This is a genomic window from Bradyrhizobium sp. WYCCWR15520 (assembly GCF_056174665.1).
Window position 1 is genome coordinate 1 of record NZ_JBWBWM010000018.1, and the last position, 114,206, is coordinate 114,206.

Annotated in this window: 103 protein-coding genes and 3 riboswitches (1 of these 106 running past the window's edge); of the genes, 60 read left to right on the plus strand and 43 right to left on the minus strand. The window is 62.2% G+C overall.

Annotated features, from left to right (window positions below):
* Nucleotides 1–135 precede the first annotated feature (135 nt).
* Nucleotides 136–864: a phosphonate metabolism transcriptional regulator PhnF gene (gene phnF / locus AC0QUY_RS21025; protein WP_475388209.1), complete on the minus strand. Its 729-nt coding sequence runs from the start codon at nt 862–864 to the stop codon at nt 136–138.
* 114 nt (nt 865–978) lie between these two features.
* Here phnF and phnG point away from each other — a divergent pair, with 114 nt between their 5' ends.
* From phnG to AC0QUY_RS21070, 9 genes are read left to right on the plus strand one after another with little or no spacing between them, the layout of a single operon-like run.
* A complete protein-coding gene (gene phnG / locus AC0QUY_RS21030) occupies nt 979–1,452 on the plus strand; it encodes a phosphonate C-P lyase system protein PhnG (RefSeq protein ID WP_475388210.1) in 474 nt (157 codons plus the stop codon).
* A gap of 1 nt (nt 1,453) precedes the next feature.
* On the plus strand, nt 1,454–2,059 hold the full coding sequence (gene phnH, locus AC0QUY_RS21035; RefSeq protein WP_161853227.1) for a phosphonate C-P lyase system protein PhnH: 606 nt from the start codon (nt 1,454–1,456) through the stop codon (nt 2,057–2,059).
* Nucleotides 2,060–2,061: 2 nt separating this feature from the next.
* Complete coding sequence (locus AC0QUY_RS21040; RefSeq protein ID WP_475388211.1) at nt 2,062–3,165, plus strand: carbon-phosphorus lyase complex subunit; 1,104 nt, start codon at nt 2,062–2,064, stop codon at nt 3,163–3,165.
* Complete coding sequence (locus tag AC0QUY_RS21045) at nt 3,162–4,046, plus strand: alpha-D-ribose 1-methylphosphonate 5-phosphate C-P-lyase PhnJ (RefSeq protein WP_161853229.1); 885 nt, start codon at nt 3,162–3,164, stop codon at nt 4,044–4,046. Before AC0QUY_RS21040 ends, AC0QUY_RS21045 begins: the two co-directional genes overlap by 4 nt.
* Nucleotides 4,039–4,839 carry a phosphonate C-P lyase system protein PhnK gene (gene phnK / locus AC0QUY_RS21050; protein ID WP_161853230.1) on the plus strand — a complete coding sequence of 267 codons (801 nt, stop codon included), beginning with the start codon at nt 4,039–4,041 and terminating at the stop codon, nt 4,837–4,839. The genes AC0QUY_RS21045 and phnK overlap by 8 nt, the downstream gene beginning before the upstream one ends.
* Nucleotides 4,840–4,847: 8 nt before the next feature.
* Complete coding sequence (phnL, locus tag AC0QUY_RS21055; RefSeq protein ID WP_161853231.1) at nt 4,848–5,546, plus strand: phosphonate C-P lyase system protein PhnL; 699 nt, start codon at nt 4,848–4,850, stop codon at nt 5,544–5,546.
* 15 nt (nt 5,547–5,561) lie between these two features.
* Entirely contained in the window at nt 5,562–6,716 is a 1,155-nt protein-coding gene (locus AC0QUY_RS21060; RefSeq protein ID WP_161853232.1) for an alpha-D-ribose 1-methylphosphonate 5-triphosphate diphosphatase, read from the plus strand.
* Nucleotides 6,713–7,312, plus strand: coding sequence for a phosphonate metabolism protein/1,5-bisphosphokinase (PRPP-forming) PhnN (gene phnN, locus AC0QUY_RS21065; RefSeq protein WP_475388212.1), 600 nt, complete (start codon nt 6,713–6,715; stop codon nt 7,310–7,312). Before AC0QUY_RS21060 ends, phnN begins: the two co-directional genes overlap by 4 nt.
* 13 nt (nt 7,313–7,325) lie before the next feature.
* Complete coding sequence (locus AC0QUY_RS21070; RefSeq protein WP_161853234.1) at nt 7,326–7,937, plus strand: pyridoxamine 5'-phosphate oxidase family protein; 612 nt, start codon at nt 7,326–7,328, stop codon at nt 7,935–7,937.
* A 40-nt stretch (nt 7,938–7,977) separates the two neighbouring features.
* On the opposite strand, the gene AC0QUY_RS21075 is transcribed toward AC0QUY_RS21070, so the two are convergent.
* Entirely contained in the window at nt 7,978–8,865 is an 888-nt protein-coding gene (locus tag AC0QUY_RS21075) for a LysR family transcriptional regulator (protein WP_161853235.1), read from the minus strand.
* Between the two features lie 105 nt (nt 8,866–8,970).
* On the opposite strand from AC0QUY_RS21075, the gene AC0QUY_RS21080 reads away from it, so the two are divergent.
* The 10 genes from AC0QUY_RS21080 (at nt 8,971) to AC0QUY_RS21125 (ending at nt 18,614) form a co-directional block, all read left to right on the plus strand.
* Complete coding sequence (locus AC0QUY_RS21080; RefSeq protein ID WP_475388213.1) at nt 8,971–10,401, plus strand: amidase; 1,431 nt, start codon at nt 8,971–8,973, stop codon at nt 10,399–10,401.
* Between the two features lie 50 nt (nt 10,402–10,451).
* A complete protein-coding gene (locus AC0QUY_RS21085) occupies nt 10,452–11,402 on the plus strand; it encodes an ABC transporter permease (protein ID WP_475388214.1) in 951 nt (316 codons plus the stop codon).
* Nucleotides 11,403–11,410: 8 nt separating this feature from the next.
* Entirely contained in the window at nt 11,411–12,289 is an 879-nt protein-coding gene (locus tag AC0QUY_RS21090) for an ABC transporter permease (protein WP_371419264.1), read from the plus strand.
* 2 nt (nt 12,290–12,291) lie between these two features.
* Nucleotides 12,292–13,305 carry an ABC transporter ATP-binding protein gene (locus tag AC0QUY_RS21095; RefSeq protein ID WP_475388215.1) on the plus strand — a complete coding sequence of 338 codons (1,014 nt, stop codon included), beginning with the start codon at nt 12,292–12,294 and terminating at the stop codon, nt 13,303–13,305.
* A gap of 2 nt (nt 13,306–13,307) precedes the next feature.
* Nucleotides 13,308–14,330 (plus strand): ABC transporter ATP-binding protein, encoded by a 1,023-nt coding sequence (locus AC0QUY_RS21100; RefSeq protein WP_371419471.1) that lies wholly within the window; start codon nt 13,308–13,310, stop codon nt 14,328–14,330.
* A 52-nt stretch (nt 14,331–14,382) separates the two neighbouring features.
* Nucleotides 14,383–15,879 (plus strand): ABC transporter substrate-binding protein, encoded by a 1,497-nt coding sequence (locus tag AC0QUY_RS21105; RefSeq protein ID WP_161853241.1) that lies wholly within the window; start codon nt 14,383–14,385, stop codon nt 15,877–15,879.
* Nucleotides 15,880–16,443: 564 nt separating this feature from the next.
* Nucleotides 16,444–16,770 (plus strand): hypothetical protein, encoded by a 327-nt coding sequence (locus AC0QUY_RS21110; protein WP_161853242.1) that lies wholly within the window; start codon nt 16,444–16,446, stop codon nt 16,768–16,770.
* A 274-nt stretch (nt 16,771–17,044) separates the two neighbouring features.
* Nucleotides 17,045–17,125 carry a pyrroloquinoline quinone precursor peptide PqqA gene (gene pqqA, locus AC0QUY_RS21115; protein ID WP_072824652.1) on the plus strand — a complete coding sequence of 27 codons (81 nt, stop codon included), beginning with the start codon at nt 17,045–17,047 and terminating at the stop codon, nt 17,123–17,125.
* A 285-nt stretch (nt 17,126–17,410) separates the two neighbouring features.
* Nucleotides 17,411–18,271: a hypothetical protein gene (locus tag AC0QUY_RS21120; protein WP_475388216.1), complete on the plus strand. Its 861-nt coding sequence runs from the start codon at nt 17,411–17,413 to the stop codon at nt 18,269–18,271.
* A 106-nt stretch (nt 18,272–18,377) separates the two neighbouring features.
* Nucleotides 18,378–18,614: a hypothetical protein gene (locus AC0QUY_RS21125; RefSeq protein WP_475388217.1), complete on the plus strand. Its 237-nt coding sequence runs from the start codon at nt 18,378–18,380 to the stop codon at nt 18,612–18,614.
* Between the two features lie 18 nt (nt 18,615–18,632).
* On the opposite strand, the gene AC0QUY_RS21130 is transcribed toward AC0QUY_RS21125, so the two are convergent.
* The 5 genes from AC0QUY_RS21130 to AC0QUY_RS21150 are packed head-to-tail and all read right to left on the minus strand — an operon-like array spanning nt 18,633 to nt 22,292.
* A complete protein-coding gene (locus AC0QUY_RS21130) occupies nt 18,633–18,983 on the minus strand; it encodes a hypothetical protein (protein WP_475388218.1) in 351 nt (116 codons plus the stop codon).
* 35 nt (nt 18,984–19,018) lie between these two features.
* The gene (locus tag AC0QUY_RS21135) at nt 19,019–19,813 is read right to left on the minus strand and encodes a pentapeptide repeat-containing protein (RefSeq protein ID WP_475388219.1); all 795 of its coding nucleotides are present in this window, start codon (nt 19,811–19,813) and stop codon (nt 19,019–19,021) included.
* Between the two features lie 47 nt (nt 19,814–19,860).
* Nucleotides 19,861–20,589, minus strand: a complete 729-nt coding sequence (locus AC0QUY_RS21140; protein ID WP_475388220.1) for an ABC transporter ATP-binding protein — start codon at nt 20,587–20,589, stop codon at nt 19,861–19,863.
* Nucleotides 20,579–21,316: an ABC transporter permease gene (locus tag AC0QUY_RS21145; RefSeq protein ID WP_475388221.1), complete on the minus strand. Its 738-nt coding sequence runs from the start codon at nt 21,314–21,316 to the stop codon at nt 20,579–20,581. Before AC0QUY_RS21145 ends, AC0QUY_RS21140 begins: the two co-directional genes overlap by 11 nt.
* Before the next feature lies 1 nt (nt 21,317).
* Nucleotides 21,318–22,292 (minus strand): ABC transporter substrate-binding protein, encoded by a 975-nt coding sequence (locus AC0QUY_RS21150; protein WP_475388222.1) that lies wholly within the window; start codon nt 22,290–22,292, stop codon nt 21,318–21,320.
* Nucleotides 22,293–22,378: 86 nt separating this feature from the next.
* Between AC0QUY_RS21150 and AC0QUY_RS21155 the strand changes: the two genes are divergently transcribed.
* The gene (locus tag AC0QUY_RS21155; protein WP_161853249.1) at nt 22,379–22,738 is read left to right on the plus strand and encodes a hypothetical protein; all 360 of its coding nucleotides are present in this window, start codon (nt 22,379–22,381) and stop codon (nt 22,736–22,738) included.
* A 20-nt stretch (nt 22,739–22,758) separates the two neighbouring features.
* Here the strand turns inward: AC0QUY_RS21155 and AC0QUY_RS21160 are convergent, their stop codons facing one another.
* Nucleotides 22,759–23,577 (minus strand): quinoprotein dehydrogenase-associated SoxYZ-like carrier, encoded by an 819-nt coding sequence (locus AC0QUY_RS21160; RefSeq protein ID WP_475388223.1) that lies wholly within the window; start codon nt 23,575–23,577, stop codon nt 22,759–22,761.
* Nucleotides 23,578–23,632: 55 nt separating this feature from the next.
* Nucleotides 23,633–24,556: a quinoprotein relay system zinc metallohydrolase 2 gene (locus tag AC0QUY_RS21165; protein WP_475388224.1), complete on the minus strand. Its 924-nt coding sequence runs from the start codon at nt 24,554–24,556 to the stop codon at nt 23,633–23,635.
* A gap of 236 nt (nt 24,557–24,792) precedes the next feature.
* Between AC0QUY_RS21165 and AC0QUY_RS21170 the strand changes: the two genes are divergently transcribed.
* On the plus strand, nt 24,793–25,677 hold the full coding sequence (locus tag AC0QUY_RS21170; protein ID WP_475388225.1) for a substrate-binding domain-containing protein: 885 nt from the start codon (nt 24,793–24,795) through the stop codon (nt 25,675–25,677).
* Nucleotides 25,674–26,249 carry a PQQ-dependent catabolism-associated CXXCW motif protein gene (locus tag AC0QUY_RS21175; RefSeq protein WP_475388226.1) on the plus strand — a complete coding sequence of 192 codons (576 nt, stop codon included), beginning with the start codon at nt 25,674–25,676 and terminating at the stop codon, nt 26,247–26,249. The genes AC0QUY_RS21170 and AC0QUY_RS21175 overlap by 4 nt, the downstream gene beginning before the upstream one ends.
* Before the next feature lie 3 nt (nt 26,250–26,252).
* Here the strand turns inward: AC0QUY_RS21175 and AC0QUY_RS21180 are convergent, their stop codons facing one another.
* The 7 genes from AC0QUY_RS21180 to AC0QUY_RS21210 form a co-directional block, all read right to left on the minus strand.
* On the minus strand, nt 26,253–26,864 hold the full coding sequence (locus AC0QUY_RS21180) for a hypothetical protein (RefSeq protein WP_475388227.1): 612 nt from the start codon (nt 26,862–26,864) through the stop codon (nt 26,253–26,255).
* The gene (locus tag AC0QUY_RS21185; RefSeq protein ID WP_475388228.1) at nt 26,861–27,709 is read right to left on the minus strand and encodes an ABC transporter permease; all 849 of its coding nucleotides are present in this window, start codon (nt 27,707–27,709) and stop codon (nt 26,861–26,863) included. Before AC0QUY_RS21185 ends, AC0QUY_RS21180 begins: the two co-directional genes overlap by 4 nt.
* Nucleotides 27,706–28,461 carry an ABC transporter ATP-binding protein gene (locus AC0QUY_RS21190; protein WP_475388303.1) on the minus strand — a complete coding sequence of 252 codons (756 nt, stop codon included), beginning with the start codon at nt 28,459–28,461 and terminating at the stop codon, nt 27,706–27,708. The genes AC0QUY_RS21185 and AC0QUY_RS21190 overlap by 4 nt, the downstream gene beginning before the upstream one ends.
* Nucleotides 28,462–28,523: 62 nt before the next feature.
* A complete protein-coding gene (locus AC0QUY_RS21195) occupies nt 28,524–29,495 on the minus strand; it encodes a YVTN family beta-propeller repeat protein (protein WP_475388229.1) in 972 nt (323 codons plus the stop codon).
* Nucleotides 29,496–29,512: 17 nt separating this feature from the next.
* Nucleotides 29,513–30,694: an ABC transporter substrate-binding protein gene (locus AC0QUY_RS21200; protein WP_475388230.1), complete on the minus strand. Its 1,182-nt coding sequence runs from the start codon at nt 30,692–30,694 to the stop codon at nt 29,513–29,515.
* Between the two features lie 104 nt (nt 30,695–30,798).
* The gene (gene fghA, locus AC0QUY_RS21205) at nt 30,799–31,644 is read right to left on the minus strand and encodes an S-formylglutathione hydrolase (RefSeq protein WP_475388231.1); all 846 of its coding nucleotides are present in this window, start codon (nt 31,642–31,644) and stop codon (nt 30,799–30,801) included.
* The gene (locus AC0QUY_RS21210) at nt 31,641–32,297 is read right to left on the minus strand and encodes a response regulator transcription factor (RefSeq protein ID WP_057857651.1); all 657 of its coding nucleotides are present in this window, start codon (nt 32,295–32,297) and stop codon (nt 31,641–31,643) included. Before AC0QUY_RS21210 ends, fghA begins: the two co-directional genes overlap by 4 nt.
* Before the next feature lie 184 nt (nt 32,298–32,481).
* On the opposite strand from AC0QUY_RS21210, the gene AC0QUY_RS21215 reads away from it, so the two are divergent.
* A complete protein-coding gene (locus AC0QUY_RS21215) occupies nt 32,482–33,834 on the plus strand; it encodes a histidine kinase (RefSeq protein WP_475388304.1) in 1,353 nt (450 codons plus the stop codon).
* A 144-nt stretch (nt 33,835–33,978) separates the two neighbouring features.
* Entirely contained in the window at nt 33,979–36,432 is a 2,454-nt protein-coding gene (locus AC0QUY_RS21220) for a TonB-dependent receptor (protein WP_475388232.1), read from the plus strand.
* Between the two features lie 114 nt (nt 36,433–36,546).
* Here the strand turns inward: AC0QUY_RS21220 and AC0QUY_RS21225 are convergent, their stop codons facing one another.
* On the minus strand, nt 36,547–37,515 hold the full coding sequence (locus AC0QUY_RS21225) for a helix-turn-helix domain-containing protein (protein WP_475388233.1): 969 nt from the start codon (nt 37,513–37,515) through the stop codon (nt 36,547–36,549).
* 404 nt (nt 37,516–37,919) lie between these two features.
* On the opposite strand from AC0QUY_RS21225, the gene xoxF5 reads away from it, so the two are divergent.
* The 6 genes from xoxF5 (at nt 37,920) to AC0QUY_RS21255 (ending at nt 45,019) form a co-directional block, all read left to right on the plus strand.
* Complete coding sequence (gene xoxF5 / locus AC0QUY_RS21230) at nt 37,920–39,806, plus strand: lanthanide-dependent methanol dehydrogenase XoxF5 (RefSeq protein ID WP_161853261.1); 1,887 nt, start codon at nt 37,920–37,922, stop codon at nt 39,804–39,806.
* Between the two features lie 112 nt (nt 39,807–39,918).
* Nucleotides 39,919–40,395 carry a c-type cytochrome, methanol metabolism-related gene (locus tag AC0QUY_RS21235; RefSeq protein ID WP_475388305.1) on the plus strand — a complete coding sequence of 159 codons (477 nt, stop codon included), beginning with the start codon at nt 39,919–39,921 and terminating at the stop codon, nt 40,393–40,395.
* Nucleotides 40,396–40,467: 72 nt separating this feature from the next.
* Nucleotides 40,468–41,574: an S-(hydroxymethyl)glutathione dehydrogenase/class III alcohol dehydrogenase gene (locus AC0QUY_RS21240; protein WP_475388234.1), complete on the plus strand. Its 1,107-nt coding sequence runs from the start codon at nt 40,468–40,470 to the stop codon at nt 41,572–41,574.
* 34 nt (nt 41,575–41,608) lie between these two features.
* Nucleotides 41,609–42,178 carry an S-(hydroxymethyl)glutathione synthase gene (gene gfa, locus AC0QUY_RS21245; RefSeq protein WP_161853263.1) on the plus strand — a complete coding sequence of 190 codons (570 nt, stop codon included), beginning with the start codon at nt 41,609–41,611 and terminating at the stop codon, nt 42,176–42,178.
* 428 nt (nt 42,179–42,606) lie between these two features.
* Nucleotides 42,607–43,794, plus strand: a complete 1,188-nt coding sequence (locus tag AC0QUY_RS21250) for a fumarylacetoacetate hydrolase family protein (RefSeq protein WP_475388235.1) — start codon at nt 42,607–42,609, stop codon at nt 43,792–43,794.
* Between the two features lie 55 nt (nt 43,795–43,849).
* Nucleotides 43,850–45,019 carry a Gfo/Idh/MocA family protein gene (locus AC0QUY_RS21255; protein ID WP_475388236.1) on the plus strand — a complete coding sequence of 390 codons (1,170 nt, stop codon included), beginning with the start codon at nt 43,850–43,852 and terminating at the stop codon, nt 45,017–45,019.
* A 187-nt stretch (nt 45,020–45,206) separates the two neighbouring features.
* Here AC0QUY_RS21255 and AC0QUY_RS21260 read toward each other — a convergent pair whose 3' ends face one another.
* On the minus strand, nt 45,207–46,517 hold the full coding sequence (locus AC0QUY_RS21260) for an ABC transporter substrate-binding protein (protein WP_161853266.1): 1,311 nt from the start codon (nt 46,515–46,517) through the stop codon (nt 45,207–45,209).
* A 236-nt stretch (nt 46,518–46,753) separates the two neighbouring features.
* Nucleotides 46,754–47,725, minus strand: coding sequence for a LysR family transcriptional regulator (locus AC0QUY_RS21265; RefSeq protein WP_475388237.1), 972 nt, complete (start codon nt 47,723–47,725; stop codon nt 46,754–46,756).
* Nucleotides 47,726–47,875: 150 nt separating this feature from the next.
* On the opposite strand from AC0QUY_RS21265, the gene AC0QUY_RS21270 reads away from it, so the two are divergent.
* From AC0QUY_RS21270 to cbbX, 7 genes are all read left to right on the plus strand, one after another.
* Entirely contained in the window at nt 47,876–48,913 is a 1,038-nt protein-coding gene (locus tag AC0QUY_RS21270; RefSeq protein ID WP_475388238.1) for a class 1 fructose-bisphosphatase, read from the plus strand.
* Nucleotides 48,914–48,928: 15 nt separating this feature from the next.
* Nucleotides 48,929–49,804: a phosphoribulokinase gene (locus AC0QUY_RS21275; protein WP_475388239.1), complete on the plus strand. Its 876-nt coding sequence runs from the start codon at nt 48,929–48,931 to the stop codon at nt 49,802–49,804.
* Nucleotides 49,801–51,840, plus strand: a complete 2,040-nt coding sequence (gene tkt, locus AC0QUY_RS21280) for a transketolase (RefSeq protein ID WP_475388240.1) — start codon at nt 49,801–49,803, stop codon at nt 51,838–51,840. Before AC0QUY_RS21275 ends, tkt begins: the two co-directional genes overlap by 4 nt.
* 35 nt (nt 51,841–51,875) lie before the next feature.
* A complete protein-coding gene (gene fba / locus AC0QUY_RS21285; protein WP_475388306.1) occupies nt 51,876–52,961 on the plus strand; it encodes a class II fructose-bisphosphate aldolase in 1,086 nt (361 codons plus the stop codon).
* A gap of 55 nt (nt 52,962–53,016) precedes the next feature.
* Nucleotides 53,017–54,477, plus strand: a complete 1,461-nt coding sequence (locus tag AC0QUY_RS21290; protein ID WP_161856528.1) for a form I ribulose bisphosphate carboxylase large subunit — start codon at nt 53,017–53,019, stop codon at nt 54,475–54,477.
* Nucleotides 54,478–54,489: 12 nt separating this feature from the next.
* Entirely contained in the window at nt 54,490–54,909 is a 420-nt protein-coding gene (locus AC0QUY_RS21295; protein WP_161853271.1) for a ribulose bisphosphate carboxylase small subunit, read from the plus strand.
* 131 nt (nt 54,910–55,040) lie between these two features.
* Nucleotides 55,041–55,949 carry a CbbX protein gene (gene cbbX / locus AC0QUY_RS21300; protein WP_246738089.1) on the plus strand — a complete coding sequence of 303 codons (909 nt, stop codon included), beginning with the start codon at nt 55,041–55,043 and terminating at the stop codon, nt 55,947–55,949.
* Between the two features lie 40 nt (nt 55,950–55,989).
* Here cbbX and AC0QUY_RS21305 read toward each other — a convergent pair whose 3' ends face one another.
* Nucleotides 55,990–56,463, minus strand: coding sequence for an Lrp/AsnC family transcriptional regulator (locus AC0QUY_RS21305; protein WP_161853273.1), 474 nt, complete (start codon nt 56,461–56,463; stop codon nt 55,990–55,992).
* 144 nt (nt 56,464–56,607) lie between these two features.
* Between AC0QUY_RS21305 and ald the strand changes: the two genes are divergently transcribed.
* Nucleotides 56,608–57,723: an alanine dehydrogenase gene (ald, locus tag AC0QUY_RS21310; RefSeq protein ID WP_475388241.1), complete on the plus strand. Its 1,116-nt coding sequence runs from the start codon at nt 56,608–56,610 to the stop codon at nt 57,721–57,723.
* A 149-nt stretch (nt 57,724–57,872) separates the two neighbouring features.
* On the opposite strand, the gene AC0QUY_RS21315 is transcribed toward ald, so the two are convergent.
* Genes AC0QUY_RS21315 through AC0QUY_RS21325 form a run of 3 tightly spaced genes read right to left on the minus strand, consistent with a single transcriptional unit; the run spans nt 57,873 to nt 60,965 of the window.
* Complete coding sequence (locus AC0QUY_RS21315; protein ID WP_161853275.1) at nt 57,873–58,136, minus strand: hypothetical protein; 264 nt, start codon at nt 58,134–58,136, stop codon at nt 57,873–57,875.
* Nucleotides 58,137–58,191: 55 nt separating this feature from the next.
* Nucleotides 58,192–60,510 (minus strand): xanthine dehydrogenase family protein molybdopterin-binding subunit, encoded by a 2,319-nt coding sequence (locus AC0QUY_RS21320; RefSeq protein ID WP_161853276.1) that lies wholly within the window; start codon nt 60,508–60,510, stop codon nt 58,192–58,194.
* Between the two features lie 2 nt (nt 60,511–60,512).
* Entirely contained in the window at nt 60,513–60,965 is a 453-nt protein-coding gene (locus tag AC0QUY_RS21325) for a (2Fe-2S)-binding protein (protein WP_161853277.1), read from the minus strand.
* 671 nt (nt 60,966–61,636) lie between these two features.
* On the opposite strand from AC0QUY_RS21325, the gene AC0QUY_RS21330 reads away from it, so the two are divergent.
* Nucleotides 61,637–62,224, plus strand: coding sequence for a QcrA and Rieske domain-containing protein (locus tag AC0QUY_RS21330; protein ID WP_475388242.1), 588 nt, complete (start codon nt 61,637–61,639; stop codon nt 62,222–62,224).
* Between the two features lie 71 nt (nt 62,225–62,295).
* Nucleotides 62,296–64,017, plus strand: coding sequence for a methanol/ethanol family PQQ-dependent dehydrogenase (locus tag AC0QUY_RS21335; protein WP_161853279.1), 1,722 nt, complete (start codon nt 62,296–62,298; stop codon nt 64,015–64,017).
* 88 nt (nt 64,018–64,105) lie between these two features.
* On the opposite strand, the gene AC0QUY_RS21340 is transcribed toward AC0QUY_RS21335, so the two are convergent.
* The 6 genes from AC0QUY_RS21340 to AC0QUY_RS21365 all read right to left on the minus strand — a co-directional run bounded on the left by AC0QUY_RS21340 (nt 64,106) and on the right by AC0QUY_RS21365 (nt 70,389).
* Complete coding sequence (locus AC0QUY_RS21340; RefSeq protein ID WP_161853280.1) at nt 64,106–65,389, minus strand: cystathionine gamma-synthase family protein; 1,284 nt, start codon at nt 65,387–65,389, stop codon at nt 64,106–64,108.
* A gap of 187 nt (nt 65,390–65,576) precedes the next feature.
* Nucleotides 65,577–66,362 carry an ABC transporter ATP-binding protein gene (locus AC0QUY_RS21345; RefSeq protein ID WP_475388243.1) on the minus strand — a complete coding sequence of 262 codons (786 nt, stop codon included), beginning with the start codon at nt 66,360–66,362 and terminating at the stop codon, nt 65,577–65,579.
* Nucleotides 66,359–67,132, minus strand: coding sequence for an ABC transporter permease (locus AC0QUY_RS21350; RefSeq protein WP_202639328.1), 774 nt, complete (start codon nt 67,130–67,132; stop codon nt 66,359–66,361). The genes AC0QUY_RS21345 and AC0QUY_RS21350 overlap by 4 nt, the downstream gene beginning before the upstream one ends.
* 91 nt (nt 67,133–67,223) lie before the next feature.
* Complete coding sequence (locus AC0QUY_RS21355) at nt 67,224–68,168, minus strand: ABC transporter substrate-binding protein (protein ID WP_475388244.1); 945 nt, start codon at nt 68,166–68,168, stop codon at nt 67,224–67,226.
* Nucleotides 68,169–68,290: 122 nt separating this feature from the next.
* Nucleotides 68,291–69,034 carry a histidine utilization repressor gene (hutC, locus tag AC0QUY_RS21360; RefSeq protein WP_475388245.1) on the minus strand — a complete coding sequence of 248 codons (744 nt, stop codon included), beginning with the start codon at nt 69,032–69,034 and terminating at the stop codon, nt 68,291–68,293.
* Nucleotides 69,031–70,389 (minus strand): formimidoylglutamate deiminase, encoded by a 1,359-nt coding sequence (locus tag AC0QUY_RS21365; protein ID WP_475388246.1) that lies wholly within the window; start codon nt 70,387–70,389, stop codon nt 69,031–69,033. The genes hutC and AC0QUY_RS21365 overlap by 4 nt, the downstream gene beginning before the upstream one ends.
* 87 nt (nt 70,390–70,476) lie before the next feature.
* On the opposite strand from AC0QUY_RS21365, the gene hutI reads away from it, so the two are divergent.
* The 6 genes from hutI to upp all read left to right on the plus strand — a co-directional run bounded on the left by hutI (nt 70,477) and on the right by upp (nt 78,378).
* Nucleotides 70,477–71,691, plus strand: a complete 1,215-nt coding sequence (gene hutI / locus AC0QUY_RS21370) for an imidazolonepropionase (RefSeq protein WP_475388247.1) — start codon at nt 70,477–70,479, stop codon at nt 71,689–71,691.
* Nucleotides 71,688–73,265 carry a histidine ammonia-lyase gene (gene hutH / locus AC0QUY_RS21375; protein ID WP_475388248.1) on the plus strand — a complete coding sequence of 526 codons (1,578 nt, stop codon included), beginning with the start codon at nt 71,688–71,690 and terminating at the stop codon, nt 73,263–73,265. The genes hutI and hutH overlap by 4 nt, the downstream gene beginning before the upstream one ends.
* Nucleotides 73,262–74,932, plus strand: coding sequence for a urocanate hydratase (gene hutU, locus AC0QUY_RS21380; RefSeq protein ID WP_475388249.1), 1,671 nt, complete (start codon nt 73,262–73,264; stop codon nt 74,930–74,932). Before hutH ends, hutU begins: the two co-directional genes overlap by 4 nt.
* A 278-nt stretch (nt 74,933–75,210) precedes the next feature.
* Nucleotides 75,211–76,461 (plus strand): GTP cyclohydrolase II, encoded by a 1,251-nt coding sequence (locus tag AC0QUY_RS21385; RefSeq protein WP_161853289.1) that lies wholly within the window; start codon nt 75,211–75,213, stop codon nt 76,459–76,461.
* 20 nt (nt 76,462–76,481) lie between these two features.
* On the plus strand, nt 76,482–77,720 hold the full coding sequence (locus tag AC0QUY_RS21390) for a URC4/urg3 family protein (RefSeq protein WP_475388250.1): 1,239 nt from the start codon (nt 76,482–76,484) through the stop codon (nt 77,718–77,720).
* A 28-nt stretch (nt 77,721–77,748) separates the two neighbouring features.
* A complete protein-coding gene (upp, locus tag AC0QUY_RS21395; RefSeq protein ID WP_057857674.1) occupies nt 77,749–78,378 on the plus strand; it encodes a uracil phosphoribosyltransferase in 630 nt (209 codons plus the stop codon).
* 15 nt (nt 78,379–78,393) lie between these two features.
* On the opposite strand, the gene AC0QUY_RS21400 is transcribed toward upp, so the two are convergent.
* Nucleotides 78,394–79,896, minus strand: a complete 1,503-nt coding sequence (locus tag AC0QUY_RS21400; RefSeq protein ID WP_475388251.1) for an AMP nucleosidase — start codon at nt 79,894–79,896, stop codon at nt 78,394–78,396.
* Between the two features lie 614 nt (nt 79,897–80,510).
* Here AC0QUY_RS21400 and AC0QUY_RS21405 point away from each other — a divergent pair.
* Nucleotides 80,511–83,615, plus strand: coding sequence for a DEAD/DEAH box helicase (locus tag AC0QUY_RS21405; RefSeq protein ID WP_475388307.1), 3,105 nt, complete (start codon nt 80,511–80,513; stop codon nt 83,613–83,615).
* Between the two features lie 81 nt (nt 83,616–83,696).
* Here AC0QUY_RS21405 and bluB read toward each other — a convergent pair whose 3' ends face one another.
* Both bluB and AC0QUY_RS21415 read right to left on the minus strand, forming a co-directional pair.
* Nucleotides 83,697–84,401: a 5,6-dimethylbenzimidazole synthase gene (bluB, locus tag AC0QUY_RS21410; protein ID WP_475388252.1), complete on the minus strand. Its 705-nt coding sequence runs from the start codon at nt 84,399–84,401 to the stop codon at nt 83,697–83,699.
* Complete coding sequence (locus AC0QUY_RS21415; RefSeq protein WP_475388253.1) at nt 84,401–85,729, minus strand: cobyrinate a,c-diamide synthase; 1,329 nt, start codon at nt 85,727–85,729, stop codon at nt 84,401–84,403. The genes bluB and AC0QUY_RS21415 overlap by 1 nt, the downstream gene beginning before the upstream one ends.
* Before the next feature lie 318 nt (nt 85,730–86,047).
* Nucleotides 86,048–86,237, plus strand: a riboswitch (cobalamin riboswitch).
* Nucleotides 86,238–86,347: 110 nt separating this feature from the next.
* Here AC0QUY_RS21415 and AC0QUY_RS21420 point away from each other — a divergent pair.
* From AC0QUY_RS21420 to AC0QUY_RS21445, 6 genes are read left to right on the plus strand one after another with little or no spacing between them, the layout of a single operon-like run.
* Nucleotides 86,348–86,797, plus strand: a complete 450-nt coding sequence (locus tag AC0QUY_RS21420; protein WP_475388254.1) for a DUF1636 domain-containing protein — start codon at nt 86,348–86,350, stop codon at nt 86,795–86,797.
* Nucleotides 86,794–87,312 (plus strand): bifunctional adenosylcobinamide kinase/adenosylcobinamide-phosphate guanylyltransferase, encoded by a 519-nt coding sequence (gene cobU, locus AC0QUY_RS21425; protein WP_475388255.1) that lies wholly within the window; start codon nt 86,794–86,796, stop codon nt 87,310–87,312. Before AC0QUY_RS21420 ends, cobU begins: the two co-directional genes overlap by 4 nt.
* A gap of 20 nt (nt 87,313–87,332) precedes the next feature.
* On the plus strand, nt 87,333–88,346 hold the full coding sequence (gene cobW, locus AC0QUY_RS21430) for a cobalamin biosynthesis protein CobW (RefSeq protein WP_475388256.1): 1,014 nt from the start codon (nt 87,333–87,335) through the stop codon (nt 88,344–88,346).
* Between the two features lie 14 nt (nt 88,347–88,360).
* The gene (cobN, locus tag AC0QUY_RS21435; RefSeq protein WP_475388257.1) at nt 88,361–92,071 is read left to right on the plus strand and encodes a cobaltochelatase subunit CobN; all 3,711 of its coding nucleotides are present in this window, start codon (nt 88,361–88,363) and stop codon (nt 92,069–92,071) included.
* On the plus strand, nt 92,068–92,706 hold the full coding sequence (cobO, locus tag AC0QUY_RS21440) for a cob(I)yrinic acid a,c-diamide adenosyltransferase (protein ID WP_475388258.1): 639 nt from the start codon (nt 92,068–92,070) through the stop codon (nt 92,704–92,706). The genes cobN and cobO overlap by 4 nt, the downstream gene beginning before the upstream one ends.
* Nucleotides 92,706–94,193: a cobyric acid synthase gene (locus AC0QUY_RS21445; protein WP_475388259.1), complete on the plus strand. Its 1,488-nt coding sequence runs from the start codon at nt 92,706–92,708 to the stop codon at nt 94,191–94,193. Before cobO ends, AC0QUY_RS21445 begins: the two co-directional genes overlap by 1 nt.
* On the opposite strand, the gene cbiB is transcribed toward AC0QUY_RS21445, so the two are convergent.
* Nucleotides 94,166–95,137: an adenosylcobinamide-phosphate synthase CbiB gene (gene cbiB / locus AC0QUY_RS21450; RefSeq protein ID WP_475388260.1), complete on the minus strand. Its 972-nt coding sequence runs from the start codon at nt 95,135–95,137 to the stop codon at nt 94,166–94,168. The genes AC0QUY_RS21445 and cbiB overlap by 28 nt on opposite strands.
* Entirely contained in the window at nt 95,137–96,054 is a 918-nt protein-coding gene (locus AC0QUY_RS21455) for an ABC transporter substrate-binding protein (RefSeq protein ID WP_475388261.1), read from the minus strand. The genes cbiB and AC0QUY_RS21455 overlap by 1 nt, the downstream gene beginning before the upstream one ends.
* Between AC0QUY_RS21455 and cobD the strand changes: the two genes are divergently transcribed.
* Nucleotides 96,007–97,005, plus strand: coding sequence for a threonine-phosphate decarboxylase CobD (gene cobD / locus AC0QUY_RS21460; protein ID WP_475388262.1), 999 nt, complete (start codon nt 96,007–96,009; stop codon nt 97,003–97,005). The genes AC0QUY_RS21455 and cobD overlap by 48 nt on opposite strands.
* 5 nt (nt 97,006–97,010) lie before the next feature.
* On the opposite strand, the gene AC0QUY_RS21465 is transcribed toward cobD, so the two are convergent.
* The 9 genes from AC0QUY_RS21465 to AC0QUY_RS21505 all read right to left on the minus strand — a co-directional run bounded on the left by AC0QUY_RS21465 (nt 97,011) and on the right by AC0QUY_RS21505 (nt 107,223).
* A complete protein-coding gene (locus tag AC0QUY_RS21465) occupies nt 97,011–97,796 on the minus strand; it encodes an ABC transporter ATP-binding protein (RefSeq protein WP_475388263.1) in 786 nt (261 codons plus the stop codon).
* Nucleotides 97,793–98,815: a FecCD family ABC transporter permease gene (locus tag AC0QUY_RS21470; protein WP_475388264.1), complete on the minus strand. Its 1,023-nt coding sequence runs from the start codon at nt 98,813–98,815 to the stop codon at nt 97,793–97,795. Before AC0QUY_RS21470 ends, AC0QUY_RS21465 begins: the two co-directional genes overlap by 4 nt.
* Nucleotides 98,809–100,887 carry a TonB-dependent receptor plug domain-containing protein gene (locus tag AC0QUY_RS21475; protein ID WP_475388265.1) on the minus strand — a complete coding sequence of 693 codons (2,079 nt, stop codon included), beginning with the start codon at nt 100,885–100,887 and terminating at the stop codon, nt 98,809–98,811. The genes AC0QUY_RS21470 and AC0QUY_RS21475 overlap by 7 nt, the downstream gene beginning before the upstream one ends.
* 31 nt (nt 100,888–100,918) lie before the next feature.
* Nucleotides 100,919–101,119: riboswitch (cobalamin riboswitch) on the minus strand.
* A 41-nt stretch (nt 101,120–101,160) separates the two neighbouring features.
* Entirely contained in the window at nt 101,161–101,898 is a 738-nt protein-coding gene (locus tag AC0QUY_RS21480) for a CbtA family protein (RefSeq protein WP_161853315.1), read from the minus strand.
* A 6-nt stretch (nt 101,899–101,904) separates the two neighbouring features.
* The gene (locus AC0QUY_RS21485; RefSeq protein WP_161853316.1) at nt 101,905–102,090 is read right to left on the minus strand and encodes a CbtB domain-containing protein; all 186 of its coding nucleotides are present in this window, start codon (nt 102,088–102,090) and stop codon (nt 101,905–101,907) included.
* Nucleotides 102,091–102,146: 56 nt separating this feature from the next.
* Complete coding sequence (locus AC0QUY_RS21490) at nt 102,147–102,422, minus strand: hypothetical protein (RefSeq protein ID WP_161853317.1); 276 nt, start codon at nt 102,420–102,422, stop codon at nt 102,147–102,149.
* A gap of 39 nt (nt 102,423–102,461) precedes the next feature.
* The gene (locus tag AC0QUY_RS21495; RefSeq protein WP_475388266.1) at nt 102,462–103,541 is read right to left on the minus strand and encodes a PepSY domain-containing protein; all 1,080 of its coding nucleotides are present in this window, start codon (nt 103,539–103,541) and stop codon (nt 102,462–102,464) included.
* A gap of 2 nt (nt 103,542–103,543) precedes the next feature.
* Entirely contained in the window at nt 103,544–105,817 is a 2,274-nt protein-coding gene (locus AC0QUY_RS21500) for a TonB-dependent receptor (RefSeq protein ID WP_475388267.1), read from the minus strand.
* A gap of 108 nt (nt 105,818–105,925) precedes the next feature.
* Nucleotides 105,926–106,121, minus strand: a riboswitch (cobalamin riboswitch).
* 79 nt (nt 106,122–106,200) lie between these two features.
* Nucleotides 106,201–107,223: an LLM class flavin-dependent oxidoreductase gene (locus AC0QUY_RS21505; protein WP_475388268.1), complete on the minus strand. Its 1,023-nt coding sequence runs from the start codon at nt 107,221–107,223 to the stop codon at nt 106,201–106,203.
* Nucleotides 107,224–107,437: 214 nt separating this feature from the next.
* On the opposite strand from AC0QUY_RS21505, the gene AC0QUY_RS21510 reads away from it, so the two are divergent.
* The 6 genes from AC0QUY_RS21510 to AC0QUY_RS21535 all read left to right on the plus strand — a co-directional run.
* Nucleotides 107,438–108,586: an amidohydrolase gene (locus AC0QUY_RS21510; RefSeq protein WP_475388269.1), complete on the plus strand. Its 1,149-nt coding sequence runs from the start codon at nt 107,438–107,440 to the stop codon at nt 108,584–108,586.
* A gap of 327 nt (nt 108,587–108,913) precedes the next feature.
* Entirely contained in the window at nt 108,914–111,295 is a 2,382-nt protein-coding gene (locus AC0QUY_RS21515; RefSeq protein WP_475388270.1) for a TonB-dependent receptor, read from the plus strand.
* 386 nt (nt 111,296–111,681) lie between these two features.
* Nucleotides 111,682–111,909 carry an MbtH family protein gene (locus AC0QUY_RS21520; RefSeq protein WP_475388271.1) on the plus strand — a complete coding sequence of 76 codons (228 nt, stop codon included), beginning with the start codon at nt 111,682–111,684 and terminating at the stop codon, nt 111,907–111,909.
* Between the two features lie 21 nt (nt 111,910–111,930).
* Complete coding sequence (locus AC0QUY_RS21525; RefSeq protein WP_475388272.1) at nt 111,931–112,686, plus strand: thioesterase II family protein; 756 nt, start codon at nt 111,931–111,933, stop codon at nt 112,684–112,686.
* Entirely contained in the window at nt 112,655–113,623 is a 969-nt protein-coding gene (locus AC0QUY_RS21530) for a TauD/TfdA family dioxygenase (protein WP_475388273.1), read from the plus strand. Before AC0QUY_RS21525 ends, AC0QUY_RS21530 begins: the two co-directional genes overlap by 32 nt.
* A 66-nt stretch (nt 113,624–113,689) precedes the next feature.
* Nucleotides 113,690–114,206, plus strand: partial view of an amino acid adenylation domain-containing protein gene (locus AC0QUY_RS21535; protein WP_475388274.1) — the 5' portion only. The gene runs 9,251 nt beyond the window's last position; only the first 517 of its 9,768 coding nucleotides appear in the window; it begins with the start codon at nt 113,690–113,692; its stop codon lies off the right edge, out of view.

Sequence of the window (114,206 nt, forward strand, 5' to 3'; positions counted from 1 at the left end):
ATCGTGCCAAACTGTGCGGCGGTGGGCGTGTCTACGGTCGATGCTTGCATCTGACTCTCCGATGGTTCGAGTGTGGAAACCCAAACCTACCGGAGAGGGCACGCTCACCGCCCCATGGAATCTACGAGCTACAAACTAACCATTCTCCACCAGGAACTCGACGCGCTCGGCCGCAAAGCGCGAGCGCTTGGTCGTCAGCGGCTGGCCCGCGGCATCGACGTCGGTGCTGTCAACCATGAGCACGGGACGGCCGAGCGCGAGGTCCAGCCGCGCGGCGTCGGTTGCGTCGACGATGCCCGCAGTGATCCGGGTGGACGTGCGACGAAAATCCCGGATCCCGTAATGCGCAACCAGCTTGGTCATCGAGCGGACATTGGCGAACACCTTCCCGGCATCAGGGAAGCGCTCGGCCGAAAGCCAGGTGGTGCTGACGCAGATCGGTACGCGGTCGGCGAGCCGCACCGATTCGATCCGGACCAGGGGCGCACCGGTCTTTAGTCCTAGTTCTCGCGCGAGTTCACGCGTGGCTGCTTCCTCCGCCGCATCGATGAACTGCCCGCGCGGCTCCCGACCCCCGGCCCCGACGATTTCGGAAAACCGCGTCCGGGAGCGCAGGGGATAGGCGATGCGTCCCGTCTCGACATAGGTACCGCTGCCGCGCTCGGCGCGCACCAGGCCGCGTTCAGCAAGCGTGGCGAGCGCCCGGCGCACGGTGTGGCGGTTGACGCGATAGGTTTCGGCGATCTCGATCTCGCCCGGCAGCTTTTCGCCGGCAGCAAAGCGGCCGTCGGCAATGCCGCGCTCGATGCCGTCGGCGACCTGCCGCCACAACGCAACGCCGGAGGGCGTATCCTGGATGCTCATGGAACGAAACCGGGCATCGGAGAAAAATCACCTCATAGTCACGAAACTGTCATGGCGCTTCGTTATCAAGTTGTCTAGTATCATAGACAACTTGATTCAGGCAAGGTCGATATGATGGCGGGTGACGAAAGTCTGGCAGACGAAGACGGTGGGCAGGCGCGACGCAAGGCCGCGATGGCGGTGCTGGCCCACTCCGAGGTCGTCGACATTGCCGGTCATCTCGAGGCGATTGCGTTGCCCGCGCATGAGGACCTGCGCGTATCAGAGAACGGCCTGGTCATGGTACGCGGCCGGATCGGCGGCGATGGCGCCCCCTTTAATCTCGGAGAGGCCACGGTTTCGCGCGCGGCGGTGCGGCTTTCGACCGGAGAAATCGGCTTCGGCTACACGCTCGGCCGCGACCATCGCAAGGCGAAGCTGATCGCGCTGTGCGACGCCATGGTGCAGTCGGATGAGTTCGCGGCCGCGGTTGAAGCCGAGGTGATTGCGCCGCTGCGTACGGTGATGATGGAGCAGCGTAACCGCAAGGCTGCGGAGACGGCGGCAACACGGGTCGATTTCTACACTCTGGTGCGGGGTGAGGGCTGATATGACGACCGTTGCCGAATTGCCCGCAGGATTTGCCGACAAGGTGTTGTCGGCGCAATCGACCTTCCGGTCCGTGATGGATGCCATGGCGCGCCCCGGCAGCATTCAGCGCATCGCGTCACTGGCCGGTGCACCTGACGCGATGATGTGCGGCACGGCCGCCATCGCGCTGACGCTGTTCGATCACGATACGCCGGTGTGGCTCGACGGGCGGATGTCGGCGACGGCTGATGTCGCCAAATGGCTCAAGTTTCACACCAGCGCACCGATCGTTTCGGATTCGTCGACTGCCGGTTTCGCGCTGGTAGGCGATCCGCACGGCCTGCCGTCGCTCGATCGCTTCGCGTTCGGCAGCAACGAATATCCGGATCGTTCAACGACGCTGATCCTGCAGGTCGAAAGCCTGTCGGATGGTCCCGCGATCGAGTTGCGGGGGCCCGGAATCGACGGAACCGTGACGCTGCGCGCTTCAATCCAGCCGCAGGATCTGTTCGAGCGGCTAGCCGTGAACGCCGCGCTGTTTCCGCGCGGCATCGATGTCGTGCTGGTTCATGACGATGCCATTGTTGCGATACCGCGCACGACGCGGCTGGTGAGGGGAGGCTGACGATGTATGTTGCCGTCAAGGGAGGCGAGCGCGCCATCGAGAACGCCCACCGCCTGCTGGCGCATGAGCGGCGCGGCGACCGCGAGGTTCCCGAACTGTCGTTGGCCCAGATCTCCGAGCAGCTGTCGCTCGGTGTCGACCGCGTCATGACCGAAGGCTCGCTGTACGACCGCGAACTGGCGGCACTGGCCATCAAGCAGGCGCGGGGCGACCTGATCGAAGCGATCTTCCTGGTGCGTGCCTTCCGCGCCACGCTGCCGCGCTTTGGTGCGACGGAGCCGGTCGACACCGGCGCGATGCAGGTGCGACGGCGAATTTCCTCGACGTTCAAGGATATTCCGGGCGGGCAGATTCTGGGGCCCACTTTCGACTATACCCATCGTCTGCTGGACCCGCAGCTTGCGGACGGATGTTCGCCGGATGCGCCCGCGACTGGCGAAGCATCCGCCGCGGCGACGCCGCGTGTGACCGATATTCTCGGCCGCGACGGGCTGATTGAGCCTTCGCCGGCTGCCGACGCTGATGCTCCGGTCGGAGACCTGACGCGCGAGCCGCTGAATTTCCCGGCTGATCGTGACTTGCGCCTGCAAAATCTGGCGCGCGCCGACGAGGGATTTCTGCTGGCGCTCGGCTACTCCTCGCAGCGCGGCTATGGGCGGAACCATCCGTTTGCGGGTGAGATTCGCTTCGGCGAAGTGGAGGTCGAGTTCATGGCCGAGGATGCCGGCTTTGCCGTTCCGCTCGGCTCGATCGCGCTAACCGAGTGCCAGATGGTCAACCAGTTCAAGGGCTCGGCTACGGAAGCGCCGTGTTTTACGCGCGGCTATGGGCTGGCCTTCGGACAGAGCGAGCGCAAGACCATGTCGATGGCGCTGGTCGATCGCAGCCTGCGCGCCCGCGAGCTCGGCGAAGAAGTAATCGCGCCCGGTCAGGACGAGGAATTCGTGATGTCGCACTCGGACAATGTGCAGGCGACCGGCTTCGTCGAGCATCTCAAGCTGCCGCACTATGTCGACTTCCAGTCCGAGCTCGGCCTGTTACGCAAATTGCGCCAGGAGTTTGCCGAGGCGAACGAGGCCCCGCAAATGCAGGAGGCCGCGGAATGAACGCGCCGGCTTACAATTTCGCCTATCTCGACGAACAGACCAAGCGGATGATCCGCCGTGCGATCCTGAAGGCGATTGCGATCCCCGGCTATCAGGTGCCGTTCGCCAGCCGCGAGATGCCGATGCCCTATGGCTGGGGCACCGGCGGCGTGCAGGTCACTGCGGCGATCCTCGGGCCCGATGACGTGCTGAAGGTGATCGACCAGGGTTCCGACGACACCACCAACGCGATTTCGATCCGGAAATTCTTCGGCAAGACGGCGGGCGTTGCAACGACCACCGCCACGGCGGATGCTACCGTGATCCAGACCCGGCACCGGATTCCCGAGGCGCCGCTGCATGCCGGGCAGGTGCTGGTCTATCAGGTGCCGATCCCCGAGCCGCTGCGCTTCCTGGAGCCGCGTGAGACCGAGACGCGGCGCATGCATGCGCTCGGCGAATACGGCCTGATGCACGTCAAGCTTTACGAGGATATCGCGCGCTTCGGCCATATCGCGACCTCCTATGCGTATCCGGTGAAGGTGAACGCGCGTTATGTGATGGACCCGTCGCCGACGCCGAAGTTCGACAATCCGAAGATGGACAATTGCCCGGCGTTGCAATTGTTCGGCGCCGGGCGCGAGAAGCGCATCTATGCGATCCCGCCGCATACCACTGTGGTATCGCTCGACTTCGAGGATCATCCGTTTACGCGCTACCGGTTCGACGCGCCCTGTGCGCTGTGCGGCGCCGGCGATTCCTATCTCGACGAAATCGTCACCGACGACAAGGGCGGGCGGATGTTTGTCTGCTCCGACACCGATTATTGCGAGTCTCGCCAGTCGGCCGGCCATCGCGGCAGCGAGAGCGCCGCGCCGCACAAGGAGAGGGCGCATGTCTGAGCCGCAAGACGTCACGCCGGACGACCAGCCGTTGCTGGTCGCCGAACATCTCGGCAAGAATTACGGCCGGCTCACCGCCTGCTGCGACGTATCGTTTGCGCTCTATGCCGGCGAGGTGCTGGCCATCGTCGGCGAGTCCGGGTCGGGTAAGTCGACGCTGCTGCAACTGCTCTCAGCGCAGCTCGCGCCGAGCGCCGGTCGGGTATCATATCGGATGCGGGACGGTGTGCTGCGCGATCTGGCCGCGTTAGGTGAGGCCGAGCGCCGCTTTCTGTTCCGGACCGACTGGGGCTACGTGCACCAGGACCCCGCGCAGGGCCTGCGGATGGCGGTCTCGGCCGGCGCCAATGTCGGCGAGCGGCTGATGGCGGTGGGCTGGAATCATTACGGCCGCATCCGCGATACCGCCTCGTCCTGGCTGGAGCGGGTCGAGATCGATACCGCGCGCATCGACGACGCGCCGCGGACTTATTCCGGTGGCATGCGGCAGCGGTTGCAGATCGCGCGCAACCTCGTCACCGAGCCGCGACTGGTGTTCATGGACGAGCCGACCGGCGGGCTCGACGTATCGGTGCAGGCGCGGCTGCTGGATCTGATGCGCAATCTCGTCAGCGAGCTCGGCCTGGCCGCGATCGTCGTCACCCATGATCTCGCAGTAGCGCGGCTGTTGTCGCACCGCGTGATGGTGATGAAGGGTGGGCGCGTCATCGAAACCGGCCTGACCGACCAGGTGCTCGACGATCCCCGCGAGCCCTACACCCAACTGCTTGTTTCCTCGATCCTGCCGGCATGAGCGCACCAATGACAGCGATGATCGACATTTCGAACGCCGAAAAGACCTTCACCATGCACCTGCAGGGTGGCGTCGAGCTGCCCGTGGTGCGCGGCGTCACGTTCCATGTCGAGCCGGGTGAATGCGTGGTGCTGTCGGGCCCTTCAGGCGCCGGCAAATCCTCGATCCTGAAAATGATCTTTGGCAATTACCGCTGCGACGGCGGCCGGATCGGCATCCGGCATCAGGGCAGGGTGATTGATCTCGCCACGGCGGAACCGCGGCAGGTGCTCAGCGTGCGCCGCTCGACCATCGGATATGTCAGCCAGTTCTTGCGGGCAGTGCCGCGGGTGGCCACGATTGATGTCGTCGCCGAGCCCTTGATCGCGAACGGGACAGCCCGTGCGGAAGCACGCGATAAAGCCGGTGCGCTGCTGCGCCGCCTCAACATTCCTGAGCGGCTGTGGGCGCTGCCGCCATCGACGTTCTCCGGCGGCGAACAGCAGCGGGTCAATATCGCGCGCGGATTCATTTCCGACCTGCCGGTCTTGCTGCTGGACGAACCCACCGCATCGCTCGACGCGGCCAATCGCGCCGTCGTCGTCGAATTGATTGAAGAGAAGAAACGACGGGGTGTCGCGATGGTGGCGATCGTCCATGATGACGAAATTCGTCATCTGATCGCTGACCGGATCGTTGATGTGACGTCATTTGCCGCCGCGGCTTGAAGGAAGAGATGTGAGATGACCTCGAAGCACGAAACCATTCTTGGCAACGCCCGCATCGTGCTGGCCGACCGCGTGATCGAGCACGGCTGGGTCGCCTTTGTCGACGGCCGTATCGCCGAGTACGGCGAGGGCAGCGCTCCGGCCGGCAGCGAGGACGCCGGCGGCGACCTGATCATGCCCGGCCTGATCGAGTTGCACACCGACCACCTCGAAATGCACTATGTGCCCCGGCCGAAAGTATTCTGGGATCCGATCGCGGCGGTGGTCTCCTACGACGGCCAGTTGGCCACCTCGGGCATCACCACCGTGCTGGATTCGCTGCGGGTCTGGCGCGAGGATGGCGCCGAGGAGGTTGACGGCAGGGCAGGCGTCCTGGCGGAAGCGATCACATCCGCGCGCGATGCGAACCTGCTGCGTGCCGATCACTTCCTGCACTTGCGCTGCGAAATCCCGATGCCGAGCGTGGTCGAGGAAGCCAAGGAGCTGGTCGACCGGCCGGACGTGCGGCTGATGTCGCTGATGGACCACACGCCGGGGCAGCGCCAGTTCCGCGACGAGGTCAAGCTGCGCGACTATTATCGCGGCAAGGGTGGCGGGAAGACCGACGCCGAGCTCGATGCGCTGTTCGAGAAGCGCTTCGCCTACCAGAAGGCCTATGCCGCGACCAACATGCGCCAGATTGTGGCCCTTGCGCATCAACATGAAATTCCGCTCGCCAGCCATGACGACACGACCGAGGAGAACGTCGCCGATGCGATCAAGGATCGGGTTTCAGTGGCCGAGTTTCCGACCACGATGGAAGCGGCGCGCGGGCTGCATCGGGCGGGCATCGGCATCCTGATGGGGGCGCCGAACGTGGTGCGCGGCGGTTCGCATTCCGGCAACATCGCCGCCGTCGATCTCGCCCGCGAAGGGCTGCTGGATATCCTGTCGTCCGACTACATCCCATCGAGCCTGTTGATGGCCGCACTGCAATTGCCGAAGCACGTTCCCGCGATCGATTTGGCATCCGCTATTCGTACGGTGACAAAAACGCCGGCCGAAGCCGTTGGCCTTGCTGATCGCGGCGAGATCGCGCCCGGCAAGCGCGCCGATCTGATCCGGGTACATGTCGCCCGCGACATTCCGGTGGTGCGCAGCGTCTGGCGGGAAGGGCGGCGGGTCGCATGACGGAGACGCTGACAACCACACCGACAGATCAGGCAGTTGCAATCGGGCCGGGCCGGCTGGTGCTCGTGGTCGGCCCAAGCGGCGCGGGCAAGGATACGCTGCTGGGCCTCGCCAGGGCAGCCTGTGCCGACGATGGCGATATCGTATTTCCCCGCCGCGTGATTACGCGCGAAGCCTCGGCATCGGAGGAAAACGAAGAGGTCAGCCTCGGCACGTTTCAGGAGGCGCTGGCGCGCCGCGAATACGCCATGCATTGGGAGGCCCACGGCCACTGCTACGCCCTGTCGCGCGCGATCGACGACGAAATCCGTGCCGGACGAACCATCGTTGCCAACGTATCGCGCACCGTGATCGGCGCCATGCGCCGCGCCTATGCCGACGTGGTGGTGGTTTCGATCACGGCCCCGCCGGACGTTCTGGCCGAACGGATTGCGATGCGCCGGCGAAGCAGCGACGGCAAGCTCGACGCTCGCCTCGGTCGCACGGTGGAGGATGGAGCCGCCGCGCCTGATGTCACCATCGTCAACACCGGCAGCGCCGAATACCATGCCCGCCAGCTCGTTCGCGTTATCAGGAACGAGAAATGGCACGAGTGAGAGGAAACAGGAAATGACGGTTGTCGCGACCATCGAGCAACTCGAGGCCATCTACGGCTTTCCCAACGATGCCTCGACGGTAAAGGTCGCTGACCGCGTCACGCCAGCCTATCGCGCCTTGATGGACAAATCGCCGTTCGCGGCGCTGGCGACCTGTGGGCCGGAGGGGCTGGACTGCTCGCCCCGCGGCGACCTGCCGGGCTTTGTTCGCATCCACGACGAGAAGACGCTGATGATGCCGGATCGTCGCGGCAACAACCGCTGTGATTCCTTGCGCAACATTGTGCGCGATCCCCGGGTGGCGCTTCTGTTTCTAATCCCTGGCTCCGGCAGCACGCTGCGCATCAACGGTCATGCGCATGTCTCGGCGGATCCGGACCTGCTTGCCTCATTCAAGATGGAAGGCAAGGCGCCGCGCACCGTCATCGTTATGACGGTCGAAGAAGTTTACTTCCAGTGCGCGCGCGCCATCGTGCGTTCCGATCTCTGGAATCCCGACAAGCGAGTCGATCCCAAAAGCTTGCCGTCGCCCGGCCAGATCCTCGCCGAGATGAGCGACAACACCGTCGGCGGCGAGAAATACGACCGCGAATGGCCGGAGCGCGCGCGGCAGACCATGTGGTGATGGGCGCTGATATCGCATCGCGATCTGGCAACCGATGATGTCAGGCGGAGCGGATCACCTTTTCCGCGCATTTGAGAAAATTCCGGACCAGCGGATTGAGAGAATCCCTGCGCCAGCAAACCGCGACGTCGATGGCGTCGTCGGCGTCGAGGAAGGGCCTGAACACGACGCCGGTCGGGCATCCGAGCTGGGCGCAGGCGGGGAGGATCGCCATGCCTTCGCCGGCAAGCACCAGGCTGAGCGCGGAGTGCACCGTCTCGACCCGGTTCGCGATGGGCATGCTGACCTGATGCCGCCGCAGGAGTGACGTCACGACTGACGTCGCCGGATCCTCGGCGGGCACGGGCAGGCTTATCAGCGGGCGGCCCTGCAGCTTTTTCACCGGCACCGCCGCCGAGCGTGCGAGCTGCGAACCGGCCGGCATGGCCAGCATCAACCGCTGCTTTCCGATCGTGGAGGCTTCAATCTCGCTGTGGCGAATGGCGGGCATGCACAGCGCGACGGTGACGGTGTGATCCAGCAGCCGCGCCTCGCGCGTCGATGCGCTCAGCTCAATGAACTCCAGATCGACCTTGGGGAGCGATCTTCGCAGTTCAGGCACGAGCCTCGGCAACACGGCGTGGGTCAACGCGAACATGTAGCCGACCGACAGTCTCCCCCGGCGCCCCGCTGCCACCGCGCGGGCCGCCTCAAAACCTTCAGCCGTCAGGGCCAGCGCTTCCCGCGCGCGAGAAAGCAAGGCGCGGCCAGCCGCGGTCAGCTCCATTCCCCGCGTGCCTCGGCGAAACAGCGGCGTTCCCACTTCCGATTCCAGTTTGCGGATTTGCACCGATAGCGGCGGCTGCGCCATGCGCAGGCGGACGGCCGCCCGGCCGACGCTGCGTTCTTCGGCTACGGCAACGAAATAGCGGAGACGCCGGAGGTCCATTTTTGCTATACCGAAATCGTATGGGTCAGTTGTGCGATGGTATTGGACGGAATGTCAATCTGAATGTCATCTTTGCGTCATTCGACCCTTAAGGACTTTGGCGCGATGAGTGACGAACTGTGCTTCCTGTCTGCGACCGACCTGCGCGCGCGGATCGTCCGTAAGGATGTCTCACCGGTCGAACTTACGCGTGCCGTGCTGGCGCGCGCCGAGCGGCTGCAGCCCGAATTGAACTGCTTCATCACGCTGTGCGGCGATGAGGCCATGGCCGAGGCGCGGAAGGCGGAGCGTGCAGTCATCGCCGGAGAGCCGCTCGGCCTTCTTCACGGCATTCCCTACACCGCGAAAGATCTCGTCAACACCAAGGGAGTGCGCACGACCTTCGGCGCGGTGCCTTTCAAGGACAACGTTCCTGACCATGATGCGGTCGCTGTGGCGCGAATGCGGGCAGAGGGTGCCATCCTCGTGGGCAAAACCACGACGCCGGAGTTCGGCACCAAGTGCCTGACGGACTCGCCGTTGTTCGGCCGCACGCGCAATGCCTGGAGCGCCGCGCGCTCGAGCGGCGGCTCAAGCGGGGGTGCAGCGGTTGCGGTTGCCAGCGGCATCGCGCCTCTTGCGATTGCGACGGACGGCGGCGGTTCGACGCGGATTCCGGCAGCCTGCAACGGCGTCGTCGGGCTGAAGCAAAGCAACGGCGTCATCCCCCACAGCCAGGTACAGGATGCGTTCGGCAACCAGACCTATGTGACCCCGATGACGCGCACCGTCGCGGACACCGCCTTGATGATGCAGGCGATGTCGGGCGAAGACGCGTCCGATCCGTGGTCGATCGGATTTCCGCAGTGGAATTTTGTCGACGATGCGGCGCCGAACGGCGATCTGCGCGGACGCAAGATTGCATTCTGCCTCGCGCCGCTCGGCCGGCCGGTTGCAGCCGCTGTCGCCGCCGCATTCAAGGTCGCGTTGGCGAGGCTGGAGGCCCTCGGGGCCGAGGTCGAGGAAATGCCCGGTGAGGGGTTTGAGGTGGAGCCGATCTGGCGCGCCATCAATCACACCGCCTGGCGCGCGCGGTTCGAAAAGCTCGCGGCCGATCATGGCGAGGTGCTGAGCGAGACCTTCATGAAGCAACTGGCGCTGGCCACGAAGGTCAGCGGTGTTGACTATCAGCGGGCGATGTTTGACCGTACGGCGCTGTTCCGGCGGATCCAGACCTTGATGCAACGGGCCGATATTCTCGCGATGCCGACCATCACCCGAACCGCGCTTCCGATCGACCAGGACCTGTTCGGCACGATCGAAATCGACAGGCGGGTATTCAGCGACGTGCGGCCGAGCTGGTTTCCCTGGACTATGCCGTTCAACATGACCGGGCACCCCGCCGTCAGTCTGCCCTGCGGCTTCGATGCGGACGGCCTGCCGATCGGCATCCAGTTGGTCGGGCAATTCCGTGGAGACATCGAATTGCTGCGCGTCAGCGCGTTGTTTGAGGCTTCGCAAGATCTGCTCGGCCGGTGGCCGAGCCTGGCAGGATAAGTGACAAATGCGGCTGCCGTGATACTGGCCGCTAACAGGGGAATAGGGACTTGAGCGTCTTCATTTTCCGCCGCTTTCTGACGCTGATCGTGACGCTGCTAGGCGCATCGCTGATCATCTTCCTTGTTCTGGATGCCTTGCCCGGCAATGCCGCGCAGATGCTGATGGGCGCGGATGCCTCGCCCGATGCGGTGCGGGCGCTGACGATCAAGCTCGGGCTGGATCAGCCGCTGCACTATCGCTACGTCCGTTGGATCATGGGGCTGCTGACGGGCGATCTCGGCAATAGCTATGTCTATGGCACGCCTGTTGCAGGATTGATCGCGGAGCGTCTCACGCTCACCATTCCATTGGCGATCATGTCCATGTCCATGACGGTGGTGCTGGCGCTCTCTGCCGGCATCTATACGGCGGCGAATCACAACAAGCTCGGCGATGTCGGCGTGATGTCGATGACGCAGTTCGGCATAGCGCTGCCCAATTTCTGGTTCGCCATCCTGCTCATTCTGTTGTTCTCGGTGAAACTGCAATGGCTCTCAGCCGGCGGATTTGCAGGCTGGGACGAAAGCATATTGGCCGGCATCAAGTCGCTGCTGCTGCCTGCGATCTCGCTCTCGGTGGTGCAGGCGGCGATCCTGGCGCGGGTCACGCGCTCGGCCGTGCTTGAGGTGCTGCGCGAGGATTTCGTGCGCACCGCGCGCGCCAAGGGCCTGAGCAAGCGCGACGTCTTGTGGCGGCATGTGCTGCGCAACGCGATGATCCCGGTGATGACGATAATGGGGCTTCAGTTCGCCAATCTAATGGCGGGCACGATCGTGATCGAGAACGTGTTCTATCTGCCGGGTCTCGGCCGGCTGATCTTCCAGTCGATTGCCAATCGCGACCTGATCGTCGTGCGCAACTGTGTGATGCTGCTGGCGGGAGTGGTCGTCATCGTCAACTTCGTGGTCGATGTGCTCTATGCCTTCATCGATCCGCGCATCAAGGTGCATAACCTATGAGCACGCCGATGAGCGCTTCGGTTGAAGTTGGGGCCGCCACCGCGCGACCCGCGACCGGCTTCTGGCGCCGCGCGCTGCGCCATCGCAGCTTTGTCACCGGCGGCACGCTCAGCCTGATCGTGCTCTGTGCTGCCGTGCTGTCGCTGGTGTGGACGCCGTATTCAGCCTATGAAATCGACGTGGCATCCAAGCTGCGGCCGCCATCCGCCGCGCATTGGCTCGGCACCGATGTGCTCGGCCGCGACATCGTCTCCCTGCTGCTGGTTGGCGCCCGCTCCACCATTATGGTCGGCATCATCGCCGTCGGGATCGGCCTCACCTTCGGAGTGTGCCTTGGGCTGCTCGCCGCGGCGCGCAAGGGCTGGACCGAGGAGCTCATCATGCGGCTGAGCGACTTCACCTTCGCCTTTCCCGCCGTGCTCTCGGCGATCATGCTGGCTGCCGTCGCCGGTCCGGGCATGGTGACCTCGATCACCGCGATCGGTATCTTTCAGATTCCAACGCTGGTGCGGGTGACCCGTGGATCGGCCAATGCGATCTGGGCGCGGGAGTTCGTGCTGGCCGCGCGCGCCTCGGGCAAGGGCGGTTTCCGCATCACCATCGAGCACGTGCTGCCGAACGTCCTGCCGATCCTGATCGTGCAGGCGACGATCCAGTTCGCACTGGCGATCCTGGCCGAAGCGGCGCTGTCCTATCTCGGGCTCGGCACGCAGCCGCCGCAACCGTCCTGGGGCCGCATGCTGAACGACGCGCAGACGCTGCTGTTCCAGTCGCCGATGCTCGCGGTCTATCCGGGCGCTGCGATCGCGGTCGCCGTGCTTGGTCTCAATCTGCTCGGCGACGGGTTGCGCGATCTGCTCGATCCCCGGCTGGCACGGGAGCGTTGATCATGTACGGTTCCGCCAACACGCCTCTGATCGAAGTCAAGGATCTCGGTATCAGGCTCAACACCAGCCGCGGTTCCGCACAGGCTGTTCGCGGCGTCAGTTTCTCGCTGAAGCGAGGCGAGACGTTGGGCCTCGTCGGCGAATCCGGATGCGGCAAATCCGTCACCGCGCTGGCGCTGATGGGCCTCTTGCCCGACAGCGCCGTCATCAGCGGCAGCATCCGCCTCGACGGCACCGAGTTGGTGGGCCTGTCGGATGCGAATTACTGCAAGCTGCGCGGCAATCGGATCAGCATGATCTTCCAGGAGCCGATGACCGCGCTCAATCCGATGCATACGATCGGGCGCCAGGTGGCCGAGCCGCTGCGCCGCCATACCAATTGCTCGGCGGCAGAGGCACGCAAGGAGGCTATCGCCTTGCTCGATCGCGTCGGGCTCCCCGATGCGGCGAAACGCGTCGATGCCTATCCGCACCAGTTTTCCGGCGGCCAGCGGCAGCGCGTCACCATTGCCATGGCGCTGGCCTGCCAGCCCGACGTGCTGATCGCCGATGAGCCGACCACGGCGCTCGACGTCACCATCCAGGGGCAGATCCTCGATCTGATCGCGGACCTCGTAGCCGAGCGGGGCATGTCGATGATCCTGATCTCGCACGATCTTGGCGTCATCGCCGAGAATGTCCAGCGCATGATGGTGATGTATGGCGGCACCGTGGTCGAAAGCGGCGCAACGAATGCCGTGTTCACGCGCATGGGGCACCCGTATACGCAGGGCCTGTTCCGCGCGCGTCCGCGCCTTGGCGCGCGCAAGGGCACTCGGCTGAAGACCATCGCCGGCACCGTGCCAGAACTTGCCGATCTGCCCGCGGGCTGCACCTTTGCCGATCGTTGTATGATCGTCGAGGATCGCTGTCGCGTGGCGCTGCCGGCTGTGGTGGACGTCAGCGCCGGCCATGGCGTGCGCTGCATCAGGACGGATGTTTCAATGGCCGAGGCGGTCGGAGCAGTGGGCGCATGACCATGCTGGAGCAGACGCTGCGCCTCGCCGAGCCACCGCTGCTCGATGTCAGGGATCTGGTGCAGCGTTACGCGCTGCCGCGTGAAAGCATGTTCAAGCCAGCAGGGCAGGTGCATGCGCTCAACGGCGTTACTGCGCAGGTGATGGCCGGCCGGAGCCTCGGCGTGGTCGGCGAATCCGGATCAGGCAAGTCGACCTTCGCGCGGCTGGTGATGGCGCTGGAGCAGCCGTCATCGGGGGCGGTGTCGCTGATGGGCCGCGACCTCAACCGGATGCCGGCCGACGAATTGCGCCGCGCCCGCCGCGATTTCCAGATGGTGTTTCAGGATCCCTATGGCTCGCTGGATCCGCGACAGACCATCGCGCGCATCGTCGCCGAGCCTTTGACCGCGCTCGGACGGATGGATCGCGGTACGCTACGTGAGCGTGTTGCCGGCGTGCTGCGGCAAGTCGGGCTGCGCGACGCCGACATGGACAAGTTCCCGCATGAATTCTCCGGCGGCCAGCGGCAACGCATCGCGATTGCGCGCGCGCTGATCACCCAGCCGAAACTGATCGTCGCTGATGAACCCGTCAGCGCGCTCGACGTCTCCGTGCAGGCGCAGGTGCTCAATCTGCTGCAAGACCTGCAGGATCAGTTTGGCTTGAGTTACATCCTGATCAGCCACGATCTCGCAGTCGTCGATTATCTCTGCGACGAGATTGCGGTGATGTATCTCGGCCGGATCGTCGAGCAGGGCAGCCCCGAGGATCTGTTCGCGCATTGCGCGCACCCATATACGCGGGCGTTGCTCGAGGCCGTGCCGCGCGCAAGTGGCGGCGGGGTACGCCGCCGTCGCGGCGCCCAGGTGATCGCGTCCCAGTCGACCGGCGCGACCGGATGCGCTTACGCGTCGCGCTGTCCGCTGGCCGACCAGCATTGCCGCGACACCGCGCCGGCGCTACGCAACGTCAGCACGGCGCACCTTGCCGCCTGTCACCACGCCGAGGCCGTGATGGCGTTGCCGCCAGCAGCCGGGGGTTAGCCTTTTGAGCGAGAGTGCACTAGGTTGTCTGAATAGGTCCGGGGGAGAAGATATGCTGAAAAAACTGACCATTTTCGCGGTGGCCGCAGCGTTCGCCGCAACGCCGCTGCCGAGTCTGGCGCAGAGCAAGAAGGACAGCGTCGTCATGGCGATGACGCTGGAGCCGCCGGGGCTCGATCCCACCAACGCCGCGGCTGCGGCGATCGCCGAGGTCACGCTCTATAACCTCTATGAGACGCTGACCAAGATCAATGAAGATGGTTCGGTATCTCCGCTCCTCGCCGAGAGCTGGCAGGCGTCGGCCGACCTGAAGACCTATACGTTCAAGCTCCGCAAGGGCGTCAAATTCCACAATGGCGAGCCGTTCGATTCCGCGGCGGTGAAGTTCTCCTACGACCGCAACGCGGCGCCGACCTCTACCAACAAGGACAAGAGCCTGTACCAGGCTTTTGAATCGGTCACCGCGCCCGATGCGGAAACCATCGTCGTCGTCGTGAAATATTCCGAACCGAACCTGCCGTTCCTGCTCGGTCAGGCAGGTGGCTCGATCGTCGAGCCGAAGAGCGCGCCGACCAATGCGACGCAGCCGGTCGGCACCGGACCCTACACGCTCGGCGCTTGGGCCAAGGGGTCGTCGATCACGCTGAACAAATGGCCGGATTATCGCAACGCCGCCGCGATCAAGCTTTCCAAGGTCACCATCCGCTTCGTCCCCGATCCCGCCGCGCAGGTCGCCGCGCTGCTTTCCGGGGATGTCGACGCGATTCCACGCGCCCCAGTGCAGCGCAGCGTGGCGCAGTTCAAGGCCGATCCGCGCTTCAATGTGTTGATCGGTGGCTCCAGGGCCAAGACGATAGTCGGCATCAACGCACGAAGAAAACCGCTCGACGATGTGCGCGTTCGCCGCGCCATCCTTGCCGCCATCGATCGCAAGGCGATGATCGACGGCGCAGTCGACGGCTTCGGTACGCCGATCGGCAGCTTCTATACGCCGGCATCGCTGGGCTATATCGATACCACCGGCATCAATCCCTATGACCCTGAAAAAGCCAAGAAGCTGCTCGCGGAGGCCGGCGTGAAGACGCCGCTTGAGCTCAGCCTCAAGCTGCCGCCGCCGCCTTACGCGCGGCAGGGCGGCGAAGTCCTCGCGGCCCAGCTCGCCAAGGTCGGCATCATCGCCAAGATCGAGAACGTCGAATGGGCGCAGTGGCTGTCGCAGGTGTTTGCCGGTAACGGTCCGCACAATTTCGATCTCACCATCGTCTCGCATGTCGAGCCGTTCGACCTCGTGAAGATTACTGAGCCCGACTACTATCTCGGCTACAACAACGAAGCCTTCAACGCGCTCTACAAGCAGATCACAGCGACGCCGGCCGAGGCCGAACGCGCCAAGCTGCTCGGCGATGCACAGCGCATGCTGGCAACCGACGCGGTCGCCGGCTTCCTGTTCCAGCCGCAATGGATCACCATTGCGAACAAGAAGCTGAAGGGCGTGTGGAAGGAAGTCCCGCAATTCGAGAACGACTTCTCCGCCTGGTCCTGGGAATAGCCGCGGCGGGCCCGACAAGGCGGTCCGGATTCGCTGCGTTGGACACGATCGCACGGCTGTGCCGTGCGCTGAGCCGGCGCTGCATTTGGTCGGTGTCGTCGTGCCGTGCACATGGGCGATGGTACTGGACCAAATTGGCGCGGCCACGACGTTGCACCTCGTCGCCGATCATCGCGACGGAGACTGCGGGCAATTGCTCGGCCGCGGCTTGCTGCCGCGCTTGTCGGCCGGCACGTTGCAATTGTCGATCCGCTGCTCGTCCATCCACTTTTTTCCCATGCGCTCTTTTCCGGTCAGCGATGGCCCGTCAGCGGGCAGGGTGGCCGCTGCATTCGGAGCGGTTTGGTCAGGTTGCCTGTCCTGCGCGAGGGCGCCCGATGCAAGGCAGAGTACGAGAAGAAAACTGATCAACGCTGGGTGATTCGGTTCCATCGGATGCCCTCACCGAGCTCGGAAACCTCAGATTAAACCTGCCGATATTCACGTCGCCACCCGGAACCTGCAGACAATGGGTCGGTTGCCTCTCATCACGTCGTGCACGCTTCACGTGAAGAGGAGAGACAGATGAAAATGAAGCATCTTATTCTTGCCGGTTGCTCCGCCCTGGTCTTGAGCACCGGCGCAGCGCTGGCAGGCCCTTGTGATACGGGCCGCGCCGCTAACCTGAAGGACGCGGGCTCCGGACCTGCCCAGACGGGCGACAGCCAGACGACAGGCATGGCCGCCAACACCAGTCAACATCCGCCGACCGGTACGATGAATCGATCGGCCGGAGACGTTGCTGCATCGTCGCAGGATACGCAGCGCCAGATGCAGGGCGAACCGACGGCTGCACAGCAGGCCGAAGGCGCCAAGGCTGACAAGCAAACCGCCGCAGACAAGGATTGCTAGGGTGCGGAGCTGACGCGGTGACAGACGTCGCCGCCTCAGTGGGTTCTCAGCGGCAGATAAGCGAACGAGCACGGGGATCGATGCGACGCTGCGTCGATCCGCCGCTTTACCTGCCTTGTCCAAGAGCGAAATAGCCTTGTCCAAGAGTGAAGTGTCCGGCGCCTCAAGTGTGCGGATTCATCGACGCTCGATGTTCCGAGCTTGCGCTACGTTCGAGGGCAACCTAGTTTCGATGACGGCACGAGGTCGTGCCAACCTGCTTGGGAGGACCCTGATGAGTTGGAAGACTCCGAAGATCGTGGAAGTGCCGGTGGGCATGGAAATCAACATGTACGCCTGCGCGGCGCGTAAATAAAAACGCGTCGAAACGGTCTGCCCGGCTCCGGCAACACCTGTTGCTGCGGGCCGGGCAAGCTGTACGGAAAATTTTCCGCTGCCTGCAGAAGGCGCAAATCCCGCCAAACTGGACAGGAATTCCTCAGGTGGCCGCCGATATTGAAGGCGCCCGTCGGATTGTACGTTTTTTCGCCCACATTCCAGATGTTCCGATGGCTCGCCGATGATCACTGCATCATGCTAGGGTCGGCCAACGACGGATTCTGGCCACTTAAACCCGATGACCCGCTGAATGCGACTGTCTATGCGCGCAAAGACCTTCCAGGCGGCGGTCGTGTCTCTTGCTGCGCTGCTGCCGGCTTACACGCACGCCGAAGGCATCGATACCGAGCACATATTCGGCTTCATGATCGGAACTGATGTCGGCAGTGTCGGCGAACGGGAATTTCAAACCGAGACGACCGGCCGCTTTGGCAGGAGCGGCGGCACCTACCGGGCTCTCGGCCAGGAATTTGAGCTGGAGTTCGTTCCGGTCAGGAATTTTCGAGTCGAGGTCGGTAGTACGTTTGCATCGCATCTGATCAGCGGCGCGCCGGGGCTTGACGATCAGCGCCGGCTATCGTGGCAGGGCGCGTCGGTCGATTTTCGCTACCGTTTTCTCGATCGGGAGACGGCGCCGTTCGGGCTCACCTTCGCGACAGAAATGCACGCGCATCGTGTCGATGAAACGACGGCTGAATCGATCAGGAGTTTCGGGACGGAATTCAGGCTGGCATTCGATCGGGAGCTCGTGCCGGATCGTGTCATTGCGGCGTTCAATCTGATCTACGAACCGGAGTGGACGCGCGTTGTCGCCGGTCGCACCATGGAGCACGATTCCACTGCAGGTGCAGCGCTTGGGGTGTTGGCGCAAGTGCGGCCGGGTTTTCTGCTGGGCGGCGAGGCGCGGTACTTGCGCAAGTATGAGGGGATCGGCCTGGAGGAGCTAGCGGGGCAGGCGTTGTTCATTGGTCCGACAGCGTATTTCCAATTGTCGAAGCGCTCGCGGCTAACCGCGAGCTGGAGCGTTCAGGCGTGGGGACGCCCGGCGGGGTCAGCCGCCAGCCTTGATCTCGTCAATTTCGACCGCCACGAGGCACGGCTGGTATTCGGCGTTAACTTCTAGCGGGAGGCGCTGGGTTCCGGCTTTCACGGTGGTGTGAAACCTTGCTTCGCCCATTGCCGTATCTCTTTGCGTTATCATCCGGGAACAACCCAAGGGATCTCCAGGCATGACTCCGATAGATTTGATCGTGACCGTTTGTGCGGTGCTCTCGCCGGCCACCTGCGAGGAAACCCATCTCGTCTTTTCCTCGAATGTTTCGTTGCGGCAATGCGCTATGGCAGCGCCTCCCTACATCGCGAAATGGGTGGGCGAGCATCCAAAATGGACGGCGGTCAAATGGCGCTGCGAATATCCCGGCAGCAACCGGAAGGCTTCGGGAGAAGTCGTGTGGTCTGCAGGCTGATATCGCCGGAAGTGGCTGCTACTTGTTGCAATCCTTGAGATCCTTGTCCTCGACTGAAAACACGGCGTCAGCCTTGATTTCGATGTCTCGGACGAAGCAGTGCTTCGCGCCGCGATAGCCGACCTTGGCGTCATAGCGCCCCGGCTCCACGCCCGTGATGCGAAGGCGCTCGTCGTGATCGACTTCCTTGTCCTTGTCGTTCAGGGTCTGGTTGGCCCCCCAGTCGTTCTTGCCGACCGGTGAAAGCTGAAACTCGGAAATGGTCGCGGTCGTCAGATTCCACAATCGGACGCCTTTTCCCTTTCCCTGCGCGGCCACTTCATTGGCGCTCGCTGACAACAGTGCCGCCAAAGCCAGTATCCATCGCATCGGGCAGTCCTTTCATCGTGGAACGGGTGGAGCTGTCATTGGCTGGTCAGACGATCGCGATTCTTGGCCTTGTCGAAATTTTTTGCCCGGTCGAGGCCAATGGGAGCGATCAACCGGACCGAAGCGAGATCGGCACCATCGAAATCGGTATCGATGACGGTGACACCGGTCAAGTCGGCGCCTCCAAGCTGAGCTCCCGTGAGAGAAGCGCCCGTGAGATCGCCGCCCTTCAGCACGGCAAATTCGAGATCGACCCGCGACAGGTCGGCACCGCGCGCGTTCAGTCGTTCCAGATTGGCGGATTTCAACACCGCGCGCATCAGGCCCATGGACTGGTTGCGCATGTCGGCGCCCAGATTTGCGTCCGCGATCGAGGCGCCGACGAGGCTTGCGCCGGTGAGGTCGGCAGCGACGCGTGCGCCCGAGAGATCGGCGCCGTCGAGGCGGGCGCGCGCCATCTGCGAAGCGAACAGATTTGCGCCCCTCAGGCTTGCGCCGGTCAGGTCGGCCTCGAGCAGCCACGCCTGGTCGAGGATGGCACGGTCTAATTTGGCGCCGGCGAGCTTTGTCTTGTTGAGCTTGGCTGCGCGGAAAATGGCGCCGGACAGGTTGAGTCCCGACAGATCGAGGCCTGATAGTCGCTTTCCCGTGAAATCGGCGGGCGCTGTGGTGGTCGCCGCCGTGAGCGCGGCCTCCACCTCGGCGCGGGTCAATTCGGCCGTGACCATATCGGGCGAGGACAGGTCGACATGACGCATCATGTCCTGCGCCGTTGCCGTCATAGCCACAAGAGCAAGGCCGAGCGCGGCAATTCCAATCGAGCGCTTCATCGTCAACTCCGCCTGTGGCGCATCTTAGCACCGGCCTCAAGCACTGCCTATGAGGCATCGCGCTCGGCGGAATGGCCATTGATGCGCCGCATGATGTCCAACTTGATGGCGGCGATCTCGGCGTCTCCTCGCGCGCCTCGCGGTGTGCGGATGGGCAGGTCGGCGAGGATCCGGGCGGGGCGCGGGGACAGCAGGATCACGCGATCGCCGAGGCGAACCGCGTCGTCGACGTCATGGGTGACCAACAGCGCTATCATGGATCGGCCGTCCATCAACATGGCAATCTCATCGCGCAGACGGGCGGCGAGGGCGACATCGAGCGAGGCTAGCGGTTCGTCGAGAATGAGCAACTCCGGCTCGACGGCGAAGGCACGGGCGAGCGCAACGCGTCGGGCGAGGCCGAGCGACAATTCGCCGGGATAATGGTTGCGATGCGCTTTCAGCTCCAGAATTTCGAAGAGTGCTGAAAGCTTCGCTTCATCAGCCAGAGGCGCAACAAGTCGCACATTTTCTTCGACCGACCGCCAGGGCAACAGCCGCGGTTCCTGAAACACGAAGCCGATCCGCGCGCCGGCGGGACGCGAGACGCGCCCTTGAAAGTCGGGGTCGAGGCCGGTGAGAATCCTGAGCATCGTGCTCTTGCCGCAGCCGGATGGACCGACCAATACACCGACCTCTCCGGCATCAAGCGCAAAGGAGACGCCAGCGATCACGTCGTGCTGTTCACCCGCCGCGCTCTTGAACGTCTTGCTGGCGATATCGACCTCAAGCCGCACGGGGACGCCACCGGGTTAACCGGGCCTCAAACGGCTGCACCAACAAGGTTTCAATGAGAAGCACGATCGCCGCGAAGCTCAGCGAGTAGGCAAGCAATAGCGGAATGTCGAATAGCTGGAATGCCACGCCGATTTCGAAACCAACGCCGTTCGGGCGGCCAAGCAATTCCGCAACCAGAACGATCTTCCAGACCAGGGACAGTCCTGATCGAGCTGCCGCTGCGATATAAGGCGACAGCTGCGGCAGAACGACATGCCGGAACTTGCTCCAGCGCGACAACGCAAACACCGTCGCCATTTCGTCAAGCGCAGCGTCCAGGGCACGCGCTCCCTCGCGTAGCGTAACGACAGCGGTCGGGAGCTTGTTGATGGCGATTGCCGCGATGGCGGCGACTTCAGTCAATCCAGCCCAGATGTAGGCGAGCACAATGACCACGAGCGCCGGCAGATTGAGCAGCAGGATCAGCCAGGGGTCGCCGAGCCGATCGGCAAGCCGTACCCGGCCCATCAGGTAGCCGATGGCCGCACCCAGCGCCATCGCCAGCGTGAAGGCGAGCGTCACGCGCGCCAATGTCGCGCCGAGGTGGAAGAACAAGTCACCTGACCGTGCTTCCGCAATCATGACCGCGAGCACGGCGGGAGGAGGCGGCAGCTTCGCATCACCGGCAAACAGCGCGGCAATCCACCAGATCGCGAAGAACATGGCGAATGACAGCAGGCGCGGCACCTCAATCTCCCGGGATCGCGTGATAGAATGTTCCGGAAGCAAGTTCAGGCGCCGGCCCGACAAGTTCGTGACCGCCGATTCCGGCCAGCACGCGATAGAGAATGCGCGCGTCGGCTTCTTCATCGGCGATCGGGCGACGCGGAATTCCCTCCCGATAGCGATCGCGATAGGCGCGCAAGGTTGCAGCGTCCGGAGCGCCGGTCAGCGGCGCAATTTTTTCCCACTCCGCATCCGAGGTCGACAGGATCTCTTTCGCCGCGCGGGTCATGGCGATGAAGCGGGCAATCTTGTCATGGTTTGCGTTCGCCCATTTTTCGTCGAAGACATAGCCGATCATCGCGGTGCGGCCTTTGGCGCCCAGTTTCGGCAGCAGATCCTCGATGCCGGCGACGCGGCGGAAGCCCTTCGCTTCCAGCACCGCGCAGAAATTCCAGTAATTCAAGGTCGCATCCATTTCGCCGCTCAGCGTCTTCGCAGCCAGCAGCGGTGGCGCGCCGTAGGCGATTGTCGCATCCGATTTCAGGTCGATGCCGCTCTGCTTCAACCATGCCAGCAACAGCAGCCAGTTCTTGTCGATCGGCCCGCCCGCGATGGCGAGCTTGCGGCCCCTGAGATCGGCCAGGGTCTGGATCGGCGATGAAGCAGGGACCATCACGGCGCCGAGCGCGCTCGAATAGGGATAGAATGTCAGTTTGGCGCCAAGGGTGCGCTCGCGCGACACCCAAAGCCAGTCGGTGACCACGATGTCGGCATTCCCGGCGCGAAGCGCAATCTTGCCTGCCTCGGGGCTCGCCAATTCGAGAACCTTGACCGAAAGGTTGGCCTGCTTGTCGAGGCCGTGCTCCCGGATCACCGCAAGTTCCCAGGCGAGTGTGCCGGTCTTCTGCACCGCAACGCGCAAAGCCTCGGCGCTGCAGCAGGTGCCGAGGGAAACCAAAACGATCGTAGCAAACAGCAGGCGAACAAAATGTGTCATGGTGCTTTGCGTGATTTCCTCGAACGTCGGCTTTTCAGCGAACCAGTCATAGCATAGCTTGCACCGTTAGCAGCGGGAGGAAGACGATGACGCCTATCGGATCGCTACGACGTATTGTCGCCGCGTTGATGGCGCTGATGACGATGGTCGTGATTGCGCGCGCCCAGGATTTCAACGATTACCCGACGTCAGCGCGCGTCGAGTACGTTTTCGGTTGCCTGAAGGCGAATGGCGAGACGCGGCAGGCAATCGAGCAATGCTCCTGTTCGATCGATGTCGTGGCTTCGCTCCTGCCTTATGATCGCTATATCACCGCCGAAACCGTGCTCAGCATGTCGCAGGTCCGCGGCGATATGGGGAGCCCGTTCCGCACCTCCGAGCAGGCGGCGGGTGCGCTCAACGAGCTGAGGCGCGCCCAGGCCGAAGCGGAAGTGCGCTGCTTCTGAGCGTCATACGTGCTCCAGCGTCAAATCCCGGAATCGTCGGCCTTCCATTCTCGTTGGAAGACGTGTCCATTGGTATCCTTTGCCTCGGCGCGGAAGCGTTTGGCGCCATTCGACACGTAGGTGAACCTGATATTGGGATCTTCCGAAATTGAAATGCCGCCTTCCATCGTCAAAACCAGGCCGTCGTCCTGCCAAAGCCGCAGTTCATTGATGAAGAAAGCCGGGACGTAGAGGTGCGTGACCTGGTCCATCTGCAGACCGGAATGGTTGGGATGCCCAATCATGATCTGGGCCTCGCGGACGCCGCTGGCCGGGCCTTCGCCGGCCTTTGCGAATTGTCGGTAGCGCATCTGGCCGAGCCGGCTCTTGGCCTCGTCGGCGTTCTTGGCGGCCGGCGCTGAACAGCCGCCGGACGCCTTCACATAGGTTTTGGCCATGTAGAGCTTGCCGTCGCTGAGTTCGGCCACGGCATGAACGTCGGTGTAATCGTTGACGCGGACACGGGTGGAGATTTCCGACACCCTGGCGTCGGGTCCGAGCTGGAATTTTGCCGCCATCGGCGCAGGGTTCTGGTCGATGACCAGCGTAATACTTAGCACCTGACGGCTGTCATCAGGCGAAAGCTTGGTTCGCAAGGTCACCGGAACGATTGCCGCATCCTCAGCCCGGGCCGGCATCTCGATGCCGATCACGTCGCTGCCATCGTTCATCGGACGATTGTTGAAGATATCCTGGACCAGGCCGGGCCAGGAGTCATTTGTCTCGGCCGCGAGCGCCAGCGGCGCGCCAAACAGTAGCAAGGCAGCAACACCGAGCAGGCGGACGAGATATCCAAACATGGTCACCACCTTCACGCGATGGAAGCAACGGACGCAATATAGGGCAATGCGAATCCTATTCCCATTCAATTTCCGAGAATGCTGCGGTTGCGTTGCGGGCGTTGAAGTCGTCGAACAATTGCCATCGGGATCTCTCAGTCCCCGCTGCCGTGCCCGCTGCCGCGATCGGCTCGCCGCGGGCGACCAGCCCGCGTACATCTGAGGCCAACGTCTCGAGATAACGGCGTTCGTCGGCGAGGGCGGCAGGCCATTCGCTCACGGGGCCGTGACCGGGAACCACCCGCTGCGCGGGCAGGGCGCCAAGTTCGCCGATCGTGCGCAGCCAGCCGCGGAGGCTGCCATCCAGCACGGGCGTGTGAGCAAGAAACACGAGGTCGCCCGCGAACAGGGTTGCGGTCTTTTCATCAAGCACCGTGAGGTCGCAATCGCTGTGCGCGGCGGGCCACGCCCGCAAGACGAGCGTCCGTCCGCCGAGATCGAGATTGAGGGTGCCGTCGACGAGCAGCGTCGGCGGTACGATGCGGACCTCGCCGATCAGTTGATCGCCCATCGTGCGGCGAAAGGCGTCGAGATAGAATTGTCCGCGCGCGGCCAGCGCTCGCGGCAGGTTAGCATGGCCGACAAAGCTCGTTCCGTCCTGCACGAGGGCGCCGTTACCGAAAACGTGATCGGGGTGGCCGTGGGTATTGATGACGTAGCGGATCGGCTTGTTGGTCCGGGCACGAATGGCCGCCAGCAATTGCCGTCCCTCGTGGAGGCTGCCGCCCGCATCGATCACTGCAACCGCATCGTCGCCAACGACGAATCCGACATTGGCGATCGCGCCGTGATTCTCGCGCGTCATCTGCGCAGTCTGGCCGGTGTGCACGAATACGCCATCCGCAATGGAGTCGACGGGCAACTCCGGTTGCTGCGCGAACGAGGATGACGCCGTAGCGAACATCGCGAGCGCGGCAAGGATCAATGCGGGGTGAGCCATATTTCGGCCTCCGTCTCACCACGAAGCGCTGCGGCATTTCCATGCGTCATCGCGGCGATAGTTTGCGTCGCAGCACAGGCAGCGAGTCCGCCACGAAGATTATTCCTGTTGCAGGCCCCAATTGACAAGCATAGCATTTTGCTTGTCTGCGGCTTCAACGGAACTTTGTTCGTCGAGGTCGCTGATGTTATTCCGAAGTTGGCAACCATGGCGGGCCGGAAGTGCAGCAGCTTTCGATGACATATGCCGGACAAAAGCGCTGGCTGGTGATTTCCATAGCGGCGATCTTCGCCGTGCTGTTCGGGCGCGATGTCGCGTACGCGCAGATCAAGGAAGGCGGCGATCTGTCGATTGAACTCGTCGATCCCAAGGTGCTGCGCGTTTGCGCCGACCCGCACAATTTGCCATTTTCCAACGACAAGGGCGAGGGGTTCGAGAACAAGCTCGCTGAGCTGTTCGCCGAGAAGCTGAACAAGAAACTGGACTACATGTACTTCCCGCAGGCGACGGGCTTCGTCCGGATGACGCTCGGCGCCCATCGTTGCGACGTCATCATGGGCTTCCCGCAGGGAGACGACCTGGTTCAGGGCAGCAATCCCTATTACCGCACCGCCTATGCGCTGGTCGTCAAGAAGGGCAGCGGCCTCGAGGAAGTGACGACGCTGGAAGACGAGCGTCTCAAAGCCAAGCATATCGGCATCGTGGCCGGAACACCGCCTGCCACGAATATGGCGGTCAACGGCCTGATGGCGAATGCCAAGCCATATCACTTGATGGTCGATACCCGTTTGGAGTCGTCAGCGGAGGTGATGATAGCCGACCTGACGTCCGGCAAGATCGACGCCGGCATTCTCTGGGGACCGATGGCGGGCTTCTATGCGAAGAAGGCGAACCCGCCGCTCCAGGTCACGCCGCTCGTGAAAGAAAAGGCCGGCCCGCGATTGGCGTTTCGTATCGGCATGGGGGTGCGGGCGGCCGACCAGAACTGGAAGCGGCAGCTTAATCGCCTGATCCAGGAAAACCAGTCCGCCATCAACAAGATACTGCTCGACTTCGGCGTTCCCCTGCTCGACGAGAATGACCGACCAATCGGCGCGGAGACGGCAACGAAAGCGCCATGAGAGCTACGCTCGCAGGCCTGATCCTTGCGGCATTCCCATTCATCGTCTCACCCCTCGCGCAGGAAAGACCTCCCGAACCCGACGATTACCGCATGGAGGATTACCGCGCGCCGGTTCCTGCAACGCTTGCCGGCGCACGCGTTCTTGTTACCGCGGAGGCGGAATCGATCTGGCAAACGAAGACGGGCGTGTTCATCGACGTCATGCCCCGCGCGCCGAAACCGCCAAATCTTCCCGAAGGCACGATCTGGCGTGACAAGCCACGACTCAATATTCCCGGCAGCATATGGCTGCCGGACACCGGCTACGGGAAGCTTGCGGCTGTGACGGAAGACTATCTGCGGCGCGGCTTGGTTCGCGCGACGGCCGGCAACATGGCCGCGCTGATCGTGGTTTACTGCCAGGCCGATTGCTGGATGTCCTGGAACGCGGCGAAGCGAATTCTGTCGTATGGCTATACCAACGTGGCCTGGTATCCGGAAGGAACTGACAGTTGGGAGCAGGCCGGCTTGCCGCTGACTGAATCGCGGCCGGAGCCGCGGGCAGATGAGGGGATCGCATCGCCGCGTTAGCGGCTATTCGATCTCCTGCTGAATCGTTCGTCCGAGCGCGAACAGCCGTTGGTCGATTGCCGTCGGAACCTCGCAGACGAACTTGATGACATTCCGTCGGTCCTCGAAGATGCGCGTCTGCCAGACGAGCTGATTGCCGAGCTCGTCGACCTTGGTCTGGTCGCGCGGCGTTTCACCCTGCAGCGCCTGCAAGGCCAGCGTGTCGGCGCGGATCTTGTCCGCCGCCTCGCGTTGCTTGCGGGTGACGCGCTCCAGCCCGTTCATCACCTGGGAGCGTTGGGCATTAAGCGATTCGAACAGGCCGGAAAACAGCAGTTTTCCGCTGGCAGTCTTGTCGGCTGCACCGTTCAGATATTCCGTGATCGCCTTTTGCGCTTCCTCGAGCGGGATCCGCCTTGCCGCGAGCCGCGCGACCAGTGTGCTGACGTTGGGATTGTCCTTCCATTTGCCGGCGACGTCGTCGAGCGGCGGGCCTGCCCACACCGCGGCCAGCGAAATCTCGGGCACCTTGGCCTGGGTGCACGGCCAGTCCGGGTAACGGGGATCGGCGGCATGGCAGAAGCCGGTCGTCACCGTAACGGCGAGCAATGCCGCGATCGCGATTCGATGTTTCATGTCTCGCCTCCGGCCGGCCCACGGCGGATCAGGCCGCGCGAGGGATCGTAGGCCAGGATCGCACCGACCATGAAGACGATCGTGCAGCCTCCGACGACCGCGAGCGCGATCCAGTTGATCTGTCCGTATAGCGCAAAACGTATCAGCTCCACGGCATGCGTGAACGGATTGAACAGGCAGACATAGTAGAGCATCGGGCTGCTTTCGAGGATGCGCCACAGCGGATAGAGCGCTGACGAAGCGAAGAACATCGGAAAGATCACAAAGTTCATCACGCCTGCAAAGTTCTCGAGCTGCTTGATGCCGGAAGAGATCAGCATCCCCAGCGCGCCGAGCATCAGGCCGGACAGGACCAGCGCCGGCAGCACCGTGAGATAGCCGGCCGGCGGCGGCGCAATGTCCCAGAACCAGGCAATCAGCAGGAAGGCATAGACCTGAAGCAGCGAGACCGCGGTTCCCGCCAGAAGCTTGCAGGACAAGAGAAACCAGCGCGGCAGCGGGCTCACCAGCAAGGTCCGCATATTGCCCATCTCGCGGTCGTAGACCATCGAGAGCGAGGACTGCATGCCGTTGAAGAGCTGGATCATCGCCATCAGGCCGGGCGCGATGTAGACCTCATACAGGATGTAGGTTTCGTAGGGCGGGATGATGGAGAGGCCGAGCACCTGGCGGAAGCCGGCGGCGAAGATGAACAGCCACACCAGCGGCCGCACCAGAGCCGAGATGAAGCGTTCGCGCTGATGCAGGAAGCGAAGCGCCTCGCGCCACACAATGCCGTTCAGGCAGGTGAGATATTCGGCGAGCGAGAAGCCGCTCCGGCTTGGCGTGATGGTTGTCGCGGTCATGACGGAGCGTCTCCGCTCGGTCCGGCGGAGCCGGTCAATCGCATGAACGCCGTGTTGATGTCGCTGCCGCCGGCCTCGGCGATCACGCGCGGTGCCTTGCCTTTGGCCAATACCCGGCCCTGATGCACGACGACGAGATCATCGTTTGCACCGATCTCGTCGAACAGATGCGTCGCCCACAGCACGCTTATTCCCTGTTCGGCAACGAGCTGGCGGACGTGGTTGAGAATGTCGGCGCGCGCCTTGACGTCGAGGCCGACGGTTGCCTCGTCGAGCAGGAGCAGGCGCGGCCGGTGCAATAGCGCCCGCGCGATTTCCAATCGCCGCATCTGGCCGCCGGAGAGATCGCGCACCTTGCTACCGGCGCGGTCAGCAAGGCCGATGCGCGTCAGCACCTCGTGGCTGCGCGCACGGGCGTCGCGCCTGCCGATGCCGTGCAGGGCGGCGTGATAGAGCAGGTTCTGCGTCACCGAGAGGTCGAGATCGAGGGTGCGGGGCTGAAACACCACACCGAGCAGCCGCAATGCTTCGCCGGGGGTGCGTGCGATGTCATGGCCGAAAATTCCGATTCGTCCGTGCTGGATTCCGAACAGGCGCGTGATCAGTGAGAACAGCGTGCTCTTGCCGGCGCCGTTCAGGCCGAGCAACGCCGTGAAACTTGCCGGTGCGACAGAAAAGCCGATGTCGATCAGCGCGCGCCGAGCGCCATAGGAATGGCTGACGCCGTCGATCGACAATGCCGGCGTCTCCATGGCGTCGGGCCGGGAAGGGATGTCCCGCGTACCCTGACCGGACGAATATGCGTCAGTGGCCGTCATGGTTGTGCAATCGTGATACCCCAGGGTAATTCGCCGACCTGGATCGTCTTGATGACCTTTTGCGCGGCGACATCGATCACAGAGACGTCGTTCGATACGCCATTGGTGGTCAGCAGATATTTCTCATCGGGTGTGAACGCCATGTGCCAGACACGCTGTCCCACCAGCAGATATTTCGTGACCTTGTGGCTGGCGACATCGACCACCGCGACGCGGTTGGCGGGGCCGAGCGCGACGAAGGCGGTCTTGCCGTCCTTGGTCATGCCGATGCCGACCGGCTGGATGGCTTCGCTCCGAAGCCCGGGAATCTCGAATGTGATCTTCTTGGTCACCTCCCGCTTGACCGGATCGATCACCGAAACGGTGCCGCCGATCTCCGACGATACCCATACTTCGGAGTTGTCACGCTTGAACTCGGCGTAGCGTGGGCGCGCATCGACCAGCACATTGGCGACGATCTGGCGCGTCGCGGTGTCGATGAAATGCGCCATGTTGGTGGTCTCGGACGTATTGATCAGGATCTTGCCGTCCGGGCTGATGGCCATGCCTTCCGGCTCGACGCCGACCTGGATGTCGCCGAGACGGGAGCGCTTCTCGACGTCGATGATGGTCACCGTATTGTCGTTCTCGTTGGCGACGTAAAGGATCTTGCCGTCCGCATCGAGAGCGAACAGTTCGGGATCTGGTCCAGAGGGCAGGGTATCGACGACCTCCTGCTTCGCCACGTCGATGACCTGAATGCTGTCGTCGTCGCCGACGGCGACGAACACGAACTTGCCGTCCCTGGTGAACTCGATGCCGCGCGGCCGCTGGCCGACCTTGATGGTCTTGATGACGGACCAGTTGTTCGTATCGATCACCGATACGGTGTTGCTCTTCTCGTTGGAGACATAGGCGATGAAGGCCGATGCGGGGCTCGCCGCCGCGAGCCAGAGGGCCATTCCGGAAATCAGGCAGTGACGCCACATGCGCAATCTCTTTCTCCTCAACGCAATTTGCATTTCGTTTCCGGCCGATCGGCGCCAAGCGTGTCGAGCTCCGACACCTGATGCAGGAATCCCTCTTGCGGCGAAACCGAGACCACCATGCGTCCATCGACCAGCAGGATCGGCTGGCGAAGCTGCAGGTTCCAGTCCCGCAATGTCAACCGACGGCCCTTGAACGCCGCAATGGAAAAATCGGGCCCCTTGTGGAAATTCGATATCGCCTTGGGATCGCCGGACTTCGTGCGCGACGTCGCTTCACCGATCATGCGCGCTGCCGTCCACGCTTGCATGTCCAATGCGGTCATGTGTCGCGAGTTCAACTTTACAAACCGATTTTGAATCTGGATCGCGCCCCATTGATCCTGCGCGGCATGCCAGCTGGTCGGAACCAGGCCTGCGGAGCCTGCGACCGGCCGCGGGTCCCAGGTGCGGTAGGGCAGGTAGGACGCGAACACCTCGCTCTCGTCAGCGGCAACGAGGACGTCATAGGCCGGCGCCTGCTGGGTGAAGGTCGGCATTTGCCGCTGGATCAGGGTGACGCCGCTGTCGGTGCGGCGGGCGCCGCCGGTGTCCTCAAAAGTTCGTTCCTGAACGATCTTGGCGCCGAAGCGCGTGGCGGCGCGGCGCAAGGCGTCGGCAAAGAGCTTGTCCTGATCATGCGAGCCGACGACGAACAGCCAGCGCTTCCACTGCTTCCACACCAGATACTGGGCGAGCGCATCCGCTAGCATCGAGCGTGTCGGCGCGACATGGATGACGTTGGCGCGGCAATCCTGCTCGCGCAACCGATCGTCGATGGCGCCGGCGTTCAACAGCAGCGTTCCGCGATCGCGAAGCGCGTCAGCGGCCTTCAGCAGATCGTCCGCCGGGAGGTCGGCAATGATGAAGCCGGTGCGCTCGGCAAGCGTCGCCGCGGCTTTCGCGACGTCTTCGTTGTCCTTGAGCCGGACCTCTTCGAGCGTGAAGCGCTGGTTGAGGAATTTGCCCGTGGTGTTGTTGTCCTCGACGGCAAGACGGGCGCCGGCCACGCCATCGTTTTCGGCCGGCAGCTCGACGAGCGACAATTTCGCTTTCACGCCGGCGCGGCCGAGATAGCCGATGCCGATCTCGATGGGGTCGGCCGCGAGCACGGGGGCAGCCGCGACGCTCAAGCCGATCGCAGCGACCAACCATCGGATCATGGCTTCTCCCTAAAAGGTCTTCTCGACTTCGCGCTATGGAAGACCGTTAGCTTGAACCATGACCGAATTGTTTCGGCTTGCAACTCAATTCTGTTGCGCGGGCATCAGCCTTTCAGGCGTGCGGCATGCCAACGCAGATGATCGCCCATGAACGTGGAGATGAAGTAGTAGCTGTGGTCGTAGCCGGGCTGCCGGCGCAAGGTAAGGGGTATCTTGGCCTTCTCGCATGCGCTTTGCAGCAGCTCGGGACGGAGCTGTTCCGTCAAAAACTGATCGGCATCGCCGTAGTCGACCAGTAGATCCGGCAGCCTGGCACCGTCCTCGATCAAGGCTACCGCATCGTGCTTGCGCCATGCTTGCCGGTCGGTGCCAAGATAACCGCCGAGCGCCTTGATGCCCCATGGCACCTGCGAGGGAGCGACGATCGGCGCAAATGCGCTGGCCGCGCGATAGCGGCCCGGATGGCGCAACGCGACTGTCAGTGCACCGTGGCCGCCCATGGAATGACCGAAAATGGATTGCCGGTCAGGATCGACGGGAAACTTGTCAGCGACCAGCTTCGGCAGTTCTTCCGTCACGTAGCTCCACATGCGGTAATTGCGGGCGAACGGCTCTTGTGTCGCATCGACATAGAAGCCGGCGCCAAGCCCGAAGTCATAGGCATTGGCGGGATCGCCGGGCACGCCTTCGCCGCGCGGGCTGGTATCGGGCGCAACGAAGATCAATCCAAGTTCGGCGCAGGCGCTGCGGAATTCGCCTTTCTCCGTCACGTTGGCATGGGTGCAGGTCAGGCCGGAAAGATACCAGACCACCGGCAGCCTGGCGCCGGCGGCGTGCGGAGGGATATAGACCGAGAAGGTCATGTCGGTGCATGTTTCGCCGCTGGCATGTCGATAGACACCCTGCGTTCCGCCATATGAGGTGTTGAGCGAAACGGTCTGCATGCTCATGATCTTGCTACTCCGGCGCCGTGCGGCACGGTTACGCCGATGCCGCTTTCGATCGCCAGCCGCACCAATTCGGCGGAAGTTCGCACGCCAAGTTTCTGGCGCATGATCGACGATGTGTTGGCAACGGTCTTGTACGAGGAATGAACCAGCCACGCGATCTCGGAAAGGCTCTTGCCCGCGCTGAGCAGGCGGAGGATTTCCATCTCTCGCGACGTGAGTTTGGAAAGCGGGCTGCGGGCGAATGCAGGTCCGGCGAAGGCGATGCTTCGCGCGATCGCAGACGGCAGATAGACGCCGCCCTTGCCGACTTCACGAATCGCCTCGACCAGATCCTGCGGATCGCCCGTTTTCGCGACATAGCCCTTGGCGCCGATGTCGATGGCGCGCGCGGCGAAGACCGGATCGTCGTTCATGCTGAACATGATGATTCGTGCGGAAGCGGCGCGTGCAAGAATGCGCCGCGCCAGCTCGAATCCGGACACGGTCGGCAGGTTGATGTCGATCACGCAGATGTCGGGTCGTTCAGCGATGAACACCCGTTCACCGCTCTCCGCGTCGGCAGCCTCCAGCAGCACGACCTCCGGATCGTCGGCAAATACCGTGCGGCAGCCCGAAGCGACAATGGGATGGTCATCGACGATCAGTACACGCATTACATCGATCCCCGAGCTGCTTCGGCCGCGTTGTTGCATCGCATCACGTTACGCAGACGTCGGCGCGAGGCCGATCATGCAACGCCGACGCGATTGCTGTACGCTTCAATCTGATCGTCGGTTTTTCGACTGTCAACGGTCCTCTCGTCGGGGAACTGATTGCGACGCGATTGGGGCAAACGTCATGTGGCAGAAATTATCGTTGCGTTCCCGGATCAATTTGCTGCTGGCGGTAGGGCTCACGCTAGGTTTAGCGATCAACATCGCGCGGCTGGTGGTAGAGGCGGCGCCCCGTGTTCGCGCCGAAGATCAGAGCGTCATCCGGCTGGCGCGCGAGTTCGTCGAGACGATCGTGCCAAGCCTGAACGAGGCGCCGGACCCGGATGCGCGGCTGAACCAGATCGCGTCTGACCTCAGCCGGCTCCGTCATGTCAGCATCACACGGCAGGGCGACGCCGCCACGGGTGCACACCCCGGCAACAGCGACGGGGAGCGGTCGCCGCCGGCGTGGTTCATCGCGCTCGTGCATCCGGAAACCACAACCGTGAGCGTACCGATCACGATCCACGGCAAGCCGCAATCGCTGCTGATCACCTCGCATCCGAACGACGAGGTGGCCGAGATCTGGGACGGAATCGTGACCCAGCTCGCGGTCGGCTCCGCGCTCGCCATCGCGCTCTTTCTGGTTACGATGGTAGTGATTGGCCGCGCGCTGGCGCCGCTGCAGGCGCTTTCGCAGACCATGGCGAACATTGAGGCTGGACAGTACGCATCGCGCGTCGAGCCCGGCGGCGCGCCCGAGCTGGCGGTAATCTGTGCCAAGCTGAACCACCTTGCAGGCGCCCTCGGCGAGGCCGTCGAGGACAAGCGCCGGCTCGCCGAACGCACGGTCTCGCTGCAGGATATGGAGCGCAAGGAGATTGCGCGCGAACTTCATGACGAGTTCGGGCCGTATCTCTTTACGCTGCGCGCCCACGCCGGCGCGCTGACGCGGCTTTCCGAGGATGGGCGTGCGCCGAGCGCCGATGCGTTGCGCAAGCATGCCACCGCCATCATGGAGCAGACCAATGCGCTTCAGCAATTCAACCGCAGGATATTGGAAAAGCTGCGGCCTGTCGGGCTGGCGGAGCTTGGACTAGCCGAGGCGCTCGGCGTGCTGCTGCGCTTGTGGCGTGAGTCTCGACCCGATGTTGCCATTGAGGCGAACATTGCATGCGCGCCAGGCGAGGGCGGAGAAGTCGCTGATCTGACGATCTACCGCACCGTCCAGGAAGCCTTGACGAACGCTTTCCGCCACGCCGACGCGACGTCCGTCAGCGTCACGGTCGAACAGGCCGAAGGCATCCATGGAAGTCGCGGCTGCGCCCTGGTGCGCGTGAGCGACAACGGCCGCGGCTTGGCGCCGGATCACAAGTCCGGCTTCGGCCTGGTCGGGATGCGCGAGAGAATACTGGCGCTGGGCGGGACGCTGAATGTCATCTCCGACAATGGGGGCGTAACGGTCGAGGCGGTCGTCCCCCACGGGTCGCATCCTTGATCGATTGCGAGTTGCTGTCCGGGAATTTGTCCCGGTCCTCGTCGGGAGGAATGCAAGGTGAGGAACCAGACCTTTTGCGGCTAGCGCGTGTCGTTGTCTTCTCACTAGTATCGTCGACATCGAACCGGCAGGGGACAAGCCGGTATGTGTTGGGGTGGGAATATGGGTGCACGCGTACGGGTGGTCGGGACGATCTCGATCTGTCTGGTTCCCGGGCTGGACTGTGCTCAGGCCCAAACCGCACCCGCAGCTAGCGACGTTTTGCCGGCCATCGAGGTCGTCGCGCCGGCGACGAGCGCCAAACCAGCGCGCGCCCGAGGGGCAACTCGGGCGCCCGCAAGGAATGTTCGCAGGGTCTTTGTTTACCCGACCGCGCCTACGCCGACGGTCGGCTCGGGAATGGATGTCGATAAGGTGGCCGCAGCGGTCAATGCCGTCGGTGCCGGGCAGATTGCGCGCACCGGCTCGCTGAACATCGCGGATGCGCTGCAGCAACAGGTGCCGGGTATTGTCATCAGCGATACGACCGGCAACCCGTTCATGCCGGACATACAATTTCGAGGTTTCGTTGCATCTCCCGTCTCGGGCACACCCCAGGGACTGGCGGTTTACCAGAACGGGGTGCGCGTCAACGAAGCGTTCGGCGACACTGTCAATTGGGATTTGATCCCGACCGCCGCAATCAGGTCGGTTACCGTCGTAACCAACAATCCCGCGTTTGGTCTCAATGCCTTGGGCGGTGCCGTCAACGTGCAGATGAAGGACGGCTTCAACTATCAGGGCGGCGAAATCAACACGATGGGCGGCTCGTTCGGCCGCATCCAGAGTTCGGCGCAGTATGGCAAGCAGATCGGCAATTTCTCGGTCTATGGCGCGCTCGAAGGCGTGCGTGACAACGGCTATCGCAATTTTTCGGAATCGGCGATCCGGCGCTTCTATGGTGATGTCGGCTACCGGACCGATAGCAGCGAATTTCACCTCAATGTGGGCGTCGCCAAGAACAATTTCGGCGCAGCGGCGACGGTGCCGGTCGAACTGCTGCAGAAGTATTGGGGCGCAACCTATACGACGCCGCAGACCACCGACAACCGCGTTGCCTACGCCAATCTGACTGGAAAGGTCGAGATCACGCCGACCTGGACGATCGAAGGCTCGGCGCGAGTCCGCGCGTTCCGGCAGAAGACAGTCGATGGTAACCCGACCGAGACGGAGCCGTGTGGCGCCGATCCGACACGGCTTTGTTTCAACGAAGATACCACGCCGGGAGCGCCGGCGAACGGGCTCAACGGAGTCCAGCTCGCAAATCCGTTCCCCACCGACGCGGTGCTGGGCCAGATCGATCGGACAACCACCCGTTCGACCACGACGGGGGCGACGCTGCAGGCAACCAACACCGACCAGTTGTTCGGGCACAACAACCAGTTCATGGTCGGTACCAGCTTCGATTCCGGCGTCACCCGGTTCGGGGCGAGCGCGGAACTGGGCACGATCGGTTCAAATTACGTTGTCAGCGGCAGCGGCATCTTCCTCGGACCATCAGGCATCCCGATTTCAATCGGCCCGGTCTCGCTTCGCGCCACCAACCGCTACACCGGCCTCTATGCACTCGACACGTTCGACGTGACGGACCGGTTCTCAATCTCGGGCGGCGGCCGGTTCAACTATGCAAACATCGTCCTGCAGGATCTGATCGGTACCGATCTCAACGGCAATCATACGTTCAGCCGCTTCAATCCGATGATTGGCGGCACCTACAAGATTACGCCTGAAGTGACGGCCTATGCCGGGTATTCCGAAGCCAATCGCGCGCCAACCCCGCTGGAACTCGCATGCGCCGATCCTGCGCGCCCCTGCATCGTCGCGGCAATCCTGATCGCGGATCCGCCACTGAAACAGGTCGTATCCCGTACCATTGAGGCCGGTTTCCGCGGCACCAAGGAGCTGAATATCGGGACGCTCGGGTGGAAGGTCGGCGCGTTCCGCGCGACCAATGCCGATGACATCCTGGCGATTCCCAGTCAGTTGCAGGGCTTTGGCTACTTCCAGAACGTGGGCAGGACGCGGCGCCAGGGCATCGAGGCCCAGGTCAATCTCACGTCGAAGACGCTGCAACTCTATGCCAGCTATGCCCTCGTGGATGCACGCTTCCTCGACGCCTTGGAGCTCAACTCTCACAGCCCGTTCGCCGATCCCGCCACTGGCCTTATCCAGGTCCTGCCGGGCAACCGAATCCCCGCGATCCCGCGCAACCGGGTCAAGCTAGGCATCGACTATTCGGTCACCGATGCTTTCAAGGTCGGCGGCGATGCATTGTTCGTCGGCAGCCAGTATTTTGTTGGCGATGAATCCAATCAGGCGGCGAGGCTGCCTGGGTACTCGGTTTTCAACCTGCACGCCTCGTATCAGATCGACAAGACGTTCCAGATCTACGGCCGCGTCGACAATATCTTCGACAACCGCTATGCGACCTACGGGACGTTCTTCGATAAAGGAGATCTTCCCAATTTCGCCAATGGCGGGGCGGATTTTACCGACCCTCGCTCTGTCAGCCCGGCGCGGCCGCGTGCCTTCTATGCAGGGCTGAGGGCGACCTTCTAGGCCGGCGAAGCGGCGCAGCCATCATGGCCGGCAGTGCGGGAGAGCGCAAAACGATTTCAAGCTATCGACGACGGTACGGCAACAGGTGGTCGCCGCACAACGGGGACGTTCGCCTCAGGAAGCATCCAGCGCCGGATCGACGCAATGCGCCTTGTGAATGGTAGAGGGCGCGAAGCCAAAATGCTTCCGGAACACGCGGCTGAAGTGCGACGAGCTGGAAAAGCCCCAGGAAAACGCGACGTCCGTGATCGTCTTTCCATGCTGGGTCTCCAGCTCCTGCCGGCAGTGCAGCAGCCGCGCCCGCCAGATGTAATCGCTGACGGTCATGCCCTTGTCGCTGAACAGCATGTGCAGATAGCGCTTGGTGCAGCCCAGCGCCGCCGAGATCTGGTCGATGCAAAGCTCCGGGTCGCGCAAATGTTCCCGGATGAAAGCCTGGGCGCGGATGTACATTGCTTCGGGACCGACGCGATCGAACATCGTGTCGGCCTCGCGCAACGGCAACAGCAGCAAATCGATCAGCGAATCGGCGACGCCGATGGCGTTGTAGGGCGATAGCCGGTTCGCTTCATCAAACGCGGTGTGCACGAAGTCGTAGGCAATACGGCCGGTGCCGTTACGTGCGGAAAGCTTGCACGGCAACATCTTCGACGTGCGGAAGCCGCGTTCGTGAAGCAGTTCCTTCGGCACGATCACGACCTCGTGCCGGGTCAGCGAGGGGCTGACGATCGTGTGCGGGCAGGAGACGTCATAGGCGAGACAATCGCCGGGCATGATGTCCATGCGCCGGCCGGCCTGTTCGAAATGCGAGATGCCGTAGGTCTGGAACAGTATCTTGACGTAGGGGTGTTCGCTCAGCTTGGTGCCCGAGACCGTGTGCGCGATACGATGCTGGCTTGCCTCGATCTGGCACAGCTTCAACTGCGAGACGGTCGTGTAGTTTATCCGCCCCTCCAGCGAGGAACCTTCCAGCGGATCGACGTCGAACTGACCGCACAGATCCGTCAGCGCATCTGACCAAGTTTGCAGCTGCTTCTTCGGCGCCAACCCGGAAGTGCTGAGTGAGCGGACTGTATCGGACATGGTCGAAGCACCGATTCGAGAACAGGCCACGACCTCGGCAAAAGCTTCGGTCACAGGACGCTACATTTGCCTCGACTTAAGGCGGTCGTGGGGAAGTCGCGCAGATTCTTCCCAATATCCCTTTGACAATCCTCCAACTTAGTTTCGGCTGCGTCAAGGGGAACCTCAGCCTCGGGACGCGCGGGTGCTTGTGGGAACGAGCCCACGATTGATGCTTCGCAGCATGAGAGGGACGGCTCTCGACGTTCCCAAAATTAAAAAGTTTATTGTGTTTCGCTTCTGAGCAAACGCGCTTCGCTCTTGGGCAAGTTTCCCATTTCCGAACGGGATAGGAATAGGGACCAAGAATGGAAAATGGGCCGTCTCGACGGAAACCCTAAACCCTCAATCTGGGAGGAACCACTATGCGCAAAGTGCTATCCGCTGCCTGTCTCGGCGCCGTGGCGGCATTCGCTGCCGGCGTTGCGTATGCCAATGACGAACTGATCAAGATGTCGCAGAACCCAAAGGATTGGGTGATGCCGACGGGCGACTACGCCAATACGCGCTACTCGAAGCTCAACCAGATTACTGCAGCCAACGCCGGCAAGTTGCAGGTCGCATGGTCGTTCTCGACCGGCGTGCTGCGCGGCCACGAGGGCGGACCGCTCATTATCGGCAACATGATGTACGTCCACACACCGTTCCCGAACAAAGTCTATGCTCTTGACCTATCCCAGGAGCAGAAGATCGTTTGGGTATATGAACCCAAACAGGATCCGAACGTCATCCCGGTGATGTGCTGCGACACGGTGAATCGTGGCGTGGCCTACGGCGATGGAAAAATCTTTTTGCACCAGGCCGACACGACCCTTGTCGCCCTCGATGCCAAGACCGGGAAGCTGGTCTGGTCGGTGAAGAACGGAGATCCCAGCAAAGGTGAGACCGGGACGTCGGCACCGATGGTTTTTAAAGACAAGGTCCTCACCGGCATCTCGGGCGGCGAATTCGGCGTTCGTGGTTCGGTGACTGCCTACAGCATCAAGGACGGCAAGCGGGTCTGGCGCGGCTATTCGATGGGACCCGACAGCGACACGCTGATGGATCCGGTGAAGACCACGCATCTAGGTAAGCCGGTCGGTAAGGACTCCGGCATCGATACTTGGCAGGGCGACCAGTGGAAGATCGGCGGCGGACCGACGTGGGGCTGGTATTCTTATGATCCCGAGCTGAACCTGATATATTACGGAACCGGCAACCCCTCGACCTGGAATCCAAAGCAGCGGCCGGGAGACAATCGCTGGTCGATGACCATCTTTGCGCGGGACGCCGACACCGGCATGGCCCGCTGGGTCTATCAGATGACCCCGCACGACGAGTGGGACTACGACGGCGTCAACGAAGTGATCCTCAGCGATCAACAGATCGGCGGTCAAGCGCGTAAGCTACTGACCCATTTCGACCGCAACGGGCTCGCCTATACGATGGACCGCACCAACGGCGAATTGCTGGTGGCGGAGAAGTACGATCCGAAGGTCAACTGGACCAGCGGCGTCGACATGAACAAGAGCTCGCCCACCTATGGTCGACCGAAGGTCGTCGACCAATATTCGACCGACAAGCAGGGCGAGGACGTCAACGTCAAGGGTATCTGCCCGGCCGCGCTCGGTACCAAGGACCAGCAGCCGGCGGCGTATTCGCCGGACACGCAACTGTTCTACGTGCCGACCAACCACGTTTGCATGGACTACGAGCCGTTCAAGGTGAACTACACTGCGGGCCAACCCTATGTCGGGGCGACGCTCTCGATGTATCCGCCTCCTGGCGAAACCCACATGGGCAACTTCATCGCGTGGGACAACAAGACCGGCAAGATCGTGTGGTCGAACAAGGAAATGTTCTCGGTGTGGTCCGGTGCGCTCGCTACCGCCGGCGGCGTGGTGTTCTACGGAACGCTCGAAGGCTACCTGAAGGCGGTCGATGCCAAGACTGGCAAGGAGCTCTACAAGTTCAAGACCCCGTCCGGCATTATCGGGAACGTCACGACCTACGAACAGGGCGGCCGGCAATACGTGGCCGTGCTTTCCGGCGTGGGCGGCTGGGCCGGCATCGGCTTGGCGGCCGGGCTGATGAGCCCGGAGGGTGCCGCTGAATGGCAGGGCGCTGCGGGCCGTGCAGCGGCGGGCCGGGCATTGGAATCGGCCGCGAGGAACGTGGACACCGCCGGCCTCGGCGCCGTCGGCGGTTACGCTGCCCTTAGCAACTACACCGCGCTCGGCGGAACTCTGACCGTATTCGCTCTGCCGCAGTAAGCTGAGCCAACCAACTTCGTTCCGGCGCATGGAGTTGCTCCATGCGCCGGTTCGCCTACCACCGAATCTCGAGGACAAGCTCTTGCGTAAAATCTGGTTTGTGGGTGCTGCGATGATCTTCGTGGTATCAGGAGGAATTTCCTTCGCCGAAAACGCGGTCGACCCGGCTGCCGTCAAATCCGAGGACGGAAAGTACCTCGACAAGGAAGGCAATCCGACTTTCAAGGTTGGGGCCGACGGAACGGTGGATTGGTACACCTACTCCGGTTACCGGCGCTATCACTCGGAATGCCACGTCTGCCATGGCCCCGACGGGATGGGATCGACCTACGCCCCTGGCCTCACGAATTCACTCAAGACCATGAACTACGGCGACTTCGTCGGAGTTGTCGCGAGTGGCCGCAAGAACGGCAACTCCGTCATGCCGGCGCTCGGCGATAATCCGAATGTCGCCTGCTACATGGACGACCTTTATGTGTATCTGCGTGCCCGTGCCCATGACGCCGTCGGGCGCGTCCGGCCCGCCAAGAAGGAAGACAAGCCCGACGCGTACACCGATACAGAAAAGTCCTGCATGGGAGGCAAGTGATCATGCCAAACATGCGAGGCATATGTCCCGATACTCCGTGCAGCGACCTGAAGAACAAATGTGGAGTTTAGAATGAAGACCCGCGCTGCTGTCGCATTCGAAGCCAAGAAGCCGCTTGAAATCGTCGAGGTCGACCTGGAAGGCCCGAAGGCCGGTGAGGTTCTCGTCGAGATCAAGGCGACCGGAATCTGCCACACCGATGCCTATACGCTCGACGGATTCGACAGCGAAGGAATCTTTCCTTCGATCCTCGGTCATGAGGGCGCGGGCATCGTCCGCGAAGTCGGCCCGGGCGTGACGTCGGTCAAGGCCGGCGATCACGTGATTCCGCTGTACACGCCGGAATGTCGCCAGTGCAAAAGCTGCCTGAGCGGCAAGACCAATCTATGCACCGCCATCCGCGCCACCCAGGGCAAGGGGCTGATGCCGGACGGCACCTCGCGCTTCAGCCATAAGGGCAAGCCGATCTTCCATTACATGGGCTGCTCGACGTTCTCGAACTTTATCGTGCTGCCGGAAATCGCGGTGGCGAAGATTCGCGAGGACGCGCCCTTCGACAAGAGCTGCTACATCGGTTGCGGGGTGACGACGGGCGTTGGCGCCGTGGTGAATACCGCCAAGGTGACACCTGGCGCCAACGTCGTCGTTTTCGGTCTCGGCGGCATCGGGCTCAACGTCATCCAGGGCGCGAAGATGGTGGGCGCCGACAAGATCGTCGGCGTCGACATCAACGATGCCAAGGAGGATTGGGGCCGCCGCTTCGGCATGACGCATTTCGTCAATCCGACCAAGGTCAGTGACATCATCCAGCATCTGGTCGGGCTCACCGACGGCGGCGCCGACTACACCTTCGACTGCACCGGCAATACCACCGTGATGCGGCAGGCACTCGAAGCGTGCCATCGCGGCTGGGGCGTCTCCGTCGTGATCGGGGTTGCTGAGTCGGGCAAGGAAATCGCTACCCGGCCGTTCCAGCTCGTGACCGGCCGCGTCTGGAAGGGAACGGCTTTTGGCGGCGCGCGTGGCCGTACGGACGTGCCGAAGATTGTCGACTGGTACATGAACGGAAAGATCGAGATCGATCCGATGATCACGCATGTGCTCAAGCTGGAGGAGATCAATCAGGGATTCGATCTCATGCACCAGGGCAAGTCGATCCGTTCGGTTGTCGTGTTCTGAATAGGGGAACTTCAAACACAAGGAGGAGAGGCCCATGACTGTTCACATCCACCCATCGGTTGACAGCGGCGTAAAACAGGGGACCGGCAGCTTCGCCGGCGGCACCTTGGTCTGCAAGTGCTCGGACAGGCCGGTCAAGGTCGCCATCAAGGGCGACGTTGCCCACAATCACGCTTGCGGCTGCACCAAATGCTGGAAGCCCGAAGGCGCGATCTTCTCCGTTGTCGCCGTCGTTCCGCGCGACAATGTGAAAGTGATCGAGAACGGCGACAAGCTGCAGATCGTCGACCAGGCGGCCACGATCCAGCGCTATGCCTGCAAGGCCTGCGGCACGCATATGTACGGCCGGATCGAGAACACGGGACATCCGTTCTATGGCCTCGATTTCATCCATCCCGAGCTGTTCCAGGAAGGCGGCTCGGCGGCTCCGGGGTTTGCGGCGTTTGTGTCGTCCGTTTTGGAGTCCGGCGTCCAACCAGGGGAGATGGCTGGAATCAGGGCTCGGCTGAAGGAGCTCGGACTGGAGCCCTATGACTGCCTGTCGCCGCCATTGATGGATGCGATCTCGAGCCACGTCGCCAAGTCCAAGGCCAAGGCGGCCTAGACAAGGCGAAGCGGGCACTGGCCCGATCTAGCGAGATACCGAACTTGCGCTGATGGGGATCGCCGTCAGCGCAGAAGCAGCGCCACCATGTGGTGCCCCTTCTTGGTTGAGCGCCGGCCGGAGAGGTCGCGCAGCCATCACAGGCCCCGCGGCATTCCGGCGGGATTGTGCCGCATGTAGTTCCCGGACATCGAATCTCATGGCGGTCTTTGTTCGACCGCCATGCGCCAGACCAGATTGCCTGCGCGTGTAATCGGTCGCATTTGACCAATCGTCTGATTTTGCATGCTGCGGCGCGATGAACCTGTACCGGCGGCCGCGGTGCCGACGTGGGCCCCTCCCTGAAGGTGTTGACCCGTCCATCGGTTTCCCTTCTATGGACGGTGCTGCCCTGACCGCACAGACGCCCCCTCGCGAGGACTCCCACGATGCCGATCGTCACCGACGCTGCTTTCATCCTGCCCGACGATTTCGCCGGCGCCGCGCTGATGGGGCGGATCTGGCGTCCCGACCTTGCCGGGCCGTCGGTGGTCGCGATTCGTCAGGATGGCGTGTTCGACGTCACCAACGAATTTCCCACCGCCAGCCAGCTTGCCGCCGTTGCCGATCCGGCCGCGGCGCTGCGCGCTGCGCGTGGCGAGCGGGTCGGCGCGCTGCAGGATCTCCTGAACAATACGCCGCCCGACACCCGCAACCCGGCCAGGCCATGGTTGCTGGCCCCGATCGACCTGCAGGTGATCAAGGCCGCCGGCGTCACCTTCGCCGTCTCGATGCTTGAGCGGGTGATCGAGGAGCGAGCGCGCGGCAATCCGGATTCGGCTGAGGCGATCCGGGCCGAGGTGACGCGGATCGTCGGCACCGACCTGTCGCAATTGAAGCCGGGCTCGGCCGAAGCGCAGCATGTCAAGGACGTGCTGGTTTCGCAGAACGCCTGGAGCCAGTATCTCGAAGTCGGCATCGGGCCGGATGCCGAGGTGTTCACCAAGGCTCCCGTGCTGTCGGCGGTCGGCACCTGCGTGGATGCGGGCCTGCATCCGAAATCGACCTGGAATAATCCAGAGCCCGAGGTGGTGCTGGTGGTAGCCAGCGATGGCCGCACCGTCGGCGCCACGCTCGGCAACGATGTCAATCTCCGCGACTTCGAGGGGCGCTCGGCGCTGTTGTTATCCAAGGCGAAGGACAACAACGCGTCCTGCGCTATCGGCCCGTTCGTGCGATTCTTCGACGCGAGCTTCACGCTCGACGACGTCAGGAAGATGGATATCTCGCTGGAAGTGAAGGGACCGGAGGGTTTCGTCCTGCACGGCGCATCCTCGTTGACAAAGATCAGCCGCGATCCGGCCGACATCGTCGGGCAGACGATCAACGAGAACCATCAGTATCCCGACGGCTTCGTGTTGTTCCTCGGCACGATGTTCGCGCCGATCCAGGACCGTTTCGCGAAGGGGCAGGGGTTCACTCACGTGGAAGGCGATCTGGTGACGGTCGCCACGCCGAAACTCGGCCGGCTGACCAACCGCATGCGTCACAGCGGCGATTGCGAACCCTGGCGGTTCGGCCTGACCGAGCTCTTCGCCGCGTTGATGCGCCGTAAGGCCGGCCGAAGCAGCAATTAGCGCCCCGAACCACGCCAGCAATTCGGTCTTGGTCGACGAGGGAGGCATTCCGCAGATGGCGAAAATCAGGATCGGGCTGGCCGGGTGCGGCTTCGTGTCCGAACTGCACATGCATGCCTACCGCCGCGTCTACGGCGTAAATGTCGAAGTCCGCGCTGTTGCGGCGAGAGGCGATCATGTCGTCGAGTTTGCCGGCCGCCACCGGATTCCGACGGTCTATCGCAGCTTTCGCGACCTCATCGCCGATGCTGATCTCGACGTCATCGATATCTGCACGCCGCCCAATCTGCACACCTCGATGATCGTCGAGGCGATGCAGGCCGGCAAACACGTCATCTGCGAAAAGCCGTTCGCCGGCTATTTCGGCCGGGATGGCGACACGGCGCCGATCGGCAAGCATGTGCCGAAGGCATTGATGTATGAGCGCGTGCTGGAGGAAATGGAGAAGACCTGCGCGGCAATCGGCAACACCGGCAAGCTCTTCATGTATGCCGAGGACTGGATCTACGCGCCGGCGGTGACCAAGACCGTGGAGATCCTCAAGGCCACCAGGGACAAGATCCTGTTCATGAAGGGGGAGGAGAGCCACTCCGGCTCGCATGCCGCGCACGCCGCGCAGTGGGCGATGACCGGCGGCGGCTCGTTGATCCGGATGGGATGCCATCCATTGTCGGCGGTGCTCTATCTCAAGCAGGTCGAGGCGAAGGCGCGCGGCGAGACGATCGGTGTTGCCAGCGTGACGTGTGACGTCGGCAATGTGACCGCGTGCCTGCGCCCTGACGAACGGGCCGTGCTCAAGGCCAATCCCGTGGATGTCGAGGATTGGGGCGTGCTCACGGCCACCTTCTCGGACGGCACCAAGGCCACGGTGTTTTCCGGCGACATGATCCTTGGTGGCGTCCGCAACCTGATCGAAACCTATACCAGCAGCGGCTCGCTGTTCGCCAATATCACGCCGAACACGCACATGATGAGCTATCAGACCAGCGAGGAGAAGCTGACCAACGTCTACATTACTGAAAAAGTCGACCGGAAGACCGGCTGGCAATACATCTGCCTCGAAGAGGAATGGACGCGCGGCTACACGCAGGAAATCCAGGATTTCATGGAATGCGTGGCCACCGGCCGCCAGCCGCTCTCGGATCTGGCGCTGGCCTTTGAGACGATCAAGGTCAACTACGCCGGCTATTGGGCGGCGGAGGAGGGGCGGCGAGTCACGCTTTAACGGCAATCTCCCTTCTCCCCTTGTGGGAGAAGGTGGCACGCGCAGCGTGCCGGATGAGGGGTTCTGTCCGCGGACTCAATTGCGAGAGGTTCATTCGCGGAGAGAGATCCGTCGCTCTTCGATGCGAAGCATCGAAGCCACCCTCTCCCACAGCAAGCACAGCAAGGGGAGAGGGTGAAAGATCGACCTACGCCGCATACACCGACGATTTCGGCAGCGGGAATACCGGGTCCTGCGTCCTGATATTGGTCGGCCAGACCACCGAGATATGCTCGCCGGCATTCTGCATCACGACAGGGGTCGAGCGCTCGTTCTGGCCGGAGAGCGGCGTGCCGGGCCGATAGAATTTCACGCCATAGCCCTGGATGGTGCCGCCCGGCGGGATATCGACGTCGAGCGCCGCCTTGCGAATGGCTTCGGGATCGAAGCCGCCATATTTCTCCTTGGCCACCGGCAGCACGCTGTTGAGCAGGATCCAGGTCTGATTGAAGCCCATCGAGCAGTGCGGCGGAATATCGGTCGCGTTGGTCTTCTCCTTGTAGCGCGCGATCATCACCTTGGTGAGATCGCCGATCCCTGGCGCGAGCTTCGAGGCATCGAGTAATTGCGCCGGCACCGGATCGATATTGCAGAAATTGTCGATGTCCGCGCCGAAGGTCGCACGCAATTTGTCGAGCTGGCTGTAGCCCGCGCCGGCGCCGAACAGCATCTTGAACTTGAGGCCGTTCTCGCGCGCCTGGCGCAGGAACAAGGTGATATCAGGGTTGTATCCCGCGTGCGAGATGACGTCGGCCCTGGCGCGCTTGATCTTGGTTACCAGCACTGAGAGGTCGGGGGCGGATGCAGAATAGCCTTCCTTGAGCACGACCTGCAGGCCGGCCTCCTTCGCATAGGCCTCATCGGCGGCGGCGACACCGACCCCATAAGGACCGTCCTCGTGAATCAGCGCGACCTTGACGTCCTTGGGCTCCATGCCGAGCTTCGCCTTGGCGTGCTCAGTGATGAAGCTCGCAAAGGCCTGGCCATATTGGTCGGAATGAATCTGCGCGCGGAAGACGTATTGCAGGTTCTTGTCCTTGAACACGGCGGTCGAAACCGCGGTCGTGATCCAGAGGATCTTCTTCTGCTGCTCGACCTTGGCCGCGAGCGGGACCGCATGCGAACTCGCGTAGACGCCGTTGATGATGTCGATCTTCTCCTGGTCGATCAGGCGATTGGCCTCGTTGATCGCGACATCGGGCTTGCTCTGGGAATCCGCGGCGATGGCGGCAACCTTGTACTTGCCGCCGACGCCACCCTTTTCGTTGACGAGGTCGATGGCGATCTGCGCGCCGATCGAGGAGGCGACCGAGCCACCCGCGGCAAAGGGACCGGTCAGATCGTAAATCAGACCGATGCGTACTGTTTCGGCTTGCGCCTGCGCGCGGGTCCAATCGAAGGTGAATGCAGCGGCGGCAGCCGCAGAAGTCTTCAGCAGTGTTCTGCGTGAAGTCGGCATCGTGTCCTCCCTTTTTTATCTGTTTTATCTGTCGCCGGGACAGCTTGTTCGCGCTTTTTGCCAAGTATTTGGAGAAGAGGGCAGGATGTCAACCTGTCGGCGACTGCTGCTTGATTTGGTCCGGTGGCGTGCCGGGAGGGAGGTACTCAGACTTTCGTCTCATCACTCGGAATGCGTCGCACCATCCATGGCCGATGATCGGCATTCCGCAGTCTTTATTGGCTGCTCGGGCAACGTCACCGCCGCTTGCCGCGCGCCGACGTCCGGGTGAGCCTGATCCTGCCCTGGGTTCTCGGCAGGAATTGCGCGCCGCGGGCGCTGAGGAATTCAAGCATGGCGCGCGCCGGGGGCAGAAGGATCTTGTCCTTTCGGGAGAGCGCGAACCATTGCCTGACAATGGGAAGGCCGACCACATCCAGCGTGGCCAGCCGTCGCTCGTCGAGTTCGGTGGCGACCGTATGCGCGGAAATAAACGCAATGCCGAGTCCGGCGATCACGGCCTGCTTGATCGTCTCATTGCTGCTCATCGCCATGCCGATGTTCGGGCGAATCCCTGCCGTCTCGAACAGTTGCTCCATCAGGCCGCGCGTCCCCGAGCCAGGCTCGCGCATCAGGAACGTCTCGTTGGCGAGGTCGCTCAGCGCAATGCGCGACTTTCGCGCCAGGCGATGGCTGGTCGGCGCGATAATGACATGCGGATGATCGCCGATCGGATGGACGTCCATCTCGATGTCGGCCGGGGGGCGGCCCATGATCGCGAAGTCGAGATCGTAGCCGCGTAGTGCGGTGCCGATCTCCTGGCGGTTTCCGATCGAGAGGGTAACATCGATATTCGGATGCCGTTTCGAGAATCCCGAGATCATGAACGGCACGAAATATTTCGCGGTGCTGACCGCGCCGATCGAGATGCGCCCTGCCGTTTTGCCTGCGATCATCTCCAGCGAGGTTTCGCAGTCTGCAATCGCCGCTTCGATGCGCTCCGAAAGCGTCAGCACCTCGCGCCCGGCGTCGGTCAGCAGCATGCCGTCATTGGTGCGCTGGATCAGCGGCACACCCGCAATCTCCTGCAGATTGCGGATCTGCAACGTGACCGCCGGCTGCGTCAGATGCAGTCGCTTCGCGGCCGCGGTAACCGACCGATCGCTGTGAACGGCTGCCAGCGCGCGCAACTGGCGAATGGTCAATTCTCGCCGAAACCTGTTTGCCATGGGCCTGTCCAATATAAGAAAAACTTTGGCAAAGCCAAAGATAAGAAAATTTCACTAATTTTGCAAACTGGGTTGTTGTTAGGCGCGGAGTGCGGATGGGCACGACGCTTTGCAATCGCCCCGAAAGCGGGCGCCAAACGGGGAACGGCCATGGGCGCACGCGTGACCTTGTGCTCGCATCTTGATCAAACGGGGTCGGAGACACCGGTCGGGCCGGCCGTGTCCACCGTGATTGAGGCGATCGCTGCTGCGGCGATCGGCCTTGCCGATCTCATTGCCGACGGACCGTTGGCGGGCATTACCGGGAAAACCGATAGCGTCAATTCCGACGGCGATTTTCAGAGAGACATCGATCTCGCCGCCGACGGAATGATGCGCGCAGCGTTGCGCAAGTCGCCGGTCGCCGCCGTTCTATCAGAGGAATCGGAACTGCCGGAAGTGTTCGATGCCGGGGCATCGCTCTGCGTCGCGATCGATCCGCTCGACGGGTCCGCCAACCTCGAAAACAACATTTCCGTCGGAACCATCTTTTCGATCCGCTCGCGCGGCAACGACATCGTCTCCACTTTCTTCGAGCCCGGCACGGCGCAGTGCGCGGCAGGCTTCGTGGTCTATGGCCCGCAAACCACGCTGGTGCTGGCGTTCGACGAGCGCGTCGACATCTTCATTCTGGACCGGCGCGCGAGGGAATTCCTGCTGATCGCGCGCCGCGTCAGGATCGCGCCCGACACGCCCGAATTCGCCATCAATGCCTCGAACCGCCGGCACTGGCACGGACCGGTGCGGACCTATATCGACGAGTGCCTGGCCGGCACCAACGGCGGCAGCGCGGCCGATTTCAACATGCGCTGGATCGGCTCGCTGGTTGCGGAGTCGCTTCGCATTCTCGTTCGCGGCGGGGTGTTCCTGTATCCGGCGGATGCGCGACCGGCCTACCGCGAGGGACGTCTTCGCCTGCTTTACGAGGCGCATCCGATGGCACTGGTGATGGAGTGGGCGGGCGGTGCCGCGACCACCGGCCGCCGCCGCATCCTCGAATTGTCGGCGAAAACGCCGCACCAGCGGGTGCCGCTGATCATGGGGTCGATGCGCGGCGTTCGCGACGTCACCGCCATTCATGAAGGCACCCAGCCGATGTTCGACAACAGCGACGCGCCGCTATTCGCGCGGCGTGGCCTGTTTCGCTGACAGGGAAGAGCGCAGATGTCACGCAGCTACCCCATCATATCGATTACGGGCTCATCGGGCGCTGGCACGACGTCGGTGAAGAAGACGTTCGAAAACATCTTCCGCCGCGAGAACGTCGCCGCTGCCTATGTCGAGGGCGACGCCTTCCATCGCTACAACCGCTTTGAGATGCGCACGAAAATGGCCGAGGAAGCCGAGCGTGGCAACAAGCATTTCAGCCATTTCAGCCCGGAAACCAACCTGTTCGAAGAACTGGAGAAGCTGTTCCGCGACTACGGCGAGTCCGGGACCGGCACGACCAGGCACTATGTGCACGATGAGGAGGAAGCAAGACTGTACGGCGCAAAGCCGGGCACATTCACCGAATGGGCGCCGCTGCCGGAAAATTCCGATCTGTTGTTCTATGAGGGACTGCATGGCGCTGTCGTGACCGACAAGGTCAACATCGCGCAACATGCCGACCTCAAGATCGGCGTCGTTCCCGTCATCAATCTGGAATGGATCCAAAAGCTGCATCGCGATCGCCGCGACCGCGGCTACACCGCAGAAGCGGTGACCGACACCATCCTGCGGCGGATGCCTGACTACGTGAACTACATCTGTCCGCAGTTCACCGAGACTGACATCAATTTCCAGCGGGTGCCGACTGTCGACACGTCGAACCCCTTCATCGCGCGCTGGATACCGACGCCGGACGAATCGATGGTGGTGATCCGCCTGAAGAATCCGCGCGGCATCGACTTTCCCTATCTGCTGTCGATGATCCCGAACAGCTTCATGTCGCGCGCCAACTCGATCGTGATCCATGGCTCGAAGCTCGACCTCGCCATGCAGCTCATCCTCACCCCGCTGATCCTGCAACTGATGGAACGTAAGAGGCGCATGATATGACCGATCTAGCTCTATCCCGCGTTGCCAATGATTCGACCGTTTCGCATGCGGAAATGGCAAACGCGATCCGCTTCCTGGCCATCGACGCCGTCGAGAAGGCGAAGTCCGGTCATCCCGGCATGCCGATGGGCATGGCCGACGTCGCCACCGTGCTGTTCTCGCGTTTCCTCAAATTCGATGCCGCCGATCCGGCGTGGCCGGATCGCGACCGGTTCGTACTCTCGGCCGGTCACGGCTCGATGCTGCTGTATGCGCTGCTGTATCTGACCGGCTACGAGGGCATGACGGCCAATGAACTGAGGGCATTCCGGCAGTGGGGATCGAAGACCCCGGGCCATCCGGAGTATGGACATACGCCCGGCGTCGAAACCACCACGGGCCCGCTGGGCCAGGGCATTGCCACGGCGGTCGGCATGGCGCTGGCGGAGCGCCTGATGAACGCACGCTTCGGCGACGACCTCGTCGATCACTATACTTATGTGATCGCCGGCGACGGCTGTCTGATGGAGGGTCTCAGCCACGAAGCGATTTCGCTGGCGGGACATCTCAGGCTCAGCCGGTTGATCGTGCTCTATGATGACAACGAGATTTCGATCGACGGTTCCACGTCGTTGTCATGCTCGGATGACCAGCTTGCGCGCTTCAAGGCGTCCGGCTGGTCAGCGGTCCGGATCGATGGCCATGACCCCGAAGCGATTGCGGCAGCGATCCGTCGCGCCCGGCAGAGCGACCGGCCATCGCTGATTGCTTGCCGTACGGTGATCGGTTTCGGTGCGCCGAATCGGCAGGGCACCGAAAAAGCGCATGGCGCGCCGCTCGGAGCCGATGAAGTCGGGAAAACGCGCGGCGCGTTGAACTGGCCGCATGCGCCATTTGAGATTCCGGAAGCCGTCATGGATGCCTGGCGCGAAATCGGTGCGCAGGGACATACCTCCCGGCGCGCCTGGGTCGAGCGGAGCAGGCGGGTCAATTCGGCGGGACGTTCGCCGTTTCACGATGCGCTGAACCGGAATTTGCCCTGCGGATATGCTGACGTCATGGCGCAACTGCGGGTCCGGTTCGGCAGCGAGCGGCCGCAGGTCGCCACCCGGCAGGCGTCGCAAATGGTGATCGACGTGATCGCCGAAGCGCTGCCGAATCTCCTCGGTGGTTCGGCTGATCTCACCCATTCGAATCTGACGCGCGCCAAGACGCAGCAACCGGTGCGGGCCGATAGGCTCGAAGGCAGCTATATTCATTACGGTGTCCGCGAGCATGCGATGGCCGCCGCGATGAACGGCATCGCACTGCATGGCGGCTTCATTCCCTATGGCGGCACGTTTCTCAGCTTCGCTGATTACAGCCGCCCGGCGATCAGGCTGGCGGCGCTGATGGGCATCCGCGTCATCCACGTCATGACGCATGACTCGATCGGCCTGGGCGAGGACGGTCCGACGCATCAGCCCGTCGAGCATCTGGCATCGCTGCGGGCCATCCCGAACTTGCTGGTATTTCGTCCTGGCGACGCTGTCGAGACCGCGGAGGCGTGGGATTGCGCGCTGCGGCAGATGAGCGCTCCGTCCGTGCTGTGCCTGTCGCGGCAGGCGGTCCCGACGTTCCGTGACGTCACTGACCAAACCAATCTGGTCGCGTTCGGCGCTTACGTCGTCGTTGAACCGGAGGCCGGCCGCGACGTCACTCTGATCGCAACGGGCTCCGAAGTATCGATCGCGCTCGAGGCGGCAAGATTGCTCGAGAAGGACAACGTCCGCGCCGCGGTGGTCTCGGCGCCGTGCTTCGATCTGTTTCGCCAGCAATCCCGCGAATATCGGACCGCCGTTCTTGGTCGCGTTCCAAGGGTAGGCGTTGAGGCCGCGGTCGAAGGCGACTGGGCCCACTGGCTTGGCGATCGCGGCGAATTCGTCGGCATGACCGGCTTTGGGGCATCCGCGCCGGCCGAGACGCTCTACCGCGAGTTCGGCATTACGCCGCAGGCGGTTGCGACCGCCGCCATGCGTTGCCTGGCCCGAACCAGAATGACGACGACCTACGCATGACGCTGAACGTAACGCCGAACCAGAAGAAGGCGCCGATGGCCAGAATCACATTGAGGCAATTGCTGGATCATGCCGCCGAGCACGGCTACGGCGTGCCGGCATTCAACATCAATAATATGGAGCAGGGGCTCGCGATCATGGAAGCGGCGGCGGCTGCGGATGCGCCCGTGATCATCCAGGCCTCGCGGGGAGCGCGCTCTTACGCCAATGACATCATGCTGTCGAAGATGATCGACGCGCTGGAGGAGATGTATCCGCAGATTCCGATCTGCCTGCATCAGGACCATGGCAACGAAGAGTCGACCTGCGCCACCGCGCTTCAGCATGGGTTCACCTCCGTGATGATGGACGGCTCGCTGAAGGCGGACGCCAAGACCGCGGCGGATTACGACTACAACGTCGACATTACCCGCCGCGTCGTCGAGCTGGCGCATTGGATCGGCGCGTCGGTGGAGGGTGAACTCGGCGTGCTCGGCTCGCTCGAACATGGCGGCGGCGAACAGGAGGACGGTCACGGTGTCGAAGGCGAGGTCAGCCACGATCAATTGCTGACCGATCCCAACCAGGCCGTCGACTTCGTTCGCGCCACCAAGGTCGATGCGCTGGCGATCGCGATGGGAACCTCGCACGGCGCCTATAAATTCTCGCGCAAGCCGGACGGCGACATCCTTGCCATGAGGGTGGTGGAGGAAATCCATCGCCGGCTGCCCAATACGCATCTGGTGATGCACGGTTCGTCCTCGGTGCCGCAGCCATTGCAGGACGCCTTCAATGCATTCGGCGGCGAGATGCCGCAGACCTGGGGCGTGCCGGTCGAGGAGATCGTCCGCGGCATCAGGCATGGCGTGCGCAAGGTCAATATCGATACCGACTGCCGGCTGGCGATGACGGCGGCGTTCCGCAAGGTCGCAACGCAAAGCAAAAGCGAATTCGATCCGCGAAAATTCCTCAAGCCGGCGATGGATGCGCTGCGCGACCTTTGCCGTGAACGGTTCGAGCAATTCGGCACGGCGGGCCATGCCTCGCAAATCAAGGTCATTCCATTGGCCGAGATGGCCCGGCGCTATCGCTCCGGCGCGCTCGATCCAAGGATGGGAGGGATGGCCGATGCCGCAGAATGACCTGACGACGCGTTCGATCCCGACCAGTCGCCGCACACCAGCCAAGGAGGCCGATATGAACATGCACTCGATGACTATCCGCGGCAAGGATCGCTACAAATCCGGCGTCCTCGAATACAAGAAGATGGGATATTGGGAGCCTGACTACCAGCCCAAGGACACCGATATCATCGCGCTGTTCCGCGTCACGCCGCAGGACGGGGTCGATCCGATCGAGGCGTCGGCGGCGGTCGCCGGCGAATCCTCGACCGCGACCTGGACCGTGGTGTGGACCGACCGGCTGACGGCAGCGGAGAAATATCGCGCAAAATGCTACCGCGTTGACCCCGTGCCGAATGCGCCGGGGCAGTATTTTGCCTACATCGCCTACGATCTCGACCTGTTCGAGCCCGGATCGATCGCCAATTTGTCGGCCTCGATCATCGGCAACGTGTTCGGCTTCAAGCCGCTAAAGGCGCTGCGGCTGGAGGACATGCGGCTACCGGTGGCCTACGTCAAGACATTCCAGGGGCCGGCGACCGGCATCGTCGTGGAGCGCGAGCGCATGGATAAGTTCGGCCGTCCGCTGCTGGGCGCCACCGTGAAGCCGAAACTTGGCCTCTCGGGGCGCAACTATGGACGCGTGGTCTACGAGGCGCTGAAAGGCGGTCTCGACTTCACCAAGGACGACGAGAACATCAACTCACAGCCATTCATGCACTGGCGCGAGCGGTTTCTGTACTGCATGGAGGCCGTCAACAAGGCGCAGGCAGCATCCGGCGAGATCAAGGGCACCTATCTCAACGTCACCGCCGGCACCATGGAGGACATGTACGAGCGCGCCGAGTTCGCCAAGGAGCTCGGATCGGTCATTATCATGATCGACCTGGTGATCGGCTACACCGCGATCCAGTCGATGGCCAAGTGGGCGCGGCGCAACGATATGATCCTGCATCTGCACCGGGCAGGGCATTCCACCTATACGAGGCAGCGCAGCCACGGTGTCTCGTTCCGTGTTATCGCGAAATGGATGCGGCTCGCGGGTGTCGATCACATTCATGCCGGCACGGTGGTCGGCAAGCTGGAAGGAGATCCCGCGACCACCCGCGGCTATTACGACATCTGCCGCGAGGACTATAACCCAGCGCGGCTCGAACATGGCGTGTTCTTCGACCAGCATTGGGCGAGCCTCAACAAGATGATGCCGGTGGCGTCGGGGGGCATTCATGCTGGCCAGATGCACCAGTTGCTGGACCATCTCGGCGAGGACGTGGTGCTGCAGTTCGGCGGCGGCACCATCGGTCATCCGATGGGCATCCAGGCCGGCGCCACCGCCAACCGGGTGGCGCTGGAAGCGATGATCCTCGCGCGCAACGAGGGCCGCGACTACCTGCACGAGGGACCCGAGATTCTCGCCAAGGCAGCGGCGACCTGTACGCCGCTAAAGGCCGCGCTCGAAGTCTGGAAGGACGTCACTTTCAACTACGAATCAACAGACATGCCGGACTATGTGCCGACCGCCAGCGTCGCGATGTAAGGAGAGAAGATCATGCGTATCACTCAGGGATGTTTTTCGTTTCTGCCTGATCTTACCGATGAGCAGATCACCCGGCAGGTGCAGTATTGCCTTGGCAAGGGATGGGCGGTGAACATCGAATTCACCGACGACCCGCACCCGCGCAATAATTTTTGGGAGATGTGGGGCCTGCCGATGTTCGACCTGCCGGATGCCGCGGGCGTGCTGATGGAACTCAACGAGTGCCGCAAGGTCTATGGCGATCGCTACATCAGGATGTCGGCCTACGATTCCAGCCATGGCTGGGAGTCGCTGCGGCTGTCGTTCATCGTCAACCGGCCGAAGGATGAGCCCGGCTTCCGCCTCGAACGCCACGAGATGGCCGGCCGCAACATCCGGTACACGACGACATCCTATGCCGCCGACCGCCCGGAGGGCCGGCGCTACGGGTAAACAACTCCTCGGGCCGGCGGACGAGTTCTCCCTGATCGTTGCTGCGTTCGCCGGAACTGCTCCGTCGCTGTGCAAGCGGCGACGGAGGTTTTTGTTTCTCAGGAATGCGAGCTGAGGTTCGGCAGATGGATATGGATGTGCCAACAACCACGGACAGGGTAAGCCTTCGGGAGGAGCTCGAGGCCGTCGGCATCGAGGAAATCCTGACCCAGCTCGATCGCGAGCTGATCGGCTTGAAGCCGGTCAAGACGCGAATCCGCGAGATCGCGTCGCTGCTGCTGATCGAGCGCATCCGCAAGCGCATGGGACTGACGTCGGAAGCACCGACGCTGCACATGTCGTTTACGGGGAATCCCGGCACCGGAAAGACCACGGTGGCGCTACGGATCGCCGATATCCTGCACAGGCTCGGCTATATCCGTCGCGGCCAGGTGGTGTCGGTGACGCGTGACGAGCTGGTCGGACAATATATCGGTCACACCGCGCCGAAGACCAAGGAGATACTGAAGAAGGCAATGGGCGGCGTGCTGTTCATCGACGAAGCTTATTACCTGTACCGGCCGGACAACGAGCGCGACTACGGCCAGGAGGCGATCGAGATCCTGCTGCAGGTGATGGAATCGCAACGTGACGATCTGGTGGTGATCCTCGCCGGCTACGGCGACCGCATGGACAAGTTCTTCGCCAGCAATCCCGGCTTCCGTTCACGCATCGCGCACCACATCGACTTTCCCGATTATTTCGACGATGAGCTGATCGACATCGCGGAACTGATGCTGCGAGAGATGAATTACAAGTTCACGCCGGAGGCGCGGGCGGAGTTCGTTCGCTACATCGCATTGCGCAAGAACCAGCCGCTGTTCTCCAACGCGCGCTCGATCCGAAATGCCTTGGATCGTCTGCGGCTGCGCCAGGCCAATCGTCTGATCGCCGATCTCGATCATGTCCTGACGGTGGACGACATCAGGTCGATTGAAGCCTCCGACGTGCTGGCGAGCCGCGTGTTCAGGAAGGGAGAAAAATCCGCCGAAGCGAATTAGCGTTCTCTGGGCGCCGGGTAGACGACTGCGATCAACGAAGCTAACGCTGTAATGCCGTTTCAGGGATCGCCCTGCGAACCACTTCGCGCATCGCAAAGCTCGAATGGATGCGCGCGACGCCGGGCATCCGCGAAAGGTGCTGTTTGTGGATGCGCTCGAAGTCGGCAATGTCGCGCGCGATCACCTGCAGATGGTAGTCATCGCTGCCCGACATCAGGTGGCAGGACACCACGTCGGGACAGCGGGCAATCGCCGCTTCGAACGCGGCGAGATAATCCTCACTCTGTTTTTCCAGCGTAATGGTGACGACAACCGTCGTGACGAGTCCGAGCGCAGTCGGTTCGAGATCGGCCCGATAGCCGCGAATGATGCCGGCTTCCTCGAGCTGACGAATGCGACGCGCGCAAGCGGTCGGCGACAGCCCGACCTTTTCGGCCAGTTCGATCTGGCTTGCCCTCGCATCGGAGAGCAGCTCAGCCAGAATCCGAAGATCAATACGATCTAGCCCTGTCACGCCGTTATTCTCTAATTTTTATCAGCAAAGAGAAGAATATCTGCACAATGGATGCCGGCAAGCCGTAATTCGCAGAGAAGCGTTGCCCGTTCAGAGGTAGTTTTTCTGGCACAGGAAAGCAGCCTCCAATGCAGGAGCAGCGCCATGCGAATCGGTGTGCCCAGGGAAATCAAGGTCGAGGAATATCGCGTTGGGCTCACGCCGGCGTCGGTGCGGGAATATGTGGCGCATGGACACCACGTGATCGTCGAGCAGGGTGCCGGGCTCGGCATTGGCGCCAGCGACGATGTCTATCGTTCGGCCGGCGCCGCGATCGTAGACACGGCAGCCGAGATCTTCGCGACCGCCGACATGGTGGTCAAGGTCAAGGAACCGCAGCCGACGGAATGGCGCCAGCTTCGCGAGAACCAGATCCTCTTCACCTATCTGCACCTTGCGCCGGATACCGCGCAGACGAAGGGGCTTCTCGCGTCCGGCTGCACGGCGATCGCCTACGAGACGGTGACGGATGCCCATGGCGGGCTCCCGCTGCTGGCGCCGATGAGCGAGGTGGCGGGACGGCTGGCGATCGAGGCGGCAGGCGCCGCCTTGCGAAAATCGGCTGATGGCATGGGCAAGCTGATCGGCGGCGTGCCCGGCGTCGCGCCGAGCCGGATCGCCGTGATCGGCGGTGGCGTGGTTGGTACGCATGCCGCCAGGATGGCGGCAGGCCTGGGCGCCGATGTCGTCATCCTTGACCGCTCTCTGCCGCGGCTTCGCGTCCTTGACGAGATGTTCCTCGGTCGCGTTCGCACGCGCTATGCGACGCAGGAAGCGATCGAGGAGGAGAGCATCGGCGCCGACGTCGTCATTGGCGCGGTGCTGGTGCCGGGCGCCAGCGCGCCGAAACTCGTCTCTCGCGCGCATCTCGCCCGCATGAAGCGCCGCGCCGTGCTGGTCGATGTCGCGATCGACCAAGGGGGTTGCTTCGAGACGTCGCGGCCGACGACCCATCAGGCGCCGACCTATCTGGTCGACGAGATCGTGCATTATTGCGTCGCCAACATGCCCGGTGCCGTGCCGGTGACGTCGAGCCACGCGCTCAACAATGCCACGCTGCCGTTCGGCCTTGCGCTGGCCGGGAAGGGTATCCGCGCGCTGATCGAGGATCCGCATCTGCGGGCCGGGCTCAACGTGCATCGCGGGCAGATCACCAACCGTGCGGTCGCCGACAGCCAGAATTTGCCCGCGGAGACGCCCGAGAAAATTCTGGCGGCGTGAAGTCCGGCGGTCGAGCCTTGAGCACCCCGCGCGATTGTCTTTGATGAACAATCGTTTTGCGCCGACCCGGTATTGACCAGAGATGAGAAAAAAGGCGGCCAACGAATGCATGGCCGCCTCCTTATTGCTCTTCGCTACAAGTGCCGCGGCTACTTGCCTTTGGTATCGACCTTCTGCTTTTCGTCTTCGTTCATTTTCTTCACCACTGGATCGCGACTGGCTTCGCCGGTGGTCTGGGTTGTCGTGGCAGGCGGGGCTTCGTTTGGCATGGAGGTTTGCCCCGGCGGTGTCGTTGCCGGCCGCGTTGCGGTTGCGCTCGGCGGCGACGTGGTTTGAGCGGTCGCCGCCTGAGCATTCAATAGAAGCACGCCCGACAGTAGCGATACCGTGAGCGCCGTTGAGCTGGGTTTCATCGGCCTGAACTCCTCTCAGACCAAGGAAAACGGCCCGTCCGGTCTAACGTTCCCCCTACACCTCCAATTGCTTGCCGATCGGCAGCGCGCGAATGCGCTTGCCGGTCGCGGCGAAGATCGCGTTGATCAACGCAGGCGCAACGGGCGGCAGTCCTGGCTCGCCAACGCCGCTGGGCGGCGTGTCGGGGCCCGCAGGCGCGATATAGACGTTGGTCACAGCGGGGGCTTCGTCGATCCGAATTACCGGGAAATCGTCGAAATTGCCCTGTTGCACCTTGCCGTCCTTGAAAGTGATCTCGCCATATTTGGCGAAGCTCATGCCCATGATTACAGCGCCTTCCATCTGCGCCTGGATTCGCTCCGGATTGACGTGAGTTCCGCAATCGATCGCGGTATCCACCCGGGGCACGGTGAGCTTGCCCTTGTCGTCGAAAGCTACCTCGACAATGGTCGCGATGTAGCTGACGAAGCTGCGGTGCGCGGCAATGCCGAGCCCGTGGCCCTTTGGCACGGACCGTCCCCAACCGCCCTTGTCCGCGACCAGCTCGACGACCTTGCGAAGGCGCGCGGTATCGATTGGATAGCTGTCATAAGGCTCACCATAGTTCCAGAGGTCCTTCACGGAATCTAGCTTGAGGATCCGGGGAGAGCCGATCAGCTCCAGCAGCATGGCCTTTTGATCGCGGTTGGTGGCATGGGCGAGTTCGCCCACCATCGATTGCACCGCAAAGGCGCGCGGGATATTCGACACCGAGCGGAACCAGCCGATGCGGGTCCGCGCGGCCGCTTCCGGATTCTCGCATTGCACATTAGCGATCTCGAAGGGCATGTCGACAAGCCCCATGCCAAGCTCAAACGGCGCCTGATGCACCGCGCCAGCCTCAAAGGTCGAGGCGATGGTCGGCGCGACGCTGCGATGCCGCCAGGCCGTCACCTTGCCGCTCTTGTCGAGGCCGGCCTCGATGCGTTCCACCGAGACGGTGTGCAGGAAGCAGTTGCGAATGTCGTCTTCCCGCGTCCATTGCACCTTGACGGGAGCGCCGAGCTCCTTTGAAAGCAGTGCCGCCTCGAGGGCGAAATCGCACTTCGACTTGCGCCCGAACCCGCCGCCGAGCAGCGTGACGTTGACGGTGACATTCTCCTGGGGAATGCCAAGCGTCTTGGCGACGTCCTCGCGCGTTCCGCCCGCGCTTTGCACCGGTGCCCAGATCTCCGCCTTGTCGCCCTTGACGTCCGCGACCGCGACCGGCGGTTCCATGCTGGCATGGGCATGATGCGGCACGTAGTACTCTCCGACGATCACCTTGTCGGCGCCCTTCAAGGCGGCCTCCACGTCGCCCTCCTTGCGTACCACCAGGCCGGGTTTCCGTGCGGCTTGCTCCAGCTCGGCGCGGTAGGCGACCGACTCGTATTTGCCGTTGGCGCCATCGTCCCAGACGACCTTCAACGCGTTGCGGCCCTTGATTGCCGCGCCGGTGTTCCGCGCGATCACGGCAACGCCGCCGAGTGGCTGGAATTTGGATGGCCACGGCCAGCCCTTGACTTCCATGACTTTCTCGACGCCGGAAACCTTCATCGCTTCCGCCCCGTCGAACGACGCGACCTTGCCGCCGGTCACCGGCGGCCGGGCAATGACGGCGTATTTCATGCCGGGCAAACGGACGTCGGCGCCGTAACGAGCGGCGCCCACCGTGATGTCGCGACCGTCGACGATGCCGATCGCGCCCTTGCCGAGATAACGGAAGTCCTTCGGGTCCTTGAGCCTCAAGCCTTCGACACTCGGCACCGACTCCCTGGCGGCATCGGCTGCTAGCTCGCCGAAGCCAATGCGGCGTCCGCTCGCATTGTGAACGACCTCGTGATTGATCGCCTTCACTTCGGTCGCCGGCACGCCCCAACGCTTCGCCGCGGCGGCTTCCAGCATCGTGCGGGCGGAAGCGCCGATCTGGCGCATTGGCATCAGATAGTGCCGCGTGCTGCGCGATCCGTCGGTATCCTGGTTGCCAAACTTGACCTCGTCGCCAGGCGCCTGCTGGACGCGAACGCGCGACCAGTCGGCTTCCATTTCTTCGGCGACGATCATCGGCAGGCTGGTGCGGACACCCGTTCCCATCTCGGCGCGGTGCGCGACGATCGTCACTGTTCCGTCGGATGCGATAGAAACGAAAACGCGCGGGTTCACCACGGTACCGTGCGGCATCTGGTCCGCACCGGTCTGGTACGCAGCAAAGCCGGGGCGCGACATCACGGGAGCGGCGAGCACAAAACCGCCGGCCAGCCCGAGGCCCTTCAAGATACTGCGGCGTGAAACGTTGTCGACCTTGATGTGCCGTTCGAAGCCACGGAGCTTGTTGGGATTGGTTGACATATTCATGGTCACACCCCCGTCGATGCGAGATGCACAGCCTTCTCGATGCGTTGATAAGTGCCGCAACGGCAGATGTTGCCCGACATCGCTTCGCGTATCTGGTCGTGATTGGGCTTTGGATTTTCCATCAACAGGGCCGCCGCCTGCATGATCTGGCCGACCTGGCAGAAGCCGCATTGCGGAACATTGAGCTGGCGCCAGGCCTTCTGAACTGCATGATCGCCTGTGGGGTGAAGACCTTCGATCGTTGTGACCTCCCGGTCGACCACGTCGGAGACCGACGTGATGCAGGAGCGTACCGCCTGCTTGTCGACGATGACGGTACAGGCGCCGCAAAGCGCCTGGCCGCAGCCGAATTTCGTACCCGTCAGCCCGACTTCGTCGCGGAGGAACCAGAGTAGCGGAAGATCGGGATCGCCATCCCAGTTCTTTTGCTGGCCGTTAATCTTCAAAGTAATCATGATCGATCCTCGCTCTTCATAAGCTGCTGATGGTTGCTCCGACGTGCGCGATAACAGTCCTGCTGACCGCTCGACGCCGTCGCTTCGAAATTCCTTGCTGTCCGGCTGGGATTTCTGTGAGCCATCCTCCTGATCGTTATTATTGGCTGTTGTTCAGTAGGCCGCGCTTCTCGATCACTACCACAAGGCGTTCTACATTTTGCTTCCGCATGTTTGGCGAAAGCGGGGCATCGCCAAAGAATTGAATTTGGTAAGTGACGCTGACGCAGTGAGAGAACAATTGCGTCAAACTTGAACGATCCGTCAGGACAAAGTGGAAGCCGTCTCTTCAACGTCGTCCGGCCGGCAGGGACTTGCACCGTAGCGCAATGAACACGGCGTGGCGCCGCTTGCGGGCCTGTAACGAACTGCACATCGCCAAAGGCTGAGCTGTTCTGCGAAATACGCATGAGGCGTCGAGCTGCAATGGCGATCTCAGGAAATGCGAAGGGGGCTTACTGTTACGGGCGTTTGTTGCAATCGCTGACACCAGGCGGAAGAAAAGGTTGCTTAAGGCGCAATCTGTCTGTCGCCATTTTTTTGACCGACTCTCTCCTTCAGGTTGAGTGATGTGCAAATCAGATCAGGCAACAACGTCGATCACACGCACAGACACGGAGCTTGCGACAGCGATGTGTCAGGATCCAACGCGGCGCGCACTCATCCTGACGGCTCTTGCGACCGGGGCCTGCTTGGCGTCATCCAGCCCCTCCATTGCCGAGGAAGATTTGCCTGGAAGCAACGAGCGGCCCCAGAAGGGCGACGTTCTGGTTTTCGCCGAAGGGGATCGTGCGGGCGAGGTGATCAAGCCGCAGGATTTGCAGGCTGGTGGACCGCCGGTTCGGGCCTGGCCAAAGGATCCCAAGACATCGGTCGTGCGTAAGGGCTCGCGCCTGAACGAGGTGCTCGTCGTCAAACTGGAACCGGCTGAGCTGGATGAAGAAACGCGCTCACGCGCCGCCGGCGGCGTGGTGGCCTATTCGGCAATCTGCGTCCACACCGGTTGTCCGATCACTGCATGGGTAAAGGCGGCAGGCGGCGACAAGGACGTGTTCAAATGCGTTTGCCATAATTCGGAATATGACCCCCGGCAAAGCGCGCAAGTCATCTTTGGACCGGCGCCCCGGCGTCTGCCGGCGCTTCCGTTGGCGCCAGATGACGGTCCGCTGACGGTGGCCGCAACATTCATTGGAAAGGTAGGTGCGCAGCAAGCCAGATGACGGCGGGAAGCCGTCGATCCACGACAAAAACAGAATTCGTGAGAGGAAAACAAAAAGGGGAGTGCTGCGCTATGGCCTTGAAGCAATGGATCTTGTCGGGTTTGCTTGCGTCCACATGCCTCGTTTCGATCGCTGCCGCCGGCCCGATCGAGAATTACAGCCCGGTAACCACCGAACGGCTCAAGAATCCCGAACCCGGCAACTGGATGCATTATCGCCGGACTTATGACGGCCAAGGATACAGCCCGCTCGACCAGATCAACACCTCGAACGTGAAAAACCTGACGCCAGCGTGGACATTCTCGACCGGTGTGGTCGAGGGACACCAGGCGCCGCCGATCATCAACAATGGCGTGATGTTCGTCTCAACGCCGGAGGGACAGGTGATCGCGCTCAACGCCAAGACCGGCGATGAGTACTGGCGATACAAACGCCAGCTTCCCGAAGATCTCTTTCAACTGCACCCGACCAACCGCGGCGTAGGACTGTGGGAGGACAAGCTGTACCTCGCCACGACGGACGACCATCTGGTCGCGCTCGATGCCAAGACCGGCAAAGTAGTCTGGGACACCAAGGTTCAGGACTACAAGAAGGGACAGTATTTGACGCTGATGCCGCTGGTCGTCGACGGCAAGGTGATCGTCGGCGGTTCCGGCGGCGAATTCGGCATCCGCGGTTATATCGTTGCCTACGATGCCAACACAGGCAAGGAGCTTTGGCGAACCTTCACCATTCCCGGCCCGGGCGAGCCCGGCCATGACACGTGGAGCGGAGACGACTGGAAAACCGGGGGTGCACCTGCCTGGATGACAGGCACCTACGATGTGGACACCAGAACGGTCTACTGGGGCACCGGCAACGCCGCGCCCTGGCCAGGCGAAACCCACCCCGGCGACAATCTCTACTCGACATCGGTGCTCGCGCTCGATCCCGACAGCGGCAAGATGAAATCATATTTCCAGTACCATCAAAACGATTCCTGGGACTGGGACGAGGTGGACGCCCCCATGCTGATCGACCTGCAAAGGGACGGCCGCACCATCAAGAGCTTGGTTCATCCCGGACGCAACGCGATCTTCTGGGTGCTCGAGCGCAAGCCGGAGGGCATCAAATACGTCGCCGGCTGGCCTTTCGTTTATACCAACGTCTGGAAGAGTATCGATCCCAACGGCAAGCCGATTGCGGATCCCGCCCACAAGCCGGGAATTGGCAAGCGGGTTGAATTCTGCCCGTCCCTGTGGGGCGGCAAGGATTGGCCGTCGGCGGCATATAGTCAGAAGACCGGATTGGTCTACGTTCCCGCCAACGAGAATTTCTGCGGCGGCTTTACCGGCGAGAAAGTGCCGCTCGTTGCCGGCAAGCTTTGGCTCGGGACCAAGCCCGAGGATATCGGCTTGACGCCCCGTCCCGGCGCTACCCACTTTGGCGAACTGCAGGCGTGGGATCCGGCCACGGGCAAGAAGGCCTGGTCGCATAATTTCCCAAAGTCACAACTGTTCGGTTCGGTGACCGCTACCGCCGGCGACCTCGTCTTTGTCGGCGGCACCAATGACCGGATGTTCCGCGCCTTCCATGCCAAGACCGGTGAACTGCTTTGGGAGCAAAAGACCAACTCCGGGATCGTGGGCATGCCGATCGCCTATGAGGTGGACGGCACGCAATATATCGCCGTCCAGTCGGGTTGGGGTGTCGACGCGCAGCGCATTCAGGACGCATTGGTGGGCAAGGTCCCTGGCTTGGAGAATAACGTGCCGCAAGGCGGCGTCGTCTGGGTGTTCGCCGTTAAGAAGTGACGGCGAGCGGTCGCGTCGGACGTCTGGCTGCTGCGGCGGCAGTGGCGAGGCGCTGGCGCGATCCAGTCCTCTCACGCGTGCCGGACGGCTATGCCTCGTTCAAAGCCTGTGCGAGGTCTGCGATCAGGTCGGACGGGTGCTCGATGCCGATCGACAGCCGGATCGTGCAGTCGAGAACACCGATTTTCTGTCGGATGTCGGCCGGAACGCCGGAGTGGGTCATGCTTGCGGGCAGGCTGGCAAGCGATTCAGTGCCGCCCAGGCTCACCGCCAGCTTGAAGATCTGCAGCGCGTTGAGGAATTTCGAAGCGGCGGCTTGGCCGCCGACGATGTCGAACGAGAATGTGGAACCTGCGCCGCTGCATTGGCGCGCGAACAGACGGCCGGCGACGGAGTCCGGTTCGTGGTGAGCAAGGTAATGGACCTTCGCCACCTTGTTGTGTTCGCGCAGGTAATCCGCCACGAGCCGCGCGTTTCGGTCTGCTTTTTCCATTCGCAGGCTCAGCGTCTCGAGCGATCGGCCGATCATCCAGCAGGAGTGCGGATCGAGTTGGGTGCCGATGGCGCTTCGCAGTGCCTTGATATCCTTCAAGATGGCTTTTGAGCCGATCGCCGCGCCCGCGATCAGGTCGGAATGACCGCCGACATATTTGGTCAGCGAGTACACCGAAAGATCAGCGCCGTGTTCGATCGGCCGCTGAAACACCGGCCCGAGCAAGGTATTGTCGCACGCAACGATCGGCGTGTGCCGCTGGGTCTGCCCGATCATATCGGCGACGCGGCGGATCATCGCGATATCGACCAGTCCATTGGTGGGGTTTGCCGGAGTTTCGATGAAAATCATCGCAACCCGGCCTTTCTGCATGGCATCCTCCGCCGCCAGCCTGACCGCAGTTTCGTCGAGGCCGTCGGCAAAGCCCACGGCGCCGATCGAGAGACCGGCAAGCGTCTTCGCAAGCAGCGTCTCCGTTCCGCCATAGAGCGGCTGAGAGTGCAGAATGACGTCACCGGGGCGGACGAACGCAAGAATCGTGGTCGCGATCGCCGCCATGCCCGAAGAGAACAGCGCGCAATTCTCGGCGCGTTCGTAGACGGAGAGCCTGTCCTCGACAATCTCGCTGTTGGGGTGATTGAAACGCGAGTAAACCAGACCCGCGCCCATCCCCTCCGGAGGCTCGCGCCGGCCTGAGACGAAATCGAAAAAATCCTGTCCGTCTTCGGCGGTCCTGAAGACGAAGGTCGAGGTCAGGAAGACCGGTGGCTTGACGGCTCCTTCCGACAGTTGCGGATCGTAGCCGTAGTTCAGCATCAGCGTTTCCGGATGCAGCATGTGGTTGCCGATGTGGGTCTTCGACGGAAACGGTTTCACCATGGCTGTCTCCCTGTCGGGGATGCGGAGCGTCGCACTGCGTTGGAGGTTCGCAATGGCGAGGCGGTCAGGAGCGATCGATGCGGCGGCATCCAACGGCCCCAGCTAACGTCGCAAGCAGGGATCAGCGTAGCAAAATTCGGAACTGATTTCACCGCATCCGGGGCGGATTTCCGCAAGCGCGCGATCGTCAGGCGTGAACCGCAACCTTCAGTGCCTCGGCGCGGATCTCTTCCACGAGCCGTTCCTTCAGGCTGACGAATTCGGGCGTGGTCTTGATCTTGTAGGATCGCGGGTGCGGCAGATCGATCGCGATCTCCGCCTTGATGCGGCCGGGACGGGCGCTCATGACGATAACGCGGCTGCCGAGGAAGATCGCTTCCTCGATATCATGGGTGACGAACAGTACGGTCTTCTGGTCGCGTTCCCAGATGCCGAGCAACATTTCCTGCATCAGCACGCGGGTTTGATTGTCCAGTGCGCCGAACGGCTCGTCGAGCAGCAGGATTTTTGGATCGTTGGCAAGGGCCCGCGCGATCGCCGTGCGTTGCTGCATGCCGCCGGAGAGTTGCTTCGGCCAATGATTCTCGAAGCCCGACAGGCCGACGCGCTGGATGAAGCCGTCGGCGATTTTTTCGCGGTCCGCTTCCGAAATCCCGCGTTCGCGCAGGCCGAACGCGATGTTTTCGCGCACGGTCAGCCATGGAAACAGCGTGTAGGACTGAAACACCATGCCGCGATCCGCACCAGGACCCGTGACCTCCTTTCCGTCCAGAATGACGCGGCCACTGGTCGGCCGGTCGAGCCCGGCGATGATGCGCAGCAGCGTCGATTTTCCGCAGCCCGACGGGCCGAGGATGGTGACGAAGTCATTGTTGCCGACGTTGAGGTCAATCGGCTCCAGGGCACGCGTCGGCGTATGGCCCTGGCGCGCGGGGAAGGTGCGGGCGACCTGATCGATTCTGAGTTCGGTCATGCCAGTTTCCACGGGAACAGCCAGGCGTTGAAAGCCTTGAACAGAAAGTCCGACACCAGGCCGATCAGCCCGATGACGATGATGCCGAAGATGATCTGACCGGTGTTGAGCAGGGCCTGGCTGTCGGTAATCATGTGGCCGATGCCCGAGGATGATCCGATCAGCTCGGCGACGATGACATAGGTCCACGCCCAGCCGAGAACGAGTCGAAGGATCTCCGCGACCTCGGGGGCAGAGGAGGGCAGCAGCACCCGGTTGATGATGCCGCGGTCGCTGGCGCCGAGCGTGTAGGCGGCCTCAACGAGGTCGCGCCTGGTGTTGCCGACCGTCACGGTGACCATCAGGATGATCTGGAACACCGAGCCGATGAAAATGACCAGGAGCTTTTGCAGTTCGCCAATACCCGCCCACAGGATCAACAGCGGGATGAAGGCTGAGGCAGGCAAATAGCGGGCAAACGAGACGAACGGCTCCAGGAAGGCTTCGATCGGCTTGTACGCGCCCATCAGGACGCCGAGCGGAACGGCTATGATGGCCGCCAGTACGAAGCCGCCGACGACCCGCCAGATCGTCATGCCGATGTCGAACAGGAAGCCGTGCTTGGTCAGGAGTTCAAAGCCTTCCTGTAGCATGGTCAGTGGGTTCGCGAGAAACGTTTTGGATACGTAGCCGCCAAACGTTGCCCATGCCCACACGGCAACGAACAGGATGAAGAACGCCAGGCCATAGGCGGCGCGTTGCTTCGACGTCACAGGATCGAGAGGACGTATCACAGGGCATATTCCTCAAAGCGGTGCGCTGATCGCGGAACGTCCTGCTTCCACATCTGTGGAAGCAGGACCAGTGCGGCGCCGACCGAACCTACTTGATGAAGCTCGTGTCAACGAGGTCGTCGATCTTCGGAACCGATTTGATGATGCCGATCTCAAGCAACAAGTCCGCAGCCTCCTTGGTAAAGGCCTGCCACTCGCCTGCGAAGAACTTCTGGTTCGCGGCCTTGTCCTGCCAGCGCAGATACTTTGCCGAATTGCCGAACTGTTCGCCGGACTGCTTCACATCGGAGCCCATGATCTCGTAGGACTTGGCCTGATCTTTCTCGATCAAGGCGACGGCCTCGAAATAGCTGTCGGCCAGCGCCTTCGCGGCTTTCGGATTCTCGGTCAGGAATTTCGGCGTGCAGCCGAACGTGTCCATGATCATCGGGTAGTCGAGCGTGGTGGCGATGATCTTGCCCTTTTCCGGCGCGGCGCGCACGGTCGAGAGGTAAGGCTCATAGGTCATGGCTGCATCGTTCTGGCCGGACACGAATGCCTGCGCGGCGGCAGCCGGCTCCAGGTTCACCACGGTCACGTCCTTGACCGAAAGGCCGTTCTTCTTGAGCATCCAGGCCAGCGTGAAATAGGGCGCTGTGCCGGGCGCGGAAGCGGCGACCGTTTTGCCCTTCAGATCCTTGATCGCTGCGATATCGTTTCGCGTTGCCATGCCGTCGGCGCCGTAGCTCTTGTCGAGCTGGAAGATCTGCTTGGTGGCGACGCCATTGGCATTCCAGGATATCCACGTCTCGACCGTGGTCGCCGCGCACTGGATGTCGCCGGAGGCGATGGCAAGATGGCGATCCTTCTGCGGGATCTTCTTGATCGTCACATCGAGGCCGTTCTTCTTGAAGATGCCGGCCTGGTTTGCGAGCGTGAGCGGCGCAAAGCCGGTCCATCCGGAAATGCCGATGCCGACCTTTACGTCCTGAGCGGGGGCCGGTGCGGTGACTATGAGAGCGGCGGCTGCCGCGAAAAATCCAAAACTACGCATGGCTGTATCCCTTTTGCTGGTTCCTGGATGTGTCTTGGTCTGTTCACGTTTCTTGCACTGAAGCTCGTTGCGTCTAACTGCTGCATAGTCTGTGCCAGATCTTGCGTGCATCATTGTCCCCCTCAGCCGCCTTTGAAGCGAGCAACCAGTTTATGGGACTCGCCCGGATAGAGCAGGCGCACGGCGGTCAGCGGCCGGGCGCTGCGCCAGGTGTGCCGGTCGATCACGAGGCAGGGGGCGCCAATCGCGATGTCCAATGCCGCCGCAGCTTGCTCGTCAGCTACGATGGCGCTGATCGAATGCTCGGCTTCCGTCCATGGCACATGGTGAAGCAGCCACGTGCCAGGTGGCTCGGTCGCAAAATCCGCCGTGGCCGCTTCGGGCACCGCGTCGAGGTCGATCAGCCTGTCCTCGATGGCGAACGGCACGTCGTCGGCGCTGTGACGGCATGCAATCGCGATCACCTTGCCGGTTTTGCGTGCGCCGAGCCGGGCGCGGTCGGCGGCATTTGCGGCGCGTCGCGAGCACTGGATCAGCTCATAGCCGTAACTGCGGCCGAGCGCGCCGATCTCCGCACGGATGTCGGAGATCTTGAGCACCGCCGACAGAAATGTGGGCCGGCGGACAAAGCTGCCGGCCTTGCGCCGCCGCTCGATAAGATTGGCTTGCGCGAGCTCCGACAGCGCCTTGCTCACCGTCATGCGCGAGCAGCCATAGAGCGACATCAGCTCGTGCTCGAACGGGATGCGGTGACCGGGCGGCCATTCGCCGGTCAGGATGTGGCGCTCGATATCGATCCGGATCTGCTTGTACAGCGTCGGCTTGTCGGCTGCGACGGGTTTGCCGCGATCGGTGGCGAGGCTCATGGCACGAGCCTCCGGACCGTTGTGTTGAACGTGTCCCGCGCGCTCTCGCGGAGCCTGTGGCGTCCATTCTCGACGACCTTGGCGCCGCCTGCCCAGACCGTGTCGACGGCGCCCGCGCTCGTCGCAAAAATCCAGCCGTCGAGGACGGCGTCTCCGTGACGTCCGGCGAGCGAGGGATGGGTGGTATCGAGGGTCACGATGTCCGCGCGCGCACCTGCCTGAAGCCCGGCGGTTGGCTGCGCGAGCGCCTGGGCGCCGCCGGTGAGAGCTGCTTCGAACAGCGCGCGGCCGGTCGACAGGCCGGGACCGCTGGACAGCATATTGCGTTCGCCGTGCTTCAAGCGCTGGCCATATTCAAGCTGACGCAGTTCGTCGGTGACGCCGACCAGCACGTTGGAGTCCGTACCGATGCCGAACCGGCCGCCGGCCCCGAGGAATTCGCGGGCCGGAAAAATGCCGTCGCCAAGGCTGCCTTCGGTGACCGGGCAGAGTCCGGCGACCGCGCCGCTTCGTGCGAGCGCGATGGTTTCCGCCTCCGTCATATGGGTCGCATGGATGAGACACCAGCGCTGATCGACGGGTGCATGTTCGAGCAGCCACTCAACCGGCCGCCGGCCCGACCAGGCGATACAGTCCTCAACTTCTTTTGTCTGTTCAGCGGCATGGATATGCACCGGTCCGCCTTCTGCCAGTGGCGCCACGGCCGCCAATTCGTCCGGCGTCACGGCGCGCAGGCTGTGCGGCGCAATGCCGACATTGGCTCCGGGCAACGCACGAATGGCGATGCGCGTCGCGTCGATCAGCTTCGTAAACTGGTCAACCGAGCAGATGAATCGGCGCTGGCCGGCATGGGGCGCAGCCCCGCCGAATGAGCCGTGTGCGTAAAAACTCGGCAGCAGCGTCAATCCGATGCCGGCGATTTCGGCCGCCCGCGCAATCCGCATCGCCATCTCGACGAGGTTGGCGTAAGGCGCGCCATCGTGGTCGTGATGCAGGTAATGGAACTCGCCGACGCGCGTAAAGCCTTGCTCGAGCATCTCGACATAGAGCAGCGTTGCGACAGCTTCGGTATCTTCCGGCGTCATCTTGAGCGCGAAGCGATACATGGTCTCGCGCCAAGTCCAGAACGTATCTGCGGAATCGCCGCGCATTTCGGCGAGCCCCGCCATGCCGCGCTGGAACGCGTGACTGTGCAGGCTCGCTATCCCCGGAATGGCCAGCCTGTGGCGTTCGTCGTGCGGTCCCGGCGGAACGCCGGCCGTAACCTTCGTGATGGTCTGTTCCGTCACCACCACCTGCACGTCATCGGCCCACCCGGAGGGGAGCAGCGCTGATGCGAAATGCAGTGTCGACATGTTTCGAAACCGGCTGGACAGAACACCCGCACGATTTTATGTATAGACATATCGATACGTCAAGCTCCTGCCGCGGAGGAGAACTGCATGGCCGAGCGCTTCGATCGAATCTGGCTCAACGCCCGGCTCGCCACGGTCCGGGAGGATCTGCCCGGGCTCGGTGTCATCGAGGACGGCGTGGTCGCCGCGCGCGGCGGCCGCATCGCCTTCGCAGGCAATCGTTCCGACCTTGCATTGGACGTCGACGCGATTGAACGGATTGATTGCGCCGGGCGCTGGATCACGCCGGGACTGGTGGATTGTCACACCCACCTGGTGTTTGGCGGAAACCGTGCGCATGAGTTCGAGTTGCGACTCCAGGGTGCAAGCTACGAAGAGATCGCGCGTGCCGGAGGCGGCATTGTCTCGACGGTCGCGGCAACGCGGGCGTCCAGCGAGGCCGAACTTGTTGCCGGTGCGCTGCCAAGGCTCGACGCTTTGATCGGCGAGGGCGTGACGACGCTGGAGATCAAATCCGGCTATGGCCTCAATACGGAAACCGAGATGCGCCAACTGTCGGCAGCGCGCGCACTGAGAGACAAGCGGCCGGTCGCCATCAAGACATCGTTTCTTGGCGCGCACGCGCTGCCGCCGGAAGCCGACGGCGACAAGGACCGATACATCGACCTTGTCTGCCGCGAGATGTTGCCGGCAGTGGCGCAGGCCGGATTGGCCGACGCGGTTGATGCCTTCATGGAAGGCATTGCGTTCTCGGGAGAGCAAACGACGCGGGTGTTCCGCGCGGCCAAGGCGCTCGGATTGCCGGTCAAGCTGCACGCGGATCAACTGTCGAACCTCGGGGGAGCCGCGCTTGCCGCGGAATTTTCCGCTTTATCCGCCGATCATCTGGAGCACACGGACGAGGCCGGCGTTGCCGCCATGGCGCGGGCAGGGACGGTGGCCGTCCTGCTGCCGGGCGCATTCTATTTCATTCGCGAGACGAAAAAGCCGCCGGTCCAACTGTTCCGCACCCACGGCGTGAAGATGGCGCTTGCCACCGACTGCAATCCCGGCAGCTCGCCGCTGACATCGCTGCTGCTGGCCATGAATATGGCCGCGACCCTGTTCCGAATGACCGTTGCCGAATGCCTCACCGGCGTAACGCGGGAAGGTGCGCGCGCGCTCGGCATTCTCGGCGAGACCGGTACACTCCAGGCCGGCAAATGGTGCGATCTCGCGATCTGGGATATCGAGCGGCCGGCCGAGCTCATTTACCGGATGGGTTTCAATCCGTTGCACAGCCGCGTGTGGAGGGGACAGTGAGCCACCCCGACTCCTCCATTGTGGTTTCGCCTGGAAGGGTCAGCCTCGACGATCTGGCGCAGGTCCTTGCCGGTGCGCCGGTCGTGCTCGATCCGTCCTTCTGGCCGCGCGTTGAAGCTGCATCTTCGATCGTTGCCGCGGCCGCACGCGCGGAAGCACCCGTCTACGGCATTAATACCGGATTCGGAAAACTGGCGTCGAAACGGATCGCGGCCGACCAGACGGCGCTGCTGCAGCACAATCTCATTGTGTCGCATTGCTGCGGGGTAGGGCCGCCGACGCCCGAGCCGATCGTCCGGTTGATGATGGCGCTCAAGGTCGTCTCGTTGGGGCGAGGCGCTTCAGGCGTGCGCCGCGAAATCATCGAGCAGCTTCAGGCCATGCTGGCGCGAGGCATTTGTCCGCTGGTGCCGCAGCAGGGATCGGTCGGAGCGTCCGGCGATCTGGCGCCGCTCGCACATATGACGGCCGTCATGATCGGCGAGGGGCAGGCGCTGATCGGCGGAAGCGTTGTGCCGGCCCGTGATGCACTGGCCGCCGCCAATCTCACGCCGATCACGCTCGGGCCGAAGGAAGGCCTTGCTCTGATCAATGGCACGCAGTTTTCCACCGCCTATGCCATTTCCGGATTGCTGCGCGCCCATGGCCTGGCTTGCGCGGCGCTTGTGACAGGCGCCTTGTCGGTCGATGCGGCAATGGCTTCGACGGCGCCGTTTCGCCCGGAAATCCAGCAACTGCGGGAGCATGCCGGACAAATCGCGGCAGCCGCCACTCTGATGGCATTGCTTGAAGGCAGTGATATCCGCATGTCGCACCTCGAAGGCGATGAGCGCGTGCAGGATCCCTATTGCCTGCGCTGCCAACCCCAAGTGGCCGGCGCCGCGCTTGATCTGCTCACGCAAGCCGCTCGCACGTTGGCGATCGAAGCCAACGCCGTCACGGATAATCCGCTGGTCCTGGTCGACACCGGAGAGATCGTCTCGGGCGGCAATTTTCACGCGGAGCCGGTCGCGTTTGCCGCAGATCAGATCGCATTGGCGCTGTCCGAGATCGGCGCGATCAGCGAGCGGCGCATCGCGACCCTCGTCGATCCCGCGCTCAATTTCGGCCTGCCGCCGTTCCTCACTCCCGATCCCGGCCTCAACTCCGGCTTCATGATCGCCGAAGTGACGGCGGCCGCGCTCTACGCCGAGAACAAGCAACGCGCCGCCGCCTGCTCGATCGATTCGACGCCGACCAGCGCCAACCAGGAAGACCATGTGTCAATGGCCGCGCACGCCGCGCGCCGCTTGTCCGACATGGCGGACAATCTTGCCACTATCCTCGGCATCGAACTGCTGGTTGCAGCGCAGGGCATCACCCTGCGCGCACCGCATTCGACCAGTCCCGCCCTTGCGGCTGTCATTGCAGCGTTGCGCGAACAGGTGCCGGCGCTGGGTAGCGATCGCTACATGGCCGACGATCTCGCCAAGGCAACGGCGCTGGTTGCATCCGGTGCATTGCCGATGGCCGCGATGTCGGTCCTCGAACAGAACCCGTTTCCCATCCTTGCCGAGAGAGGCCATTTGCCATGAACCGCCGACTGGACAACGACCGCACGATCCGGGCGCCCCACGGCTCTGAGATCAGCGCCAAGAGCTGGCTGACGGAAGCGCCGCTCAGAATGTTGATGAACAATCTCGATCCCGACGTGGCCGAACGTCCGAGCGAGCTCGTCGTCTATGGCGGGATCGGGCGTGCCGCCCGCGACTGGGAAAGTTTCGACCGCATCGTTGCCTCGCTGCGCAAGCTCGAAGGCGACCAGACGCTGGTGGTCCAATCAGGCAAGCCGGTCGGAATTTTCCGCACCCATGCCGATGCGCCGCGTGTGTTGATCGCGAACTCGAATCTGGTGCCGCACTGGGCGACGCTCGATCACTTCAATGAGCTCGACAAGGCCGGGCTGATGATGTTCGGCCAGATGACGGCCGGCTCGTGGATCTACATCGGCAGCCAGGGCATCGTGCAGGGGACGTATGAAACCTTTGTCGAGGTCGGGCGACGTCACTACGGCGGCAACCTCGCGGGCAAGTGGATATTGACGGCAGGTCTCGGCGGGATGGGCGGCGCCCAGCCGCTTGCCGCGACCATGGCCGGGGCGTCGATGCTCGCGATCGAATGCCAGCCAAGCCGCATCGAGATGCGCTTGCGCACGGGTTACCTCGACCGGCAGGCAAGTTCGCTCGACGAGGCGCTCACGATCATGGCGGAAGCGGCGCAAAGCAAGAACGCGGTCTCTGTCGGCCTGCTCGGCAATGCAGCCGATATTTTTCCCGAACTGGTGCGCCGCGGCGTCAGACCGGACATCGTCACCGATCAAACCAGCGCGCACGATCCGATCAACGGCTATCTGCCGAAGGGATGGACGCTCGCCGAGTGGGAGGCGAAACGCAGCGACGATCCGAAAGCGGTTGAAGCGGCGGCCAAGACCTCCATGGTCGGCCACGTCCAGGCCATGCTGGATTTCCACGCGCAGGGCATTCCCACGCTCGACTATGGCAACAACATTCGCCAGATGGCGAAGGACATGGGACTGAAAAACGCGTTCGATTTCCCCGGCTTCGTTCCGGCCTACATCCGTCCGCTGTTCTGCCGCGGCGTCGGGCCGTTCCGGTGGGCGGCACTCTCGGGCGATCCCGAGGATATCTTCCGCACTGATGCCAAGGTGAAGGAGCTGATGCCTGACGACAAGCATCTGCACAATTGGCTCGACATGGCGAAAGCGCGGATCAAGTTTCAGGGGCTGCCGGCGCGGATCTGCTGGGTCGGCCTTGGTGATCGCCATCGGCTCGGCATGGCGATCAACGAAATGGTGGCGCGCGGCGAACTGAAGGCGCCGATCGTCATCGGTCGCGATCATCTCGATAGCGGCTCGGTTGCAAGCCCGAACCGTGAAACCGAGGCGATGCGCGACGGCTCGGATGCCGTGTCCGACTGGCCGCTGCTCAACGCACTGCTCAACTGTGCGAGCGGAGCCACCTGGGTTTCGCTGCATCATGGCGGAGGCGTCGGGATCGGTTATTCGCAGCACGCCGGCATGGTCATCGTCGCCGACGGAACGCCCGAGGCTGCGCGCCGTCTCGAACGTGTGTTGTGGAACGATCCGGCGACAGGCGTCATGCGCCATGCCGACGCGGGCTATGAAAGTGCTGTCGAATGTGCCCGCGCCAACGGGCTCGATCTGCCGAGCCTGACATTGTAGCGCACCGGATTGGCACGCAATTCGGCGGCACCGCTGGTTACATTAAAAGTGATTCAAGCGTTGATACGGGTGATTTACCCTTAGGGCGGTCGGGGCCATGCATCCGGACCCACCGGCGGCGCTCGTCCGACGGCAGGATTTACCTCTCTTGATTGTTGTGTATTCGCGCAACTTACCTATATAATGCAGCATGGGTCAGTGACCCGCGCAAATTTAGTTGGTTCTCCGGTCAGGCCCGTCATTCAGGCGGGCCGTTGCCGTTTTGGGACTACCGAAAGATGAGCCAGTCCAATCGTACCGACCATATCCGCCTGACATCGCATCCGGTGCCCGGTGCGACGCATGAATTCCCGATCGTGTGGGGCGCGCCGACCGCGCGCGAACGTGGTCCGATCATCGGGACGGTATCGCGTCCGCAGGATCGTAACGTGATTGGCACCCATGGCGGTTCCTATGCGGTTTACCGCGCGCTTGCCGTATCTTCCGGCACGCTGGACCCGATCCGTCGCCCCGATCTGACCAACACACACCCGGCCGCGACCGTTGGGCCGTTCTCGCAATGGATAGATCCGGAGCGCATTGTTGCCCTTGACCCATGGGGACATCTCGTCGCCGAGAACTTCCGCTCCGAAATCGCTGAGGGCATCGATATCAGGCCGAGCATCGCGATCACGCGCGCCCGTCTTGATTTGCCCGAAATTCAGGCGGCTCTGGCGGCCAAGCGCTTGGAGCCCGATGGCGAGTTCGTTCACGCCAGCGGTTCGGTCTCCGTCGTCAAGATCGCGATCGATCCGGTATGGTATCTGCCGGGGATCGCGCAGCGCTTCGGCACGAGCGTGACCAATCTGCGCCGCGCGCTGTTCGAGCAGACGGCCGGCATGTTTCCCGAGCTTGTCACGCGCCCCGATCTGCAGGTCTTTCTTCCGCCGATCGGTGGAACGACCGTCTATCTGTTCGGCGACGTCACGAAGCTTCCGGACCATCGGACCAAGATCACCTGCCGGGTCCATGACGAGTGCAACGGCTCGGACGTCTTCGGCTCCGATATCTGCACCTGCCGTCCTTATCTCATCCATGGCATCGAGGAATGCGCGCGCGCCGGACAAGCCGGCGGTTTGGGCGTCATCGTCTACAACCGCAAGGAAGGTCGGGCGCTCGGCGAGGTCACGAAGTTTCTGGTCTACAACGCGCGCAAGCGTCAGGAAGCAGGCGACGATGCAGCCGCCTATTTCGAACGAACGGAATGCGTTGCCGGGGTTCAGGATGCGCGCTTCCAGCAATTGATGCCGGATGTCATTCACTGGCTGGGATTGAAGCGGATCGACCGCTTCATCTCGATGAGCGACATGAAGTATGACGCATTGACGGGACAGGGCATCGATATTGTCGAGCGCGTCGCCATTCCCGACGACATGATTCCGGCCGACGCCCATGTGGAGATCGCAGCCAAGAAGGCCGCTGGATATTTTTCGCCTGACCAGAAGCCTGAGGACCTGATCGCCTCCGGCCGACCGCTCGAAAAATACTAGGGCGGGCCGGACCTTTGATCGTGACCGCAGACACGACCGCAGATGCCTTTTCTCTTTTGAGTGCGCAAGCGGTGCGCGCTCGCGCCCACAGGATGCTGGAAATCGGCTTGAACGACCAGCTTCGGCATTTCCGAGTGAACTTGGGCCGGCTCGACAACGCGGTTGATCTCGTGCTTGCGGCAACGCGCACGGCCTATCCGACGTTCGACGTGCCCTTTCATTCGCGCTGGCGCCATTTCGTCGTTGGCGGCGTCGATCGCTGGACGGCGCTCGCCGATGCGAGGGAATGGCGCAACGGCAACGAGCGCGCCCGCGCCGAATTCGACCTCGCCATCATCAGCGTGCTTCTCGACGCCGGAGCAGGTCCGTCGTGGCGCTATCGTGATCCCTTGACAGGCACAAGCATTGGCCGTTCGGAGGGGCTGGCGCTTGCCAGTCTGGATATGTTTGCGCGCGGAATCTTCTCGGCAAAGGTCGACGAACCGCTGCGGGCCGATGCCGCTGTCCTTCAGCGGCTGACCGTTGCCGATCTGGAGACCGGCTTTCAGATTGCGGACGACAATGCGCTGGTTGGCCTCGATGGTCGTGCCGGCCTTCTTCGCCGGCTGGGCGAACAGGTATCGGCAGCGCCGCAGGTTTTCGCCCGCAACGACACCGCCCGGCCCGGCGGATTGTTCGATCACCTCACGGGGGTGGCCGAGCAGGGGGCGATCGAGGCCCCGACGATCTTGTCAGAACTCTTACGCCGGTTGGGGCCGATCTGGCCGTCGCGCATCACTCTTGGCGGAATTGCGTTGGGAGATTGCTGGCGTCATCCGGCGCTCAAGACCGAGGATGCGACCAGCGAGCTGGTGCCGCTGCACAAGCTGTCGCAGTGGTTGTCGTATTCGCTGATCGAGCCGATGCAGCGGGCGGGGCTGCGGGTGACCGACATCGACGGCCTGACGGGCCTTGCGGAATACCGCAATGGCGGATTGTTTGTCGACGCCGGGGTGCTGCAGTTCCGCGACCCCGTGGACGCGCAACGCGAACACGATGTCGCGTCTCCGCTCGCGGTCGAGTGGAGGGCGTTGACGGTTGCGCTGCTGGACGGGCTGGCGGATCTGCTGCGGCAACGCGTAGGTCTTGATGCCGTCTCGCTTCCACTGGCTAAGATTCTGGAAGGCGGCACCTGGGCGGCGGGAAGGGCGATGGCGTTCGAACGCCGGCCCGACGGTTCGCCGCCTGTCAAGGTCGTCAGCGACGGTACGGTTTTCTAAGCGCGATTATTCGCAAGAGGGCAAGAGCATGGAAGGCGTTACGATCGTGGATCACCCGCTGGTCCAACACAAGCTTACGCTGATCCGGGACAAGACGATTTCGACCAAGTCCTTTCGCGAACTCCTCAAGGAGATCGGGATGCTGCTCTGCTATGAGGTGACGCGCGATCTGCCGTTGACCGATGTGGAGGTCGAAACACCTCTTGCACGCATGCACTCCGCCAAGATCGCGGGAAAGAAACTGGTTTTCGTGCCGGTATTGCGGGCAGGGGTGACCTTTGTCGACGGCATGCTGGACCTCGTTCCGACCGCCCGCGTCGCGCATATCGGCCTCTACCGCGAACCGCAGACATTCGTGGCGGTCGAATATTTTTTCAAATCGCCGTCCGATCTTCACGAGCGGCTCGCCATCGTGGTCTCGCCGGTTCTTGCAACCGCAAACACGGCTGTGGCGGCGGTGGACAGGCTGAAGGAACGCGGTGCGAAGGATATCCGGTTGGTATGTCTGCTTGCCGCGCCGGAGGGGGTGGAGCGCTTCCGTGGCCTGCATCCCGACGTGCGGTTGTGGACCGCCGGTATCGACGAGGGGTTGGACGCGAATGCCTTTATTTTGCCCGGCCTCGGCGATGCCGGGGATCGCGCTTACGGGACGCGATAGCTGGCAGGTTGCGGCTTACTGGAAAGCCGTTTCCGAGAAGTTTCGAAGCTTGCGCGAATGTAGCCGCTCGAGCGGCATGTCCGCCAGCTTCTCCAACGCCCTGATTCCGATCGTCAAATGCTGGCCGACCTGCCGCTTGTAGAATTCGGTGGCCATGCCGGGCAGCTTCAGTTCTCCGTGCAAGGGCTTGTCTGACACGCATAACAAGGTTCCGTAGGGCACGCGAAAGCGAAACCCGTTGGCTGCGATTGTCGCCGATTCCATATCAAGCGCGATCGCCCGCGACTGTGACAGCCGTTGCACCGGGCCACGCCGGTCGCGCAGTTCCCAGTTGCGGTTATCGATGGAGGCAACGGTGCCGGTGCGCATGATGCGCTTCAGGTCGTATCCGGAAAGTCCCGTAACTTCCGCCACGGCTTCCTCGAGCGCGACCTGGATTTCGGCGAGCGCAGGAATAGGGACCCATAACGGGAGATCGTCGTCGAGAACATGGTCCTCGCGCACGTAAGCGTGAGCCAGCACGTAATCGCCCAGCGCCTGCGTGTCGCGCAGTCCGGCGCAGTGCCCGAGCATCAGCCACGCATGCGGTCTCAGCACGGCGATGTGGTCGGTGATCGTCTTGGCGTTTGCCGGCCCGACGCCGATGTTGACCATGGTAATGCCGCCATAGTCTGGCTTCTTCAAATGATACGCCGGCATCTGCGGCAGACGTAGTGCCGGTGCGCCGGCATCCAGCCGCTGTTCGCCGGGGTAGGTGATGACGTTGCCCGGCTCGACGAATTCGGTATAGCCGCCGCCGCCCTTTGCCATTCGGTCCCTGGCGCGCGCACAGAATTCATCGATGTAGAATTGGTAGTTGGTGAAAAGTACGAAATTCTGGAAGTGCTGGGGGCTGGTGGCCGTGTAGTGCGTCAGGCGATGCAGCGAATAGTCGACACGCTGTGCCGTGAATTGCGCAAGCGGCCGCGGCCGGCCGACCGGCGCTTCATACGTGCCGTTGGCAATCTGATCGTCAGTTCCGTCAAGGTCGGGAACGTCGAACAGGTCCCGGAGCGGCCGCTTGATGTGCTTGGCGGCGCTGCCGTCAACATACGTGCCTTCGAGAAAAGCAAAATGCAGCGGGATCGGCGTATCCGATTCCGATACGACGACCGGAACGCCATGATTGTGCATGATGAGATCAAGCTGCTCGACGAGATAGGTTTCGAACAGGTCCGGCTGGGTGATCGTGGTCGAGAAGTGCCCGGGCGTTGGCATATGGCCATAGGCTTGACGGGAATCGATCTGCGTATACGAGTTCGTGGTGACGCTGACTTCTGGATAGAAGGCCCGGTAGCGCCGGTTACTGTCGGCACCAGCCGCGAGCGCGGCGAAGGAATCGCGCAGGAACGAAGTATTTCTCGCATAAAGCGATCGCAAGGCCGCGACCGCCTCCCGTGCGTCGTCGAAGCTTTGCCGCGGGAAGGGCTCTGGCGTGGCGATTGAACCGATAGCTTGTGACTGGCCGTGATTCTTCATGGCCCTAACATAGTATCCTGGACGCCCCATGGGGAGGCTTGGCGGGTCGGTCCGGTCAGGAACCTGTTTGGTCCAAAGCAGGCTCGCCTGCCGGTTTTCGTCCAGAAAATGCCTTGGCCAGACGCCACGGCAGCCCTGCTTCCGCCTTTGCGTCGCAGAATTACGGGTAACAGGTTGGCGCCGCCGTGAACGATCTCGGACTTCGCATCTTATCTGAGCGGGGGCCTGGTCTGTTGCCAAAGAAGCCACCTGAACTGCCACAGTCACAACATCAGGATCGGAATGGCGAACCGAAGCGCAGCGACGCTGATGACCGCGTTCTGTCCGGCGGAGCAGGGAGACGAGACGCCTCCGCTCCCAAGCGATGTTTTGCGGAATGATTGGATTGGAAACGTGCGTTCGTGACCAAATTCGCATATGTACGCAGCCTTGGGCGTAGCTCCCGCATCGGAGCGCGTCTGTTCGAAGCAATACGCGCCATCAGCATCGGCTGGTCGCGAATCAACGACGGATTCAACGTGGGTCGTTCCAGCAAAGCGCGCGTTGCCAGCAAGGCAACGAAGCGAAAAAGTTCTCTATCGCGAACTGCGATCTCTTCTTCATCGCCCCTGGGCATGGCGGCCCTCCATCTGCTCGCGCAGTGGAGGAAGTCGGGTCGCAAAGGCGTCGTCTTTCTTGCTGAAAGCGAGCATAGGGCCGAGCGGCTGGGCGCCGTCATCCATGCCCTCGCCCCCTCGTGCGATGTGTTGGTCTTTCCGAGACTGAATACGCTGCCGTTCGATCAGCTGGAGCCGTCGCACGAAATCGCGGGTAGACGAAGCTCGGTCTTGAGGCGTCTTGCCAAGCCCGAGAAGCCAATCTTGCTTGTGTCCACGGCTGAGGCTGTGATGGAGCGCCTGCCTACGCCGGCGAGTTGGTCCCGCGTAATCCTCCGTTTGAAGGTGGGCGCCGCGTTTTCCGAACAAGATCTTCGGGCGCGGCTCGAGGCCCTCGGATACGATCTCGATGACGAGGCGGATTATCCCGGCGGCGCGCTGTTTCACGGGAAGACATTCGAGATTTTTCCCGCCGGCGCACTGGGACCGTTCAGAGTAGAGCATTCCGGCGGGGTGATACGCCGGATCGTGGCGTTCGACCCGATAGAACATGACATCGTTTCCGAGACGAAGGAACTTCTCATCGACCCGATGTCGGAGCGGCTGGCGTTCGGGAATGTGCGAGGAAAGCGCTCAACTCTGTTCGACTATTGTGGGCGGGCCAAGTGGATAGCGGATGCAGGGGTTTCAGCGCACGCTGATAGCTGGCTTGGCACGATCGAAGAGGCGGCCGGTCGCACGGACAGAGAGCACGAATACCTTGGGGGGCGCGAATGGAAGCAGGCGACCAGACGTATGAACGTGTTGTCGCAAAAAGCATCCTTCGCTCCCACACCGGACTTTTCGCAGGTCGCATCACCCAGGAAGGCGCTGCGTGCATTCGTCGACGAGACGCGACGCGCCGGCTCGCGATTGGTTTTCGTCGCAGCGCACGCGGACGACTTGCGCGCGATGGAGCGAATGAGCGGGATCAAGCCGGAGCGCTTTGCGGACTGGGATCAGGCGACGGCCGGACGCAATCGTGAAGCTGCGCTTCTGGCCGACTTCGACAGAGGTTTTGTCTTTCCTGGCCGGAAACCTCTTGTCGTCGTGACTGCTTCCGATGTGCTTGGCAGCAGGGCACATCATCCGCAGCCCCTGGCCAGGAACTGGAGTGCGGCTTTCGACCATGCAGATGTGCCGGAGCAGGGTACGGTGGTCGTTCATCTGCAGCGAGGACTGGCCTTGCTCGACGGCTTGCAGACCGTGGCAACGGGGGGCGGGTCGTCGCGCGAAATGGTCAGGCTCGTATTTGCGGGGGATGACGCGGTACTCGTTCCGCCCGCCGACCTCGCGATGATCTGGCCATACGCGTCGGAGCTCGGCGAGCTGACTCTCGACAAGGCGGATGGAAGTACGTGGTGGAGCCGGCGTACTGAGGCGGAGCGCGAAATCCAAATCGCCGGCAAGCAGCTCTCCAAACACATCAGCCAGCGACGCCGCCGACGAGCTCAGAAACTTGTGCCTCGGGGGCCCGTCTATGAGAGGTTCGTCGCGCGTTTTCCCTATTTCACGACGGTCGACCAGGCGAAGGCCATTCGGGACGTTTTGGATGATCTTGCGTCGGGCCATCCCATGGACAGGGTCATTTGCGGCGACGTCGGGTTCGGCAAGACCGAGGTGGCGTTGCGAGCCGCGGCCGCCGTGGTGTTGTCAGGGAAGCAGGTCGCGATCGCGGTACCGACCACGGTCCTGGCAAGACAGCATGTCGCGACTTTCCGCAAACGTTTCGTTCCGTTCGGTATCGAAGTGGGAAGCTTGTCGCGGACTGATTCCGGCGCGCAGACAAGAGAGGTGAAGGAGGGACTGAAGAGCGGAAGATTGAAGGTCGTCGTTGGAACGCAGGCTCTCGCCTCGAAGGACGTGAAGTTCGCCGACCTCGGCCTGGTCATCATCGACGAGGAACAGCATTTTGGAGCGGCAGAGAAGGCGAAACTTTCCGGGTTGGCCAAGAGTATTCATGCCCTTTGGATGAGCGCCACGCCGATCCCGCGGACCCTCGCGGCAGGTCTCGCCGGCTTCAGGGATCTCAGCGTCATTGCCTCTCCGCCCGTACATCGACTTCCGGTCGTTACCAAGGTCGCCCCGCTTTCGGACGCGGCCATCGCCGCGGCATTGCTGCGCGAACAAAGACGCCATGGACAAAGCTTCTTGATCTGTCCGCGCATTCAGGATCTCGATCCGATGCTGGCGCGAGTTCAGTCGATGGCCCCGGATCTCCGCATCGTCTGTCTTCACGGCAAGTTGCCCGCCGACGAGATAGACGACCGAATGATGAGTTTCGTCGAAGGCACGGCGGACGTTCTGCTGGCGACCAACATCGTCGAGAGCGGTCTCGATATTCCGCGGGCAAACACGATCGTGGTCTGTTGGCCCGAAAGATTCGGTCTTGCACAACTCCATCAACTCCGAGGAAGGGTGGGACGCGGCGGAATACGCGCGTTTGCGTATTTGCTGAGCGATTCGGACTCGGAACGATCCGAGAAGCGATTGGCTGTTTTGGAGGAGTTCAACAGACCAGGTGCGGGTTTTGCCATCAGCGCGCGGGATCTGGACCTCAGGGGGGCAGGGGACCTGCTTTCCGAGCGGCAGTCGGGCCATGTCCAGGTGTTCGGACCGGTGCTCTATAGCCACCTTCTGAAATTGGCCTCGGAGAAAGCAGACGACAGGGCAGCCGACCTGTGGGTGCCCGATCTCAACCTGCCGATCCCGGACATGTTGCCGGCAGGCTACGTGCAATCTGAGGCGGTTCGGCTGGAAATCTACGCCCGTGCCGCGCGGTGCCCAAGCGAAGACGAGTTGGACGACCTCGAGGAGGAGACTTCCCGTCGTTTCGGCAAATTGCCACCGGCGGCACACGATTTCTTTGCCGCAGCAAGGCTCAGGATCGACTGCAGGCGAAGAGGAATCGTAAGGCTCGATGTCGGAGCGGATGCCGTAGCCGCGACGTTCTTGCCGGGAAGACTTGGCAAATCAAGGGCGAGATCCCTGCAACGCGACGGTGATCGGGTCGTCTACATCAGCAAAGATCGCGAGGGACCGCTTCGAAAGGTGGAAGGCTTCCTCGACGTTCTCGACGAGTGATCGACATCCGTTGGGAAACTTCGATGACAACGCGGTGCCAACGGTGTAAATTGAAGGTCGCTGCGGTCGTTATTTCCGCTTTCATCGCGTAATGACAGCCCGTCCCGCAGCTGTGCGATTCTGCCAGCCATGCCTGACGAGTTCTGGATCGGTGTGTTCTTCTTGCGGCCACCCGACACACAGGTAGGCGATGAGTTTCCAGTCCTCGGGAACTTGCAGGACTTTTGCAATATTCGCCGGGTCAAGGATTGAAACCCAGCCTACTCCAAGCCCAACAGACCGGGCCGCAAGCCAGAACGTCGCGAGCATGGCGACGACCGAGTATTCGAGCGTCAGCGGGATGGTGCGGCGCCCGAGATTAGCTCCTTGATCCGTGCTTTGATCGCAAAACACGGCAAACTGCACGGGCGCAACCTGCAGCCCTTCCAGTTTAAGCCGTGCGTAAGCGATTGCGCGGTCCGCTTCATAAGAAGCAAGTGCCTCCGCGTTGCAACGCGCGAAGTCCTCTCGGATTCTGTCTCTTGCGTCTTTGCTTTCGACGTTCACCCATCTCCAGGGTTGGCTGTTGCCGACGGAAGGAGCAAGTTGCGCGAGATCCAGCAAGGCATCGATCGTCTCGGCCTTGACCGTGTCGCCGCGGAAGCGCCTCACGTCACGACGCCACGCGACAAGCTGCGCAAATTGGGCCCGAAATAGTTCATCGAAAACCGGCGGAATCGACGTCGGAAGGATTGAACCGGCGAGTGGCTCGCGGCTTGCTGTGCTTTGCTGGTCAGGGTCGGGCATCAGGATTCCGCAATGATGTGAAAGAAGCTGCCGGTCACCCGGCCACGGCGGCTTCCCGTGGGCGCGAATTCGCTGCCGTAAGCATCGGTGACAAAGGCGAACGGCTCGTCCGAGCCATGAGCAGTGACGTCAGCATAATGGAATTCGTGTCCCTTCAGCTTCTTTCCCAGGGGACCGAGGCACCCAGAGGCTGCAAGGCGCGCTTCCCTGTAGCCGAGACGCATTTTCGGTTTGGAAAGGCTCGTTTGAACGCCGAGAAGTCCAGCCATCGGATAGGTCTTTCCCGCCGCGTCGGTCAGGGTCTCACCCAGGATCATGTAGCCGCCGCATTCGCCGTGAACGGGCTTGATGGCCGCGAAATGTCGCAGCCCCTCAAGAAAATTGCTCGCTGAGGCAATTTGCGCGGCGTGAAGCTCCGGATATCCCCCTGGCAGCCAGCAAATATCGCAGTCGGCTGGCGGAGGCTCGTCAGCAAGCGGAGAGAATGTTTGTATTTCCGCGCCGCTGTTGCGCCAGCCATCCAGGATATGACGATATGTAAATGAAAACGCCTCGTCGTGAGCGATCGCGATGCGCTGTCCCGGTGGCTGCAGTGCTGGCGCGTACGAGCCGGTCTGCGAGGGAAGAAACGCTTCCGCGCATCCGAAGAGCTCATCCATCTGCACGTGTTGAGCCACGAACTCGGCCATTGCGTCCAGTTTGTTTTCCAGTTCCGGGGTTTCACCGGCCTGTACCAATCCCAAATGGCGCTCCGGCAGAGCGATGCCGTCGGATTTTGGCAAGCTGCCCAGGATGGGGATTGCAAGTTTGGTAATTCCATCACTTACCAGGCGAAGATGCCTTTCGCTGGCGACGCGGTTCAGAACGATGCCAGCAATTTTCACCCGTTCATCGAAGGTCATAAACCCCTTTACGATTGCGCCCGCGGATTGCGATTGCGCGCTGACATCGAGCACCAGCACAATGGGAAGGCCGAGCGCAGATGCCACGTCCGCAGATGAACCGCTGCGACCGGGTTGAACAGGAACGCCGTCGAACAAACCCATGGACGCTTCGCAGATCAGCAGATCGCTGTCCTTCGCAGCTTCGGCTGCAAGCTGTGCGATCAGGCCAGGTTTCATTGCCCAGCTATCGAGATTGACGCCAGGCCGGCCGGAAGCGGCACCATGAAACGCCGCATCGATATAGTCCGGTCCACATTTTGCGCCGGCCACGCGAATTCCACTTCTTCGGTAAGCACGGAGAAGTCCGATCGTCAAAGTAGTTTTGCCGCTGCCAGATCGGGGAGCAGCTATCATGAGACCGCGCGGGGGAGGGGCAGCAATCATTCTGCGCGCCGATTACCGAGCGCAAAAATCACCTGCGCGACGCTGCCTGCGACGGACGAATCTGCCTGCACTAAGGTCACAGATCCAATTTCCTCGAATCGATCTCTCGCCATCTGTTGATCAACTTAGGTTTGGCCCAAACGATCGCAGCGGTTTCGCCTTGCGGTCGATCCGCGCGTGAATCACATCCGCAAGTATTTGATTATACTTTAGAAAGGTTCGGCGGCTGCGTTGGGTATCAGGTTCTTTCTTGTCAATGCGGTAACTGACGCAACTCCGCTGATGGGTCAACCGCCGTTGACCGGGGCATCTTCGGCGGTTAGCGTCATCGGCGATGGTCCTTCCCTAGGAAGGTGAAAAGGGAAGCCGGTGCGACAAACGTCAACGCCGGCGCTGCCCCCGCAACTGTAAGCGACGAGCCCGCGCCGGTGCCACTGGGAAATCCCGGGAAGGCGGCTACGGGCAGTGACTCGCGAGCCAGGAGACCTGCCATCACGAACTGTGCTTTGGAGGCGTCTGGGCGGGGTGCACCGGACGGGAGCGAGCCCGATGGTGCCGTTTGCCGTCGAGCGCGACCCAACAAAGCTCGCGGCCACAAGGCCATGATACGAGCAACTGATGGATCGCGACAGCGCTACTGAGCCCGCCGGTCAAGCCTTGATCGAACAGCCGCAGGCCAACCTGCCTGACAGGCCCGTCGTCGTGAGTGTTTGCATCACCTGCAAGGCGGCGGACGGCGCTGCTGTGGTCGGCCCGGAGATGTACGCGGCTGTGCAGGCTGCGATCGGGAAGGACGCCAACATTGCCGTCCGCCCGGTGCAATGCCTTAGCGTTTGCAAGCGCCCAGCGACGGTCGCGGTCACGAGTCCCGACGGATATACATTCCTGTTTGGCGATCTGCAGACCGAAAGCGGCGCTGCGGCGCTGGTATCATTCGTGCAATCCTACCAAAAATCCGATTTCGGTCTGGTCCCCTGGCGGGAACGTGCCGAGGTGCTGCGAAAGGGCATGGTGGCACGGGTGCCTCCCATCCGTTGGTCACCGGATGACGGACGCGCACCGAAATGACGGATCTGGCTACCACTTTGGTGCTGGGTGGCGCCCGCTCCGGCAAATCAGCGTTTGCAGAATCGCTTGCAGGCGCCAGCGCGCTGGCGAAGGTCTATGTCGCGACGGCTACCGCCGGCGACGAGGAGATGAAGAGCCGGATTGCGTTGCACCGCGCCCGCCGTGGCGAGGGCTGGATCACCATTGAAGAGCCGCTAGCGCTGGTCGACGCATTGACGCGCGAAGCCAGCCGCAATCGCGTCGCGCTGGTGGATTGTCTCACCTTGTGGCTGTCAAATCTGATGTTCGCTGGGCGCGATCCAGACGTCGAAGCTCAGCGTTTGACGCAATTTCTCGGTGTCGCAGGGCATCCTGTCGTTTTTGTCTCGAACGAGGTCGGTCTTGGGCTGGTGCCGGAAACGCCGCTCGGCCGGGCGTTTCGTGATGCGCAGGGGCGACTGAACCAGGTGGTCGCCGCCGCCGTTCCGCAAGTTGTGTTCATGGCAGCCGGACTTCCGCTCTGGCTCAAGCGCTAGTGTCTCAAGGAGAATGAAATATGTCGCGTGTTCCGGTTACCGTGCTGACTGGGTTTCTTGGCGCGGGCAAGACCACCTTGCTGCGCTCGCTGCTGACCCAGGCCGACGGACGTCGCATCGCCGTCGTCGTCAATGAATTCGGCGACGCTGGCTTCGACGGCGGCCTCGTGGAAGAATGCGCAGCGAACGCCTGCGCGCCGGGAGACGTCATCGAACTTACCAATGGCTGCATCTGCTGCACTGTGGCGGATGACTTCATTCCGACAATGGAGCTGCTGTTGGGGCGCGACAAGCCGCTCGATGCCATTGTCATCGAGACTTCAGGGTTGGCGTTGCCGCAACCCTTGCTGAAGGCGTTCGCATGGCCGGCGGTGAAAACGCGTGCCACGGTTGACGGTGTCGTTACAGTCGTCGATGCGCTGGCGCTGTCGGAAGGTCGGGTTACGCTCGATGAGGACGCGGTCGCAGACCAGCGTGCCGCAGACGAATCCATCGACCATGACGACCCGATCGAAGAGGTGTTTGAAGATCAATTGGCCTGTGCCGACCTGGTCGTGCTCTCGAAGAGCGACCTGCTATCGCCCATGGCGCTTACCGATATTGAAGCACGGTTGAAGGCTACGCTCCGCCCAGGAGTCAATGTCGTGCGTTCGATGGGCACATTGGCGCCCGCGGTGTTGATCGGAATGAACGCCGAGGCCGAGAAAGACGTGGCTGCCCGCGCCGGCCATCACGGCGAGGAAGAAGAACATGATCACGACGATTTCGACAGCATCGTCGTCAAGCCGTCGATCGCGCTCAGCGTCGACGAGATGCGTGCTCGGATCAGCGACGCGCTCGGTCTCGAAGGCGTGTTGCGCGTCAAGGGCCATGCGCGGGTTTCGGACAAGGTCGCGCCCGTGGTGGTGCAGGCTGTCGGGAGCCGCGTCGATCTGGTGTTCGGCCGGCCGGACGCGAAGCAGGCCGAGCATCTCGTCGTGATCGGGCTAAAGGGATTTGACGGGACCGCCGTGCGACGGGCGTTGGTGGAGTAGTCCGCGAGAGCCAGATGCACCTCAAGCTCGACACCTCAGGCGGCATCGACGATGGCGATGTCGCGCGCGATCTCGGACAGGAGACCGCCGACATCGTCGTGCTGTCTGCAGCGGACAGCGATCTCGCCGCATTTGGCATCGCTTATGCAGGGATGCCGGACGGGTTTCCCACGGTGCGGCTGACCAATCTGTTGGCGTTGGGTCATCCTGCGTCGGTGGATGCCTTTGTCGAGCGTACGCTGAGCGAGGCAAAAATCGTTGTGCTGCGCATGCTGGGGGGCGAAAGCTACTGGCCGCACGGCGTTGAAAGCCTGCGGAGCGACGCATTGCGTCGAGGTTCGCTGTTCGCTTGTATTCCCGGCGAGATGGATTGGAACGCGTCGCTGGCCGCACGCGGGACACTTGATCGCGACAGCGCGTACGCGCTATGGCGTTATTGCACCGAAGGCGGCGTCGAAAATGCCCAACTCGCGCTTCGCTTTGCCGCGCACCTGATCGGTAGAGGTGAAGCGCCGCCGCAGGCGCGGCCGATGCCTCCAGCGGGGTTCTGGTGCTTTGAACCGCCAAGTTCCGATCGCCCCAATGCAATCGTCATGTTCTATCGCGCGCTAGTGGCGGGTGGCGATACCGCCGGCATCGATATGTTGCGCCAGTCGCTCAATGCGCGCGGGCTCAATTCGGTCTGCCTGTTCGTGACCAGCCTGAAAGACGGACGGTCAGGAGCGTTCTTGCAGACGGCGCTGGCCGCCTATCCGCCTGACATCATCATCAACGCGACGGCGTTTGCGACGGCGACCGCGAACGACGATGCCGGCGTGCTGGCTGCATCAGGTTGCCCGATCCTGCAGGTGGCGCAGGCCGGTATATCCCGGGCCGGGTGGGAAGCTTCGACGCGGGGCCTGTCGCCACGGGATCTCGCCATGAATGTCGTGTTGCCCGAAGTCGATGGCCGCATCTTCGCGAACGTCATCGCTTTCAAGGAACGCGTTGACAGCGTAGGCGAATTTACGCCAACAGCGTTTCGCCCGCTCGGGGATCGGGTCGATGCAACAGCCGATCTGGCGTTGGCCTGGGTGCGGCTGCGCCGTGAAGCGGCGGCCGAGCGCCGGGTAGCGCTGATCCTTGCCAACTATCCTAACCGCGATGGCCGGCTGGCCAACGGCGTCGGCCTGGATACGCCGCAAAGCCTGATCGACGTTCTCGATGCCTTGGGAAGGGCAGGGTACAATACCGCGGAAGCGCCTGTCGACGCGGACGCCATGATGCAACTGCTACAACAGGGGCCTACCAATGCGCTCGAGCAGCGCGCCACGCGCGCAAACGGCGTGACGTGGTTGCTGGCGGACTATTCTGCGGCTTTGGCGGCGTTGCCGGAAACTGTAAGGCGCGCGGTTGAGGGGCGATGGGGTAGCGCCGAGCGGGATCCGCATGTCGTGGATGGTGCGTTTCGCCTTGGCCTGCATCGTTTCGGCAACATCATAGTCGGCGTTCAGCCTGCGCGCGGTTACAATATCGATCCGAAAAGCAGCTATCACGATCCGGATCTGACGCCGCCGCATCACTATCTCGCGTTTTATTCGTGGATCAGGCGGGTGTTCGACGCGCACGCGGTCGTTCATCTCGGCAAACATGGCAATCTCGAATGGCTTCCGGGCAAGAGCACTGGCCTGTCGCAGGATTGCCTGCCGGAAGCCGTGCTGGGTCGGTTGCCGCATCTCTATCCGTTCATCGTCAACGACCCCGGAGAAGGTATCCAGGCCAAGCGCCGTGCCGGCGCCGTGATTGTCGATCACCTGACGCCCCCCATGACGCGTGCCGAGTTGCACGATGATCTGGCGCGGTTGGAGACGCTGGTCGATGAATTCACGCTTGCCGCCGATCTCGATCCCAAGCGTGCCAATGCAATTGCGGAGGATATCCTGTCACTGGCACGGGCCCAACGGTTGGATGCCGACGTAAATGTCACCCGGGACACCCCAACGGCGGAGGCGCTGCGTGCCCTCGATGCGCATTTGTGCGACCTCAAGGAGATGCAGATCCGCGACGGCCTGCATGTGTTCGGTCGCGCGCCTTCCGGGCCGCAACGTGACGACCTCCTGGTATCGATTGCCCGGCTGCCGCGCTCGGATCTGAAAATGCAGGATGCCTCGCTGCATCTCGCACTGGCGAGCGATCTCGGCCTCGGCGATTTCGATCCGCTGACACGCAATCTGGCCGATGAATATGCTGGCGCGCGCCCGAATGAACTCGCCGGGCTTGGGAATGGTCCATGGCGCACGGTTGGCGACACGGTGGAGCGCATCGAAGCGCTGGCGCTGGCCCTGGTCGCCGGCAAGCGCGACATCGATCCCGCATGGACGGCTACGCGTGCGGTGTTGGACTGGATCGACATTGCCTTGCGCCCGGCCATTGACCGCTCCGGGGATGCCGAGATGGAGGCACTCCTTGCGGGGCTCGATGGCCGTTTCATTCGCCCCGGTCCTGCCGGCGCTCCGACGCGTGGGCGGCCCGATGTGCTGCCGACCGGTCGAAATTTCTTTGCTGTCGATGTTCGTGCGGTGCCGACACCGTCGGCATGGCGCATCGGCCGGCTTTCCGCCGAGCGGCTGGTCGAATCCTATTGGCAGGAAGCCGGCGAGTGGCCGCGTTCGATCGCATTATCGGCCTGGGGTACCTCGAATATGCGCACCGGCGGCGATGACGTCGCCCAGGCGCTGGCGCTGATCGGCGCGCGCCCGCTGTGGGAGGAGATCTCCGGCCGGGTGACTGGCTTTGCGATCACGCCGCTGTCCGAGCTGAAGCGTCCGCGCGTCGACGTCACCTTTCGTGTATCGGGCCTGTTCCGGGACGCGTTTCCCACGCAGATGGACCTCATTGGGTCGGCCATCCGGGCGATTTCTCGGTTGGACGAGCCGGCCGAGGCAAATCCAATTGCCGCGAATGTCCGCGCAAAAAGGTTTGCGCTCGAAGCCGCCGGCCTCGACGGTGCCGCCGCTGAGCGGCAAGCGAGCTACCGCGTCTTCGGCTCAAAGCCCGGCGCATATGGCGCAGGGTTGCAGGCGCTGATGGACGAGGGGGGTTGGGACACGCGATCCGACATCGCCAACGTCTATCTCTCCTGGGGTGGCTACGCCTACGGCGGTAGGACCGAGGGAGAAGCCGCGCGCGACGATTTCGCGGACCGGCTCGAAGACACCGACCTCATCGCGCAAACGCAAGACAACCGCGAACACGATGTTCTCGACTCCGACGACTATTACCAGTTCATGGGAGGCCTCGCGGCCACCGTGCAGACCCTGCGCGGCACCGCGCCGCGCATCGCCCATATCGATACGTCTCGGCCCGAGGCGCCGCTGGCGCGGCCGTTGTCCCATGAAATCTCCCGCGTGGTGCGTGGCCGCGCCGCAAACCCGAAGTGGATTCGCGGTGTGATGCGCCACGGCTACAAGGGCGCTTTCGAAATCGCCGCTACCGTGGACTACCTGTTTGGCTTCGCCGCCTCGACCAATGCCGTCGCCAATCATCATTTTGATCAATTGTTCGCGGCCTACCTCGAGGACGAGGGCGTCCGCGAATTCATGCGCGTATCCAATCCCGCAGCCTTGCATGAAACGGCCGCGTGCTTTGCCGAGGCGATCCGCCGCGGGTTGTGGACGCCACGTTCCAATCGCGCCGGCGATCTGATCGCCGAACTTCTGCCGAACCAGCAACGGGAAATCGCATGAACGACCCTTTAAATGTGCAGAACGATCATGACGCTGAAAACGCGCGCCACAAGGAGAAGGCGCAAAAGCACAAGGCAGCGCGCGACAAGATCATGACGACCAAAACCGGCGAAAAGGGCTTGCTGATCGTCCATACCGGCGCAGGAAAGGGAAAAACTTCAGCGGCGCTGGGCATGGTCTTTCGCCATATCGGCTACGGCTTTCCCGTGGGTATCGTACAGTTCACCAAATCGCCGGAGTGGAACACCGGCGAAGCGCAGCTTCTGAGGACGTTCCCGGATCTGGTGACGCTCCACATCATGGGAGAGGGCTTCACCTGGCTCACACAGGATCGCGAGCGGGACATCGCGGCCGCCTCCGCCGGCTGGGAGCGTGCCAAGGAGATGATTCGCGACGATCGCCATCGCCTGGTGCTGCTGGACGAGCTCAACATTGTGCTGCGCTATGACTATCTCGATCTCGAATCGGTCCTGAAATTCCTCCGCGACGAGAAGCCGGCGGACAAGCACGTCGTCGTCACCGGCCGCAACGCCAAGCCGGCGCTGATCGAGATGGCCGACCTCGTCACCGAAATGACGCTGGTCAAGCATCCATTTCGCGCCGGGATCAAAGGCCAGAAAGGCATCGAGTTCTGATGAACACGCGTACGCCTGCGTTGATGATCCAGGCAACCGGCTCCAATGCCGGAAAGTCGACGATCGTGGCGGGTCTGGCGCGGGCGCTGGTACGGCGTGGCTTGAAGGTGGCGCCGTTCAAGCCGCAGAACATGTCAAACAATGCCGCTGTTACGGTGGATGGCGGCGAGATCGGGCGAGCCCAGGCGGTGCAGGCCCGCGCCGCGCGGATGCCGCCGAGCGTGCATATGAACCCTGTGCTTCTGAAACCGGAGACCGATACCGGCGCCCAGATCATCGTTCAGGGCAAACGCTGGGGTACGCTTCGCGCGAAGAGCTTTCTCGATAAAAGGGCGGCGCTGTTGCCGGCGGTGCTGGAGAGCTTTTCGCTGCTCGCCGATCACGCCGACCTTGTTCTGGTGGAAGGCGCCGGCAGCCCTGCGGAGATCAACCTTCGCCCCGGCGACATCGCCAATATGGGGTTTGCGTCAGCAGCCAACGTTCCGGTGGCACTCGTCGGCGATATCGATCGTGGTGGCGTGATCGCGAGCCTCGCCGGCACGCACCTTGTGCTCGAGCCTGAGGAGCGGGCGCGTGTACGCGGTTTCATCATCAACAAGTTTCGCGGCGATGTAAGTCTGTTCGATCAGGGTCGCGTCGCGGTGACGCGCCTGACCGGCTGGCCGTCCCTTGGTGTCGTGCCATGGTTGCCGCAGGCGGCCTGGCTGCCCGCCGAGGACGCGGTCGACCTCGACCGTATCAACGCATCGTCGTCCACGCGCGTTATCGCGGTGCCGGTACTCGCGAGAATTGCGAATTTTGACGACCTTGATCCCCTGGGCATGGAGCCCGACGTGAAGCTGATCTTCGTCCGGCCAGGCGAAGCGATCCCTGGCAATGCCGACGTGATCATCCTGCCCGGCAGCAAATCAACGATCGGGGACCTCGCGTTTCTGCGCGCGCAGGGATGGGACATCGACATTAAGGCGCATGTCCGTCGCGGTGGTCGCGTGCTTGGTCTGTGCGGCGGCTATCAGATGCTCGGCAAGACCATCGCCGACCCCCAAGGCGTCGACGGCGCGCCCGGCATTGTCGAGGGCCTTGGTTTGCTCGATATCGCAACCGTGATGAGTGCCGACAAATCGACCACGCTGGTCCGGGGTACCCATTGCACCACAGGTGCTGATGTCGAGGGGTACGAAATCCATCTCGGCCGCAGCGAAGGACGTGACTGCGAGCGGCCGCTGATCATGATCGACGGCCGGCCGGATGGCGCGATATCCGCTGATAGGCGCGTGGAGGGTACCTATGTCCACGGCCTGTTCACGGGGGACACTTTTCGCAAGAAGTGGCTGGCTGATCTGGGGATCGCGTCAAGTCTCGCCTATGAGGCGCAGATCGAAGCGGCTCTTGACGCGCTGGCCGATCATCTGGAAATGCATTTGGACATCGATCAGATCTTGAAGATTGCCCATAGCCGTCAGAGCAGCAGCGCGAGCGTGGCATAGATCGCCGCCTGCAGCAGGCAGGCTGCGACGAACAAATCCAGCGCGCGCCTGATATCATCGGGCGTGGCCGCCTCGCGCGCACCGGCGTTGAGAAAGGGGTCGTTGACGAGACCTTCGGCGTAGCGGCGCGGCCCGGCGAGCGCGATCCCGAGCGCGCCAGCCATCGCGCTTTCTGGCCACCCGGCATTCGGCGACCGGTGATAGGCCGCATCGCGGATCATCACCTGGAATGACGTTGCGGCCGATCCGTTCGCTACCGGGGCAACGATGGCGATCAACGGTCCGGACAACCTGGCCGGAACGAGATTGACGAGATCGTCGAGCCGCGCCGCGGCCCAGCCGAACCACCGATAGCGCTCCGAGCGGTGACCGATCATCGAATCCGCAGTGTTGATGGCCTTGTAGGCGAGGAGCCCGGGCAGCCCCAACAGCGCCAGCCAGAATACCGGTGCGACGATGCCGTCCGAAAAATTCTCCGCGGCCGATTCAATCGCCGCGCGGCTTACTGCGGCTTCATCGAGTTGATTGGGATCTCGTCCCACGATCATCGAAACCGCGATGCGGGCGCCGGCGAGCCCGTCGGATGTGAAAGCCAAGCGTACCCGGCTGACGTGTTGGTAGAGGCTGCGCTGCGCGATGAAGATCGATGCGACGAGCGCAAGTATCACGTTTCCGCCCGTGACGTAACGCGTCATCTCGGTGAGAAAAAAGCCGGCAATCCCGGCAATCGCGACCAGCACTGCGATGGTGGCAATGCCGGAAATCTTGCGCAGCGACGGCGGCCAGGCGTCGCGATTGAACAGACGGTCCAGCATGGCGATCAGGGCCCCGAACCACGTTACCGGATGCGGCAACCGCCGCCAAAGCCAATCGGGATCGCCGATAAAGGCATCGAACGCCAGGGCTGCGATGACCACGAAGAGCGTGTCACCCCAGATCAGCATCAGCGGGTCACGCGCTCAAGCTCGGAGGCGAGGCGTTCCAGCGCATCAATCAATGTAAGCCCGCCGCAAACGGTCAGCTTTTCCGGGATCACGATCCGTTTCGTCGCGGGATAGAACCGATCGAGCGCGGGATGGAGCAGAAACGCCCCACCTTCGTCCTGGACAAAATCGCTGTTGCTGGAAACCAGGAGAAAGTCCGGCTTCAAGCTGACGATGGCCTCCAGCGAGGCGAAGCCTCCCGTTCTGTTGCCCAGCTCGCCCGCGGCGTTATTCAAGCCGACGGTCCTGAGCAGTGAGCTTGTCAAGCTATCGCTGCCGGCGACCCAGCCGCGTCTCGACACCGCCAGCACCCGGTAGGATTTGCGCGATGCGACCTCCCGGACATGAGCGACCGCCGCATCGAGCTTGCTGATCTCGCGCGCCGCCCGATCCGGATGTTGCACCAGCTCTCCCATTTGGCGGATATGCTTCTTCACATCGTCAAGGGAGCGGGCAACGTCGAATTCGACGACGCGAAAGCCCTTCTCCTTCAGCAGTTCGCGTGTGGCGCGCTTGGTGAAGCGGCCGGACACCACGACATCTGGATCTAAAACCAGCACATCCTCGGCTCCGCCCGACAATGGAGTAAATTGCGCGGCCTTGGCGGCATCCCAGGAGCGAACGGGATCGCGCGCATAGGGGCTGAGACCGAGAATTTGCGCAGGATCGGCAAGCGCCACCAGCAATTGATCGGTACAGAGGTTAATCGACGCGATGCGCGGAAGTTCGGCGGCAGCAGCTTTATTTTGCGAGCCGATTGCCATAAACATCGTCACCGCGAGGAGCACGTTGCAAATCGTTGCGCGCGTCGATTGAGGCATTGGCATTTGTTGTCGATAGTACATGGAGGCGATCTCACGGAGGCGATAGCGCGCCATGGCGGCACGCCGCAGCAATGGCTCGATCTGTCGACGGGGATCAACCCGTGGCCATGGCCGATACCATCTGACCTGCCCCCCGCTGTTTGGCAACGCTTGCCCTCGCGGGTCGACCAGGACCACCTCATCGCGGTCGCCCGCACAGCCTATCGGGTGCCCGGCGGGGTCGAGATCACAAGCGCCCCGGGAACGCAGGCGCTGATCCAATGGATGCCAAGGCTGGCTGCCCCTGGACCGGTCGCGATCATGGGACCGACCTATGGCGAGCATGCGTTGACGTGGCAGCTGGCAGGACACGAGGTCGTCGCATGGGATGATTCCGGCAAGCTGCCTGAAGCCGTGCGCCACGCCGTCATCGTGAATCCGAACAATCCTGATGGACGTGTCGTCAACCCCGACGCGATTGTCCGGCTCGCTGCCCAATTGGGCGATCGTGGAGGCTGGCTCGTTCTGGACGAGGCGTTTGCCGACGTCGAACCCACCGTAAGTGCCGTCGCAATGTGCAAAGGACTGCCGATTGTGATCCTGCGCTCGTTCGGCAAGTTCTACGGCCTTGCCGGACTGCGGCTCGGCTTCGCCGTTGGCTCGCCCAACATCGTGCAGCGCATCATCGCCGCACTGGGGCCGTGGTCTTGCTCCGGTCCGGCATTGCATATCGGCGTCCTTGCGCTGGCGGATCGGCAATGGGCCGACGGCGCGCGCGACAGGTTGAAGCGCCAGGCGAACAAGCTCGATGATGTCCTGGCGAGGGCCGGTTTCGAAGTCGTGGGCGGTACGTCGCTGTTCCGTCTTGCGCGTCATCGGGATGCTCTGAAATGGCATGCTACGTTGGCTCGGCAACATATCTGGTGCCGCTGCTTTGAACGGCATGAGGATCTGCTTCGATTTGGCCTGCCGCCCGATGAAGCTGGTCTCCATCGCCTGTCCGCTGCCTTCGCCAGGGGCGAGTAGCCAATTCATCGCTCAACACCGGTCCATGGCACGATCACGTGTTCGCGCCGATAGTCGGCACGATATGCCGTCACCTTGAACACATCGGCCATGACGGCTTCGGATAACGCCTGCTCCGGTGTGCCCTGCGCGACGAGGCGGCCGTTCGACAGTACAAGAATGGTGTCGGCGAACCGCGCGGCAAGCGCGAGATCGTGGGTGACCACGATCACCAGAACGCCGCGGTCGGCCGTTCTACGAAGATTCTTCATTACGTCGATCTGAAAACGAGGATCGAGGGAAGCCGTCGGCTCATCCGCCAGCAGGACCGGCGCCTCGCCCGCCAGCACCCTGGCGAGCGCGACGCGGCTACGTTCGCCTCCCGAGAGCTCGGTAACGCGACGCGCTGCGAGCGTCATGATTTCGGTCGCCTGCATCGCGCGAGTTATGGCAATTTCGTCATCCGATGAAAGGCGTGCCGGATCGGTCGCACCACGTGGGTAACGTCCGAGCGCGACGATGTCTCTTACCTGCAGCGGCCAATGCACTACATGTCCCTGCGGAAGATAACCAAAACGCTTGGCGCGTTCGCGCAACGGCAGCGACGACAACAGGTCGCCGCCGACCTCGACGGTACCCGTCGACCGCACCAATCCAGCGAGCGCCCGCAGCAGCGTGGTCTTGCCGGCGCCGTTCGGACCAACCAGTGCCACGAGGTGCCGGCTTGAAAATGACAGCGAGACGTCCTCCAGCACGGCACGGCCGGACAGGGTCACGCCAAGGTTGTCAACCCTGAGAAGTGCGCCGTTCATGCAACCCCTCCAGCTAATGCCCGGCGCTCACGCACGATCAGATAGAGAAAGAATGGTACGCCGATGACAGAGGTGAGGACGCCGACCTTGATATCGGTGTTCGAGGGAATGATCCGCACGGCAATGTCGGCCGCGGTCAGGAGCGCCGCGCCGGTCAGTGCGCTCGGCAGCAGCAATCGCGCCGGGTCGTATCCGACCACCGGCCGCATCAAGTGCGGCGCGACAAGGCCGATGAAGCCGATGGTACCGGAAACGGCGACCGCTCCGCCGACTCCCAGCGCGACGCCGGTGATGACCAGGAGCCGCACCCGTGTCACATCGATGCCAAGGCTCTGCGCGGTCTCCTCTCCAAGGCTGAGCGCACGAAAGGCGCTGCGTTGACTCCACAACAAGATTGCGCCAGCCATAATAAACGGCATGGCCAGCATAACATGGCGAAAACTGCGATCCTCCAGGGAGCCAAGCAGCCAAAACGCAATTTCCAGGCTGGTGAACGGATTAGGTGACAGGTTCATTGTCAAAGCGGTTGCCGCGCCCGCGAGGCTGGAGATCGCCAACCCTGCCAAAATGAGCAGCAGCAATCCGGCGTTACGGCCGGCGATGCTGAGCAGGACGAACACCGACACAAACGCCATGGCAATGCCGGCCACCGGCAGCGCATAGGAACGGACGTCCGCCCATCCCAGTGCGATCATCAGAACCGCACCGAAAGCCGCCGATTGTGGTGCGCCGAATAGCGATGGCGAAGCCAATGGATTGCGCAACAGGCCTTGCAGGGCTGCGCCGGACAATCCGAGCACTGCGCCGATCGCCGATGCGAGGATGGCCCGTGGCAGGCGAATTTCCCGAATAATCGTCTGCTGCGCGTCGCTGCCTCCGCCGAACAAGGCATCGACGACCGTGGCTGGCGAAAGCCTGACAGGCCCCGTTCCAAGCGAAACCAGCGCCAGCAGCGCGACCAGTACGACAAGACCGACCGTGATGGCGTATGGCGGCTTCGTTGCAGATTGACTCACCATGTCGCGTTAACCCCGGCATAGACTGCAGGACCCGTGGTGCCGAAGTTGAACACCTCCTGGTAATGCTCGTTCAGGATATTTTCGCCCCGCGCGAAAACCTTCCAGACGGAATCGATCTTGTATTCGGTATAGAGATCGACCCGGGTATAGGGATCGAGCAGGTTGGTTTCGTTGGCGCCGCTGTAGCGTTTGGAGACAGTGAGCACGCGCGGCTCAATGAGCCATTTGTCGGTGGGCGTAATGGCCAGTGCAAGCCGGGCCACATCGGAAGGACGGCGTTGCAATGTGAGATTGGTCCTGAGGTCGACGGCATGCAGATGGGTGTAGGCGGTCTTCAGCTTCAGATACCCTGGCAGGAGAACAAGATCCGACCCGAATTCGATGCCGGAGGTCTCGGCGCGGGTGACGTTGACATAGTGCCCAAGGGGATTGGCGGCATCGATCGAAAATTCGATCAGGTTGGAAAATTTGTTGGCGAACGCCGTGACCGACAGTGTCAGTCTCCCGTTGAACAGGGTTTGGTCTATTCCGGCGTCATATCCGAAGCTCTGCTCGGGACTGAGCGAACTATTGCCGTAAGTTGGTGCGTAGAGCTGATAGAGGGTGGGCGCCTTGGCCCCGGTGCCGGCGCTGGTACGCAGCTTGGTGCCGGTTTCGGCAATCGTGTAGGCCGCGGTCGCGCGCCAGGTTTCGAAACGGGCGACGTCGACGACATCGTCGACCCGCCCGCCAAGGCTGATGTTCAGCCGCTCGCCGATCGGCAATTGCCATAGCGCAAACACCGAATTGGTGTCTTGCGTTCCCGCGAGCTGCGGCCTCTGCGGCCCAGGAATCGGGAGCAGCTTGGTAGCATAGGTGTTTGCGGTTTCGTGTTGTGTTCTGGAGCCAAAAATAAGCGATCCCAGCGGCCCCATTTTCAGGTTGCCCTGGTATTCGGCGCCGACACTGTTGCCGACGTAATCGGAAATTGTCGATGTCGTGTTCTGCGGCAGTTTGTTGATCTTGTAGCTTACCTCGTTGAAGGAGCGGTCGATGTGAGTCTCGAACACGTTGAAGCTATGGTTCAGGATTCCGTCGAGCGTATCGAAAGAGGCGCGTCCCCAAACCTGCTGGAGCAGACGCGTGGCGCTTGAAGGCGTGTCGGGAAATGCGCCGGTCGCCGCATCGTATGCCGATCGCGTGAACGAGGAGAGAATTCCGGATTCCAGCCGCACACCTTCTCCGGCGTCGTAGCCGATGCGCGCCGAGCCGCCGACGCGATCGAAGCCATCGCGCTCGAGCGGGCCATACTTGGCCTCAAGTGCCGGAATGCGATAACCAAAACGCGAGAAGCCGTTGCTGTGTTGTCCGCCAGCGGCAAGAGCATATGACCACGGACCGGCGGAGCCTGTCACCGATCCGCTGGTGGCGGCAGTGCCATAGCTTCCGCCCTCGGCGCGGACGTTGAATTGGGCGGGGCCGCCGCCCTTCTTGGTGATGATGTTGACGACACCGCCGATCGCGTCCGAGCCGTAGAGCGCACTTTGCGGCCCCTTCAACACCTCGATTCGCTCGATGGAGCTCGGCATGAGCATCGCGAAATCGAAGTCACCGCTGGCGGCGGTTGGATCGTTGACACGAATGCCATCGATCATCACCAGGGTCTGACCGGTGTTGGCGCCGCGCAACCGGATGCTCGTCATCGCGCCGGGGCCGCCGCTTTCGGTGATGTCGAGGCCCGGAACGGTTCGCAAAGCATCGACCAGGGACCCCGGATTGGTAGTTGCAATCGTCTCCTTGTTGACGACGCTAACGGCGCTTCCTGTACGGCTGAGCGGCTCCGGCGTTCGGTCCGGTGTGATCACCAATTCGGACGGTTGCGGTGGCGAGGAATCGGGCCTTGCCGGCACAGCCTGCCTCGTGCGCGCTGCGTTGTCCGTTCGGCGAACGGGCTTGGCCGGCTTGGCCGACGGCTTGGGTTCGACCACGACCTCTGGAAGTTTCTGCGGACCCGACTGGGCGATCGCCTCTTCAGGAAGGCCAAACAGGCCAAATAACGCGGCGAAGCCCGCGGCAAACCTACAGAATCCCATGACCACCTTTCCTTCGACCCACCGTCGAACGAGTTGAGCTTGGTCATCGGCCGGTCTCCTGGCTCGCGGTCGTCTCCCAGTCCGCCTTCCCAAACCAATGCAGGTTCAGTGGCTATGTTGGACTGAGAATGGCCGCTTACAGTTGCGGGGGCAGCTGCGGCATTGGGGGTGTTTCCCCGCACCGCATTCCCGTTTCACCTTCTACGAAGGCACCGATGACGGATGGAACGAAGCACAGAGCGACATCCGACGCAACCATTGGCGTCGACTCGCTTACGACGAGGCTCCGGACGATCGTGCGGAGAACCTGTGAAAAAAAACACCGGTGAGGCAACCAAGCAACGCCCAGAACAGCAGGCTCGTAATGGTCACGGAGACCACGAACTGATGCGAGAGCGCATCGGGAACGTCGCTATGCGCGCCGGCATGCTGTGGCGCGCCAACCAGGTGTGGAGAGACGACCAGGCAAAATCCCAGTACGGTGGCCCAGACGGCGCGATGCAGAAAAATGAGACCCATGCCGAGGGCAGTTGCCAGTGCGGTCATGGTCCACCAAAGCTGACGTGCCCCCAGGGCGGCGACCGGTGCGCCCGGGAGCTCGGGCGGCAATCCAAGCCCCGGCGCGGCGGTGAAGACCACAAAGCCGCTTAGCCCCCACAACAGTGCTTCGTGCCGGTCTACGCCGCCGCGCATGGCATAGAAGCCGGCCAGCAAGAGCGAAAATCCAATTGCCGTGAGAATATTGGCGGCAGCCGTCAGGCCGTTGCGCTGCAATCCTTCGGCTGGTTTCCAAGCGGTGGCCTCATGTTCGTGAGAGGCGTGATTATGGGGCGCATGCCCCTTGGTGGATTCGCCCGTCGGCTTGACACCGGCTTCCGGCGCCTGGTGTTCGTAGGTTTCGGCTTTGAGGATCAGCGGGACGGTGCTGAAGTATTGCAGGACAGTGACCGCGGCACCGCCGATCAGTCCGCTCAAGACCGCGGAAAAGACAATCGAACGAAAAATCGACATCGCAAATCAGTGGCAGGGAAACGCATTCGAATGACGGACGTCGTGCGCGGCGTTGTGGACGGCATCGATATGGGAGAAACCGACGAACCCCACGATGAAGAGACCGAGAGCCATGGCGAGAGCTGCCTGGTAGACCACGCTCAGGTCATGACTGGCGATCGGCAAGCTGGCAGCGGTACGAGTCTGTTGCATGACGGTTCTCCAAGGAAGCAGGCATTTCTAGCGGAAACGAATGTCTTTCGCGACCCCTAATTGCCCATTTGTTCGATTACGTCCCGGCTGGTGAGGTGAAAATTGACCCCGCGCGCAATTTCTCTTCGAGCAATTTTGGCCGCCGCCGCGGCACGGAAGGCGCGCTCCTGGTTGCGAAAAAAGGCCAGGCAATCATCAGGCTCCGGAAAAAACTGCAGTAGCGTTCGAAAGGCCAGCCGATGCACCATGCAGAAGCCGCGATGGTTGTCCGGCTCGAACGCCAAAGCGTCGATATCATCCCGCCAGCAAACTGGATTGTCGCTTTGATGCAACGGTAACTCCGGAGTTCAGCCCAGCGGAGCGGATTCGCTTTAGTCGCGCAGGTAGCGCCAGCCGATAACGACGCCGCTCACCGAGACGATAGCGCCCAGGATCGACAGCAGCCACACCACAATGTCCCAAGCCGGGCGGTACTTCAGGAACAGTTGAAAATCGAAACTGTGCAGCGCGTTGAACAGCCAGCGATATGTGCGCCGGCTGCTGTCCACGCGGCCGATGATATCGCCGGTGACCGGGCTGATGTGAAACCACGTCTTTGCGTCATCATCAAACACCGCACGCAACACCGGCAGTTCGCGGTCATGATGATGGGCATACCAGTAAGCGTCGTATTCCTTGAGGGTCAATCGCTCCGTGATGCGAGCATGCGGCAGCAGTTTTGCTGAGGCAGTCCAGAGGCGATCCTGCGAAAGCTTTGCAAATTCGCCCGATGTCACATCCAGTGGCGTCTGCGTGCCATCACGTGATGCAACGATGATCATCGGGCTGCCATCGAGCCAGACGAAACGCGCTTCAGTCGCGCCGAATTGCAGCGTTGGCAGCTTCGCCGCAATGGTCGGTATGTCGAGCGTGATCTCGCCGGAGTGCGAGGAGACATAGAGCTTGGTACCGGCATCGTCGCCGAGCGCAATCAGATAAAGCGGTCGCAGCGGATCGTAACGGGCAGTCACGCTCCATTGGTCGCGATCAACGATCTCTTCGAGCTGCGGTGTTTTGCTCGCGGGGTGGTATTGCGCGATCGCCCGCGCCTGTCCTTCGGAGAGGTTGGTGATGGCGCGGCCATCGGCGGCAGAGATCACCTGCCGCGTGCCGTCCCAGGCAGTCATGCGATACACGGGCTCGTCGGCCAGCATCGAAAGCCGGAGATCGCGCGGATAGCGGGTGACGCCAGCCTTCTTCATTGCGTCGTCCGGCGACAACGCCACTTTCTCCCATCGGATATCGGGAAGCGCTGCCAGCCTTTCCTTGTCGGAAAGGCCGGGAAACGCGACACACATCATCACGACGCCGGAAATGAACCACATGGCGAAGAACAGGCAGGTGATGATGCCGACCCAGCGGTGGCCGATATACAGCCACCGCCGGAGCGTGCGTTTCAGGGTGCGTGACACGCTCAGAACTTCACGTTGACGGCGAGCTGAGCCGTGCGAGGCATTCCGAGCAGCCATTGAGTGGTGCCGCCCGACGTCGTGTAAATCTCATCGAAGAGATTGTAGACGCGGAATGACACGGTGGTGTTGAGATCGGGCTTCCACTGCACCCCGGCATTGACGATGTTATAGGCCGGACGAGTGACCGTGTTGGCATTGTCCGCAAAGGTCTTGCCGACGATCTGCACGCCCGCATTGGCCGACCAGTTCGGTGCAAAGGCCCATGTCGCCCAGATATTGGAGACGTTCTGCGGCACATTGACAGGCACGTTGCCGGCATAGTTCACGCTTGCGCCGCCGACCGCCTGCACGAAGTCGTCATACTTCGCGCGCAGGAAGGCCGTGTTGGCTTCGATTCGCCAGCCATAGTCGAGCAAGAGGCCGACCGATGCTTCGACGCCACGCGATGATTGCTGGCCGACCTGAACGGTCAGCGACGGAATGTTGGGATCGCGTGCGAGCAGGTTGTTCTTCACGATCTCATAGCCGGCCAGAGTCCATTCGCCGCGGCCGCCCCAGAACGATTGCTTGACGCCGATCTCGATCTGCTTGCCGGTTGCCAGGTCGAAATTTTTGTTTGCGGCGGACAGCGAGATGAGCCCGCCGACCGGATCGACCGCGGTGGAGTACTGGCCATAGAAAGCGAGATCCTTGACGGGCGTATAGACCGCACCCGCGCGCCAGGTCGTAGCGGAGAACGACTTTTCGAAGCTGTTGGCGGGCGAGACATAGTCGGTGCGTGTGATTGTCGGCTCATCCTGACGGATGCCGGCAATCAAGGATAGTTGCTCGGTGACCGACAGTCTGTTCTCGGCAAACAGCGCGTATTGGTTGGTCACGCTGCCAAAGCCGGGAACCGTGGCGTTCGGGCTGTTGAATACGCCTGGAACGAAGTTGAACGGGTTGACGGATGACAAGCCGCCATAGGGCGAATTGTTGGTATGAGTAAAATTGATGCTGTTGATGTCGAAGCCCGCGACGAACTCATTGACCATGCCAAGGACATGTCCGCGGAGTTTCGCATCCGTGCGATTGCCGAACTGCTGCTGATCGTGAAAAATCTCGATGTAACTGCTTCGATTGATCAGGCTGGTGGCGGGATTATAGGTATAGCTTTCGACGTCGTTCCAGTGTCGTTTGGAGCTCAGATAGTAGAGCGTGTTCTGAATCGAGATTCCATCAGCGACCTGCCATTCGGTCTTCACCTGGTTCCAGCTATCCTGGTAGCGGATGTGGCTGTCGCTGACGTTGTAGTTCTTGAATCGTAGCTGTTCATCGAGCTTGCCGTTCATCAACGGCGTGCCGAAGTACCGCGATGGATTGCGGTCGCCGTAGTCCGTGGACAGCGTCCAGGTGACGTCTTCGTTCTGCCTGATCTGGACTACGGCACGAAGTGCGACATTTGAGGTGTTGTCGCGATCGACCCAGCCGTCCGACAGATTGCCGGCGGCGGTGATCCGATACGCGACGCCCTTGCTGACCGGCCCGCCGCTATCCACGGCAATTCGCCGCGTCAGGTTGCTGTCCAGCGAGACCTCGGCCTGGTTGCGAGGGACCCACAACGGCAGTTTCGAAACCACGTTGATGGCGCCGCCGACCGCGCCGGCGCCATACATCACCGACGCAGGGCCGCGCAGCACCTCGATGCGCTCGGTCGACCAGGTGTCGAACGGAAACGTCACCGTGCCGGCACCGATATAAAGCTGGGTGCCGTCATACAACGTCATCACGGACCCGAGGCCGGTGAAGCCGCGGGTATTGAACGAGACGCCGCCATTGCCGGGTGCCGGGCTCGCCGTGAAGCCGGTGGCGTTTTGCGTCACCGCGTCGAGGATATTCTGCTGGCCGCGCTCGGCGATGGTTTCAGCCGAGATCACCTCCACGCTGGCGGGGGTCTGCAGCCGCGTCAGGCCGAGCCGGCTGCCAGCCGTGCTGGTGCCGGTGAGGTTGAGCGTCGGTGCGGCGAAGGCCGGACCTGTCGGCGTGGCGACCGGCGTAGCGCCGTGGACTGCCACGTTGCGTTGCTGGCGGAGACGCGCGGCGCGGCTAGCAGCGCCGCGTCGGACGCTGCGGGCATTCGCCGGCGTTGCCGACGGATGCACCACCACGGGGTCGAGCGTCTGGTTCGGCCTTCCGGATTGTGCCCAGCCATCAGCGGGAAAAAGCAGGCAGGAGAATGCAATCGAGCTGAGAAACGCCCGGCGGTGCCGCGGCGCGAAGATGGTATGGGAATTCATCAGTATAGCTCGCGATAACGTGGCACGTCACCGCGAACGCTGTTTGGCCGCTGTCTCGAGGAGAGAACGGCTCAACACCCACCAGGACACCCCGCCCAATGTGCTCGCGTGTGACCACGACTGACGGCAGGTCTCCTGGCTTGCGGGTCGTTGCCTATCGCCGCCTTCCCAGGCCCGCAGGCCCAGTGGCATTTGGCGAAGGCTCACCGCTTACAGTTGCGGGGGCAGCCACGGCGTTGGGGAAATCCCCGCACCGTATTCCCTTTTGATCTCCCGAAGGAGAACCGTCATGTTCACCATAATTTCAATTTGAAAGGGCTGTCAATCGCGCGCCTCCCCACGACTGCAACATCAGCGTGGCGCTTACTCTAAAAGAGAGCGGCTCAACGCCATCCCAAAGCGGGTGCGACGTGAGTGAGAATTGCTTCGATTACATGGGCGTTGTACTCGACCCCGAGTTGATTGGGGACGGTCAGGAGGAGGGTATCGGCTTCGGCAATCGCCTCGTCCGCTCTTAGTTGCTCGATCAGCGCATCCGGCTCGGCAGCGTAGCTGCGCCCGAAAATTGCCCGTGTGCTTTCGTCGATGAATCCGACCTGGTCTTCACCTTCGCCGCCGCGTCCGAAATACGCGCGATCGCGGTCGTTCACGAGTGCGATGATGCTGCGGCTGACCGAGATCCGCGGCTCTCGTGCATGGCCGGCCTCTTTCCAGGCAGCACGGTATGCCCGAATCTGAGCGGCCTGCTGGATGTGGAAGGCTTCTCCAGTCTCGTCGCTCTTGAGCGTCGAACTCTGCAAATTCATGCCGAGCTTTGCCGCCCAAATTGCCGTGGCATTCGAACCGGCACCCCACCAGATCCGCTCGCGAAGGCTTTCGGAATACGGCTCGAGACGCAGCAGCCCGGGCGGGTTGGGAAACATGGGCCGGGGATTTGGTTGCGCGAAACCCCGGCCGCGCAAGAGGTCCAGGAAGACCTCTGCGTGGCGCCGACCCATGTCGGCATCACTTTCACCATCGGCCGGCTGAAAGCCGAAATACCGCCACCCATCGATCACCTGCTCGGGCGATCCTCTGCTGATGCCGAGCTGCAGACGTTGGCCGGAGATGAGATCGGCCGCACCGGCATCTTCCGCCATGTAGAGCGGGTTCTCATAGCGCATGTCGATCACGGCCGTGCCAATCTCGATTCGGCTGGTCTTGGCGCCGACGGCAGCCAGCAAGGGAAAGGGGGAGGCGAGCTGGCGGGCGAAGTGATGGACGCGGAAATAAGCGCCGTCCGCACCCAACTGCTCGGCCGCAACGGCGAGGTCGATCGACTGCAGGAGCGTGTCGGCGGCTGAGCGTGTCTGGGATTGTGGAGAAGCGGTCCAATGACCAAAGGAGAGAAATCCGATCTTCTTCATAGGGGAAGTCCATCTTCACGAATAGCTTCAACCGCCTTGCAGGAGGCGATCCTTGATCCCGAGGCGCTACCCGCCATCGATAGCGAATGTCTTGTGGTCGCTTTAGGAAAACATCTGCAAGGAAACATCTGAATGTATGCTGCCTCGCTGATCATGTAATCATCGATGGTCAAGTCTGGTCTGTCTCGCCAAATATCAATAGCAAGAGCTGCCCATGTTCCTGACTGAACACGATCTGACCGAGCTGATGGCATGGCGCCGGGAACTTCACAGTAAACCCGAATTGTCGGGGCAGGAAGAAAAGACCGCGGCGGCCGTGCAGGCGCTGCTCCATGCAGCCGGCGCCGACAAGGTCGTTGCAGGGCTTGGCGGCCATGGCGTGCTCGGAATCTATCAGGGGGACGCGCCCGGCCCGACAATCATGCTTCGAGCGGAGCTGGATGGATTGCCGATACAGGAGACCTCGGAGCTGGCGTATCGGTCATTGGTGCCGGGCAAAGCGCATCTCTGCGGGCATGACGGACACATGACCATCCTGGCGGCGGTCGCGCGGGGCCTGGGTCGGCAGCGGCCGAAGCGGGGACGGGCCATGCTGCTGTTCCAGCCGGCTGAAGAGGATGGCTCCGGTGCCGCGGCGGTCCTTGCCGATGCGAAGTTCGATGAGGTGCGGCCGGATTTTGTTTTCTCGTTGCACAATTTGCCGGGCCTTCCGCTCGGGCAGGTTTCAATTGCCGAAGGTCTCGTCAATTGTGCGTCGCGCGGAATGCAGATCGTTCTGACCGGGCGGACCGCGCATGCCTCCAGCCCCGAGTTCGGCGTTTCGCCGCAACGGGCCATCGCAACGCTGTTGAACGAAATCACCGCGTTGGGACGGGGTGGTGCTCTGGATCAAGCGTTTTCGATGGTGACGGTTACCCATGCAAGGCTGGGCGAGCCGGCATTCGGCATCTCGCCCGGTCAGGCTGAACTCTGGGTGACGCTGAGGACGCTGACCGATTCGACGATGGAGCTGATACGTCAGCAGGCGGAAGATCTGGTGCAACGCGTGGCGGCGAGCGAGGGACTTAAGGTCAGAATCACCTATCGCGACGTTTTCAGTCACTGCCTGAACAATGCGGAGGCAGTTGTGCATCTAAAAGCCGCGCTCGATGCAGAAAACGTGCGACATTCCGCGCAAGGCCTTCCGATGCGGGGGTCCGAGGATTTTGGACGATTCAACGCGCGATCCAGGGCCGCGATGTTCTTCCTTGGAGCAGGGGAGCAGCACCCCAGCCTGCACGAGCCGAACTATGATTTTCCCGATGAGCTCATTGAAATTGGTGCGAGAGTCTTCATGCGGAGCCTGCGCAACCTGTTGGATTGAAACGTTTGAACACATGCAAGGCCGCAGTGATGATGGTCATCCGTCGCGTTTGACGGTCACGCAACAAATTAGAACTGATAAAAATTAGAAAGATTCAAAGCGTGATGGCGTGTCGAATCGTACGAACGAAATTCATTCGTTGAAACGTGTGTCCGAAAAATCTTCGCGCAGGAATTTAGAACAGTTAGAAAGTGCGGTGTTGCTCTATCGCCACTGATGCAATCCGCTGTGCGCACGCAGCATCACCTTAGATAGCTTCTACTCGCTGTTTTCACTTCGGAAGTTAGAACGAGCGGGGACCTGCTTGTGGGCTTTTGGGGTGGAAGTATGACGTATGAAGTCGCTGCCAGAAATGTTGTGCGCGCTGTTTCGCTGGGAGCGGTAAGTTATCTCGCGCTATCACTGGATGTTTCGAGCGGCGTTCCGAAAGCGTTTGCACAAGGCAATCTGCCGCCGGTGACGGTGGATGCTCCTTCACAGCCAAGAGCACGGCAGACAAATCAGAGATCGCAAACATCCACGTCGCGCGTGCAGCGGCGTGTTGCTGCGCCAGCGCCGCGCCGGGTGGAGCCGGTTCCTTATGTGACGCCTTCCACTGGAACGCTTGGTGCGCCCCCGGCTCCGTATGCCGGCGGACAGGTGGCGACCGGCGGAAGCCTCGGACTTCTGGGCAATCGCGGCGTGATGGATACGCCGTTCAACCAGACCAACTACACGGCGCAATTGATACAGAACCAGCAGGCGCGCACGATCCGCGACGTTCTTGCGAACGATCCTTCGGTGCGCGTCATGCAGGCGGCGGGCGGCGGCGCCGACAGTCTGTTCATCCGCGGCTTCTATTTTGACAGTGGCGATTTTGCTCTGAACGGCCTTCCGGGGATCGCTCCGTATTATTCCACTGGTGCAAACTTTATCGAGCGGGTTGAGGTCCTCAAAGGGCCGAGCGCTGTGCTCAATGGCATGACGGTGGGCGGCACCGGCGCGACAACCGGCGGTGCGGTGGGCGGCACGATCAATCTCATCACCAAGCACGCGCCTGACGTGGATATCACCCAGATAACGGGAACCTATTCGTCCAAGTCGCAGTTCGGCGAGTATATCGACGTCAGCCGGCGCTATGGCGAGCGCAAGGAATGGGGCGTCAGGCTCAACAGCACCTATTCAAACGGCAATACCCCGTGGAATCGCCAAACCGACGAGTTCGGTAATGTCGTGTTGGGCCTCGACTATCGCGGTGAGAACGCGCGCATGGAGGCTGATATCGGTTATCAGGCTGACAACCTCAAGCCGCCCATGCGGTTCTTTACAGTCCCTACCACGACAACTCTCATTCCTCCGCCGCCGAAAGCCGGACATAATTTCCAGGTTCCGTGGGCTTACTACGCGCCGACGGACTTCTTCTCGACCGTTAGAGGCGAGGTTGATGTCACCGACTCGGTGACCGCCTATGCAGCGTTTGGTTATCACGACAGCAATATCAACTATGCCTACCCTTCGCCCAACATCTCCAATACCGCGCCGGGTGCGCTAACGTCGCCTCCGGGCACTTTCCAACTCGGCGGCTTGTGGTCGCGACCGTTTACCGGAAAGGAGACGTTCGAGACGCTCGCGGGTGAGGCGGGCCTTCGTGCAACGGTCGTCACTGGTCCCGTCAATCATGCACTGAACGTCAACTACGCTATCAACGACCGAACCTATAACCAGCAGGTCCGAACACGTTCGAATAACCCTCTCGCCGATCTCATCTTCTGGAACCTCTATAGCGAGCCGACCAATATTCCCAAGCCTAACTTCGCGACATTGAGCGCCAGTCAGATTACTGGTGTGACTCTGAAAAGCGTGGGCGTTTCCGATACCATGTCGATCCTCAACAACCGCGTCCAGTTCACCGCAGGTGTTCGTCGCCAGACCGCCGGGAGTGAAGTGACGAACTTTTTCCCGACGCCGACGAGTCCGAGCCGACCCTACCAGGAAGAATCCGTGTGGACCCCGGCCTACGCCCTTCTGGTCAAGCCGGTCGAGAATATCTCGCTTTACGCAAACTATATCGAAGGGCTCCAGACACCGGTTGTCGTCTCCGGCAGCTTCCAAAACGTTGGCACCGTGTTTCCGCCTGGCAAGACCACTCAGGCTGAAACCGGAGTGAAGATCGATACGGGCCGGTTCACCACGACCCTGAGTCTATTCGATATCACGCAGCAGAGCGTTATCACGGTGCCGGGCTTCCCTCTACCGACCCGGCAGCTCAACGGCAGGCAACGCAACCGCGGTGCGGAAATCAATGTGTTCGGCGAGATCACGCCCGAAATCCGGTTGCTCGGTGGTGTGGCCCTGATCGATGGTGTGCAGGAAAAGACCGAGAACGGTACCAACGATGGCAAGAAGGCGGTCGGCGTTCCAGCGGTTACCGCCAACATCGGCGCGGAATGGGACACTCCATTTGTCCCCGGGCTTACGTTCACTGGAAAGGTCATCTATACCGCTCGGCAATATGTTAACGTAACAAACACCCTCACGATACCGGAGTGGACCCGCTTCGATCTCGGCGCCCGGTACACTTTCACCTCGCCATGGAACGGCAAGCCGATCGTGGTCCGCGCCGCCGTCGAGAACGTTGCCAACACAGCCTACTGGGCGTCTGCCTACAGCGGCGTCATCACGCTCGGCGCCCCGCGCACCTATCTTGTGTCGACGACGTTCAACTTCTGAACTCTGCGCCGCTACACATCGCTGCAATACGCGCCGCCGCGGATCTCGTCCGCGGCGGTTTTTCTTTGATCTGTATTGTCCGCAAAATTCGCTCATCGATATTGATGACAATGTGATGAAAGATTCTACGAGTGCCGAGTGTGCGATTTTCGAATCTCGAAAATTGTTCCGATCTCCCGCACTAGAATTGCAAGAAACTGCGTATCGTTTTGCAAATCAGTGGCTTGTCGTGCGGAATTGCCCGCAAGCGCGGAGGTTGCATCGTGTCACGCTATCGCCAACTTGGAGCTATTAAAAACTTCGGCGCCGATATTGCTTTGACCATCATTTGCTTCTGACTTAGTCAAACGCCATTGCTTTCGTTTTCTGAAAAAGGGGCCGAACCAATGATGGTGTTCGACAGAGACGACGTCACCTTCACCGTCGTTATCAATCACGAAGAGCAATACTCCATCTGGCCGACGTTCAAGGAAATTCCGAGCGGCTGGAAAGCGGCGGGTATGACGGGCAGCAAGAAGGAATGTCTTGAGCACATCGAGCAGGTGTGGACGGACATGCGCCCGCTGACGCTGCGCAAGTTCATGGATGAGACGGCTCCGCAGAAGTCGGCCTAGCACAAACAAGGCCCTGTTCCGATGCGGCTTCTTTGTCTGCCTTACTCCGGCGGCAGCGCCATGATCTATGCACGATGGCGCAGGCTTCTGCCGTCGTGGATCGATGTCTGCCCGGTGGAGTGGCCCGGGCGCGGCGCGCGCATGGACGAGCCGCCGATGACCGATCCGCGCGCGCTCGCCTCGCAGCTTGCTCGCGAACTTGGCGCTCAGCGTGACGCGCCTTACGCACTGTTCGGGCACAGTCTTGGTGCAGTGATTGCGTTCGAGCTCGCGCACAGCCTGCTCGATCGCGGCGCGCCGGCACCGGCCATTCTCTTTGCCTCGGGCGCGGAGGCACCGGCCGTTCGAGACGGCAGCAAATGGCGCCAGCCTCTGAGCGACGAGGCGTTGCTGCGGGAATTGCGCAACTTGCAGGGCACGCCGGAGGAAGCGTTGTCGAACGCGGAACTGATGCGATCGGCCCTGCCGGTGCTTCGCGCCGATTTCCTGATGTGCGGCGCCTATGTCTACCGGTCGCGACAACCGTTGCCGTGCCCCGTGCACGTCTTCGGCGGCATCGACGACGAAACCAGCCGCGAAGCGCTGCAGGCCTGGCGGCAAGAGACTTCGGCGTCATTCACGCTTCGTATGCTGCCGGGGCATCATTTCTTCATTCACACGCAGCAGTCTGAGCTGATCGACCTGATCGGCACGGCGCTGGCCCGGCAATCGGGGCGATCGATTGGTTTGCACCGGAGCGAGGATCATGAGCGCGTTCTCCGTCCAGCCACTCATTGAGGGCAGAAGTCTTCCGTTGCTGCTCAAGGCCGACACGGTCGGGCAGCCTCTTGGCGAGGCGCTGCCCATACTGCGCGAGACCATCGACCGGCATCTGACCGATTGCGGCGGCATCGTGTTTCGCGACTTCTCGCTCGACGGTGCTGATGCGTTTCGGACGTTCGCGGCCGGTTTCGGTCATCCGCTGCTGACCTATGAGTTTGGATCGACGCCGCGCTCGAAGGTCACCTCCGGCGTCTACACGTCCACGGAATATCCGCCGCACCAGCATATCCCGCTGCATAACGAGCAGGCCTATACGCGCGATTGGCCGATGAAGATCTGGTTCTACTGCATGCAGCCGGCGCTGGAGGGCGGCGAGACGCCGATCGCCGACAGCCGCGCCATCTATCGCGATATGCCGCCGGCGATCCGGGAGCGCTTCGCCGACAAGGGCGTGATGTATGTGCGCAACTACGGCAACGGCCTCGATGTCGATTGGCAGCAGGTATTCGGCACCGACTCCAGGTTGGAGGTCGAGGCTTACTGTGCCGCGCATGACATCGAATGCGAGTGGAAGGAAGATGGCGGGCTTCGCACGCGCCAGATCTGTCAGGGCACGGCGCGTCATCCGGTTACGGCGGAGTGGGTCTGGTTCAATCAGGCACATCTGTTCCACGTTTCGAACCTCGAGCCGGAGGTGCGCGAGAGTCTGTTCGACGTGGTCGGTGACGAGGTCGATCTGCCGCGCAATGTCTTCTACGGCGACGGATCTCCGATCGACGATGAAACGCTGTCCACCGTTCGCGGCGTCCTCGAGAAACACAAGCTCAGTTTTCCCTGGCAGGCCGGTGACGTTGTGATGCTCGACAATATGCTTACCGCGCATGCCCGCGCGCCGTTCAAGGGACCGCGCAAGGTGATCGTCGCGATGGCTGAAGCCCATCGGCAGAGCTGATCGCCTGCATTCATCGCCCCGATGATCAGGGATTATCAAGTTCGCGTTCGGACAGGATTTGGGAAGATGCACAAAGACAACCTTGTCGAACGATTGCGCGAACACGCCGCGGTGCGCCCGGCTAAGGTGGCGTTGCGTTTCCTGGAAGGCGACGATGTCGCCGACGAGCTGACATTTGCCGCGCTCGATGCGCGGATAAGGTCCGTCGCGACCAGATTGCAGCAGTTGAACGGCGCGGGCGAGCGGGCGGTGATCCTGCTGCCGAGCGGAATCAACTATGCCGTCGCCTTTTATGCCTGTCTATATTCGGGTGTGATCGCGGTGCCGGCGTATCCGTCGGAGGGCGGTCCCGAGCGCTATGCAGGACGGCTCAATGGCATTCTGCGCGACGCGGCGCCTCGCTTCATCCTGGTGGAGACGGCCCTGCGTTCGGCCGTGGAAGCAGCGCTTCCCGAGCTGGCCAACGTCCAGGTCATTGCGGTGGATACGATCCCGCCTGAACTCGCCACGGAATGGCGCGAGACGAGACCTGCGGCTGATACCATCGCCTTCCTGCAGTACACTTCGGGCTCGACATCGCAGC

What these genes read in the sequence shown, in the direction of transcription:
- AC0QUY_RS21355 (WP_475388244.1), bottom strand. Translation starts at nt 68,168, where the DNA reads ATGCGTAGTTTTGGATTTTTCGCGGCAGCCGCCGCTCTCATAGTCACC.
- AC0QUY_RS21155 (WP_161853249.1), top strand. Translation starts at nt 22,379, where the DNA reads ATGACGCCTATCGGATCGCTACGACGTATTGTCGCCGCGTTGATGGCG.
- phnH (WP_161853227.1), top strand. Translation starts at nt 1,454, where the DNA reads ATGACGACCGTTGCCGAATTGCCCGCAGGATTTGCCGACAAGGTGTTG.
- AC0QUY_RS21220 (WP_475388232.1), top strand. Translation starts at nt 33,979, where the DNA reads ATGTGTTGGGGTGGGAATATGGGTGCACGCGTACGGGTGGTCGGGACG.
- gfa (WP_161853263.1), top strand. Translation starts at nt 41,609, where the DNA reads ATGACTGTTCACATCCACCCATCGGTTGACAGCGGCGTAAAACAGGGG.
- upp (WP_057857674.1), top strand. Translation starts at nt 77,749, where the DNA reads ATGGAAGGCGTTACGATCGTGGATCACCCGCTGGTCCAACACAAGCTT.
- hutU (WP_475388249.1), top strand. Translation starts at nt 73,262, where the DNA reads ATGAACCGCCGACTGGACAACGACCGCACGATCCGGGCGCCCCACGGC.
- hutI (WP_475388247.1), top strand. Translation starts at nt 70,477, where the DNA reads ATGGCCGAGCGCTTCGATCGAATCTGGCTCAACGCCCGGCTCGCCACG.
- AC0QUY_RS21320 (WP_161853276.1), bottom strand. Translation starts at nt 60,510, where the DNA reads ATGAATATGTCAACCAATCCCAACAAGCTCCGTGGCTTCGAACGGCAC.
- AC0QUY_RS21525 (WP_475388272.1), top strand. Translation starts at nt 111,931, where the DNA reads ATGCGGCTTCTTTGTCTGCCTTACTCCGGCGGCAGCGCCATGATCTAT.
- AC0QUY_RS21160 (WP_475388223.1), bottom strand. Translation starts at nt 23,577, where the DNA reads ATGTTTGGATATCTCGTCCGCCTGCTCGGTGTTGCTGCCTTGCTACTG.
- AC0QUY_RS21090 (WP_371419264.1), top strand. Translation starts at nt 11,411, where the DNA reads ATGAGCGCTTCGGTTGAAGTTGGGGCCGCCACCGCGCGACCCGCGACC.
- AC0QUY_RS21480 (WP_161853315.1), bottom strand. Translation starts at nt 101,898, where the DNA reads ATGTCGATTTTTCGTTCGATTGTCTTTTCCGCGGTCTTGAGCGGACTG.
- tkt (WP_475388240.1), top strand. Translation starts at nt 49,801, where the DNA reads ATGACCGATCTAGCTCTATCCCGCGTTGCCAATGATTCGACCGTTTCG.
- AC0QUY_RS21060 (WP_161853232.1), top strand. Translation starts at nt 5,562, where the DNA reads ATGACCTCGAAGCACGAAACCATTCTTGGCAACGCCCGCATCGTGCTG.
- cobO (WP_475388258.1), top strand. Translation starts at nt 92,068, where the DNA reads ATGAACGACCCTTTAAATGTGCAGAACGATCATGACGCTGAAAACGCG.
- AC0QUY_RS21330 (WP_475388242.1), top strand. Translation starts at nt 61,637, where the DNA reads ATGTGTCAGGATCCAACGCGGCGCGCACTCATCCTGACGGCTCTTGCG.
- AC0QUY_RS21180 (WP_475388227.1), bottom strand. Translation starts at nt 26,864, where the DNA reads ATGAAACATCGAATCGCGATCGCGGCATTGCTCGCCGTTACGGTGACG.
- AC0QUY_RS21100 (WP_371419471.1), top strand. Translation starts at nt 13,308, where the DNA reads ATGCTGGAGCAGACGCTGCGCCTCGCCGAGCCACCGCTGCTCGATGTC.
- AC0QUY_RS21255 (WP_475388236.1), top strand. Translation starts at nt 43,850, where the DNA reads ATGGCGAAAATCAGGATCGGGCTGGCCGGGTGCGGCTTCGTGTCCGAA.
- AC0QUY_RS21170 (WP_475388225.1), top strand. Translation starts at nt 24,793, where the DNA reads ATGACATATGCCGGACAAAAGCGCTGGCTGGTGATTTCCATAGCGGCG.
- AC0QUY_RS21200 (WP_475388230.1), bottom strand. Translation starts at nt 30,694, where the DNA reads ATGATCCGATGGTTGGTCGCTGCGATCGGCTTGAGCGTCGCGGCTGCC.
- phnK (WP_161853230.1), top strand. Translation starts at nt 4,039, where the DNA reads ATGTCTGAGCCGCAAGACGTCACGCCGGACGACCAGCCGTTGCTGGTC.
- AC0QUY_RS21185 (WP_475388228.1), bottom strand. Translation starts at nt 27,709, where the DNA reads ATGACCGCGACAACCATCACGCCAAGCCGGAGCGGCTTCTCGCTCGCC.
- hutC (WP_475388245.1), bottom strand. Translation starts at nt 69,034, where the DNA reads ATGAGCCTCGCCACCGATCGCGGCAAACCCGTCGCAGCCGACAAGCCG.
- AC0QUY_RS21325 (WP_161853277.1), bottom strand. Translation starts at nt 60,965, where the DNA reads ATGATTACTTTGAAGATTAACGGCCAGCAAAAGAACTGGGATGGCGAT.
- AC0QUY_RS21485 (WP_161853316.1), bottom strand. Translation starts at nt 102,090, where the DNA reads ATGCAACAGACTCGTACCGCTGCCAGCTTGCCGATCGCCAGTCATGAC.
- phnL (WP_161853231.1), top strand. Translation starts at nt 4,848, where the DNA reads ATGACAGCGATGATCGACATTTCGAACGCCGAAAAGACCTTCACCATG.
- AC0QUY_RS21215 (WP_475388304.1), top strand. Translation starts at nt 32,482, where the DNA reads ATGTGGCAGAAATTATCGTTGCGTTCCCGGATCAATTTGCTGCTGGCG.
- AC0QUY_RS21135 (WP_475388219.1), bottom strand. Translation starts at nt 19,813, where the DNA reads ATGAAGCGCTCGATTGGAATTGCCGCGCTCGGCCTTGCTCTTGTGGCT.
- phnF (WP_475388209.1), bottom strand. Translation starts at nt 864, where the DNA reads ATGAGCATCCAGGATACGCCCTCCGGCGTTGCGTTGTGGCGGCAGGTC.
- AC0QUY_RS21165 (WP_475388224.1), bottom strand. Translation starts at nt 24,556, where the DNA reads ATGGCTCACCCCGCATTGATCCTTGCCGCGCTCGCGATGTTCGCTACG.
- AC0QUY_RS21510 (WP_475388269.1), top strand. Translation starts at nt 107,438, where the DNA reads ATGTTCCTGACTGAACACGATCTGACCGAGCTGATGGCATGGCGCCGG.
- cobU (WP_475388255.1), top strand. Translation starts at nt 86,794, where the DNA reads ATGACGGATCTGGCTACCACTTTGGTGCTGGGTGGCGCCCGCTCCGGC.
- AC0QUY_RS21505 (WP_475388268.1), bottom strand. Translation starts at nt 107,223, where the DNA reads ATGAAGAAGATCGGATTTCTCTCCTTTGGTCATTGGACCGCTTCTCCA.
- cbbX (WP_246738089.1), top strand. Translation starts at nt 55,041, where the DNA reads ATGGATGTGCCAACAACCACGGACAGGGTAAGCCTTCGGGAGGAGCTC.
- AC0QUY_RS21465 (WP_475388263.1), bottom strand. Translation starts at nt 97,796, where the DNA reads ATGAACGGCGCACTTCTCAGGGTTGACAACCTTGGCGTGACCCTGTCC.
- AC0QUY_RS21190 (WP_475388303.1), bottom strand. Translation starts at nt 28,461, where the DNA reads ATGGAGACGCCGGCATTGTCGATCGACGGCGTCAGCCATTCCTATGGC.
- AC0QUY_RS21335 (WP_161853279.1), top strand. Translation starts at nt 62,296, where the DNA reads ATGGCCTTGAAGCAATGGATCTTGTCGGGTTTGCTTGCGTCCACATGC.
- AC0QUY_RS21040 (WP_475388211.1), top strand. Translation starts at nt 2,062, where the DNA reads ATGTATGTTGCCGTCAAGGGAGGCGAGCGCGCCATCGAGAACGCCCAC.
- bluB (WP_475388252.1), bottom strand. Translation starts at nt 84,401, where the DNA reads ATGCCCGACCCTGACCAGCAAAGCACAGCAAGCCGCGAGCCACTCGCC.
- AC0QUY_RS21105 (WP_161853241.1), top strand. Translation starts at nt 14,383, where the DNA reads ATGCTGAAAAAACTGACCATTTTCGCGGTGGCCGCAGCGTTCGCCGCA.
- AC0QUY_RS21120 (WP_475388216.1), top strand. Translation starts at nt 17,411, where the DNA reads ATGCGCGCAAAGACCTTCCAGGCGGCGGTCGTGTCTCTTGCTGCGCTG.
- AC0QUY_RS21130 (WP_475388218.1), bottom strand. Translation starts at nt 18,983, where the DNA reads ATGCGATGGATACTGGCTTTGGCGGCACTGTTGTCAGCGAGCGCCAAT.
- AC0QUY_RS21405 (WP_475388307.1), top strand. Translation starts at nt 80,511, where the DNA reads ATGGCGGCCCTCCATCTGCTCGCGCAGTGGAGGAAGTCGGGTCGCAAA.
- fba (WP_475388306.1), top strand. Translation starts at nt 51,876, where the DNA reads ATGGCCAGAATCACATTGAGGCAATTGCTGGATCATGCCGCCGAGCAC.
- AC0QUY_RS21420 (WP_475388254.1), top strand. Translation starts at nt 86,348, where the DNA reads ATGGATCGCGACAGCGCTACTGAGCCCGCCGGTCAAGCCTTGATCGAA.
- AC0QUY_RS21125 (WP_475388217.1), top strand. Translation starts at nt 18,378, where the DNA reads ATGACTCCGATAGATTTGATCGTGACCGTTTGTGCGGTGCTCTCGCCG.
- cbiB (WP_475388260.1), bottom strand. Translation starts at nt 95,137, where the DNA reads ATGCTGATCTGGGGTGACACGCTCTTCGTGGTCATCGCAGCCCTGGCG.
- AC0QUY_RS21315 (WP_161853275.1), bottom strand. Translation starts at nt 58,136, where the DNA reads ATGAAACCCAGCTCAACGGCGCTCACGGTATCGCTACTGTCGGGCGTG.
- AC0QUY_RS21345 (WP_475388243.1), bottom strand. Translation starts at nt 66,362, where the DNA reads ATGACCGAACTCAGAATCGATCAGGTCGCCCGCACCTTCCCCGCGCGC.
- phnG (WP_475388210.1), top strand. Translation starts at nt 979, where the DNA reads ATGGCGGGTGACGAAAGTCTGGCAGACGAAGACGGTGGGCAGGCGCGA.
- AC0QUY_RS21340 (WP_161853280.1), bottom strand. Translation starts at nt 65,389, where the DNA reads ATGGTGAAACCGTTTCCGTCGAAGACCCACATCGGCAACCACATGCTG.
- AC0QUY_RS21045 (WP_161853229.1), top strand. Translation starts at nt 3,162, where the DNA reads ATGAACGCGCCGGCTTACAATTTCGCCTATCTCGACGAACAGACCAAG.
- cobN (WP_475388257.1), top strand. Translation starts at nt 88,361, where the DNA reads ATGCACCTCAAGCTCGACACCTCAGGCGGCATCGACGATGGCGATGTC.
- pqqA (WP_072824652.1), top strand. Translation starts at nt 17,045, where the DNA reads ATGAGTTGGAAGACTCCGAAGATCGTGGAAGTGCCGGTGGGCATGGAA.
- fghA (WP_475388231.1), bottom strand. Translation starts at nt 31,644, where the DNA reads ATGAGCATGCAGACCGTTTCGCTCAACACCTCATATGGCGGAACGCAG.
- AC0QUY_RS21240 (WP_475388234.1), top strand. Translation starts at nt 40,468, where the DNA reads ATGAAGACCCGCGCTGCTGTCGCATTCGAAGCCAAGAAGCCGCTTGAA.
- ald (WP_475388241.1), top strand. Translation starts at nt 56,608, where the DNA reads ATGCGAATCGGTGTGCCCAGGGAAATCAAGGTCGAGGAATATCGCGTT.
- AC0QUY_RS21290 (WP_161856528.1), top strand. Translation starts at nt 53,017, where the DNA reads ATGAACATGCACTCGATGACTATCCGCGGCAAGGATCGCTACAAATCC.
- AC0QUY_RS21075 (WP_161853235.1), bottom strand. Translation starts at nt 8,865, where the DNA reads ATGGACCTCCGGCGTCTCCGCTATTTCGTTGCCGTAGCCGAAGAACGC.
- AC0QUY_RS21455 (WP_475388261.1), bottom strand. Translation starts at nt 96,054, where the DNA reads ATGGCGCGCTATCGCCTCCGTGAGATCGCCTCCATGTACTATCGACAA.
- AC0QUY_RS21520 (WP_475388271.1), top strand. Translation starts at nt 111,682, where the DNA reads ATGATGGTGTTCGACAGAGACGACGTCACCTTCACCGTCGTTATCAAT.
- AC0QUY_RS21530 (WP_475388273.1), top strand. Translation starts at nt 112,655, where the DNA reads ATGAGCGCGTTCTCCGTCCAGCCACTCATTGAGGGCAGAAGTCTTCCG.
- AC0QUY_RS21445 (WP_475388259.1), top strand. Translation starts at nt 92,706, where the DNA reads ATGAACACGCGTACGCCTGCGTTGATGATCCAGGCAACCGGCTCCAAT.
- AC0QUY_RS21175 (WP_475388226.1), top strand. Translation starts at nt 25,674, where the DNA reads ATGAGAGCTACGCTCGCAGGCCTGATCCTTGCGGCATTCCCATTCATC.
- AC0QUY_RS21470 (WP_475388264.1), bottom strand. Translation starts at nt 98,815, where the DNA reads ATGGTGAGTCAATCTGCAACGAAGCCGCCATACGCCATCACGGTCGGT.
- AC0QUY_RS21110 (WP_161853242.1), top strand. Translation starts at nt 16,444, where the DNA reads ATGAAAATGAAGCATCTTATTCTTGCCGGTTGCTCCGCCCTGGTCTTG.
- AC0QUY_RS21070 (WP_161853234.1), top strand. Translation starts at nt 7,326, where the DNA reads ATGACGGTTGTCGCGACCATCGAGCAACTCGAGGCCATCTACGGCTTT.
- AC0QUY_RS21365 (WP_475388246.1), bottom strand. Translation starts at nt 70,389, where the DNA reads ATGTCGACACTGCATTTCGCATCAGCGCTGCTCCCCTCCGGGTGGGCC.
- AC0QUY_RS21475 (WP_475388265.1), bottom strand. Translation starts at nt 100,887, where the DNA reads ATGGGATTCTGTAGGTTTGCCGCGGGCTTCGCCGCGTTATTTGGCCTG.
- phnN (WP_475388212.1), top strand. Translation starts at nt 6,713, where the DNA reads ATGACGGAGACGCTGACAACCACACCGACAGATCAGGCAGTTGCAATC.
- AC0QUY_RS21385 (WP_161853289.1), top strand. Translation starts at nt 75,211, where the DNA reads ATGAGCCAGTCCAATCGTACCGACCATATCCGCCTGACATCGCATCCG.
- AC0QUY_RS21095 (WP_475388215.1), top strand. Translation starts at nt 12,292, where the DNA reads ATGTACGGTTCCGCCAACACGCCTCTGATCGAAGTCAAGGATCTCGGT.
- AC0QUY_RS21235 (WP_475388305.1), top strand. Translation starts at nt 39,919, where the DNA reads ATGATCTTCGTGGTATCAGGAGGAATTTCCTTCGCCGAAAACGCGGTC.
- AC0QUY_RS21515 (WP_475388270.1), top strand. Translation starts at nt 108,914, where the DNA reads ATGACGTATGAAGTCGCTGCCAGAAATGTTGTGCGCGCTGTTTCGCTG.
- AC0QUY_RS21150 (WP_475388222.1), bottom strand. Translation starts at nt 22,292, where the DNA reads ATGACACATTTTGTTCGCCTGCTGTTTGCTACGATCGTTTTGGTTTCC.
- AC0QUY_RS21260 (WP_161853266.1), bottom strand. Translation starts at nt 46,517, where the DNA reads ATGCCGACTTCACGCAGAACACTGCTGAAGACTTCTGCGGCTGCCGCC.
- AC0QUY_RS21195 (WP_475388229.1), bottom strand. Translation starts at nt 29,495, where the DNA reads ATGTGGCGTCACTGCCTGATTTCCGGAATGGCCCTCTGGCTCGCGGCG.
- AC0QUY_RS21265 (WP_475388237.1), bottom strand. Translation starts at nt 47,725, where the DNA reads ATGGCAAACAGGTTTCGGCGAGAATTGACCATTCGCCAGTTGCGCGCG.
- AC0QUY_RS21400 (WP_475388251.1), bottom strand. Translation starts at nt 79,896, where the DNA reads ATGAAGAATCACGGCCAGTCACAAGCTATCGGTTCAATCGCCACGCCA.
- AC0QUY_RS21295 (WP_161853271.1), top strand. Translation starts at nt 54,490, where the DNA reads ATGCGTATCACTCAGGGATGTTTTTCGTTTCTGCCTGATCTTACCGAT.
- AC0QUY_RS21210 (WP_057857651.1), bottom strand. Translation starts at nt 32,297, where the DNA reads ATGCGTGTACTGATCGTCGATGACCATCCCATTGTCGCTTCGGGCTGC.
- cobW (WP_475388256.1), top strand. Translation starts at nt 87,333, where the DNA reads ATGTCGCGTGTTCCGGTTACCGTGCTGACTGGGTTTCTTGGCGCGGGC.
- AC0QUY_RS21275 (WP_475388239.1), top strand. Translation starts at nt 48,929, where the DNA reads ATGTCACGCAGCTACCCCATCATATCGATTACGGGCTCATCGGGCGCT.
- AC0QUY_RS21250 (WP_475388235.1), top strand. Translation starts at nt 42,607, where the DNA reads ATGCCGATCGTCACCGACGCTGCTTTCATCCTGCCCGACGATTTCGCC.
- AC0QUY_RS21225 (WP_475388233.1), bottom strand. Translation starts at nt 37,515, where the DNA reads ATGTCCGATACAGTCCGCTCACTCAGCACTTCCGGGTTGGCGCCGAAG.
- AC0QUY_RS21080 (WP_475388213.1), top strand. Translation starts at nt 8,971, where the DNA reads ATGAGTGACGAACTGTGCTTCCTGTCTGCGACCGACCTGCGCGCGCGG.
- AC0QUY_RS21415 (WP_475388253.1), bottom strand. Translation starts at nt 85,729, where the DNA reads ATGATTGCTGCCCCTCCCCCGCGCGGTCTCATGATAGCTGCTCCCCGA.
- xoxF5 (WP_161853261.1), top strand. Translation starts at nt 37,920, where the DNA reads ATGCGCAAAGTGCTATCCGCTGCCTGTCTCGGCGCCGTGGCGGCATTC.
- AC0QUY_RS21270 (WP_475388238.1), top strand. Translation starts at nt 47,876, where the DNA reads ATGGGCGCACGCGTGACCTTGTGCTCGCATCTTGATCAAACGGGGTCG.
- AC0QUY_RS21500 (WP_475388267.1), bottom strand. Translation starts at nt 105,817, where the DNA reads ATGAATTCCCATACCATCTTCGCGCCGCGGCACCGCCGGGCGTTTCTC.